At 67.4% G+C, this 113419-nt stretch carries 113 protein-coding genes, 2 tRNA genes and 1 riboswitch (1 of these 116 cut by a window edge); of the genes, 49 read left to right on the forward strand and 66 right to left on the reverse strand.

Annotated elements, in window-relative coordinates; translation table 11 throughout:
- Window positions 1-385: 385 nt before the first annotated feature.
- The 4 genes from ACH413_RS39580 (at window position 386) to ACH413_RS39595 (ending at window position 2458) form a co-directional block, all read left to right on the forward strand.
- Window positions 386-985 carry a 50S ribosomal protein L25/general stress protein Ctc gene (locus ACH413_RS39580; protein ID WP_360046980.1) on the forward strand — a complete coding sequence of 200 codons (600 nt, stop codon included), beginning with the start codon at window positions 386-388 and terminating at the stop codon, window positions 983-985.
- Between the two features lie 62 nt (window positions 986-1047).
- Window positions 1048-1554: a DivIVA domain-containing protein gene (locus ACH413_RS39585; protein WP_360046979.1), complete on the forward strand. Its 507-nt coding sequence runs from the start codon at window positions 1048-1050 to the stop codon at window positions 1552-1554.
- The gene (gene pth / locus ACH413_RS39590) at window positions 1544-2107 is read left to right on the forward strand and encodes an aminoacyl-tRNA hydrolase (protein ID WP_360046978.1); all 564 of its coding nucleotides are present in this window, start codon (window positions 1544-1546) and stop codon (window positions 2105-2107) included. The genes ACH413_RS39585 and pth overlap by 11 nt, the downstream gene beginning before the upstream one ends.
- Before the next feature lie 36 nt (window positions 2108-2143).
- Window positions 2144-2458: a hypothetical protein gene (locus ACH413_RS39595; RefSeq protein WP_360046977.1), complete on the forward strand. Its 315-nt coding sequence runs from the start codon at window positions 2144-2146 to the stop codon at window positions 2456-2458.
- Here the strand turns inward: ACH413_RS39595 and ACH413_RS39600 are convergent.
- Complete coding sequence (locus ACH413_RS39600) at window positions 2455-4068, reverse strand: fatty acyl-AMP ligase (protein WP_360046976.1); 1614 nt, start codon at window positions 4066-4068, stop codon at window positions 2455-2457. The two genes, ACH413_RS39595 and ACH413_RS39600, sit on opposite strands and share 4 nt — an antisense overlap.
- A 100-nt stretch (window positions 4069-4168) precedes the next feature.
- Between ACH413_RS39600 and ACH413_RS39605 the strand changes: the two genes are divergently transcribed.
- Entirely contained in the window at window positions 4169-5509 is a 1341-nt protein-coding gene (locus ACH413_RS39605) for a DivIVA domain-containing protein (protein ID WP_360046975.1), read from the forward strand.
- Window position 5510: 1 nt separating this feature from the next.
- On the opposite strand, the gene ACH413_RS39610 is transcribed toward ACH413_RS39605, so the two are convergent.
- The 9 genes from ACH413_RS39610 to metG all read right to left on the reverse strand — a co-directional run bounded on the left by ACH413_RS39610 (window position 5511) and on the right by metG (window position 17096).
- Complete coding sequence (locus ACH413_RS39610; protein ID WP_360046974.1) at window positions 5511-7277, reverse strand: ABC-F family ATP-binding cassette domain-containing protein; 1767 nt, start codon at window positions 7275-7277, stop codon at window positions 5511-5513.
- A gap of 64 nt (window positions 7278-7341) precedes the next feature.
- Window positions 7342-8304, reverse strand: a complete 963-nt coding sequence (locus tag ACH413_RS39615; RefSeq protein WP_396425637.1) for a 4-(cytidine 5'-diphospho)-2-C-methyl-D-erythritol kinase — start codon at window positions 8302-8304, stop codon at window positions 7342-7344.
- A gap of 57 nt (window positions 8305-8361) precedes the next feature.
- Window positions 8362-9162: a MetQ/NlpA family ABC transporter substrate-binding protein gene (locus tag ACH413_RS39620; RefSeq protein ID WP_360046972.1), complete on the reverse strand. Its 801-nt coding sequence runs from the start codon at window positions 9160-9162 to the stop codon at window positions 8362-8364.
- A gap of 28 nt (window positions 9163-9190) precedes the next feature.
- Window positions 9191-9874 carry a methionine ABC transporter permease gene (locus tag ACH413_RS39625; RefSeq protein ID WP_360046971.1) on the reverse strand — a complete coding sequence of 228 codons (684 nt, stop codon included), beginning with the start codon at window positions 9872-9874 and terminating at the stop codon, window positions 9191-9193.
- Window positions 9871-10869: a methionine ABC transporter ATP-binding protein gene (locus ACH413_RS39630; RefSeq protein WP_360046970.1), complete on the reverse strand. Its 999-nt coding sequence runs from the start codon at window positions 10867-10869 to the stop codon at window positions 9871-9873. The genes ACH413_RS39625 and ACH413_RS39630 overlap by 4 nt, the downstream gene beginning before the upstream one ends.
- Before the next feature lie 220 nt (window positions 10870-11089).
- A riboswitch (SAM riboswitch) is annotated at window positions 11090-11183 on the reverse strand.
- Window positions 11184-11271: 88 nt separating this feature from the next.
- Window positions 11272-12102 (reverse strand): 16S rRNA (adenine(1518)-N(6)/adenine(1519)-N(6))-dimethyltransferase RsmA, encoded by an 831-nt coding sequence (rsmA, locus tag ACH413_RS39635; RefSeq protein ID WP_360046985.1) that lies wholly within the window; start codon window positions 12100-12102, stop codon window positions 11272-11274.
- Window positions 12103-12764: 662 nt separating this feature from the next.
- Complete coding sequence (locus tag ACH413_RS39640) at window positions 12765-14174, reverse strand: transglycosylase family protein (protein WP_360046969.1); 1410 nt, start codon at window positions 14172-14174, stop codon at window positions 12765-12767.
- Between the two features lie 302 nt (window positions 14175-14476).
- A complete protein-coding gene (locus tag ACH413_RS39645) occupies window positions 14477-15298 on the reverse strand; it encodes a TatD family hydrolase (RefSeq protein WP_360046968.1) in 822 nt (273 codons plus the stop codon).
- 7 nt (window positions 15299-15305) lie between these two features.
- The gene (gene metG / locus ACH413_RS39650; RefSeq protein ID WP_360046967.1) at window positions 15306-17096 is read right to left on the reverse strand and encodes a methionine--tRNA ligase; all 1791 of its coding nucleotides are present in this window, start codon (window positions 17094-17096) and stop codon (window positions 15306-15308) included.
- A gap of 54 nt (window positions 17097-17150) precedes the next feature.
- On the opposite strand from metG, the gene ACH413_RS39655 reads away from it, so the two are divergent.
- From ACH413_RS39655 to ACH413_RS39665, 3 genes are read left to right on the forward strand one after another with little or no spacing between them, the layout of a single operon-like run.
- A complete protein-coding gene (locus ACH413_RS39655) occupies window positions 17151-17705 on the forward strand; it encodes a PadR family transcriptional regulator (protein ID WP_360046966.1) in 555 nt (184 codons plus the stop codon).
- A gap of 58 nt (window positions 17706-17763) precedes the next feature.
- Window positions 17764-18696, forward strand: coding sequence for an ATP-binding cassette domain-containing protein (locus ACH413_RS39660; RefSeq protein WP_360046965.1), 933 nt, complete (start codon window positions 17764-17766; stop codon window positions 18694-18696).
- Window positions 18686-19399: an ABC transporter permease gene (locus ACH413_RS39665; protein WP_360046964.1), complete on the forward strand. Its 714-nt coding sequence runs from the start codon at window positions 18686-18688 to the stop codon at window positions 19397-19399. The genes ACH413_RS39660 and ACH413_RS39665 overlap by 11 nt, the downstream gene beginning before the upstream one ends.
- Here ACH413_RS39665 and rsmI read toward each other — a convergent pair.
- The gene (gene rsmI, locus ACH413_RS39670; RefSeq protein ID WP_360046963.1) at window positions 19391-20236 is read right to left on the reverse strand and encodes a 16S rRNA (cytidine(1402)-2'-O)-methyltransferase; all 846 of its coding nucleotides are present in this window, start codon (window positions 20234-20236) and stop codon (window positions 19391-19393) included. The two genes, ACH413_RS39665 and rsmI, sit on opposite strands and share 9 nt — an antisense overlap.
- A gap of 24 nt (window positions 20237-20260) precedes the next feature.
- Between rsmI and ACH413_RS39675 the strand changes: the two genes are divergently transcribed.
- Window positions 20261-21799 carry a phospholipid carrier-dependent glycosyltransferase gene (locus tag ACH413_RS39675; protein ID WP_360046962.1) on the forward strand — a complete coding sequence of 513 codons (1539 nt, stop codon included), beginning with the start codon at window positions 20261-20263 and terminating at the stop codon, window positions 21797-21799.
- A 112-nt stretch (window positions 21800-21911) separates the two neighbouring features.
- Window positions 21912-24035, forward strand: coding sequence for an acyltransferase family protein (locus tag ACH413_RS39680; RefSeq protein ID WP_360046961.1), 2124 nt, complete (start codon window positions 21912-21914; stop codon window positions 24033-24035).
- On the opposite strand, the gene ACH413_RS39685 is transcribed toward ACH413_RS39680, so the two are convergent.
- Entirely contained in the window at window positions 24022-24681 is a 660-nt protein-coding gene (locus ACH413_RS39685; RefSeq protein ID WP_360046960.1) for a hypothetical protein, read from the reverse strand. The genes ACH413_RS39680 and ACH413_RS39685 overlap by 14 nt on opposite strands.
- Entirely contained in the window at window positions 24671-25192 is a 522-nt protein-coding gene (locus ACH413_RS39690; RefSeq protein ID WP_319975648.1) for an RNA polymerase sigma factor, read from the reverse strand. The genes ACH413_RS39685 and ACH413_RS39690 overlap by 11 nt, the downstream gene beginning before the upstream one ends.
- Window positions 25193-25256: 64 nt before the next feature.
- Here ACH413_RS39690 and ACH413_RS39695 point away from each other — a divergent pair, with 64 nt between their 5' ends.
- Window positions 25257-25847, forward strand: coding sequence for a hypothetical protein (locus ACH413_RS39695; RefSeq protein WP_360046959.1), 591 nt, complete (start codon window positions 25257-25259; stop codon window positions 25845-25847).
- Between the two features lie 141 nt (window positions 25848-25988).
- Here the strand turns inward: ACH413_RS39695 and ACH413_RS39700 are convergent, their stop codons facing one another.
- The 11 genes from ACH413_RS39700 to ACH413_RS39750 form a co-directional block, all read right to left on the reverse strand.
- Complete coding sequence (locus ACH413_RS39700; RefSeq protein ID WP_360046958.1) at window positions 25989-27971, reverse strand: protein kinase; 1983 nt, start codon at window positions 27969-27971, stop codon at window positions 25989-25991.
- Window positions 27972-28227: 256 nt separating this feature from the next.
- Complete coding sequence (locus tag ACH413_RS39705; protein WP_360046957.1) at window positions 28228-28782, reverse strand: hypothetical protein; 555 nt, start codon at window positions 28780-28782, stop codon at window positions 28228-28230.
- Between the two features lie 41 nt (window positions 28783-28823).
- Window positions 28824-30605 (reverse strand): peroxidase family protein, encoded by a 1782-nt coding sequence (locus ACH413_RS39710; protein ID WP_360046956.1) that lies wholly within the window; start codon window positions 30603-30605, stop codon window positions 28824-28826.
- 144 nt (window positions 30606-30749) lie between these two features.
- Complete coding sequence (locus ACH413_RS39715) at window positions 30750-31124, reverse strand: cupin domain-containing protein (protein ID WP_360046955.1); 375 nt, start codon at window positions 31122-31124, stop codon at window positions 30750-30752.
- Window positions 31125-31217: 93 nt separating this feature from the next.
- Window positions 31218-31973 carry a hypothetical protein gene (locus ACH413_RS39720; RefSeq protein ID WP_360046954.1) on the reverse strand — a complete coding sequence of 252 codons (756 nt, stop codon included), beginning with the start codon at window positions 31971-31973 and terminating at the stop codon, window positions 31218-31220.
- 43 nt (window positions 31974-32016) lie between these two features.
- Entirely contained in the window at window positions 32017-32628 is a 612-nt protein-coding gene (locus ACH413_RS39725; RefSeq protein WP_360046953.1) for an SMI1/KNR4 family protein, read from the reverse strand.
- Between the two features lie 122 nt (window positions 32629-32750).
- Window positions 32751-32823: transfer RNA gene (locus ACH413_RS39730), tRNA-Ala, on the reverse strand.
- A gap of 57 nt (window positions 32824-32880) precedes the next feature.
- Window positions 32881-33597 (reverse strand): gephyrin-like molybdotransferase receptor GlpR, encoded by a 717-nt coding sequence (glpR, locus tag ACH413_RS39735; protein WP_360046952.1) that lies wholly within the window; start codon window positions 33595-33597, stop codon window positions 32881-32883.
- A gap of 156 nt (window positions 33598-33753) precedes the next feature.
- The gene (locus tag ACH413_RS39740; protein ID WP_360046951.1) at window positions 33754-34407 is read right to left on the reverse strand and encodes a GNAT family protein; all 654 of its coding nucleotides are present in this window, start codon (window positions 34405-34407) and stop codon (window positions 33754-33756) included.
- Window positions 34404-35627 carry a gephyrin-like molybdotransferase Glp gene (gene glp, locus ACH413_RS39745; RefSeq protein WP_093606472.1) on the reverse strand — a complete coding sequence of 408 codons (1224 nt, stop codon included), beginning with the start codon at window positions 35625-35627 and terminating at the stop codon, window positions 34404-34406. Before glp ends, ACH413_RS39740 begins: the two co-directional genes overlap by 4 nt.
- 17 nt (window positions 35628-35644) lie before the next feature.
- A complete protein-coding gene (locus ACH413_RS39750) occupies window positions 35645-36529 on the reverse strand; it encodes a UTP--glucose-1-phosphate uridylyltransferase (RefSeq protein ID WP_360046950.1) in 885 nt (294 codons plus the stop codon).
- Window positions 36530-36567: 38 nt separating this feature from the next.
- On the opposite strand from ACH413_RS39750, the gene ACH413_RS39755 reads away from it, so the two are divergent.
- The 4 genes from ACH413_RS39755 (at window position 36568) to mscL (ending at window position 38597) form a co-directional block, all read left to right on the forward strand.
- Window positions 36568-37134 (forward strand): 5-formyltetrahydrofolate cyclo-ligase, encoded by a 567-nt coding sequence (locus tag ACH413_RS39755; protein WP_360046949.1) that lies wholly within the window; start codon window positions 36568-36570, stop codon window positions 37132-37134.
- Between the two features lie 94 nt (window positions 37135-37228).
- On the forward strand, window positions 37229-37534 hold the full coding sequence (locus ACH413_RS39760; protein WP_360046948.1) for an FmdB family zinc ribbon protein: 306 nt from the start codon (window positions 37229-37231) through the stop codon (window positions 37532-37534).
- 71 nt (window positions 37535-37605) lie between these two features.
- Window positions 37606-38160, forward strand: coding sequence for an SAF domain-containing protein (locus tag ACH413_RS39765; protein WP_360046947.1), 555 nt, complete (start codon window positions 37606-37608; stop codon window positions 38158-38160).
- Window positions 38160-38597, forward strand: a complete 438-nt coding sequence (mscL, locus tag ACH413_RS39770) for a large-conductance mechanosensitive channel protein MscL (RefSeq protein ID WP_360046946.1) — start codon at window positions 38160-38162, stop codon at window positions 38595-38597. The genes ACH413_RS39765 and mscL overlap by 1 nt, the downstream gene beginning before the upstream one ends.
- A 272-nt stretch (window positions 38598-38869) precedes the next feature.
- On the opposite strand, the gene ACH413_RS39775 is transcribed toward mscL, so the two are convergent.
- The 8 genes from ACH413_RS39775 to ACH413_RS39810 form a co-directional block, all read right to left on the reverse strand.
- Window positions 38870-39052 carry a hypothetical protein gene (locus ACH413_RS39775; RefSeq protein ID WP_360046945.1) on the reverse strand — a complete coding sequence of 61 codons (183 nt, stop codon included), beginning with the start codon at window positions 39050-39052 and terminating at the stop codon, window positions 38870-38872.
- Window positions 39039-39539, reverse strand: a complete 501-nt coding sequence (locus tag ACH413_RS39780; protein ID WP_045311897.1) for a molybdenum cofactor biosynthesis protein B — start codon at window positions 39537-39539, stop codon at window positions 39039-39041. Before ACH413_RS39780 ends, ACH413_RS39775 begins: the two co-directional genes overlap by 14 nt.
- A gap of 5 nt (window positions 39540-39544) precedes the next feature.
- Window positions 39545-40405, reverse strand: coding sequence for a HAMP domain-containing sensor histidine kinase (locus tag ACH413_RS39785; RefSeq protein WP_360046984.1), 861 nt, complete (start codon window positions 40403-40405; stop codon window positions 39545-39547).
- 23 nt (window positions 40406-40428) lie between these two features.
- Complete coding sequence (locus ACH413_RS39790; protein WP_360046944.1) at window positions 40429-41115, reverse strand: response regulator transcription factor; 687 nt, start codon at window positions 41113-41115, stop codon at window positions 40429-40431.
- Window positions 41116-41293: 178 nt separating this feature from the next.
- A complete protein-coding gene (locus ACH413_RS39795; RefSeq protein WP_396425650.1) occupies window positions 41294-42814 on the reverse strand; it encodes a trypsin-like peptidase domain-containing protein in 1521 nt (506 codons plus the stop codon).
- A 51-nt stretch (window positions 42815-42865) separates the two neighbouring features.
- A complete protein-coding gene (galT, locus tag ACH413_RS39800) occupies window positions 42866-43954 on the reverse strand; it encodes a galactose-1-phosphate uridylyltransferase (protein ID WP_360046942.1) in 1089 nt (362 codons plus the stop codon).
- Entirely contained in the window at window positions 43951-44748 is a 798-nt protein-coding gene (locus ACH413_RS39805; protein ID WP_093605353.1) for a DeoR/GlpR family DNA-binding transcription regulator, read from the reverse strand. The genes galT and ACH413_RS39805 overlap by 4 nt, the downstream gene beginning before the upstream one ends.
- A 1-nt stretch (window position 44749) precedes the next feature.
- Window positions 44750-46732, reverse strand: a complete 1983-nt coding sequence (locus tag ACH413_RS39810) for a beta-galactosidase (protein ID WP_360046941.1) — start codon at window positions 46730-46732, stop codon at window positions 44750-44752.
- Between the two features lie 315 nt (window positions 46733-47047).
- On the opposite strand from ACH413_RS39810, the gene ACH413_RS39815 reads away from it, so the two are divergent.
- From ACH413_RS39815 to ACH413_RS39825, 3 genes are read left to right on the forward strand one after another with little or no spacing between them, the layout of a single operon-like run.
- Window positions 47048-48292 carry an ABC transporter substrate-binding protein gene (locus tag ACH413_RS39815; protein ID WP_360046940.1) on the forward strand — a complete coding sequence of 415 codons (1245 nt, stop codon included), beginning with the start codon at window positions 47048-47050 and terminating at the stop codon, window positions 48290-48292.
- A complete protein-coding gene (locus ACH413_RS39820; RefSeq protein ID WP_360046939.1) occupies window positions 48289-49242 on the forward strand; it encodes a sugar ABC transporter permease in 954 nt (317 codons plus the stop codon). Before ACH413_RS39815 ends, ACH413_RS39820 begins: the two co-directional genes overlap by 4 nt.
- Window positions 49239-50141 carry a carbohydrate ABC transporter permease gene (locus ACH413_RS39825; protein ID WP_360046938.1) on the forward strand — a complete coding sequence of 301 codons (903 nt, stop codon included), beginning with the start codon at window positions 49239-49241 and terminating at the stop codon, window positions 50139-50141. The genes ACH413_RS39820 and ACH413_RS39825 overlap by 4 nt, the downstream gene beginning before the upstream one ends.
- Window positions 50142-50428: 287 nt before the next feature.
- Here the strand turns inward: ACH413_RS39825 and lepB are convergent, their stop codons facing one another.
- From lepB to ACH413_RS39870, 9 genes are all read right to left on the reverse strand, one after another.
- On the reverse strand, window positions 50429-51292 hold the full coding sequence (gene lepB, locus ACH413_RS39830) for a signal peptidase I (RefSeq protein ID WP_360046937.1): 864 nt from the start codon (window positions 51290-51292) through the stop codon (window positions 50429-50431).
- A 10-nt stretch (window positions 51293-51302) separates the two neighbouring features.
- Window positions 51303-52688, reverse strand: a complete 1386-nt coding sequence (locus ACH413_RS39835; protein WP_396425654.1) for a sensor histidine kinase — start codon at window positions 52686-52688, stop codon at window positions 51303-51305.
- The gene (locus ACH413_RS39840) at window positions 52685-53380 is read right to left on the reverse strand and encodes a response regulator transcription factor (protein WP_090007381.1); all 696 of its coding nucleotides are present in this window, start codon (window positions 53378-53380) and stop codon (window positions 52685-52687) included. The genes ACH413_RS39835 and ACH413_RS39840 overlap by 4 nt, the downstream gene beginning before the upstream one ends.
- A 69-nt stretch (window positions 53381-53449) precedes the next feature.
- A complete protein-coding gene (locus ACH413_RS39845) occupies window positions 53450-54061 on the reverse strand; it encodes a trimeric intracellular cation channel family protein (protein ID WP_360046936.1) in 612 nt (203 codons plus the stop codon).
- A 19-nt stretch (window positions 54062-54080) separates the two neighbouring features.
- Window positions 54081-55064, reverse strand: a complete 984-nt coding sequence (locus ACH413_RS39850) for a nucleotidyltransferase domain-containing protein (protein ID WP_360046935.1) — start codon at window positions 55062-55064, stop codon at window positions 54081-54083.
- A 37-nt stretch (window positions 55065-55101) separates the two neighbouring features.
- On the reverse strand, window positions 55102-55887 hold the full coding sequence (locus tag ACH413_RS39855) for a class I SAM-dependent methyltransferase (RefSeq protein ID WP_360046934.1): 786 nt from the start codon (window positions 55885-55887) through the stop codon (window positions 55102-55104).
- Window positions 55887-57044 carry a GNAT family N-acetyltransferase gene (gene eis, locus ACH413_RS39860; protein ID WP_360046933.1) on the reverse strand — a complete coding sequence of 386 codons (1158 nt, stop codon included), beginning with the start codon at window positions 57042-57044 and terminating at the stop codon, window positions 55887-55889. The genes ACH413_RS39855 and eis overlap by 1 nt, the downstream gene beginning before the upstream one ends.
- A 10-nt stretch (window positions 57045-57054) precedes the next feature.
- The gene (locus ACH413_RS39865; protein WP_360046932.1) at window positions 57055-57870 is read right to left on the reverse strand and encodes a 3-hydroxyacyl-CoA dehydrogenase family protein; all 816 of its coding nucleotides are present in this window, start codon (window positions 57868-57870) and stop codon (window positions 57055-57057) included.
- Window positions 57867-58184, reverse strand: a complete 318-nt coding sequence (locus tag ACH413_RS39870) for an EthD family reductase (RefSeq protein ID WP_093605358.1) — start codon at window positions 58182-58184, stop codon at window positions 57867-57869. Before ACH413_RS39870 ends, ACH413_RS39865 begins: the two co-directional genes overlap by 4 nt.
- Window positions 58185-58258: 74 nt before the next feature.
- Here ACH413_RS39870 and ACH413_RS39875 point away from each other — a divergent pair, with 74 nt between their 5' ends.
- Complete coding sequence (locus ACH413_RS39875) at window positions 58259-58906, forward strand: histidine phosphatase family protein (protein ID WP_360046931.1); 648 nt, start codon at window positions 58259-58261, stop codon at window positions 58904-58906.
- On the opposite strand, the gene rpmF is transcribed toward ACH413_RS39875, so the two are convergent.
- The 3 genes from rpmF to ACH413_RS39890 are packed head-to-tail and all read right to left on the reverse strand — an operon-like array spanning window position 58903 to window position 60196.
- A complete protein-coding gene (gene rpmF, locus ACH413_RS39880; RefSeq protein WP_360046930.1) occupies window positions 58903-59064 on the reverse strand; it encodes a 50S ribosomal protein L32 in 162 nt (53 codons plus the stop codon). The genes ACH413_RS39875 and rpmF overlap by 4 nt on opposite strands.
- On the reverse strand, window positions 59064-59315 hold the full coding sequence (locus ACH413_RS39885) for a type B 50S ribosomal protein L31 (protein ID WP_360046929.1): 252 nt from the start codon (window positions 59313-59315) through the stop codon (window positions 59064-59066). Before ACH413_RS39885 ends, rpmF begins: the two co-directional genes overlap by 1 nt.
- Window positions 59312-60196 (reverse strand): GTP-binding protein, encoded by an 885-nt coding sequence (locus ACH413_RS39890; RefSeq protein ID WP_360046928.1) that lies wholly within the window; start codon window positions 60194-60196, stop codon window positions 59312-59314. Before ACH413_RS39890 ends, ACH413_RS39885 begins: the two co-directional genes overlap by 4 nt.
- A gap of 49 nt (window positions 60197-60245) precedes the next feature.
- Between ACH413_RS39890 and rpmB the strand changes: the two genes are divergently transcribed.
- Genes rpmB through rpsR form a run of 4 tightly spaced genes read left to right on the forward strand, consistent with a single transcriptional unit; the run spans window position 60246 to window position 61169 of the window.
- On the forward strand, window positions 60246-60476 hold the full coding sequence (gene rpmB, locus ACH413_RS39895; protein WP_360046927.1) for a 50S ribosomal protein L28: 231 nt from the start codon (window positions 60246-60248) through the stop codon (window positions 60474-60476).
- Window positions 60476-60643 (forward strand): 50S ribosomal protein L33, encoded by a 168-nt coding sequence (gene rpmG, locus ACH413_RS39900; RefSeq protein ID WP_355562243.1) that lies wholly within the window; start codon window positions 60476-60478, stop codon window positions 60641-60643. The genes rpmB and rpmG overlap by 1 nt, the downstream gene beginning before the upstream one ends.
- 2 nt (window positions 60644-60645) lie before the next feature.
- The gene (gene rpsN, locus ACH413_RS39905; RefSeq protein WP_360046926.1) at window positions 60646-60939 is read left to right on the forward strand and encodes a 30S ribosomal protein S14; all 294 of its coding nucleotides are present in this window, start codon (window positions 60646-60648) and stop codon (window positions 60937-60939) included.
- Complete coding sequence (gene rpsR / locus ACH413_RS39910) at window positions 60939-61169, forward strand: 30S ribosomal protein S18 (RefSeq protein WP_360046925.1); 231 nt, start codon at window positions 60939-60941, stop codon at window positions 61167-61169. The genes rpsN and rpsR overlap by 1 nt, the downstream gene beginning before the upstream one ends.
- Here the strand turns inward: rpsR and ACH413_RS39915 are convergent.
- Window positions 61117-61473: a hypothetical protein gene (locus tag ACH413_RS39915; RefSeq protein ID WP_360046924.1), complete on the reverse strand. Its 357-nt coding sequence runs from the start codon at window positions 61471-61473 to the stop codon at window positions 61117-61119. The two genes, rpsR and ACH413_RS39915, sit on opposite strands and share 53 nt — an antisense overlap.
- An 84-nt stretch (window positions 61474-61557) precedes the next feature.
- Between ACH413_RS39915 and bluB the strand changes: the two genes are divergently transcribed.
- Together bluB and ACH413_RS39925 are read left to right on the forward strand one after the other, a co-directional pair.
- A complete protein-coding gene (gene bluB / locus ACH413_RS39920; RefSeq protein ID WP_360046923.1) occupies window positions 61558-62190 on the forward strand; it encodes a 5,6-dimethylbenzimidazole synthase in 633 nt (210 codons plus the stop codon).
- A gap of 86 nt (window positions 62191-62276) precedes the next feature.
- Window positions 62277-63734 (forward strand): diguanylate cyclase, encoded by a 1458-nt coding sequence (locus ACH413_RS39925; RefSeq protein WP_360046922.1) that lies wholly within the window; start codon window positions 62277-62279, stop codon window positions 63732-63734.
- Between the two features lie 18 nt (window positions 63735-63752).
- On the opposite strand, the gene ACH413_RS39930 is transcribed toward ACH413_RS39925, so the two are convergent.
- Window positions 63753-64400 (reverse strand): response regulator transcription factor, encoded by a 648-nt coding sequence (locus tag ACH413_RS39930; RefSeq protein ID WP_030481367.1) that lies wholly within the window; start codon window positions 64398-64400, stop codon window positions 63753-63755.
- Between the two features lie 451 nt (window positions 64401-64851).
- Here ACH413_RS39930 and ACH413_RS39935 point away from each other — a divergent pair, with 451 nt between their 5' ends.
- On the forward strand, window positions 64852-68052 hold the full coding sequence (locus ACH413_RS39935; RefSeq protein ID WP_360046921.1) for a penicillin acylase family protein: 3201 nt from the start codon (window positions 64852-64854) through the stop codon (window positions 68050-68052).
- A gap of 46 nt (window positions 68053-68098) precedes the next feature.
- Here ACH413_RS39935 and ACH413_RS39940 read toward each other — a convergent pair whose 3' ends face one another.
- Genes ACH413_RS39940 through ACH413_RS39955 form a run of 4 tightly spaced genes read right to left on the reverse strand, consistent with a single transcriptional unit; the run spans window position 68099 to window position 70941 of the window.
- Window positions 68099-68518: a hypothetical protein gene (locus tag ACH413_RS39940; protein ID WP_360046920.1), complete on the reverse strand. Its 420-nt coding sequence runs from the start codon at window positions 68516-68518 to the stop codon at window positions 68099-68101.
- Window positions 68519-68526: 8 nt separating this feature from the next.
- Window positions 68527-69309: a hypothetical protein gene (locus ACH413_RS39945; RefSeq protein WP_360046919.1), complete on the reverse strand. Its 783-nt coding sequence runs from the start codon at window positions 69307-69309 to the stop codon at window positions 68527-68529.
- A 47-nt stretch (window positions 69310-69356) separates the two neighbouring features.
- Entirely contained in the window at window positions 69357-70094 is a 738-nt protein-coding gene (locus tag ACH413_RS39950; protein ID WP_360046918.1) for an FkbM family methyltransferase, read from the reverse strand.
- 10 nt (window positions 70095-70104) lie between these two features.
- A complete protein-coding gene (locus ACH413_RS39955; protein ID WP_360046917.1) occupies window positions 70105-70941 on the reverse strand; it encodes a hypothetical protein in 837 nt (278 codons plus the stop codon).
- Between the two features lie 173 nt (window positions 70942-71114).
- Here ACH413_RS39955 and ACH413_RS39960 point away from each other — a divergent pair.
- A tRNA-Arg gene (locus ACH413_RS39960) sits at window positions 71115-71190 on the forward strand.
- A 195-nt stretch (window positions 71191-71385) separates the two neighbouring features.
- The gene (locus ACH413_RS39965; RefSeq protein ID WP_360046916.1) at window positions 71386-71958 is read left to right on the forward strand and encodes a hypothetical protein; all 573 of its coding nucleotides are present in this window, start codon (window positions 71386-71388) and stop codon (window positions 71956-71958) included.
- Window positions 71959-72016: 58 nt separating this feature from the next.
- On the opposite strand, the gene ACH413_RS39970 is transcribed toward ACH413_RS39965, so the two are convergent.
- From ACH413_RS39970 to ACH413_RS40005, 8 genes are all read right to left on the reverse strand, one after another.
- A complete protein-coding gene (locus ACH413_RS39970; RefSeq protein WP_360046915.1) occupies window positions 72017-73459 on the reverse strand; it encodes a tyrosine-type recombinase/integrase in 1443 nt (480 codons plus the stop codon).
- Entirely contained in the window at window positions 73402-73611 is a 210-nt protein-coding gene (locus ACH413_RS39975) for a helix-turn-helix transcriptional regulator (RefSeq protein WP_396425667.1), read from the reverse strand. The genes ACH413_RS39970 and ACH413_RS39975 overlap by 58 nt, the downstream gene beginning before the upstream one ends.
- A 12-nt stretch (window positions 73612-73623) precedes the next feature.
- Window positions 73624-75198 carry a replication initiator gene (locus ACH413_RS39980; protein WP_360046982.1) on the reverse strand — a complete coding sequence of 525 codons (1575 nt, stop codon included), beginning with the start codon at window positions 75196-75198 and terminating at the stop codon, window positions 73624-73626.
- A gap of 26 nt (window positions 75199-75224) precedes the next feature.
- Window positions 75225-76595: an FtsK/SpoIIIE domain-containing protein gene (locus tag ACH413_RS39985; protein ID WP_360046914.1), complete on the reverse strand. Its 1371-nt coding sequence runs from the start codon at window positions 76593-76595 to the stop codon at window positions 75225-75227.
- Window positions 76596-76684: 89 nt separating this feature from the next.
- Complete coding sequence (locus tag ACH413_RS39990) at window positions 76685-76903, reverse strand: hypothetical protein (RefSeq protein WP_360046913.1); 219 nt, start codon at window positions 76901-76903, stop codon at window positions 76685-76687.
- 203 nt (window positions 76904-77106) lie between these two features.
- Entirely contained in the window at window positions 77107-77367 is a 261-nt protein-coding gene (locus ACH413_RS39995; RefSeq protein ID WP_355300471.1) for an AMED_5909 family protein, read from the reverse strand.
- Complete coding sequence (locus ACH413_RS40000) at window positions 77354-77599, reverse strand: hypothetical protein (RefSeq protein WP_143091657.1); 246 nt, start codon at window positions 77597-77599, stop codon at window positions 77354-77356. Before ACH413_RS40000 ends, ACH413_RS39995 begins: the two co-directional genes overlap by 14 nt.
- The gene (locus ACH413_RS40005; RefSeq protein WP_360046912.1) at window positions 77599-77982 is read right to left on the reverse strand and encodes a plasmid replication, integration and excision activator; all 384 of its coding nucleotides are present in this window, start codon (window positions 77980-77982) and stop codon (window positions 77599-77601) included. The genes ACH413_RS40000 and ACH413_RS40005 overlap by 1 nt, the downstream gene beginning before the upstream one ends.
- Window positions 77983-78220: 238 nt before the next feature.
- On the opposite strand from ACH413_RS40005, the gene ACH413_RS40010 reads away from it, so the two are divergent.
- The 5 genes from ACH413_RS40010 (at window position 78221) to ACH413_RS40030 (ending at window position 82865) form a co-directional block, all read left to right on the forward strand.
- Entirely contained in the window at window positions 78221-78964 is a 744-nt protein-coding gene (locus ACH413_RS40010; RefSeq protein ID WP_360046911.1) for a DUF5919 domain-containing protein, read from the forward strand.
- Between the two features lie 10 nt (window positions 78965-78974).
- Complete coding sequence (locus ACH413_RS40015) at window positions 78975-79445, forward strand: NUDIX domain-containing protein (protein WP_360046910.1); 471 nt, start codon at window positions 78975-78977, stop codon at window positions 79443-79445.
- A gap of 128 nt (window positions 79446-79573) precedes the next feature.
- Window positions 79574-80461, forward strand: coding sequence for a nucleotidyltransferase (locus ACH413_RS40020; protein ID WP_360046909.1), 888 nt, complete (start codon window positions 79574-79576; stop codon window positions 80459-80461).
- Complete coding sequence (locus ACH413_RS40025; RefSeq protein WP_360046908.1) at window positions 80458-81090, forward strand: hypothetical protein; 633 nt, start codon at window positions 80458-80460, stop codon at window positions 81088-81090. The genes ACH413_RS40020 and ACH413_RS40025 overlap by 4 nt, the downstream gene beginning before the upstream one ends.
- Window positions 81087-82865, forward strand: coding sequence for a hypothetical protein (locus tag ACH413_RS40030; RefSeq protein WP_360046907.1), 1779 nt, complete (start codon window positions 81087-81089; stop codon window positions 82863-82865). Before ACH413_RS40025 ends, ACH413_RS40030 begins: the two co-directional genes overlap by 4 nt.
- Before the next feature lie 4 nt (window positions 82866-82869).
- Here the strand turns inward: ACH413_RS40030 and ACH413_RS40035 are convergent, their stop codons facing one another.
- Together ACH413_RS40035 and ACH413_RS40040 are read right to left on the reverse strand one after the other, a co-directional pair.
- Window positions 82870-84180, reverse strand: a complete 1311-nt coding sequence (locus ACH413_RS40035) for a putative sensor domain DACNV-containing protein (RefSeq protein WP_360046981.1) — start codon at window positions 84178-84180, stop codon at window positions 82870-82872.
- Between the two features lie 730 nt (window positions 84181-84910).
- Window positions 84911-85381, reverse strand: coding sequence for a hypothetical protein (locus ACH413_RS40040; protein WP_360046906.1), 471 nt, complete (start codon window positions 85379-85381; stop codon window positions 84911-84913).
- 130 nt (window positions 85382-85511) lie between these two features.
- On the opposite strand from ACH413_RS40040, the gene ACH413_RS40045 reads away from it, so the two are divergent.
- Together ACH413_RS40045 and ACH413_RS40050 are read left to right on the forward strand one after the other, a co-directional pair.
- Window positions 85512-87092, forward strand: coding sequence for a metallophosphoesterase family protein (locus ACH413_RS40045; protein ID WP_360046905.1), 1581 nt, complete (start codon window positions 85512-85514; stop codon window positions 87090-87092).
- A gap of 11 nt (window positions 87093-87103) precedes the next feature.
- Entirely contained in the window at window positions 87104-88561 is a 1458-nt protein-coding gene (locus ACH413_RS40050) for a metallophosphoesterase family protein (protein ID WP_360046904.1), read from the forward strand.
- Here ACH413_RS40050 and ACH413_RS40055 read toward each other — a convergent pair.
- Window positions 88542-89054: a GNAT family N-acetyltransferase gene (locus ACH413_RS40055; protein ID WP_360046903.1), complete on the reverse strand. Its 513-nt coding sequence runs from the start codon at window positions 89052-89054 to the stop codon at window positions 88542-88544. The two genes, ACH413_RS40050 and ACH413_RS40055, sit on opposite strands and share 20 nt — an antisense overlap.
- On the opposite strand from ACH413_RS40055, the gene ACH413_RS40060 reads away from it, so the two are divergent.
- The 4 genes from ACH413_RS40060 (at window position 89053) to ACH413_RS40075 (ending at window position 95569) form a co-directional block, all read left to right on the forward strand.
- Complete coding sequence (locus ACH413_RS40060; RefSeq protein WP_360046902.1) at window positions 89053-89994, forward strand: nucleoside hydrolase; 942 nt, start codon at window positions 89053-89055, stop codon at window positions 89992-89994. The two genes, ACH413_RS40055 and ACH413_RS40060, sit on opposite strands and share 2 nt — an antisense overlap.
- A 45-nt stretch (window positions 89995-90039) precedes the next feature.
- Entirely contained in the window at window positions 90040-90939 is a 900-nt protein-coding gene (locus ACH413_RS40065) for an LCP family protein (protein WP_360046901.1), read from the forward strand.
- Window positions 90940-91190: 251 nt separating this feature from the next.
- A complete protein-coding gene (locus tag ACH413_RS40070; RefSeq protein WP_360046900.1) occupies window positions 91191-95021 on the forward strand; it encodes a hypothetical protein in 3831 nt (1276 codons plus the stop codon).
- 50 nt (window positions 95022-95071) lie between these two features.
- Window positions 95072-95569, forward strand: coding sequence for a DUF2165 domain-containing protein (locus ACH413_RS40075; protein WP_360046899.1), 498 nt, complete (start codon window positions 95072-95074; stop codon window positions 95567-95569).
- Here ACH413_RS40075 and ACH413_RS40080 read toward each other — a convergent pair.
- The 3 genes from ACH413_RS40080 to ACH413_RS40090 all read right to left on the reverse strand — a co-directional run bounded on the left by ACH413_RS40080 (window position 95544) and on the right by ACH413_RS40090 (window position 101748).
- Window positions 95544-97553: a diguanylate cyclase domain-containing protein gene (locus ACH413_RS40080; protein WP_360046898.1), complete on the reverse strand. Its 2010-nt coding sequence runs from the start codon at window positions 97551-97553 to the stop codon at window positions 95544-95546. The two genes, ACH413_RS40075 and ACH413_RS40080, sit on opposite strands and share 26 nt — an antisense overlap.
- A gap of 653 nt (window positions 97554-98206) precedes the next feature.
- The gene (locus ACH413_RS40085) at window positions 98207-100534 is read right to left on the reverse strand and encodes a LuxR C-terminal-related transcriptional regulator (protein WP_360046897.1); all 2328 of its coding nucleotides are present in this window, start codon (window positions 100532-100534) and stop codon (window positions 98207-98209) included.
- Window positions 100531-101748: an Hsp70 family protein gene (locus ACH413_RS40090; protein WP_360046896.1), complete on the reverse strand. Its 1218-nt coding sequence runs from the start codon at window positions 101746-101748 to the stop codon at window positions 100531-100533. The genes ACH413_RS40085 and ACH413_RS40090 overlap by 4 nt, the downstream gene beginning before the upstream one ends.
- Before the next feature lie 220 nt (window positions 101749-101968).
- Here ACH413_RS40090 and ACH413_RS40095 point away from each other — a divergent pair, with 220 nt between their 5' ends.
- The 4 genes from ACH413_RS40095 (at window position 101969) to ACH413_RS40110 (ending at window position 107567) form a co-directional block, all read left to right on the forward strand.
- A complete protein-coding gene (locus ACH413_RS40095; protein ID WP_360046895.1) occupies window positions 101969-102889 on the forward strand; it encodes an IniB N-terminal domain-containing protein in 921 nt (306 codons plus the stop codon).
- 197 nt (window positions 102890-103086) lie between these two features.
- Window positions 103087-104886, forward strand: coding sequence for a dynamin family protein (locus ACH413_RS40100; RefSeq protein ID WP_360046894.1), 1800 nt, complete (start codon window positions 103087-103089; stop codon window positions 104884-104886).
- On the forward strand, window positions 104883-106277 hold the full coding sequence (locus ACH413_RS40105) for a hypothetical protein (RefSeq protein ID WP_360046893.1): 1395 nt from the start codon (window positions 104883-104885) through the stop codon (window positions 106275-106277). The genes ACH413_RS40100 and ACH413_RS40105 overlap by 4 nt, the downstream gene beginning before the upstream one ends.
- Before the next feature lie 15 nt (window positions 106278-106292).
- Window positions 106293-107567 carry a PhzF family phenazine biosynthesis isomerase gene (locus tag ACH413_RS40110; protein WP_360046892.1) on the forward strand — a complete coding sequence of 425 codons (1275 nt, stop codon included), beginning with the start codon at window positions 106293-106295 and terminating at the stop codon, window positions 107565-107567.
- On the opposite strand, the gene ACH413_RS40115 is transcribed toward ACH413_RS40110, so the two are convergent.
- Window positions 107557-107988: a nitroreductase family deazaflavin-dependent oxidoreductase gene (locus tag ACH413_RS40115; RefSeq protein WP_360046891.1), complete on the reverse strand. Its 432-nt coding sequence runs from the start codon at window positions 107986-107988 to the stop codon at window positions 107557-107559. The two genes, ACH413_RS40110 and ACH413_RS40115, sit on opposite strands and share 11 nt — an antisense overlap.
- Window positions 107989-108018: 30 nt before the next feature.
- Here ACH413_RS40115 and ACH413_RS40120 point away from each other — a divergent pair, with 30 nt between their 5' ends.
- Window positions 108019-109122: a LysR family transcriptional regulator gene (locus tag ACH413_RS40120; protein ID WP_360046890.1), complete on the forward strand. Its 1104-nt coding sequence runs from the start codon at window positions 108019-108021 to the stop codon at window positions 109120-109122.
- Window positions 109123-109516: 394 nt separating this feature from the next.
- Here ACH413_RS40120 and ACH413_RS40125 read toward each other — a convergent pair whose 3' ends face one another.
- The gene (locus ACH413_RS40125; protein WP_360046889.1) at window positions 109517-110278 is read right to left on the reverse strand and encodes an NmrA family NAD(P)-binding protein; all 762 of its coding nucleotides are present in this window, start codon (window positions 110276-110278) and stop codon (window positions 109517-109519) included.
- 75 nt (window positions 110279-110353) lie between these two features.
- On the opposite strand from ACH413_RS40125, the gene ACH413_RS40130 reads away from it, so the two are divergent.
- The 5 genes from ACH413_RS40130 to ACH413_RS40150 all read left to right on the forward strand — a co-directional run.
- Window positions 110354-110698 (forward strand): helix-turn-helix domain-containing protein, encoded by a 345-nt coding sequence (locus ACH413_RS40130; RefSeq protein ID WP_360046888.1) that lies wholly within the window; start codon window positions 110354-110356, stop codon window positions 110696-110698.
- A gap of 319 nt (window positions 110699-111017) precedes the next feature.
- Window positions 111018-111911, forward strand: a complete 894-nt coding sequence (locus ACH413_RS40135) for a gamma-glutamylcyclotransferase (RefSeq protein WP_360046887.1) — start codon at window positions 111018-111020, stop codon at window positions 111909-111911.
- A gap of 66 nt (window positions 111912-111977) precedes the next feature.
- Window positions 111978-112577 (forward strand): DUF4232 domain-containing protein, encoded by a 600-nt coding sequence (locus ACH413_RS40140; protein ID WP_360046886.1) that lies wholly within the window; start codon window positions 111978-111980, stop codon window positions 112575-112577.
- A complete protein-coding gene (locus ACH413_RS40145; RefSeq protein ID WP_360046885.1) occupies window positions 112578-113054 on the forward strand; it encodes a hypothetical protein in 477 nt (158 codons plus the stop codon). It begins immediately after the preceding gene.
- A 16-nt stretch (window positions 113055-113070) separates the two neighbouring features.
- Window positions 113071-113419 carry the 5' portion of a hypothetical protein gene (locus ACH413_RS40150; RefSeq protein ID WP_360046884.1) on the forward strand. Its footprint extends 83 nt past the window's final position, so 349 of the gene's 432 nt are visible here — the first part of the coding sequence; the start codon lies at window positions 113071-113073; its stop codon lies off the right edge, out of view.

The raw sequence follows: 113419 nt of genomic DNA on the forward strand, positions 1-113419 counted from the left end.
CCGCCCAACGCAACAGGCGTGCCATCTACCCGCGTGTGGCGCTATCCCCCGATCAGATTGCCGGGGGTCTGGGGGCAGAGCCCCCAGGGGAAGCAAGCAAGGCAACCAGGCCGCCCGCAAGGTGACCCACGCGCCCGGTCGCGATCAGCAAGTCGACAACCCGACCCCCGATTAGGCCCCCACCCCAACACTCACCTACACTGGTCGGGTTGCCTCGGCGAGGGCGAGCTATCCAGCTCAACGTGATCGACGCGGTGGCTCGATGCCGCGCGTGTTGAAGTCATCCGCATGCTGCTCGCCACCGCAGGCCACCCCCAAAGCTGAACCGCTGATACTTGTGCACCGCCCCGACGTACAAGGCCAGACTTGTAAGGAGTACCCCACCGTGTCCGAGGTCCGTCTCGCCGCAGAGCAGCGCACTGAATTCGGCAAGGGCGCCGCCCGCCGTACCCGTCGCGCCGGCAAGATCCCCGCGGTGCTCTACGGCCACGGTTCCGACCCGCAGCACCTGGCCCTGCCGGCGCTCGAGTTCGCCCGTGTTGTCCGTGAGCACGGCCAGAACGCCGTCCTCACCCTCGCCCTCGGTGGCGAGAGCGAGCTGGCGCTCACCAAGACCGTCACCACGCACCCGATCAAGAACTACATCGAGCACGTCGACCTGCTGCTCGTGAAGCGCGGCGAGAAGGTCACCGTCGAGGTGCCGCTGTCCATCTCCGGCGAGCCCGCCTCGGGCACGCTGCTCACGCAGGACCTCAGCACGATCCAGATCGAGGCTGACGCCCTGAACATCCCGGACCAGATCGAGCTGTCGATCGCGGGCATCACCGCCGGCACCCAGATCCACGCCAGCGACCTGACCCTGCCGGAAGGTGCCGTCCTGATCACCGACGCCGACGCTCTCGTCGTCGCCGTGAACGAGGCGCCGTCCGCCGCGCAGCTCGAGGGTGACGAGGCCGCTCCGGCCGAGGCCACCGAGGAAAGCTGAGCCCCATCACGTCGGGCAGAAACGACGGCGCGTCACCTCCTCACAAGGGGGGCGGCGCGCCGTTGCAGTACCTGCGGCCCGCCGACGTCCGGTCCAAGACCTTCCGCCGCAAGCGGCAGGGCTACAACCCGGACCAGGTCCACGAGTTCCTGCAGATCGTCGCCGACGCGCTGGCCGGCCGTCTCCGCCTGAACCCGGACCACGTGCGCACCGTCAGGTTCGCCACGGTCCCGAACGGCTACGACCCGCTCAGCGTCGACGGCGTCCTGCACCTGCTGGAGTTCCAGATCCGCAACGGCATCGTGCCGCCGACGGGCCTGAACACCGGCGAGGACCTCCACGCGCGCAAGCTCCCCAAGGCGAGCACCGGATACGATCGCGCCGAAGTCGACGCCTTCGTCCTCCGCGCCGCGGCCAACCTGGACGGCCGGGGCGCCATGACCTCCACCGAGGTCCGCAACACCCGGTTCAGCACCACGTCCGGCCTGCTGGGCAAGGGGTACCAGGTGCAGGCCGTCGACACGTTGCTGGACGATCTCGAGCAGGAGTTGCGGTTCCGTGGACGCTGACCTCGCCCTCATCGTCGGCCTGGGCAACCCGGGCCCGAAGTACGAAGGCAACCGTCACAACATCGGCTTCCTGGTCCTCGACGAACTGGCCGCTCGCGTCGGCGGCAAGTTCAAGGCCCACAAGTCCGGTGCCGAGATCGTCGAGGGCCGCCTCTCCGGCCACCGAGTCGTCCTCGCCAAGCCGCGCAGCTTCATGAACCTCTCCGGCGGCCCGGTCGCGAGCGCCGTGAAGTTCTTCAAGCCCACCACCATCCTCGTGATCCACGACGAGCTGGACCTCCCGTTCGCCGCGCTGCGCATGAAGCTCGGCGGCGGCGACAACGGCCACAACGGACTCCGCTCCATCACGAAGTCCCTGGGCGGCCCGGACTACCACCGCCTGCGCTTCGGCGTGGACCGCCCCTCCGGCCGCCAGGACCCCGCCGACTACGTCCTGAAGGACTTCTCGACGGTGGAACGCAAGCAGCTCGCCCTGGAGATCGACCGGGCGGCGGACGCGGCCGAGGCCCTGGTCACCAAGGGCCTGGAAGCAGCACAAAACAGCTTCCACTGACGTGCACAATGGACGGCATGGCGAACCGAAAGGTCCATGCCGCGTAGGCGCACGCCCATGCTGGTGGCCGCGTTCTCCCGGCGCTTCACGTCAGACGTCCTGCGGCTGGAACTGAGCCGCAACTACCTCGGGCTCTTCGCCGTGGAGATCGCACTCCGGGCGTGGACCGAGTTCGTGCACAACCCGTACCGCAGGCTCTGGGACTTCGAGTCCAAGGGCTGCGGAATCTCGTGGTGTTGCACCGACCCGTACGAGGCCCGTGAGCTCCTCGGCTTCGTCGCCCGCGCACTCCCCCGCAAGAGCGCGAAAGAACTGCGCAGGCGACTCGCCGAACTGGATGCCCTCTACTAGACCAACTCGGCCGCGGCGGACCGCCGGAGCTTCCCGGACGGCGTCTTCGGCAACGTCCCCGGCGGCTGCACCACCACGGCGAACGGCCGCAGCCCGACCGCGTCCACGACCCGAGCCGTGACCTGCTTGACCAGATCCTTCTCGGCGGCCTCATCCCCGGCCAGCTTCGACTCCAGCACCACGGCGAACCGTTCCCGCTTCGTCCCCGCGTCCAGCCGCACGGCGACGGCGTTGCCGGCCCGCACTCCCTCGACGGAGCAGGCGGCACGCTCCACATCGGTCGGGTAGATGTTCCGGCCGCCCATGATGATGACGTCCTTGCGGCGCCCGCAGACGACCACCTGGCCGTCTTCGACCACGTACCCGAGGTCCCCGGTGGACAGCCAGCCTTCGGCGTCCTGTGTGGCTAGTGGACCGTTCACCGTCAGGTAGCCGGGAGTGACGGCCTCGCCGCGGATCTGGATCTCGCCCACGTCCCGCACACCGAGCACGTCACCGGAGTCCGAGACCACCCGCAGTTCCAGGCCGGGCAACGGCGGGCCGAGCAACGGGAACGCGCGACCGTCCGAAGCGGGCACCGCCTTCTTGTCCGCCTCCACGGCGTCCGCGTCCACGACATCGACCGACAGGCCGGTGAACAACGGCGCGAAAGCCACACCCAGAGTGGTCTCCGCCATGCCGTAGGCCGCCAGGATCGACTCCGGGCGCAGCCCGAACCGTTCGCCCGCGGCGACGAACGCCTCCACGGCGGAGGGATCGATCGGCTCGGCGCCGTTCAGCGCCAGGCGCATCGTCGACAGGTCGAAGGAGTCGGACGAGGAGGCCAGGCGGCGCGCCACGATCGCGTAGGCGAAGTTCGGCGCGGCGGTGATGGTGCCGCGGTACCGGGTGATGAGGTCGGCCCACAACGTCGGGCGTGACAGGAAGTCGACGGGTGTGACCTTCACCAATTCCAGTCCGAACAGCATCGGCACGGTCAGGAAGCCGACCATCCCCATGTCGTGGAACAGCGGCAGCCACGAAACCATGACGTCAGAGGCGGGATCGAGCGCCGCCGCGATGCGCATTCCCTCGGCGTTGGCCATCAGATTGCGGTGCGTGATTCGCACCGCCTTGGGGTCAGCCGTCGATCCACTCGTCAACTGCAGCAGTGCCGTGGCATCCTCGTCGGTGGGAACAGGAGCAGAGATCGGTTCCGCGTCGAGTTCGGAGAGCAGTTTGTAAGGCACTCCGTGCTGGTCCAGAACGGCGGCAAGGGCGTCGAAGGGGCTGCCGAGCAGGACCAGACGCGAATCGATCATGGCGAGCACCCGCAGCGTGTCCTCGGCCCACTCGGCCAGGTCGGTGCGTGGTGTGGGTTGATGCAACATCGTGACGCTGCCACCACACAGCCATGCGGCTTGCACGGCTGGGGCGATCACGGCTGGTTCGGCGGCGAGCACGGCGATCGCGGTGCCCGGCGCCACGTCGAGCGCACCGGCCATCCGCCGGGCGCGTTCGTGCACCTCGGCCCAGGTCTGGCGGACTGGCGCGGCGGGTTCACCCGTCGTCATGCCCCTGTCCCCGCCGCTGGAGGCCGTCGCCAGCATCACATCCACGAACTGACTCATGTTCGCGATCGTAGTGGCGCCGTTTGGTCCATCAGGGCGAAACGTTATGCCACGCGAAACGCGATACTCCCCAGTACAGGTACGCAGGAGGAGGTCATTGGTGGATCGGGGCGGCCCCGGAGCGCAGCATCGTCTACCCGCGCATCCGGCACCTCTGCTCTCCGCGCAGGACGTGGCCCTGGTCGCGTTCCACCGTCCCCCGCGTGGTCAGCGCGGGTACGACGCGGCTGAGGTGGACGCGTTTCTCGACCGGGTCGAGAGCACCATGAAGAGCAAGGACATCCTCACGCGTGAAGACGTGCTGAACGTCAAGTTCAGCACCGCGACCCGTGATCCGGGCTACGACGTGAACGAGGTCAACGTCTTCATGGAACTCGTCGCGGACACGCTGCGGTCCACTCCGCAACGCCAGCAGGCCTCCGCGCCGGCCCAGGGCGCCCACGCGACGTCGCAGGCGATGAGACCCGCGGTGCGACTGTCCCCTGACGACGTCGCCGCCGTGCGCTTCCACAAGCCCAGACCGGGGACCCGCGGCTACCACGAGGGCCAGATCGACGCGTTCCTGGACCGCATCGAAGGCACTCTGCGTGGCAGGGACAACCTGACCAGCCAGCAGGTGCAGGACGCCGTGTTCGGCGAGACCGCACCAGGCACGTTCGGCTACGACGAGGAAGACGTCGACACGTTCCTCGACCTCGTGGTGCTGATGTTCGAGACCGCACCGCCACCGCGCACAGCGGGCCCGCCGACGACGCAGCTCCCGCAGCAACAGCAGCGGCCGCAGCAGCGCAGTCCGCAGCCAGATCCACGCCTGCGGCCCGAACCGCGTCCGCAGCCACAGCAGCGTCGCCCGCAGCCGCCGGCCCCGCTGCAGCCCGCTCAGCAGGCCGCGATGCCGAAGTCCATCGACTCGCCGAAGCTCACCGCGGCGGACATCCGCAACATCGCGTTCCACCGCCCTCCCCGTGGCCGCCGCGGCTACCAGGAGTCCCAGGTGGACGCGTTCCTCGACCGCATCGAGGCGACGCTGCTCGGCCAGGACAACCTGACCGGCAAGGACGTCCGCGACGTGCGGTTCTCCCGCCCGCTGATAGGCCGGCGGGGCTACGACGAGACCGAGGTGGACGGGTTCCTCGGCCAGATCGAGCAGCAGCTCTCCGGACCGGTGCGCAGCATGCCGCAGGTCAAGTCGTGGAAGGACCTCCGGCAGCTGCGGATCCCGCAGGCGGCGGCCGGCCAGCGCGGCTACCGCACCGCGCAGGTCGACCGGATGCTGGAGGAGATCGGCGTCGCGCTCGACGGCATGCTCGGCGCGAGCTCCGAAGAGGTCATGAAGGCGCGCTTCAGCTACGCGTTGCTCTCCGGCCAGGGCTACGACACGTCGTTCATCGACGAGCTGCTGCCCCAGCTCGCCGCCGAACTGCGCCGCAAGGGCAAGTAGTTCAGCCCTCGACCACCTCGGCCGCCGCCATCCACTGAGCCTCCACGTCGGACTCCTCCGCCAGCACGGCGCGGAGTTCGGCGTCGAGCTTCAGCAACCGGCCGGAGTCGGTCGCGGCGTCGGCGAGAGCGGCGTGCAGCTCCGCTTCCTTCTTGTGCAGCGTCTCCAGGCGGCGCTCCAGCCTGGCCAGCTCCTTGCGGGCGGCGCGCTGGTCTGCGGCGTTGGACGGCGCCTTGCCGGCGGCCGGAGCCGCGGACTCCCTGTCGCGCATCGAGTCGCGGCGCTTGAGGTACTCCTCGATGCCGCCGGGCAGCTCGGTCAGCCCGCCGTCGCCGAACAGCGCCACGACCTTCTCGCACACGCGCTCGACCAGGTACCGGTCGTGCGAGATCACGACGAGCGTGCCCGCCCACGAGTCGAGCAGGTCTTCCAGCTGCTGCAACGTGTCGATGTCCAGGTCGTTCGTCGGTTCGTCGAGCAGCAGCACGTTCGGCTCGGCCATCAGCAACCGGCACAGCTGCAACCGCCGCCGCTCGCCACCGGACAGGTCCGCCACCGGCGTCCACTGCTTCTGCGACGAGAACCCGAACCGCTCGCCCAGCTGCGAGGCCGACATCTCGTACTTGCCGAGCACGACGCGCCGCGCGACCTCCTCGATCGCCTCCAGCACGCGCATCGACCCGTCGAGGTCGAGCAGCTCCTGCGAGAGGTGCGCGATCTTGACCGTCGAGCCCTGGATCCGCTTGCCCGTCTCGGTTTCGCGTTCCCCGGCCAGCAGCCTCAGCAACGTCGTCTTGCCGGACCCGTTGACGCCGACCAGACCGATCCGCTCACCAGGGCCGATGCGCCACGTCAGGTCGCGCACCAGGTAACGGTCTGGAATGGACAGTGTCACGTCCTCGAGCTCGATCACCGTGCGGCCCAGCCGCTTCTTGGCGAACGCGAGCAGCTCGACGTTGTCGCGCAACGGCGGCACGTCCGCGATCAGGGCCTCGGCGGCCTCGATCCGGTAGCGCGGCTTCGAGGTGCGCGCGGGCGCGCCGCGGCGCAGCCACGCGAGTTCCTTGCGCGCCAGGTTCTGCCGCTTCTCCTCCAGCACGTCCGCGAGGCGGGTCCGCTCGGCGCGGGCGTAGATCCAGTCGGCGTAGCCGCCCTCGTACTGCTCGACCTTGCCGTTCACCACTTCCCACGTGCGGTTGCAGACCGTGTCGAGGAACCACCGGTCGTGGGTGACGACGACGAGCGCGCACTTGCGGGCCAGCAGGTGCTCCGCGAGCCACCGCACACCCTCGACGTCGAGGTGGTTCGTCGGCTCGTCGAGCACGATGAGTTCGAGGTCCTGGATCAGCGCGGCCGCGAGCACGACCCGGCGCCGCTCGCCACCGGACATCGTGGAGACCACGGAGTCCAGGCCCAGCGCCATGATCCCGAGTCCGTCCAAAATGGACCGAACGCGGGCGTCGGCAGCCCACTCGTGCTCGGCGTCGAACCCGAGCGGGTCGATCACCGCGTTGCGCACCGTCGAACCGTGCGGCAGTTCGGTGCGCTGCGTCACGACGGCCATCCGCAGATCGCGCGACCGCGACACCCGGCCCTCGTTCGCGGGCTCCTCCCCGGCCAGCACCTCGAGCAGCGTCGTCTTGCCACCGCCGTTCAGGCCGACGACGCCGATGCGGTCGCCTTCGTTGACGCCGAGCGACACGCCGTCGAGCAGCGGCCGGACGCCGAACGACTTCGACACGGACTCCAGGTTGACCAGGTTGGCCATCAAAACCTCACGACTAGTAAGAAACTGCCCGATGCAGGCTACCCAGGAGGACCAAGGCCCTCGGTTACGCGTGCACCTCGGGGGGCGTGGGCTTGGGCTCCTCAGTCGCGATCACACGCGCTCCGGGGACCGGTCCGTGCGCCACCCGCACCGTCCGGCACACACCGGCACCGGCGAGCTCGGCGGCCACCTTCACCGCCGCGTCGCCGTCCTCGCACAGGAACGCCGTCGTGGGCCCGGAACCGGACACGATGCCGGCCAGCGCGCCCGCGTCGACGCCCGCGCGCAGAGTGCGGCGCAGGTTCGGGCGCAACGAGACTGCGGCGGCCTGGAGGTCGTTGCCCAGCAGCAGAGCGAGCTGACGGGGGTCGCCGGAGGACAGGCCCTCCAGCACGGCTTCGACGGCGCCGACGCGCGGCGGGTCTCCCTCGGCGCGCAGGCGGTCCAGCTCGTCGAACACGTCCGGAGTGGACAGTCCGCGGCGGTCGAACGCCAGCACCCAGTGGAACTGGTGGCGGCCCAGCACGGGCACGATCCGCTCGCCGCGGCCGGTGCCCAGCGCGGTCGAGCCGTACAGGGCGAAGGGAACGTCCGCGCCGAGCTTCCCGGCCAGTTCGGCCAGCTCGTCGCGGCTGATGTCGAGGCGCCACAACGACGACAGGCCGACCAGCGCCGCCGCCGCGTCCGCGCTGCCGCCCGCCATGCCGCCCGCGACCGGGATGGCCTTGCGGATGACGACGCGGACCTTGGGGTCGTCCGGGTCCTTGCCGACGTGGGTGGCCAGCAGCTGGACCGCGCGCCAGGCGAGGTTCGAGGCTCCGGTGGGCACCTGGTCGGCGCCCTCGCCGTACACCTCGACTCCTGGCTCGTCGGCGACCGCGACCGTGACCTCGTCGACCAGGGAAAGCGCCTGGAAGATCGTCACCAGGTCGTGGTAGCCGTCCGGGCGCACGTCACCTACGGCCAGGTGCAGGTTGACCTTGGCCGGGACGCGAACTGTGACCGGGGGTGGAACGACTGCGAGCACCATGTCAGCGTACGGGCGTTCTGGTGTCCCGGACTCCTCCCCCGGTCACTGTCGCGGTCAGACCGGGATGACCGAACCGTTGAAGGTCTGCTTGATGTAGTCCTTGACCTGCTGCGATCCGAGGAGCTCCGCCAGGTCCCTGATGCGCTTGTCGTCCTTGAGCTCGGTGCGCGTGACCAGGCCGTTCGCGTTCGGGTTGCCCTCGGCCTTCTCCAGCGCGAGCGAGTCGGTGGCGGGCTTGAGGCCGGCGTCGATGGCGTAGTTGCCGTTGATGACCGACGCGTCGGTGTCCTCCAGCGAACGCGGCAGCTGAGCGGCCTCCAGAGGCACGAACTGCAGGTTCTTGGGGTTCTCCGCGAGGTCGCGCACGGTCGGCTGGTCCACGGCCTTGAGCTTGATCAGGCCGTTGGCCTCCAGCAGCTTCAGGCCGCGCGCCTCGTTGGTGGCGTCGTTCGCCACGGCGATCTTGGCACCGGACGGCAGCTCGTCGAGCTTCTTGACCTTCTTCGAGTACAGGCCGAGCGGCTCGACGTGGACGGGCTGGACCCACTCCACCTTGGCGCCGCTCTCCTTCGTGAACGTCTCCAGGTACGGGACGGTCTGGAAGTAGTTGGCGTCGAGCGACCCGTCGACCAGCGCCGTGTTCGGCTGCACGTAGTCGGTGAACTCGACGACCTCGATCTTCAGGCCCTTCGACGCGGCGAGGTTGTCGGCCACGTACTTGAGGATCTGGGCGTGCGGGACCGGCGAGACGCCGACCTTCAGCGTGTCCGAGGCGGACGCGCCCCCGGACGAGCAGGCGGACAGAGCAGTCAAACCGGTCAAAGCGACTGCGATCAGGGCAGCACGAATACGCATTACGTTCCTTTTGAGAAATTGCTACGGGTCAGACGGAGGCGTGCCGGCGCCGGTCGGACGCACGGGCGGCACGGGTGAAACCGAGCTGGATCACGGTGGTGAGCACGGCGAGCCACGCCACGGTGCTCCACAGGATCCGGTCGTTGAAGCGCTGGTAGCCCTCGCGGATCGCCAGGTCGCCGAGGCCACCGCCACCGATCACGCCGGCCATCGCCGAGTACCCGATCAGGGCGATCACGGTGACGCCGATGGCGTTGATCAGCGCGGGCAGCGACTCGCGGATCAGCACGCTGCGCACGATCCGCAACGTCGAGGCGCCGGTCGTGATCGCGGCCTCGACCACGGTCACGTGCACCTCGGACAGGATGTTCTGCACGAGCCGCCCCACGAACGGGATCGCTCCCACGGCCAGCGGCACGATGACCGCCGTGCTGCCGATGGAGCCGCCGACGATGAGGCGGGTGACCGACGTCAGCGCGACGAGCAGCACGATGAACGGCATCGCGCGGCCCAGGTCGGTGACGAAGCTCAGGACCCTGTGCACCGCGGCGTTCGGCCGCAGCCCACCCTTGGCGGTGAGCTGCAACCAGACACCTACGGGAACTCCGAGAACGGTGGCGATGACGGTCGAGACGCCGACCATGTACAGCGTCTCGCCGGTTGCTTCGAGGAGGAACGAGAAAACGTCGGACCAGGGTGTTGCAGACCTCACGCAGCTACTCCCTGCGGGCCCTTCAGGGACCTCTGCACCGAGCCGCCGGCCTCGCCGATCCACTCCAGAGCGGAGTCCGAGCGCTCGCCGTTCAGGCCGAGCCGGAACCGCGCGACCGGGGTCTCGCCCAGTCGCGTGAGGCCGCCACCGACGATGTTCAGCTCGACGCCGAACCGGTGGGAGACCTCGGGAAGCAGGGCACCGACCGCGGCGAACCCGACGAGCACGACGTCCGCGACGCGGTCGTAGCTGCTCTCGTTGATCGGGTTCAGGTCGACGGCGGGCAGCAGCGCACTGCTCGTGCGGCTCGCGACGTCGTTGACCAGGTCCAGCACCTTGCCGTGCTCGACGACGCGGCCCTGCTCCAGCACAGCGACGTCATCGCAGATCTTGCGGACCACGCCCATGTCGTGCGTGACAACGAGAACGGTCACACCCAGCTCGGCGCGCGCACGGTCGAGCACGGTCAGCACGGAACCGGTGGTCTCCGGGTCCAGCGCGCTGGTCGGCTCGTCGGCGAGCAGCACGGACGGATTGGCAGCGAGGGCGCGTGCCACGGCGATGCGCTGACGCTGCCCGCCGGACAGCTGGTCGGGGTACGAGCCGGCCTTGTCGGTCAGCCCGACGAGGTCCAGCAGCTCGCCCACCCGGGTGCGGCGCTGCGGTCCGGGAACGCCGGCGGACTCCAGCGGCAGTGCGATGTTGCCGGCGGCCGTGCGCTGACGGAGAAGCGAATCCCCTTGCGGCACAACGCCGATCTGGCGGCGGGCGGCACGCAGGGCCGACCCGTCGAGGCTGGTGATGTCGGTGCCGTCGACGCGGATCGCACCCGAGTCGGGGCGCTCGAGCAGCGCGACGCAGCGGGCGAGCGTCGACTTGCCGGCGCCACTCGGGCCGACGACACCGAGCACGGTTCCGGCTTCGACGTCGAGGGTCACGCCGTTGAGGGCACTGACGCCCTGGAAGGACTTGGTGAGGTTTTCGACGGTGATCATGTCTGCTCCACGGCTGCGCGCGACGGCACACTGTCCGATTGAGACGGACGTGCGCGGTCAGAATTTCTGCTCAGGTGTGTGCGCCACTCGTGACTGAGTGCGCGTCAAAGGACTTTTAGAAGGCGCCTTAGACGAGGTGGCGACGACATGCAGAAGACGAGCGACGGCACTGGTCGATGACTCGACGGCGCGTCAGCATTCGCACGGTACCCATGGTGCTCCTCCATCGGTCCTGGCGTTAGCACCTGCCCGCATCCAGCGGGTGGTTGCTGCGACGTCGTAGAGCCAGGTCTCTCAGTCGCTCCGGATGGCAAGTAGCAGTCAACCGGACGGACGTTCGGTTGCGCAAGCCAGAATCCGATTCGTTCGACAGATCACACTGTTGGCCGAAGGATCCCCGGCCTAGACCTCGGCGATCCGGATGAAGTCGATCACGCTCAGCTGCTCGCCTCTTTGCTGGGGATCCACACCGGCTTTGGCGAGCAGTTCGTCAATGTTTCCCGGGTTGCCGGCCCAGCCCTTCAACGCCGCCCGCAGCGTCTTGCGGCGCTGCGCGAAAGCGGCGTCGACGATCGAGAAGAGCTTCTTCCGATCCACTGTGGACAGCGGCTTTTCGTGGCGCTGGAACCACACCAGGCCCGAGTCGACGTTGGGCGCGGGCCAGAAGACGTTCTTGCCGATGGAGCCGGCCTTCTTGGACTCCGCGTACCAGGCGAGCTTCACGCTGGGGACGCCGTAGATCTTGTTGCCGGGCTTCGCCGCCATCCGGTCGGCCACCTCGGCCTGGACCATGACCAGGCCCTTCTGGAGGCTCGGGAGTTCGGCCAAGAGGTGGAGCACCACCGGGACCGCGACGTTGTACGGGAGGTTCGCGACGATCGCCGTGGGTTGGACCGGCAGGTCTTCTTGGGTGACTTTCATGGCGTCCTTGAGGACGACGTGGAGCTTGCCCGCGTTGTCCGGGTCCATCTCGCCGACCGTCTGCGGCAGCCGCTGCGCCAGCGGCGGGTCGATCTCGACCGCGACGACCTGCCTGGCGACGGGCAGCAGGGCGAGCGTCAGGGAGCCGAGGCCGGGGCCGACCTCCAGGACCACGTCGTCCTCCGTCAACCCGGCGGCGGCGACGATCTTGCGGACCGTGTTCGGGTCGTGCACGAAGTTCTGGCCGAGCTTCTTGGTCGGGCGGATGCCCAGCTCTTCAGCCAGACGACGAACTTCGGCAGGTCCCAGCAGGCTCACCGGTGCATTCTCGCAGGCTCACCCGTGGAGGGACGGGCTGGGACCGCGGGGCCGGGGGGCGGGTCGGCTTGCGTTGGCTTGTCGCGTTCCAGCGGGGTGGTCGCCTGGCGGGCGGGTGGTCGCCTTGCGAGGGTGGCCGGGCGGGCAGTACCGAGCCGGTGCCAGTCATCGCCGCTTCGCGACGATCGCGATTGGGGCTTGACCTTGAGCCTCTGGCGGGATGCTTGACGGCCGGAAAAGGCCGGGCTGAAAAGCGCCCGGCCGTGCCCATGAGGGGAGCATCCCGCCCACTCAAGGTCAAGCCCCAATCGCCGGGTTGGTTGCGTCATCACCGCTTGACCGGCAGGCCCAGGTTCACACGCCTCGGCTTCGCCATTGCCGTTGGCGGCAGGGGTGCTCGGCTTCGCCGTTGCCTTGGGCGTGCGGAGAGACGGCTCGGCTTCGCCATTGCCGTTGACGGCCGGGCCCTGCCCGAGCCTCAACCACCGATCGCCCACCCCGGCTCCGACCACGTCACCCGACCTCACCGGTGCGGCCCGGCTCCGGCACGTCGCTCAGCGCACCCGACCTCACCGGGGTGCAGTTCGGCAACGACGAAGGCCGCCCGTGGCGAACCAGGGCGGCCTTGTCAGGGGGACGGAGAGGGTTGTGCGTGTTTACGGCAGGCCGAGCTTCGCGCGGCAGCCCGGCCACGCGCCGTACGTGCCGCCGGCGCGGTCGCGGAGCTTGGTCGCGATGGCGATCTGCTGCTCGCGGGTCGCCTGGTGCGGAAGCTGCGCGTACGCGGTGCCGCCGTTGGCCGCCCACGTGCCCGCGTTGAACTGCAGGCCGCCGTAGTAGCCGTTGCCGGTGTTGATGGCCCAGTTGCCGCCGGCCTCGCACTTGGCGAGACGGTCCCAGACCTCGCCGTCGGGCAGAGGCTTGGTGCCGACGGTGACCTTCTTCGGCTTCGGCTCCTTGGTGACCTTGCCGCTGAGCTTCTCGCGGCCGACCTCTTTGCCGTTCTTGACCGTGACGCGGTAGGTGACGACCTGTTCGCCGGCCTCGCCGGGGTCGGTGACCTTCTGCTCGCCCGCGTTCATGTTCGGGTCGTTGGTCTTCTCGACCGGCGGCGCGACGGGCTCGTTCACGTTGATGACCGTGACGCCGGTGCGCGAGATGTAGACCTCGGCGCCGGTCGCGAGCTTCACGTCCATGCCGGACGCGACGGCGTCCTCGGGGCCGAGGCTGAGGTTCTCGGCCTTCAGCAGCTCGTCGACGGTCAGTGCGGTCGTCTGGACCTCGCGGACCGGGTTCGCGCCGTCGAAGAGCTTGATGTTCTTGCGGGTCTTGACCTCGACGCTCATGCCCTCGAGCGGCACGTCGTGCGAGCCGGGCGCGGACATCCAGGCGCCTTCGAGCGGCACGCCGAACTGCTTGGCGGCCTCCTCGACGGTGACCGAGCGGACCCAGTCCTCGCGAGCCTGGCCGTCGATGCTCATCTTGACCAGGCGACCGCGGTCGAGGCTGATCTTGCCGCCGTCGGAGATCGGGGCGTTCAGCGAGGGCGACAGGGCGTCGTGCTCACCGACGACGATGCCTTCCTCCGCCAGGACCTCGCCGACCGTGCCCTCGTACGAGTGGACGGTCTGCAGCGCGCCGTCGACCTCGACGGTCAGCGACTTGTCCATCGCCATCGCGGTCACACCGCCACCGGAGATCGACACCAGGACCGCGGCGACCGTGCCCTTGAGGAAGCGGCGCTTCCACGTCGAGGCGGCCTTGACGAGGACCTGCGGGTCGCGCAGCTCCTCTTCCTCCGACGGGAGGACGAGGGGCGGCATGATCGTCGTCTCGGCGTTGATGAGACGGATCAGCTCGTCGACGTCCACGTTCGCCGAGGCGAGCAGGTCGTCGGCGTCCGGGCCGAGCACGTCGAGCACGTCCGCGGGCGTGATGGTCAGCGCACCGGCGGGGAAGCTCGGGTGGGGATCAGCGACATCAACCGCCGTGCCGCCGACGGGCGTGAACCAGTCGGTGTCGTCGTTGAAGTCGTACGGAGCAGCAGCTCTGTCGCTACCAGACAAGGGTCGATACCTCCATTGCGGAAGCTGTGAGGCCACCGCACAGTTGGCGTTGACAAGATCATTCGAGTTGGAGCTCGAAGGTTCCCGGCAACTCCTCCTACGTGGTCTCGCTTCTTCGCGCTTCTGGCTTCGGTCCCGCCCCGACTGCGGGCGTGCTCCGAACCGACTGGGTCGGCTCAGGTGGCACGGTCACGGGACAGTAACGGGGTGAGGCACGTTGCGCAAACACCCCCACCAATGTTGTGACGTCAGTCACCCCATGGGGGTAGGAACCCTTTGCTCCGTTCGCTCTAAGTCGCATTTCAGTGGTCAAGCCCGAACACTCGTTGAGCAGTACGGGTGACGGCGGAGCAGAGTTCAGAAAGATCTTCGTCACGCAGCGTCGCGAGATCCCGAATTGTGTAATTCACACAATAGGGTTCGTTTGGACGGCCCCGGAACGGATGGGGCGTCAGGAACGGCGCATCGGTCTCGACCAGGAGCTGGTCCTGGGGCACGAGAGCGGCCGCCTCCCGCAGCGCACGGGCGTTCTTGAACGTCACCGGGCCCGCGAACGACAGCACGTACCCCGCGTCGACGCACCGCCGGGCGAAGTCCGCATCACCGGAGAAGCAGTGGAACACCACTGTGGACGGTGCGCCCTCGGCGTCGAGGATCTTGAGGATGTCCTCGTGCGCGTCCCTGTCGTGGATCATCAACGGCTTCCCGACGCGCTTGGAAAGGTCGATGTGCCAACGGAAGGCCTCGTGCTGGGCGGCCGGCGGCGAGTAGTCCCAGTAATAGTCCAAACCGGTCTCACCGATCGCGACCACGCGGGGCAGCACGGCCAACCGCTCCAGTTCGGCCTTCTCCGCGTCCCCGAAAGAAGAGGTGCGCGTCGGGTGCACGGCGACCGCCGCGTAGACCCGAGGGTCCCAAGTGGACGCCTCGGCGGCCCACTGCGCGGCCTTCAGGTCGTCCGCCACGGTGATCACGTGCGAGACGCCGGCGGCCTCGGCCCGATCGAGCAGCACCGCCACGTCGGCCGCGTCCACGGCCCCGCACGCGTCGAGATGGGTGTGGGCGTCGATCACCGGTGCCGGAAGAGCTTCCGGCACCGGCGGTCGTTCACGCTTGTCCGTCACAGGGCGATCACTTGACGATCGGAGCCCACTCGGGCCCCTCGTCGCCCAGTTCCTTCTCCAGCCTCGCGAACAACGGCGACGGCTTCTGCAGCGGGCGGCCGACCTCGAGCGGCGTCGACTCCCACTTGGCCTGCTCACTGGCGTAGTCACCGGTCAGCACCGGGTACGAACGGTCGGGGATGTCCAGGTCGTCGACCTCGGTCATCTCCGGCTGTGCGGCCCACACGCCCGTGCCGCCCAACGCCTCGTGCACCTTCTGCGCCGAGTGCGGCAGGAACGGCGTCATCAGCGTGTTCGCGTCCTGCACGACCTGCAACGCGGTGTGCAGCACCGAGTCGCGGCGGTCCAGGTCGTCCTTGAGCTTCCACGGCTCCTGGTCGGACAGGTACTTGTTCGCCAGCGAGATCACGCGCATGGCCTCGCCGGTGGCCTGCTTGAACCGCGAGCGGCGCAGGTGCGCGCCGACCGTGTCGAACGCCGCCTTGGACTGCGCGAGCAGCTCGTGGTCGGCAGGCGTCAGCGCGGTGGCCTTCGGGATCGCGCCGACGTTCTTGTGCGCCATCGAGATCGAGCGGTTGACCAGGTTGCCCCACTCGTTCGCCAGCTCGAAGTTCGTCCGGCGGACGAACTCCTCCCAGGTGAAGTCGGTGTCCTGGTTCTCGGGACCCGCGACGGAGATGAAGTACCGCAGCGCGTCCGGCCCGAACTCCTTGAGGAAGTCACCGACGTAGATCACGGTGCCGCGCGACGTGGAGAACTTCGAGCCGCTCATCGTCAGGTACTCCGACGACACGACCTCGGTCGGCAGGTTCAGCGTGCCGAACCGGCCGGGCTCGCCGCCCTTGTCGCCCGCGCCGTTCTGCCCGAGCAGCAGCGACGGCCAGATGAGCGAGTGGAAGACGATGTTGTCCTTGCCCATGAAGTAGTAGCTCTGGGCGTCGCCGCTCCAGAACTCCTTCCAGGCGTCGGGGTTGCCGGAACGCCGCGCCCACTCGACGGAGGCGCTCAGGTACCCGATGACCGCGTCGAACCACACGTAGAACCGCTTCATCGGCTGGTCGCTCCACCCGTCGAGCGGGATCGGCACACCCCAGTCGAGGTCGCGGGTGATCGCGCGCGGCCGCAGGTCCTTGATCAGGTTCTGCGAGAACTTGAGGACGTTCGGGCGCCAGTCGGACCGCGTGCCCATCCAGCTGCTCAGCGAGTCGATGAACGCGGACAGGTCGAGGAACAGGTGCTCGGTCTCGACGAACTTCGGCGTCTCGCCGTTGATCTTCGAACGCGGGTTGATCAGTTCCGACGGGTCGAGCTGGTTGCCGCAGTTGTCGCACTGGTCGCCGCGCGCGCCCTCGTACCCGCAGATCGGGCAGGTGCCCTCGATGTAGCGGTCGGGCAGCGTGCGGCCGGTCGACGGGCTGATGGCGCCCATCTCGGTCTTGGGGACGACGTAGCCGTTCTTCCACAGCGCGGAGAACAGGTCCTGCACCACCTGGTAGTGGTTGCCGGTGGTGGTGCGGGTGAAGAGGTCGTAGGACAGGCCGAGGCCCTGCAGGTCAGAGGCGATGACGCGGTTGTACTTGTCGGCGAGCTCGCGGGCGGTGAGCCCTTCCTTCTCGGCCTGCACCTGGATGGGTGTGCCGTGCTCGTCCGTGCCGCTGACCATGAGCACCCGGTGTCCGGACATTCGCATGTAGCGGGAGAAGACGTCGGACGGGACACCGAAACCGGAGACGTGACCGATGTGCCTGGGGCCGTTGGCGTAAGGCCAGGCCACCGCGGTCAGTACGGAGGCACTCATGGCAATAGCCTACGGAGGCGGTGCCAGGGGGTTTTCACCGAGTGGGAGGTCTGTTTGTCCGCGACCAGGATGCTGGTGCTCGGCGTGGTCAAGCTCGTCGGCGAAGCGCACGGTTACGTGGTGCGCCGCGAGCTGAAGTCGTGGTCGGCGGAGAGTTGGGCGAACGTGCAGCCGGGCTCGATCTACCACGCGCTGAAGTCGCTGGCCAAGGACGGCCTGCTGGAGCCGGTCGGCACCGCGGAGTCCGAGGAGGGCCCCGCCCGCACGACCTACAAGATCACCGCGGCCGGTGAGCACGAGCTCCAGGACCTGCTCAACCACGCGCTGGCCGATCCGGCCGCCGGCAACGACGAGCTCTCCGCGGGCGTCGCGATGCTCAACCTCGTCCCCCGCAGGCAGGCGGTCGTGCTGCTGAAGAACCGGCTGGCGGGTCTGGAAGGGCAGCTCACCCCCACCCGGCACGGCATCTCGTCGATGCCGGAGATGGGCAAGCCCGCGCACGTCAGCGAGCTGTTTCGACTGTGGCTCGTCCATCTCGAAGGCCAGGTGCGCTGGACTCAGGAGCTGATCGAACGCCTAGAGGCCGGTGCGTACGAGCTAAGTGACTAGTCAAACTTGATTAGTCCCCGCTAGCCTCTAGTCAAAGTTGACTAGAGGGGATTCAGTCATGATCAAGGCACGCGGCCTCGCGCGCCGATTCACCACGAAGACCGGTCCGGTGGACGCGGTCGCAGGGGTGGACATCGACGTCGCCGAGGGCGAGCTCGTGGGGTTCCTCGGCCCGAACGGCGCAGGCAAGTCCACGACGTTGCGCATGCTCACGACGCTGTTGCAGCCCACAGCGGGCGAGGCGACGATCGCCGGCCACGACCTGCTCACCGACCCGGCCGGAGTGCGCCGCAACATCGGTTACGTGGGCCAGAAGAACGGCTCCGGCCAGGACCAGCGGGTCGCCGACGAGCTGGAGTTCCAGGCCCGTTTCTACGGACTGTCCAAGCACGACGCCCGCACGAAGGTCGCCGACCTGCTCGACCGGTTCGACCTGCAAGGCCTGGAGAAGCGCGGCGTCATCACGTTGTCGGGCGGCCAGCAACGCCGGCTCGACATCGCGATGGGCATGCTGCACGACCCGCGGCTGCTGTTCCTGGACGAGCCGTCCACGGCGCTCGACCCGCAGAGCCGCCGCAACCTGTGGGACCACATCAAGCAGCTCAAGGCCGACGGCGTCACGGTCTTCCTGACCACGCACTACCTGGACGAGGCCGACTACCTGAGCGACCGGCTGCTGGTGATCGACCACGGCTCGATCGTGGGCGAGGGCTCACCGGACGAGTTGAAGCACCGCGTCTCCGGCGATCTGGTCGTGCTCGGCACGCCGCAGGCCTCGATCGTCGCCTCGAAGTTCGAGAACGCCGTGATCGACGGCGAGAAGGTCAGCTTCCGCATCCCGAACGGCGACCGCGCGTTGCCGGGACTGCTGCGCGACCTCGACAACATCGGTGTGGAGCTGCACTCGGTGCAGGTCCACCGGCCGACGCTCGACGACGTGTTCCTGACCATGACCGGCCGCTCGTTGCGGGAGGAAGCCAATGCTGCGTGACACCTGGCTCGTGTTCTCCCGCGTGATGCTGCCGGTCCTGCGCAATCCCGTCGCGGTCGTGTTCGGCATCGCCCAGCCGTTGCTCTACCTCGGCCTGTTCGGACCGCTGCTGGGCGAGGGTGGCTGGCAGTGGTTCGTGCCGGGTCTGCTGGTGCAGATGGCGTTGTTCGGCACGGCCTACGCGGGTTTCTCGCTGCTGCCCGAGGTGCGCACGGGCGTGATGGAACGCCTGCGGGTCACCCCGGTCAGCCGGGTCGCGCTGCTCGTCGGCAGGGTCGGCAAGGACGTGGTGCTGCTGGTCGTGCAGAGCCTGCTGATCATGCTGGCCGCGATGCTGTTCGGGTTCCGGGCGTCGCCGGGCCAGATGCTGCTCGGACTCGGGCTGGTGGCGTTGCTGGGCATCGCGATCGGCTCGGTGTCGTACGCGATCGCGTTGAAGGTGAAGCTGGAGTACGTCTTCGCGTCCGTGCTGTCGGCGTCGATCGTGCCGTTGATGCTTTTGAGCGGCGTGCTGCTGCCGATGTCGAACGGCCCGCAGTGGCTCTACTGGCTGTCGCGGGTCAACCCGCTGGCGCACGTCGTCGACGCCGAGCGGTCGATCTTCAACCCCGGCTCGATGTTCTACGGGCTGGTCTCGGTCGCTGCTTTGGTGCTGGTCGGCGTGTTCTACGGCGTGCGGACGTTCAACAAGGAGTCAGCTTGACTTGATCGCCGCGTCGTAGAGCGTCTTCTTGCTGATCCCGGCCGCCTCCGCGACCTCGGCGGCGGCCGACTTCATCCGTTCCCCGTCGGCGACGCGCTGCTTGACCTCGGCGACGAGCGTGTCGAGGTCGGGCGTGTCCGCGATGGGAGCGGGACCGAGCACCACGGTGATCTCGCCGCGTGCGCCTTCCACGGCCCACTCGGCGAGTTCGGCAAGAGTTCCGCGCACGACCTCTTCGTACTTCTTGGTCAGCTCGCGGCACACGGCGGCACGACGGTCCGGCCCGAGCACCTCGACGGCGTCCGCGAGCGTGTCCGCGAGCCGGTGGGGTGCCTCGAAGAAGACGACGGTGCGTTGCTCGGTGGCCAAAGGTGCGAACCAGCGCTTGCGCTCACCGGACTTGCGCGGCGGGAAGCCGTCGAACGCGAACCTGTCGCTCGGCAGGCCGGACAGGGCGAGCGCCGTCGTCACCGCGGACGGCCCCGGCAGGCAGGTGACCTTCAGGTCCTGCTCGACGCACGCGGCGACGAGCCGGTAGCCGGGATCGGACACGGACGGCATTCCGGCGTCCGTCACGAGCAGCACGGTCGAGCCGTTGTGCAGCGATTCGAGCAGCCCGGGAAGGCGCCCGATCTCGTTCTGGTCGTAGAAGCTGATCACCTTGCCGGACGGCTTGACCTGCAACGCGGCCGCGAGGCTGTGCAGGCGCCGGGTGTCCTCGGCGGCGATCACGTCGGCGGTCTCCAGAGCCTCGATCAGGCGCGCGGAGGCGTCGCGGATGTCCCCGAGAGGGGTGGCTGCCAGGACGAGACGGCCTGAACCGGATACAGGACTCACAAGCTTCACCCTACGATCGGCGGCGTGACAGTCCTCGTGCAGCCAGGAGAGGCGCCCGTCTTCGTCGAGGAGCCGCGCACAGATCGTGCGGCGACGCTCGCCCCGCCTCCGTACGGAGACCGGATGCGCGGGTGGCTCATGACGATCGTCGTGACGCTGATCGGTGCCGTCGTGCGCTTCTGGAACGTCGGTTATCCGACGGACAAGGGCACGCCGATCTTCGACGAGAAGCACTACGTGCCGCAGACGGCGCAGGTGCTGCGCAACGGCGGCTACGAGGACAACCCGGGCTACGAGCTGATCGTCCACCCGCCGCTCGCGAAGCAGCTGATGGCGATCGGCCAGGAGCTCTTCGGCTACGACGGCATCGGCTGGCGGTTCGCGTCGGCGCTCGCGGGTGCGATCACGATCCTGCTGATCGTCCGGATCGCCCGCCGCCTGACCCGTTCGGACCTGCTGGGCGCGCTCGCCGGCATCCTGCTCATCGCGGACGGCGTCTCGCACGTCCAGTCGCGGATGGGCATGCTCGACATCTTCCTGGCGTTGTTCGTGGTCGCCGCGTTCGGCTGTCTGGTCGTCGACCGCGAACAGATGCGCGAACGTCTGGCCGTGGCCGTGCGCGAGGGCTTCATCAACAACTCGGCCTTCGGCCCGTGGATCGGCTTCCGCTGGTGGCGCTTCGGTGCGGGCGTGATGCTCGGTGCCGCGTGCGGCATCAAGTGGTCGGGCATCTGGTACATCGCCGCGTTCGGCCTGCTGACCGTGGTCTGGAGCGCGCTGGCACGACGGGCCGCGGGCGTCGAGGAACCGTGGCTGGGCGCGCTGGCCAAGGACGTGCTGCCGTCGCTGGGCGGCCTGGTCGCCATCCCGGTGCTGGTCTACATCGCGACGTGGTTCCCGTGGATGGCCAGCGAGACCGGCATCGACCGGCACGTGGTCGGCGGCAAGGTCAAGGACATCTCGTACATCCCGGACGTCCTGCAGTCGCTGTGGTATAACGCGAAGAACGTCTACAAGTTCCACGTCGAGCTGGTCACCTCGGAGACCAACCGGCACCCGTGGGAGTCGAAGCCGTGGACGTGGCCGATGGGCCTGCGTCCGATGCTCTACTACTACGACAACTCCGTGACGGGCTGCGGCGCGGCGTCGTGCCTCGGCGCGATCATGCTCATCGGCACGCCCGCGATGTGGTGGCTCGCGTTCCCGGTGATCGGCTGGGCGATCTTCCGCACCATCGGCCGGATGGACTGGCGCTACGCCGGCGTCCTGGTCGGCTACGCGGCGGGCCTGCTGCCGTGGTTCCTCAACCTCGACCGGCAGATGTACTTCTTCTACGTCACGCCGATGGCGCCGTTCCTGGTGCTGCTGATCGTGCTGGCGCTGGGCGAGATCCTGGGCCGCAAGACCGCGGGCTCCGAACGCCGTGGCACCGGTCTGCTCGTCGTCGCGCTGTACGTGGGCATCGTGGTGGCGAACTTCGTGTGGCTGTGGCCGATCTTGAACGGCAACCCGATCACGCCGGAAATGTGGCAACAGCAACTGTGGCTGCCCAGCTGGCGGTGAAATTTCTTCACGTCGGGTTAGTATCCCCCGTCTTCAGCACGATCGAGTGACCCCTGACCAGGGATTAAGTCACTGAGAGTCGTCGTGCTGATCAATCCTGGGGGATTCAGCCATGAGCACGACTGCGGAACTGAGCGAGAAACCGGACATCGAGAGACCCGCCAGCGGCAAGCCGGCGGGTACCGGTTTCCGCACCGACATCCAGGCACTGCGCGCGATCGCGGTGCTGGCCGTGGTGGTCAACCACTTCTGGCCTGATGGACTGACCGGTGGTTACGTCGGTGTCGACGTCTTCTTCGTCATCTCCGGCTTCCTGATCACGTCGCACCTCGACAAGGAGATCGTCCGCACGAGCCGGGTGCGGCTCGGCACGTTCTACGCGCGACGGGTCCGGCGGCTGCTGCCCGCGGCGTTCCTGGTCCTCGGGTTCAGCATCATCGCCGCCTACTTCCTGCTGCCCTACCCGCGCTGGACGGCCAACGCCTGGGAGTCCTTCGCCGCCGCCTCCTACTGGGAGAACTGGCTGCTCGCGGGCAAGTCGGTGAACTACTCCGCGCAGAACGAGGCCGCGAGCCTCGTCCAGCACTACTGGTCGCTGTCGGTCGAGGAGCAGTTCTACCTGTTCTGGCCGCTGCTGCTGATCGGCTTCTTCAAGATCGGCAGGCGCCGCTGGGTGGTGCTCGGCGTCGCGATCCTCTTCGTGGTGTCGTTCGCGCTGAGCGTTTACTACACGATCGCCTCGCCCAGCCAGGCGTACTTCATCACGCCGGTGCGGGTGTGGGAGTTCGCGATCGGCGCCGGTGTGGCGCTGGCGTCCATGAAGCTGGTGCTGCCCCGCGTGGCGGCGGAACTCGCGGCGTTCGCCGGCCTCGCCATGATCATCGCGACGGCGTTCCTCTACGACCACCACACGGCGTTCCCCGGCTACCTCGCGATGATCCCGGCGGCCGGCACCGGCCTGGTGATCATGTCCGGCCTGCGTCCCGGCAAGCAGTGGCACACAACGGTGACCGCGTCACGGCCCGTGCAGTTCATCGGTGGCATCAGCTACTCGCTGTACCTGTGGCACTGGCCGTTCCTGCTGCTCGCACCGTTCGCGCTGAGCGGCCTGCTGGACAAGGGCAAGCTCAGCACGCCGTGGCTGCTGGGCCTGCTCGCGCTGTCGATGGTCGTCGCGTGGGTGTCGAAGGTGGTCGTCGAGGACCACGGCATGTCGTGGGGCCCACTCACCCGCAGCCGCGGCCTGACGTTCTCGAGCATGATGATCGGCATCGCCGTCGTCACGATCATGGCCGGCGGACTCCAGTGGACCTACCACCGGCACGTCGCCCAGGCGGACCGGGACGTGGCCGCGGGTCTCGACGGTCCGTGCCACGGCGCCAACGCCATGATCGGCATCAACGGCTGCCCGACCCCGTTCGGCCCTGCCCGCGTGCCGGCGATGGGTCCGGCCAACGAGTACTGGCCGATCGCGCCGGAGTGCCGGCGGGTCCAGGACTACAAGGCGGAGGACAAGGACACCACGTCCGTCTGCGACTTCTCCGGTGGTGACGCCGCGGCCGAGAAGGTCTGGCTCGTGGGCGACTCGCACGCCCAGCAGTGGCAGCCGCCGATCTTCGAGATCGCCCGCGAACGCAAGTGGCAGCTCAAGGTCAGCTTCCTCGGCGCGTGCCCGTTCGCGGACGTGCGGAACTCGTCGTTCCGCGGTGACGAGCACCCCGAGCAGGAGGTCAAGCGCTGCGCGGACTGGACGAAGCGGATGACCGACGTGATCGCCGACGACAAGCCGTCGATGGTGCTGACGTCGTTCTACTCGCGTGAGGAACCGGCTGACGACAAGAGCGGCCGCAGCCAGACCGAGCAGTACCGCGCCGGCCTGGAACCGCGGTGGCGCAAGTGGACGGACGCGGGCGCCCGCGTGGTCGTGCTGGCCGATCCGCCGTACAACGGCAAGGTCCGCTCGCCCGACTGCGTGACCCTGAACGCGTCGAACCCGGAGGCCTGCGCGATCCCGCGCGCGGTGGCGCACCCGGCCGACCCGTTGACCGAGGTCGCCCGCAGCACGGGCAACACCGGGGTGTCCCTGGTCGACCTGTCCGAGTACTTCTGCGACGACAGGCAGTGCCACGCCGTGGTCGGGAACGTGGCGGTGTACTACGACTCCGACCACCTCAACAGCCAGTACACCCGCAGCCTGGTGCCGATGATCGAGAAGGCACTGGCTAGCTCTCGCTGATCTTCAGCGCACGCTCCCTGGTCAGGTCGCCTTCGAGCCTGTTGGTGACCTGACCTCGTTGCCAGAGCAGGGTTTGCGCGGCGGCCTGTGGCTCCTCGGTGTGCCACTGGCCGTCGCGGTCGATGTAGAAGAACACGTGCGGGTAAGGGATCCAGATCCGGTCGTTGATCTGCTCGACGCCGTCCTGGTGGATCAGCTTGCCGATGGTGGTGCTGATCGTGCCGTCGAACTGGTCGAGCCGCAGGGTTCCGTAGTGCAGGGTGACGAACCGTCCTTCGTGGACGGTGATCTTGTCCGGCTCGCCGAGTTCCGCCGGCAGGTGGATCTCGAACGGCATTTCTCTTCGCGCTACTTCGAGCGAGACCTCCTGGCTGGGCAACGGAGGCGCGACGCTCCGCGGTGCCTCGGTGCGGAACTCGACGCCGGCGAACTCCAGGAGGTTCTGCACGCCCGCCCGCACCGCCGGGGACACGGCGAAGGCGATCGCGAAGGCCGTCACCGCCGCCACCAGTGCGGTGAGCCAACGGTTTCCGCGCTGGGGCGCGTTGATCCGGGTCAGCACTTGAGCGGTGACGTCCGGCGGTTCCGGCACGTGGATCCGCCGGCCCAGGTCGAGGAGGGCGGCCTCGGTCGGTTCATCGGTCATGGGCCACCTCCTCCAGCATCGGGCGCAGTTTGGCGAGTGCCCTGGACAGCCGCGACTTCACGGTTCCCTTGGCCAGGCCGAGGGTCTGCGCGGTCTCGGCCTCGCTCAGCTCCAGCAGGTACCGGCACGTGACGACCTGGCGATCGTGCTCGGGCAGGCTCTGCACGGCCTTCAGGAGCTGGGCGCGGGAGTCGTCCACGAGCGTGCCGGGGTCGTCGTGGTCGACCGTCTCGGTGACGGTGGCGAGCTTGAGCTCCATCAGGTTGCGCCGCCGCCGGCCGCGGTGCAGGTTCTTGGTCTCGTTGGCGACGATCTTGAGCAGCCACGGCTTGAAGTCGGCTTCCGGCTTGAACGTGCCGAGCTTCCGGTACGCCTTCACGAACGCCTCCTGCACCACGTCACCGGCGTCCGCACCCGCCCCGAGCAGGTAGGCCGTCCGGTGCGCGAGCGCGGTGTACCGGGCGACCAGCTCGCCGTAGGCCGCCTGGTCGCCTGCGATCGCCCGTGCCACCGCTTCGTCCGTGATGCCCTTCCTACACCGGGAACCTCACTTCGGTTCCCGGTGTAGTCGCGTCATGAGAATTCTCGCCTTGATATGCGCTTTTCTGCTGATCAGCGCACCCAGCGCACTCGCGGGCGGCTGGGCGGTCACGTACGTCGACCCGGTGCCGTCGATCCAGGCCTCGACCACCCACACCGTCGGCTACTGGGTGCTGCAACACGGCACGCACCCGTTCTCCGGCGACCTCGGCAAGACCGGCCTGCGGTTCCAGTCCGGGGCGGACTCGCGGCAGTTCGTCGGCGTGCCGCTGGGCGAACCCGCGCACTACGCCGTGACGTTCTCCTTGCCCAACGGCACCTACGAGGTGTTCGGCGTGCAGGGGATGTTCCAGGACCACCCGCTGGGCACGTTGACGGTGCCGGGCACGTTGCTGGTGAAACCGGTCGACCCGCAGATGGTCCAGGGAACGGCGGAAGGCGCGTCGCCGTGGCAGGAGATCGCGCCGCCGCTGAAGAAGGCCTCGCCCACTCCGGCCGCCGTGACGGTGCCGGACGAGGCGCCGGGAAAGCCCTTGCCCGTGTGGATCATCGGCGCGGTGGTGTTCGGCGCGGCCGGGCTGTTCTTGCTGCTGCGCAAGCGGTTGCGGCCATTTGCCCGAAGGTGAGTGGTGAGGCGATCGGCGGAAACCGCCTCACCACCCTCAGAAGGGCATCCCGTGAGATGCCGAGGCTTTCGGGTGAACCACGGCTTAGGTCGGTGAACGGTGAACCACCGTTACGGCCCAACCACACGTTCACCCGGATGCCTACATCGGCATGTGCCTCGTGGGCGGCGGGGTCGGCTTGCTGATCATCTTGGTGACCGGGCCTTCCTTGCTCATGCCCTGCTGGTCGAGGAACTGCGAGAGCTGCCCCCGCACCTGGGCCAGCGACGGACGGCGGCCCGGCTCGGGGTCCATCGCCGCGAGCAGCAGACGGGCGTGCGCGCTCTTCTGCGGCAGCTTGGTGATCGGTTCGCCCTGGGCGGCGGCCATCAGCGAGGAGATCGGGTTCTCGCGGGAGCCGCGCGGCGGGTGACCGGTCAGGGCGTAGGAGACTGTGGCCGCGAGCTGCCAGGAGTCGGACGCCGGCGAGGCCGTCTCGCCGCGGGCCGTCTCCGGGGCGAGGAAGTCCGGGGTGCCGACCATCATTCCGGTGGCGGTCAGCGTGCTGTCGCCCTTGGAGCGGGCGATGCCGAAGTCGATCAGGTGCGCGGTGCCCTGGTTGTCCACGATCACGTTGGACGGCTTCACGTCGCGGTGTAAAACGCCGCGGTCGTGGGCCGCTGCCAGCGCGTCGGCCATGTTCAGCCAGAGGCGGGCGGCGAGCTTGTCGTCGATCAGGCCGTTCTTCAGCACCGTCTCGGACAGCGAGGCGCCCTCGATGTACTCCATCACCAGGGCCAGGCCGTCCGGGTCCTGCACGATGTCGAACACCCGCACGCAGTTCGGGTGCCGGACCGCGGCGAGCGCACGGGCCTCGCGGAGCATGCGGGCCTCGGTCTCGTTGTCCGGGGCGTGCGCGAGCTTCACCGCGACCGTGCGGTCGAGCTGTTCGTCGACGGCCAGCCAGACCGTGCCGAAACCGCCGGAACCGAGCTGGCGGACGCGGCGGAACCGGCCGTTGCCGGGATTCCAGACCTTGCCCGACTTCTGCACGGGGGCGGGCGACTCGGCGTTGGCCGCGCCCGGACCGAACGGCAGCGGGCCTGGCGTGTCCGCGAGCACGGCCGGGGTGGACGGCTGCGGCGGCTTGGGCTGGGGCAACACCTCGGCGACGCGGGTCGGCGGGTACTGGCGCGGCGGCTGGTTCTGGGGCGGCTGCTGCGGCTGCGTGACCGGGCGCATCGGCCGGTTCATCGGGGCCGGCTGGTACTTCGGCACCTGCGCCGGCTGGTACGGCGGCGGGTTCTGGTTCGGGTTCTGCGGCGGCGGCCGGTGCGCCGAGGCGTCCATCGGCTTGGTCGGCGCCTTCTTCTGAACGGGCTGACCAGCCGGAAGCTGGTTGTTCTGGGGCTGCGGCGTGCGCGCCACCGGCTGCGGTGGCGGCGAGTTCTGCGAGTTCCGGTCAGCGGACCGGTCGCGGCCGGGGCGGTTCAGCATGGCGGTAGTCAACCCGAAAATCCGCACGACGATTGAGCCGATTACCGCAATTGGCAGAAACCCGAGGAGCACATGGCCCACAAGTGTCACGGGGAATGCCGACGTCGTCACCAGCAGTACCAGGAACATGGGCCAGAACACCCGGCGCGGCCAGTTCGGCCCGAGCCGGAACGCCGACCCCGACTGCAGCATGACGAACAGCAGGCACAGCAGCGCGAGCACTACGGTGATGACGGCGGCGACCAGGAACACGGGTTCCGCCATCGGCCGCTGGGCCACGCCGACGATCGACGGCGCCCCGTCGACCAGGTAGCTGCCCTGCGAGAACGTGCCGAAGCAGGTGTTCTCGTCGAGCGACGCGGACCCGTCGATGGAACGCTTGGCCAGCCCCTGCACGGTCCCGCGCATGATGAGCCACGGCAGCACCAGACAGCTGGCGACGCCGAGCACGGTGAAGATGGCACCGGTCACGGGGCCGTAGGAGTTGCCCACGACCCGGCGCACGGCGATGGACAGCAGCGCACCGACAGTCGGGAACAACCCGAGCACCGCACCGAGCGCCGTGGTGGTCCACACCCAGTCACCGGGGCAGACACTCGCACCCACGAAGCCGTGCAGCCACGTGAGCAAGGACTCAGCGAGCCCCACGACTCACACCACCCCTTCCGAGATCACCCCCAGCCTAGGCGACCTGTCAGCGTACGGTGCGTGATTGGTCTGCGGTTGATGCCACAGCAACCCTTTCCTTGATCACCGCGTTGTACCTCCGCCCAGCACGCGTTGGGCCTCTTGGCTCTTACACGTTGCGATGGACGGCTCCGTTGACCGATGTCGCTCTAAGTGCACGATTCGTTATCGAACGCAGCACTGATGGACACCTGGCAAACGGGTGGAAGAAACGGCATCAGCCGTTGTGAACCCGGTGATCGGAGTGGGTGCGGGAACTGCCCTTGCCCGCTGAAGCGCTGGAATTCCGCGCGGCAGGATTGGGCGGCACCGGCAGGTCACCGAGGCCCGCGACGAACTCGACGGTCCACCGGTGCCGCGCGGCCGGATCGCGCTCCGTGAAGGAGTCACCGAAGCCGTAGGTGGCGACGCGGGTGTTCTGCTGGTCGTACATCTCGGCGGTGATCTGCGAGCCGACCTGGCCCTTCTCGCCGGGTGCGCACTCCAGTTCCAGACGGGTGCGGATCCACTGCGGCTCGGTGGCCGGGTCCGCTTCGAGCTCCTCGGAGATCGCGGTGCAGGACGTGCCGTGGGCACGGACGATCAGGGCGGCCCGGAAGACGACGAGCTCACCGGCCGTGCAGCCGGTGAGAACGCGCGCTTCTACAGCTGTCTCCGTGCTGGAGACGACAGGTCGGGCGGCCGTACACCTGGCGGCAGGGGCTTCGGTCGACGCCGCTGCACCACTGGAGGTGCCGGCCACGAGTAATAACGCGGCGACCACAGATCTCATGAGAGAAAACTATTTGTGGACGCCGCGTTCTTCACCGAACTTCACCCCATAGATGGGTGAGTGCGAAACACGTTGTACGCCAGGCCGTCGCGGCGGATGTCGGTGTTGGCGGAGATCAGATCACCGAGCGTGCGGCGGTAGTCGATGCCGTACCGCGCTTTGATCGCGCGCAGGGCCGGATCGTTGGCGTGGAAGAAGCGGTCGCCGTCGCGCAGCGCCTCGAACTGCTTCTTCCAGATGGCCTGCTGGAGCTCGCCGAACTCGCTGCCGGGCAGCCTCGGCTCGGCCATCATGCCGACGATCGCGTCCAGGCCGTTCAGGTCTCCGTAGATGGCCTTCATCCGCGCGGCGACCGTCGTGCGGCGCTGACCTGGGGCGATCCAGTCGAGGCTGTCCGGGTCGTCGATCTCGGCGCCGGGCGTGAGCTCGGGGTCGGCGGGGAACGACTCGGTGGCCTCGCCGGAGATCGCCTCGAACGACGGCTTGGGCGCCAGTCCGTACGCGCGGCGCACGTCGTTGTACGAGGCGATGCCGTGGTCGCGGCCGCGTTGCACGTCCAGCGCGGCGACGTCGATCACCGCGGTGAGGCAGCGCGGCTGGCAGCCGGGGATGACGAAGATGATGCTGCGTAACGTGTTCTCGTCGATCAGCTCGTCGTTGAGGCCCTCGTACTGCCGGCCGAAGCTCTGCAGCAACGGGCCGAGCTGCACGTCGTCGACGAGGTCGGGGTTGAACGGCAGCAGCTGCGGCGGGACCGCGATCTCGGCCTTGGGCCCGGTGATCGTCACGCCGAAGCCCTTGTCGCGCAACGTCTTCAGCTGCGCCTCCGAGTAGCGGCTCGCCTCGGTGACGACCGAGAGGTCGCCGCGCACCATGCTGTGCGAGCGGTAGCCGACGGTCGCGAACTCGTTCGCCAGACTCGTTCGCACGGCCGGGTTGTAGCCGCGGTAGGGAGTGAGTCGCACGCCCATCGCCGGCAGGAACTCCTGGTAGGTGATCCACTGCTGTTCGGCGCTCACGACCTTGCGCGCGATCTGGAACTTCTCCTCGTCGGAGAGGTGCGCGGGAAGCCTGTCCACGATCCTGTTGTGCTCACGGGCGAACAGCGTCTGCACGGCGGTGATGGTGCCGTTCTCCATGCCGCGCATGTCGCCGGTGACCACGCCGGGGCCGCTGGTGATCGCACCGAACGGGCCGGTCATCGGCGGTGCGGTCTCGGCGTTGCCGCGTGCGTCCCGGCGCGGCAGGAGGTTGTTGGGCAGCAGCAGCTTCGCGCCGTCGCGCAGCCAGTCGAGCCGCTCCTGGCTGCCGCCGTAGACCGCCCAGCCGTCGAGGTAGGAGCTGACGATGTTCTTCTGCTCGCGCGGGCTCGAGCCCGGCACCTCGCCGCTGCGCCGCATGGGCGTGGACAGCAGGTCGTTGCGCACGGTCTCCAGCGGCGCCTCGTTGTCCCACGGGATCGAGGCGTCGACGGCCGTGTCCTCGCGCAGCCCGAAGGTGTGGTCGACGAACTGGGCCCACACCTGCGCCCACTGGCTGACGTGCCGCTCGGTGAGGTACCGCTGCCCGCCCTCGGCGAAGATCCGGTTGCTGACGTACCGCGCGTTCGGCCCGTCCGCCGGCTGCCCGGTGCCGTCCGCGTACCTGGTGGGAGCGAGCCGGGTGTACCCCTCGCCGACGGTCCCCCACTCGGGATGGGCGCGGTTGTTGCCGCGCCCGTCGAGACTCTGCACCTCGAAGAACGGGGACTCCGCGTGCGCGATGCCGCCCCCGAGGAACGCCCCGATCGCCACCAACGCCGCTGCCTTGCGCAAGACCTGCATGGGCTGATGATGGCGACGGGCGCCGTGACCGAGCGTGTCCAGTTCTTCACCGCGTGACAGATCCAGGCCACGCAACTGGGAATTCCCCTGGACTTGCCGCCTTTGCCTGCCTCCAGGTCCCGTCCGGTTCCTGGCAGGGACCTGTCAGTGGTCGTGGTGGTCGTGCTCGGGAGCGAACGGCTGGTAGAGGTAGAACATCGTCACCGGCTCGTCGCCCGCGATGGTCTCGTGGTCGACGCCCGGCGGCACGAACGCGTACGAACCCGCCGTCGCCTCCACGCCACCGATGCTCACCGTGCCGTCGATGACCCACGTGTGCTGCGTCGCCGACGGGTGGTTGTGGCCGACGTCGCGCGCGCCGGGTGCCATCTGGATCAGACCGACGATCGTGTCGCCGTTGGGCGACTTCCACAGCAGCTTGTTCTGCAACCGTTCGTCGCCGTGCAGCGGGAACGACTTCAACTGGGCAAGGGCCTCAGCGGACAGGACCGTCACTTTGTCCTGCGGCGCGTCGCTCATGGGGAACAGCCTTTCGGGAGCCGAACGAGCTTACGGCCCTTATATAGACGAAAGGACCGCCCACATTACGGTGAACGGCCCTTTCCGCTCAGCTCAGCTGCACTTCGCCGCACCGTTGAAGAGCAGGAACGTCTCCAGCTTCCCGTCGGTGAAGTAGAAGTTCAGCGCGACGCCCTGCTGATCGGGCACCGGCACCTCGAAGGTCTTGCCGGCTTCCTTGTCCACCGCGTTCGGGTACGCGGCCTTGAACTGCTCGACCGTGGCACCCTTGCCGATCTTCTTGGCCGTCGTGGCGCCCGGCGGCGGCACGATCATCCGGATCTTGTCGCCGGCGAACATGACGCCACCGTTGGCCTCACGCGCCTCGGCCCGTTCGGCGATGCGCTTGGTGGACTCCGCGATGAGCTCGGTCGCCTTGGCCGAGGCCTCCGCCGACGCCGCGAGCTTCTCCGCGTGGGCGGCGTAGTCCGCGGCACCCGCGTTCGCTCCCGGCGCGGGTCCGACCGCGGCCTCCGCGGCGTCCGCAGCCTTCTGCGCGGCCTCGTACTTCAGCTCGAACTCCGCGTCGTCCGCGAGCTTCTTCGCGTCCGGAGCAGGCCCGTTCTGGTACCGGTAGTCCTCGCAGGTGCCGGTCTTGCCCGCGCCGGTGGCGGCGAGCTCACCGGTGGCGAGTGCGTCCTTTTTGGACATCTCGGGCTTCAGCTTGCCGAAGCCCGTGACGTCGAAGTGCTTCTCCTGCGACGCCGGCTGCTGGTCCCCCGACCCCGAGCCCGGCTCCGGCGTGCAACTGACAGCGGTGAGTGCCAGTGCCGCGACGAACACGGCCTTCAATCCCCCATGGATGTTCACGCGGCACAAGATATCGGGCGTCGCGGCATTGACCGAACGCGTTTCAGGACGGCTCCGGCACCTGCCATCCACCGAACTCGTTGGAGGAATGGACGATCGGAACACAGGGACGAAGCCCTCCGCCGCGCGCCGCATGCCACGTCAGCGCCGGCCCTCCCGTTTCCAGAGCATCCGCGACGTCGGCGAGCATCGCGGCCACACTCGGCCACAACGGCTCTTCCAGCCCCCACACCTCGTGATCCCAGAAGAAGACCGCGCCGTGGTGCTCACCCGGCCGGAGGTCGACCACGAGGCTGTCCCCACCACCGTCCATCGCGATCGGCAGCAGCGCCGGCGTGAACCGGTCGGGCCACATCGGATCGCCGGGATCCTGATCGGCGACCGCCAGCATGATCGTCCTGGTGTCGATCGCCTCGTCCGGTTCCTGCAGCGCGGAGCCGTACTCGGGCGGTAACCAGTAGTCCACCGGCATTCCCTCGTGCCGCCACAACGCGACGAGGTCCGCCGGGAGGGCCGCGCCCATCTCCCGTTCGACCGCGTCGACGGACACCTCGGTGGCCGCGGATCTGACCGGGCGCTCCCCTTCGGCATGCGCCCGCAGCCACGCGCCGATCCGGTCGCACGACTCCTGGACTTCCTGCTCCACCACGCTCATGAAGCCAGTGTGGCAAGGACCACCGACAAGATCGTCTTCCTCGACGACGCCGAACAACGCAGTAGGCCGGAGTCCCGTTATCGGACTCCGGCCTACTGCGTGTTCAAGCATTTACTTATTTGTGGAGCTGAGGGGAATCGAACCCCTGACCTTCTCGATGCGAACGAGACGCGCTACCAACTGTGCTACAGCCCCTTGCGGTGTTACGAGAGAACTATAGCAGTCCTAGAAGGGGTGTTTCACCACCCCCTCCTATGCCCCGACCGCACCTCGGTACCGCAGCGACTCCAGTCCCTCTAACTCGACGAAGACCGGGTCCTCGTCGTCGGAGTCGACCGGGATGGTGCCCGGACGCACGTGGTGTTCGAAGCGCGGCAACGGTGGCAGCGCCGGCCTGTCGTCGACGACCTCGACCTTGGTGGTCTCGGATTCGTCGGCGGCGGCCTGCTGCGGGATCTCGGCGACGGCAGGGGTCTCCTGCTGCTGCGGACCAGTCGCACGGCGGCGACGCACCTGCTGCAGGCGGGCGAGACGGCGTGCGCGGATCTCCTCTTCGATCCGCACCTGCCGGCGCAAGTAGGTCAGGTAGCCCACGATCACCAGGTCGAGCGCGGCGTGGCCGTACCAGAGCTTCGCGTAGAACACTCCGGCGACGATTCCCGTCGCCACGGCGGCGATCAGCAGGAACGCGATCACTCTGCGGCGGAACGCGTACTTGGCCTGCGCCACCAGGACGGCGGCTTCCGGGTCGTAGCCACCACGGCCGCGCCGGAAGGGGCGTTCGACGTACTCCTCCTCGTCGAAGTAGTCGTCGTCGATGTCGTGGATGTCGTCGTACTCGGCGTCTGGCATGGCGTCGTACTCCTCCCCCACGCTGCGCGCACTCTCCTGGCGCTTGCGGGCCATCATGGGGACGAGGACCACGAGCCAGGCGACGACCAGCGCAATGATGATCAGCGAACTCGGCATTCCCCGTTCACCTCCCCCGGCCCACGCGTGGTGCTGCCAACCACGTTAGTCACAACAGTCACACCTGTGTCGGAGGCACGCCGACCTCGGTGCGTACCAAAGTGTGGTGTATCACCCACTTTTGGGTGAAGTGATTAGGGCAAACGGAAGCAAACGTCAGGGAAGACGGGCCTCTCCGCGTGCGACCAAACGGCGCACTAGGCCATCAGAGACCTCTTCGGACGTGAGGGCGAAGCAGAGGTGGTCGCGCCACTGTCCGGCAACATCCAGATAACGCTTGAAGAGGCCTTCCTCGCGATATCCGGACTTCGTGAGCACGCGGATCGAGGCGCCGTTCTCGGGACGGACGGTGGCTTCGAGCCGGTGCAGACCAGCGTCGCGGAAAGCGTGGTCCGTGAGCAACGCCACCGCCGCCGTTGCGACGCCGCCGCCCGCCCGATCAGCGGCTACCCAATAGCCGATCCATGCCGACAGCAACGAGCCGCGCACGATGTTGCCGATGGTGATCTGACCGGCGACCTCGCCGTCCACGAGGATCATGAACGGCAGCGTGGAGCCGCGCCGGGCCATGCCTCGCAACGACGACCACTGCGCCGGCCAGGACAGCGTCGCGTTGCGCTCGTCCCAGCCCTCCTGCGCCGTGGGTTCCCACTGCTCGAGGTAGGCGCGGTCGCGGATGCGCAGCTTCGACCACGTGCTGCCGTCGAAGAGCCGGGGCCCGCGCAGCTCAACGGTTCCGGCGCGCACCTGGAGAGGCCCCAGCCGGACGGGCCAGCCGGGGTGTCTGCCCAGATCGGCGAAAACGCTCATCCACGCTGCGCAAGGAAGCTGACCAGCACCTCTTCACCGACGGAGACCTCGGTGACGTCCTCGTCGACCATGATCAGGCAGTTGGCCTCCGCCAGTGACGCGAGCAGGTGCGAGCCGGACGTGCCGAGCGGCTGCACCAGGTACTCGCCGTTGTCCGCGTCGCGAAGCAACTGGCCGCGCAGGAAGCCCCGGCGGCCCTTCGTCGACTGCAGCGGCGACAGCAGGCGCGCGCTGACGGCGCGGCGGTACGGGTTCTTCTTGCCCAATGCGGCCCTGATCAGGGGCCTGACCAGCACCTCGAACACCACGAGCGCGCTCATCGGGTTCGCGGGCAGCAGGAACGTCGGCACGGCGTCCGGGCCGAGCCGGCCGAAGCCCTGCGCGGAACCGGGGTGCATGCCGACGCGGGTCACGTCCATGTCGCCGAGGTCGGTGATCGCGGCCCTGACCTCGTCGCCGATCGTGCCGCCCACGCCACCGGCGATGACGACGATCTCGGAGAGCAGCAGCCGGCCCTCGATCACCTCGCGCAGCCGGCGCGGGTCGGCCGACATGATGCCGACCCGGCTGACCTCGGCGCCCGCGTCGCGTGCGGCGGCGGCCAGCGCGTACGAGTTCACGTCGTAGACCTGGCCCTGACCGGGCGTGCGGTCGACGTCGACGAGCTCCTCGCCGAGCGAGATGACGGACACGCGCGGACGGGGGTGCACGAGCACCTTGTTGCGTCCGACAGCGGCCAGAAGACCCACCTGAGCAGCTCCGATGGACGCGCCGCGGCGCACGGCGACGTCACCGGTCTGCACGTCCTCGCCGGTGCGGCGGACGAACCCGGCGGACGGCACGCTGCGGTTGACCGTCACCTTGGCCTGGTGGCCGTCGGTGTAGCCGAGCGGCACGACCGCGTCGGCCAGCGTCGGCAGCGGCGCGCCCGTCGCGATCCGCACCGCCTGCCCGGGCTGCAGCCGCCGCGGCTGCCGGGAGCCGGCCGGGATCTCGCCCACGACCGGCAGCTGCACCGGGCTCGCGTTCGCACCGGACACGTCGACGCTGCGCACCGCGTAGCCGTCCACGGCGGCCTGGTCGAAGCCGGGCAACGCGCGCTCCGCGATGACCTCCTCGGCGCAGAGCAGGCCCTGCGACTCGGAGATCGCCACGCGCACGGGTGCGGGCCGCACCGCGGCCGCGATCACCCGAGCGAGCTGCTCGTCAACTGACCTCATGTGATTGGTCCTCGCGCTCAGGAGTTGTCGAGGCGTTCCCGCAACCACTCACGCAGATCGGGTCCGTACTCAGGGGTCTTGAGTGCGAAGTCAACCGCAGCCCGCAGGAATCCGGCGGGATTGCCGAGATCGTGTCGCCCGCCGCGGTGGACCACGACGTGCACCGGGTGACCCTCGTTGATCAGCAGCGCGATGGCATCCGTGAGCTGCAGCTCGCCGCCCGCGCCGGGCGTGATGCGCTTGAGCGCGTCGAAGATCGCCCGGTCGAGGAGGTACCGGCCGGCCGCGGCGAACGTCGACGGCGCGTCCTCCGGCTTCGGCTTCTCGACCATGCCGACGACCTGCTTGACGTCGTCGTCACCGGTGTCGCGGACGTCGAACACGCCGTACGCGGAGATCTGCTCGCGCGGGATGTCGAACGCCAGCAGGACGCTGCCGCCCTTCTCCTCGCGGACCTTCGCCATCCGCTTGAGGGCGTCGGTGGGCAGGATGATGTCGTCGGGCAGCAGCACCGCGACGGCCTCGTCCTCGCCGGTCAGGTTGCCCTCGGCGCAGCCGACGGCGTGGCCCAGCCCGAGGGCCTGCTCCTGGATCGCCGTCTCGGCCTTGATCAGCTTCGGGGCGCGCTGGATCTTCTCGACGAGGTCGGTCTTGCCCTTGTCGGTGAGCGACTGCTCGAGTTCGGGGTTCGCGTCGAAGTAGTTCGCGACCGACGCCTTGGTCGGCGACGTCACGATGACCAGCTTCGTCGCGCCGGCCTCCGCCGCCTCGCGCGCCACGTACTCGATGGCGGGGGTGTCGACCAGGGGCAGCAGTTCCTTCGGCACGGCTTTGGTCGTGGGGAGGAAACGGGTGCCCAGACCGGCCGCGGGCACGATAGCGGTGTGGAAGGCGCTGCTCATGGGCAGCGATGCTAACGACATACCGGGGGATACCCACCATGACGTCCGATCTTCGTGACCGGAAGGCCACTCTGCGTTCACGGTTGCTGGCCGCACGGCGTTCGCTGTCCGCTGAAGTTCGCACTCTTGAAGCTGCCGCGTTGGCCGCACACGTCGCCGCGTTGGACGTTGCGCCTGATCAGACGGTGTGCGCTTTTCTGCCCGTCGGATCAGAGCCCGGTGACGCCTCGTGGCTGGACGGGCTGCGCTGCCGAGTGCTGCTACCGATCGTGACGGGCGACTCGCCGCTCGACTGGGCCGTGCACACCGGGCCGTCCGGACTCGCCCCCGCCGGGTTCAAGCTGCTCGAGCCCACCGGTCCCCGGCTCGGCGCCTCGGCGATCGCTGGAGCCTCGCTGGTGCTCGTGCCCGCCCTCGCCGTGTCGGTGGACGGGGTGCGGATCGGGAAGGGGCAGGGGCACTACGATCGCTCGTTGCCGCTGGTCAAGGCCCCGCTGATCGGCGTCGTGCGCGACTCGGAGGTGCTTTCCGACGTGCCTGGAGAGCCTCACGACGTGCGGATGAACGGCGTGTTGACCCCCTCGGTGGGTCTGCGATGGCTGTGACTTTGACCTGGGGTGTTTGCGCTCCGGGAAGGTCCTGAGCGAAAATCGTGTTGGCACTCACAAAGGTCGAGTGCCAGAGCTAGGAGCAGACCCAGTGCCTACGTACCAGTACGCCTGCACCGCGTGTGAGCACCGGTTCGAGGCTGTGCAGTCGTTCAGCGACTCCTCCCTCACCGAGTGCCCCGAGTGCTCGGGCAAGCTGCGCAAGCTCTTCGGCGCCGTCGGCGTCGTCTTCAAGGGCAGCGGTTTCTATCGCACGGACAGCCGTTCGGGCTCGTCGAAGAGCACGTCGTCGACGTCCTCCTCCTCGACGGAGACGAAGTCCTCGAAGCCCGCGGAGACGAAGTCCTCTTCGGACTCGAAGTCCTCGACGAGCGCTCCGGCGGCCGCCGCGTCCTGAAGATCGCGAGTTGTCCACAACTTGCGACCGACCCCACTTCGACTGCCTCCGACCGTCCTACGGTCGGAGGCATGACCCTTTCCACGACCGTTTCGGACCGGCTCCGCTCGCTGGCGCGCCGCCGCCCGTCCCCCGCGTGGCGCCGCTTCCTGGCCCTCGGGCTGGCGCTGCTGGCCCTGATGACGTTCTTCTGGCCGGACGTGGGCCATCCCGCCGTGGTCGCCTCCCGCGATCTACCGGCGGGAGAGCCGCTCACCGCCGCCGACGTCCGGGTCATGTCCCTCGCCACGCCGCTGCCGGGCTCGTTCCCGGCTTCCGATGCCGTGGTGGGCCGCGCGTTGTCGTCACCGGCGCGGGCAGGCGTCCCGCTGACCGACTTCGATCTCGCCGACGCCGCCGATGATCAGGCCTCGGTGGCCGTCCGGGTGGCTGACCAGGGCCTCGCCGCCGTGGTGCGGCCGGGCGGCCGGGTCGACGTGGTGTCGGCGTCGGGCGAGGTGCTCGCGGAGAACGCGGCGGTGCGGGAGACGCGCGGCGAAGTCGTCGTCCTGACGTTGCCGAGACTTAATGCAACTCGTGTGGCCGCGATGTCACTGGATCATGCATTAGCCGTTACTCTCCGCTGATGCTGAAGGGTTTCAAAGACTTTTTGATGCGCGGAAACGTCGTCGACCTGGCTGTGGCCGTGGTCATCGGAACGGCGTTCACCGCGATCGTCACCGCGTTCACCACGAGCCTCATCAAGCCGCTCATCGCCTCGCTCGGCAGTGCCGAGACCGCAGGCCTCGGCATCCAACTCCGCGACGGCAAGCCGGACACCTACGTCGACTTCAGCACCGTCATCAACGCCGCGATCAACTTCGTGATCGTGGCCGCTGTCGTCTACTTCGTCCTGGTGCTGCCGATCCAGAAGATCCAGGAGCGCCGCAAGAGGGGCGAGGAGGCCGGCCCGTCCGAGCCGACGAACGTCGAGCTTCTCATCGAGATCCGCGACCTGCTCGCGGCCCAGCAGAACACCCAGCCCCAGACCTCGGCACCCGAGCGCCGCGGTCCCGCGATCTGATCTCCCACCCGTCCCCCCGCCGAGACGAAGCGCGCACCGCTACCCCGCGGCCCGCGCTTTGTCCTGGCCGTTCGGCCGCGCTCGGCTTGGCACTCGCCACCTGAGGTGACGGATCTGCCCGCATCTCTTCGGCGGCAGCCACCACGTTCATCGGCGTCGGCCCGCCACACACCCGCTCAAGAACGCGGAACTGCGCCGTCGCGGTCGGCCGCCTGAGCCGCGCGCTGTCCGGCCCCGCCAGGTCATCCGCCGAGCCGTTCGCGGCCCAGGCGTCAGCCGCCGTGGTGCGGCGGCCTGTTCTCGCGGTACCAGGACTCGCGGTCATCCCCGGAGGTCCCGCCACCGCGCTCGTCCGACGTCGTCTCCGGGAGCACGTCGCCGAACACCTCGGCCAACCGACGACGGCGCGCTACGGCGTCGTCGTCGGCCGGCGTCGGCTTCTCACTCTTCGTCAAGACCGCTCAGCTGCTCGATCACGTAGGGCACCAGTGCCGACAGCGTCGCCATGCCGTCGCGGACCGCGGAGCGCGAGCCCGCGAGGTTCACGACGAGCGTGCTGCCGGAGACGCCGACGAGGCCGCGCGAGATGCCCGCGTCGACCGCGCCCGCGGCGAGGCCGGAGGCGCGGAGTGCCTCGGCGATGCCGTGGATCGGGCGGTCGAGCACGCCCTGCGTGGCGTCGGGGGTGACGTCGCGCGGGGACACGCCTGTGCCGCCCACGGTGACCACGAGGTCGACGCCACCGATGACGGCCGTGTTGAGCGCGGCCCGGATGTCGACCACCTCACCCTCGACCGCGACGGTGCCGTCGACGATGAAGCCCGCTTCTTCGAGCAGTTCGGTGACAAGAGGTCCGGAGTTGTCGTCCTGCTCACCGTGCGCCACCCGGTCGTCCACGATCACGACCAAAGCGCGGCCAAGGCGCTGCGCGCTGCGTTCCATACCGATCACCGTAGCGGGAGTCGGACTTCGAAGCGGCAGCCAGGACCGTGGTTCTGGGCGCCAATTCTCCCGTGGTGCGCATCGACGAGCCCACGCGCGATGGAAAGCCCCAGTCCGGCGCCGGTCGGGTTGCGCGCGGCGCTTCCCCGGAATCCCACGTCGAACACCTGTGGCAGCACGTCATCGGGTATGCCGCCGCACGCGTCGTCCACCCGCACCACGGCTTCGGGTCCGTCCACATCGACCTGAACGGACACCACGCCACCTTCCGGCGTGTGCCGAATGGCGTTGGACACAAGGTTGCGCACGACACGCATCAGTTCCGGATCTGAGCCCCGCACGACCGGCCACTCGCGAGCGTCCGCGCGCAACTCCACGCCCTTGCGCGCCGCCACGGGCCGGGACGCGGCCACCACGTCGCTGACCACATCGGCCAGCCGGACGTCGTGCATCGTCAGGTTCAACGCGCCTGCGGTGATCCGCGAGAGCTGGAACAGGTCGTCCACCAGCTTCGTCAGGTGGTCGGCCTCCAGCGCGATCTGCTTGGCGTAGACGGCGACCTCACCCGGCTCGGAGACGACGCCGTCCTCCAGCGCCTCCGTCATCGCCCGGATCCCGGCCAACGGCGTCCGCAGGTCGTGACTGATCCACGCCACCAACTGCCGCCGCGCCGCCTCCGCCTCGCGCTCCCACATGGTCCGGCGCGCGATCGCCCGGCCCAGCATGATCGAGAACGGCACGGTCACCACGGCGACCACCGCACACGCCATGAGAGCGGCGCTGAGCATCGGCGTGAACATGAACCCGCTGACCACGAGCACGCCGGCGATGGTCGCCACCACCGGCACGATGACCATGACGGTCATCGCGGTGGTCAGCGACACGCGGCTCAGTCGGTCGAACACGGGTCATACCTGTAGCCGACGCCCCACACGGTGCTCAGCCGCTTCGGCTTCGCGGGGTCCTCCTCGATCTTCTCCCGCAACCGTCGCACGTGGACGGTCACGGTCGACTGGTCGCCGAACTGCCAGCCCCACACCCGCTCCAGCAACTCGGCCCGCCCGAACGCCTTGCCCGCGTTGCCGATGAAGAACGCCAGCAGGTCGAACTCGCGGGTCGTCAGCTGCAACGGCCGCCCGTCCACCGTCGCGGTGTGCGCGGCCACGTCCAGCACGAGGTTCCCGTCCCGCACCACCCGCGGCTCGTAGGCTTTGCCTGCCCGCCGCAACACCGACGAGACGCGCAACGCCAGCTCACGAGGGCTGAAGGGCTTCGTGACGTAGTCGTCCGCGCCGATCTGCAGCCCGGCGATGCGATCTTCTTCCTCGCCCAGCGCCGTCAGCATGACCACCGGCGTGCTGCCGCGATCCCGGATCCGCCGGCACACCTCGAGCCCGTCGATGCCGGGCAACATCAGGTCCAGGACCACGATGTCCGGCTCGTGCGTGGCCATCAGCCGCAGCGCCTGCTCACCATCACCGGCTAGTTCGACCTCGTACCCGGCGTGTTCGAGGTAGCGGCGCACGACATCGCGCACCGTCGTGTCGTCGTCGACAACCAGCACCCGTTCCACCACGTCACCACGCTAAGCCACGAAAGCCCGGCAGGCCCGCAAGCGTCACAAGGCCGTAAGAAGACGAAACAAAGAGGCCGCAGCCGCGCACGGGGCAGGTGCGCACGGCTACGGCCTCTCCGGGGTCGTCACGTCCGGCTTCTGGCGGGCGGCGGATGCCAGAAGCCGGACGTCCCCCGACCTATCCCACCTCGACACCGTCGAGGGTGGCTTCCACCGTCCTGTTGTCGGACAGCGTGATCGTGACCTTGTCGCCGGGAGCCTTGGACCGCACGGCGGCGACCAGCGTGTCCGACTCGTCGATGCGGCGGTCACCGAACTTGGTGATCACGTCACCGGCCTTGAGCCCGGCCTTCTCGGCCGCGCCGCCGCCGGTGATCTCGGAGATCTTGGCGCCCTGCTCGGTCGACTCGACCTTCACGCCGAGCACGGTCTGCTTGGGCTTGCCGCTCTTCACGATCTCGTCGATCGTGCGGCGCGCCTGGTCCATCGGGATCGCGAAGCCGATGCCCACGGAACCGGCCTGGCCCTGCCCCTGGCTGGGGCTGTAGATCGCGGAGTTGATGCCGACGACCTGGCCCTGCATGTTGACCAGCGGGCCGCCGGAGTTGCCGGGGTTGATCGCGGCGTCGGTCTGGATGGCGTTGAGGACGGTCGCCTGCGAGTTGCGGTCGCCGCCGGCCGAGACCGGGCGGTTCACCGAGCTGACGATGCCGGAGGTGACGGTGCCGGACAGTTCGAACGGCGAGCCGATCGCGACGACGGCCTGGCCGGTCTTCATGTCGCCGGAGTTGCCGAGCTGCACGACCGGGAGGTTCGAGACGCCGTCCGCCTGGATGACGGCGATGTCGGAGCTCGGGTCGCGGCCGAGGATCTTGGCGGTGGCGGTCTTGCCGTCGTGGAAGACGACCTTGATGTCGCCGCCGGCGGCAGCGCCCTCGATGACGTGGTTGTTCGTCACGATCTGGCCGTTGCCGGAGATGATGAAGCCCGAGCCCTCGCCGGCGCCGGAGCGCGTCGTCACCTGGATCTGCACGACGGACGGCAGCAGCTTATTCGCGACGTCCTCGACCGAGCCCGCGGGGGCGTTCGATGCCTGCGAGGCCGGGCGGGGTGAGTCGAGGGAGCTCACGGACGTCGAGTCGTTCGCGAAGGTGTAGCCCAGGTAGCCGCCGAGACCGCCGGAGAGGCCGCCGACGATCAGCACGAGGGCGGCGACACCGGCCACGACCTTTCCGCGGCCCTTGGGGCGCGGTGCGGCGGGCGGTGGCGGGAAGCCGGGCGGGAGGTAGTACTGACCCGTCGGCGGTCCCTGCGGCCCTGCGAAGGGGCCGGAGGGCGGTCCTGCGGGCTGTTCCGCGCCGAACTGCGCGGTCGTGGCGCCGAGGCCGAGCGGGTGAGGTTGGCCGGACCCTGATGGAGGAAGCTGCTGGCCGGGTCCGGGCCCGCCGAGCTGCGTCTGACCCGCGTCAGGTGAGGACACCTGCGGCTGGGCCGAAGAGAATGAGGCGGGCACATCGCCCAAACCGGCAGGAACGTGAGTGGCCCCAGCCTGGCCGGATCCCCCCTGCAAAGGATCCGGCTGGCCGGGTTCCGGCAGCGACGGGCCCTGCACCCGCGCGCCGGAGTCTGTCTGACCGGCGCTCGGCGGCACGGAGGTGGGCTCTTCCGGCTTCGGCGCTGGCTGGTTGCTCTCGGTCATGGGCATAGTCTCTCGGCTCGTCCTGAGAGAACCCTTAGACCAGCCTGGGAGCTAGTTGTGTGTTCCCCGGAGGCGTTCCGCGATCTGTTCCGGGGTCACGTCGTTGATCCACACGGCCTCACCGGACTCCGAGCCGGCGAGGTACTTGAGCTTGTCCTTCGTCCTGAGCACCGAGAAGACCTGCAGGTGCAGCCACATCTCGTCGCGACCGACGTTGACCGGTGCCTGGTGCCAGGCCGCGATGTAGGGCAGCGGGCGGTCGTACAGCGCGTCCAGGCGGTGCAGCACCTTCAGGTAGAGCGACGCGAAGTCGTCACGCTCCACTGAGGACAGTGCGGCGATGTCGGGCACCTGACGGCGTGGTGCCAGCACGACCTCGACGGGCCAGCGGGCGGCGGCGGGCACGAAGGCCACCCAGTGCGCGGACTCTTCGATCACGCGCGCGCCCGCGCGAAGCTCGGCTTCCAGCACGTCGCCGAACAGCGGACGTCCGTGCGCCGCGTAGTACTCCAGCGCCGCCTCAAGCATCCGTTCGGTGCGAGGCGTGATGAACGGATACGCGTAGATCTGGCCGTGCGGATGGGAAAGCGTCACGCCGATCTCTTCGCCGCGGTTCTCGAACGGGAAGACCTGTTCGACCCCTGGCAACGTTGACAAGAAGGCGACGCGGTCCGCCCAGGCGTCCACGACGGTGCGCACGCGCGACTCGGAGAGCTCGCCGAACGACTTGCTGTGGTCCGAGGTGAAGCACACGACCTCACACCGACCACGCCCCGGCGCGCGCACGAACAGCGCTTCACCATCCACAGTGGATGGCACGTCCGGCACGTTCTGCGCCAGCGAGGGAAACCTGTTCTCGAACACCACGACGTCGTAGTCGGCCTCGGGGATCTCCGTGGGCCTGCCCGGCGTCGACGGGCACAACGGACAGAGGTCCGCCGGCGGCTTGTAGGTACGTGTCTGGCGGTGTGCCGCCATCGCGACCCACTCGCGGGTCAACGGGTCCAGCCGGACTTCGGACATCGGCTGGGTCTCCGGAAGATCCCGGGTGTCCACCGCGACCCGCGGTGGTGCCTCAGCGCTGTCGTCGAAGTAGATGATCTCCCGGCCGTCCGCCAGTTTGCCCGCGGTACGCCTCACGCCAACTCCTCGCCACTTCCCGGTACATGAGCCAACACCAACTCGCCGACCTGCTCGGAGAGGATCGCCCGTGCGTCGTCCGGCAAACCCTCGTCCGTCACCAGGACGTGCGCCTCGTCGAGGTCGGCGATCGTGGAAATCCCGACGGTGCCCCACTTCGTGTGGTCCGCGACCACGACGACGCGGCCGGCGGCGTCGACGAGCGCGCGGTCCGTCTCGCTCTCGTTGAGGTTCGGGGTCGTGAATCCGGAGCGCTCGGCCATGCCGTGCACGCCCAGGAAGACCACGTCCAGATGCAGCGATCGCAACGCCTGCACGGCCACCGGGCCCACCAGCGCGTCGGACGGCGTGCGCACGCCACCGGTCAGCACGACCGTGCGGTCGGTGCGCCCGCTCTGCTGCAACACGTCCGCGACGCGGATGGAGTTCGTGACGACGGTGAGGTCGGGGATGTCGTCGAGGAAACGAGCTAACGTCCACGTCGTCGTGCCCGCGGACAGGCCGATGGCCGTGCCGGGACGCACGAGGCCCGCGGCCAGCGCCGCGATCGCCTCCTTCTCGGGCAGCTGCCGCACCGACTTGGCCTCGAAACCGGGCTCGTCGGTCGAGCGCCCGACGACGGACGTGGCGCCGCCGTAGACCTTCTCCACCAGTCCGCGTGCGGCGAGCACGTCGAGATCGCGGCGCACGGTCATGTCCGAGACGCCGAGCCGGACGACGAGGTCGCTGACGCGCACCGCTCCCGTACGACGGACCTCTTCGATGATTACCGCTTGCCGCTGACGTGCCAGCACCTCACACCTCTTCCCTGAGGACGACTACGTCCCCGGCTCGCACGGTGAGGCGCCCGGAGACCTGCGTGCCGGACAACACGTCGACACCGGACGCCTCGATCTCCGCGTCGGTGCCGGTGTGGTTGACGGCGAAGAGGAACGATACGGCGCCTTTCCGGCGTACAAGCTCAATCCCGGCAGGCGACACCACAACGCCCGCACCGGAAAGCGCGTTTTCCATCGTTCGGCCGAGGCCGTTCTCGTCAAGATCGCACGCCACGTACCAGGCGACACCGTTGCCGAACGCGTTGCGCGTCACCGCCGCCACGCCGGGCAACGGGCCGTCGGCATAGGAGACAACGGTGTCAGCCGTGCGCGTGTGCAGGTGCTCCGTCCACAACGAGGCGGTCGACCCGTCGGTCAGCGAGACCGTCTCGTTCTCCCGCAGCGGGTGGAATTCCTCTGACCACACACCGAGCACGTCCCGGAACGCGCCGGGGTACCCGCCGAGCCGCACGCGCGTGTGCTGGTCGGCGACCCCGGACAGGTACGTGACCACGACATGACCGCCGCCTGCCACGTAGTCCGCGATGACGGCGGCGTGCGCGTCGGACACCGCGTAGAAGGCCGGGACGACCACCAGCGAGTACGCGGAGAGGTTCGTGCCCGGCGCCACGAAGTCGACCGTGACACCGGCCTGCCAGAGCGCCTTGTAGTACCCGAGAACGTGCTTGTAGTAGTCGAAGTCGTTGGTCGGGTGCGCGTCCTGGCGCAGCGCCCAGCCGGACTGGAAGTCGAACAGGATCGCGACGGAAGCGTCCACAGTGGAACCGATGACCTCGCTCAACCGGCCGTACTCGGCGCCGACCTCGCAGACCTCCCGGTACACCTTCGTGTCCGTGCCGGCGTGCGGGACCATCGCCGAGTGGTAGCGCTCGCTGCCGCCGCGCGACTGGCGCCACTGGAAGAACAGCGTGCCGTCGGCACCGCGGGCGATGTTCTGGAACGAGTGCCTCCGCATCTCGCCCGCCGTCTTGGCGATGTTGCACCGCTGCCAGTTCACCGCCGAGGTCGAGGCCTCCATGAGCAGCCACGGCTTGCCGCCCGCCAGTCCGCGCACGAGGTCCGCGGACATCGCGAGCTCGATGTGCCGATCCGGCGACTGGGCCTCGGTGTAGTGGTCGTTCGAGACGAAGTCGACCTCGCGGGCCCACTTCCAGTAGTCGAGGTCGCCGAACGTCCAGTTGACCATGAAGTTCGTGGTGATCGGCACGTCCGGCGTGATCATGCGCAGCACGTCCCGCTCGGCCTTGTAGAGCTCCAGGATCGCGTCGTCGGAGAACCTGTCGTAGTCCAGCACGTGCGCCGGGTTCTGGAACGTCGGCGTGACGCGCGGCGGCAGGACCTGCGCGAAGTCGGTGTAGCCCTGGCTCCAGAACGCCGTGGACCACGCGTCGTTGAGCTGGTCGAGCGTGTAGCGGCTCGACAACCACTCACGGAACGAGGCCGCGCACGTGTCGCAGTAGCAGCGCTTCACGTGGCACGCGTACTCGTTGCCGACGTGCCACGCGGCGAGGGCGGGGTGGTCGCGGTAGTGCGAGGCCATCTCGGCGGCCAGCGCGGTCGCGCGGTCGCGGTAGATCGGCGACGACGGGCAGTACGCCTGCCGCGAGCCGTGCGAGAGCCGCACACCGTCCGCGCGGACGGGCAGCATCTCGGGGTACTCGGTGGTGAGCCATGGCGGAGGCGCCGCGGTCGCGGTCGCGAGGTCGACGCGGATGCCGCCGGCGTGCAGCAGGTCCATCACGCGGTCGAGCCAGTCGAACCGGTACTCGCCCTTGCTGACCTCGATCTTCGCCCAGCTGAAGATGCCCAGGCTGACCATGGTGACGCCGGCGCGCCGCATGAGCTCGACGTCCTCGGCCCACACGTGTTCCGGCCACTGCTCGGGGTTGTAGTCAGCCCCCCAGCCGAGGCCTTGCAGGTCAGTTGGCCACGTCGTCACGGCGCAAGCGTGGCCGACAACGCCCCCAACGTCAACACAAGCAAACACAACTGCCCGTTGGGGTCTGTTCGGCGGCCGACCGGGACAAGTACCGGGAAATGCCGACCAACGTCCCGGAACGCGGCTGTGCAGGGGTTTAACAGCTCCGTAACGGGACTTGACATGCTGTATGACTGGGACCACATTATGCGCAACTTTGTTGGAGTCCTGTTCGGTTCGCACGTGCGAGTGTCACCTGTAGGAGCGATGATGGTTCTGCACACGCCTGGTTCCACTCCGTTACCGCACTTCGGTCGGCGAACGATGCTGCGAGTCATGCTGGCCGGTGCGGGCGTCGCCGCTACCGGTGGTCTTCTGTCGGCGTGCGGCGGTGGTTCGAGCACGGGCGGTGACTCGAAGGTCGTCACGTTCGGCAACAACCTGTCCGACCAGGTGCCGAAGGACGCGATCACCGCCGCGGTGAAGGCCTTCGAGGCCCAGTCGGGCGGCCTGTCCGTCACGATCAACACCAAGCAGCACGAGCAGTACCAGGAGCAGATCAACAACTACCTGCAGGGCAAGCCGGACGACGTGCTCGCGTGGTTCGCCGGCTACCGCATGCGGTTCTTCGCCGACCAGGGTCTCACCGGCGATCTCTCCGACCTGTGGGGCAAGATCGGCGGCAACTACTCCGACGCGCTCAAGCAGGCCTCCACGGGCACGGACGGCAAGCAGTACTTCGTGCCGTTCACCCAGTACGCGTGGGGCATGTTCTACCGGAAGAGCGTGTGGCAGGAGAAGGGCTACGCGGTCCCGAAGACGCTCGACGAACTGGTCGCGCTCGCCACGAAGATGAAGGCCGACGGCCTGATCCCGATCGCCTTCGCCCAGAAGCAGGGCTGGCCGGGCATGGGCACGTTCGACCAGCTCAACTTCCGCACCAACGGCTACCAGTTCCACGTGGACCTGCTGGCGGGCAAGGAAGACTGGCAGGACAAGCGGGTCAAGGACGTGTTCGACACCTGGAAGCGGCTGCTGCCGTTCCACCAGGAGAACGCGCTCGGCCGCGAGTGGCAGGAAGCCGCCCAGACGTTGCAGCAGAAGAAGTCCGGCATGTACCTGCTGGGCGCGTTCGTGGGCCAGCAGTTCCCGGACGCGGACAAGGAAGACCTCGACTTCTTCCCGTTCCCGGAGATCAACCCGACGCACGGCACCGACACGGTCGAGGCGCCGATCGACGGCTACATGCTCGCGAAGAAGCCGTCCAATTCGGACGGTGCGCTGAAGCTGATGGAGTACCTGTCCTCCGCAGAGCCGCAGCTCGCCTACCTGAAGGCCGACCCGACCGCGGTCGCGACCAACCAGAAGGCGGACCAGGCCGGGTACAGCCCGCTGCAGAAGAAGGTGGCGGACACCATCAAGAACGCCAAGCACATCACCCAGTTCCTCGACCGCGACACCGACCCGGGCTTCGCGAGCGAGGCGGCGACGAACGGGCTCATCGCGTTCATCAAGAACCCCGACGACGTCGACTCCGTGCTCAAGGGCATGGCTGATCAGGCGAAGAACATCTTCAAGTGACCGCGTTGCAGGAGAAGCCGAAGGCGGTGGCCCCCAGCGGGCCGCCGCCTCGTCGGCGTGGAAAGCGTGCCACGGCCCTCGCCGGCACGGACAAGCTCGTGCTGGCGCTCATGCTCGGCATCCCCACGGTCGTGCACCTGCTGTTCGTGTGGATCCCGACGCTGGGCTCGGTCGCGTTGTCGTTCAGCAGGTGGAACGGCATCGGCGGCTTCGAGGACATCGAGTGGATCGGTGTCGGGAACTACGTCGAGATCTTCACCGAGTACCCGCGGTTCTGGCCGGCGGTGCAGCACAACCTGATCTGGCTGGGCTTCCTGCTGATCGTGCCGACGGCGGCCGGCCTGCTGCTCGCCGTGCTGCTCGACCGCGAACTGAAGTTCAGCCGGATCTACCAGAGCGCGCTGTACATGCCGATGGTGCTGTCGCTCGCGCTGGTCGGGTTCATCTGGCAGCTGATCTACACGCCGGACGGCGGTCTGCTGAACTCGGTGCTGGGCCTCGACAAACCGGTCGACTGGATCGGTGACTCGGACATCAACCTGTACGCGGTGATGGTCGCGGCGGCGTGGCGGCACACCGGTTACATCATGCTGCTCTACTTGGCGGGCCTGAAGTCGGTGGACCCGGCGCTGAAGGAGGCCGCGTCACTCGACGGCGCCTCGGCCGCGCAGACGTTCTTCCGCGTCACCTTCCCGGTGATGAAGCCGGTGAACATCGTGGTCGCCGTGGTGACGGTGATCGAGGCGCTGCGCGCGTTCGACATCGTGTACGTCATCAACAAGGGACGCAACGGCCTGGAGCTGTTGTCGGTGCTGGTGACCGACAACATCATCGGTGAGGCTTCGCGCATCGGCCGTGGTTCCGCCGTCGCGGTGATCCTGCTGACGATCTCGCTCGGCGTCATCATCCCGTACCTGTACCAGGTGTTCAGCAAGGAGAACCGGACGTGACGGCCACGCTGGAACGGCCTTCGGTGCCGGCGAAGAAGACCAGGCCGGTCACGCCGGCCCGCGTCGCACTGCACGTGTTCCTGATCCTCACGTGCCTGATGACGCTGGCGCCGCTGCTGTGGGCGGTCTACGCGTCGCTGCGGACCTACGACGACACGTCGGTCAACGGCTACTTCTCCGTCGCGAAGTCGCTGACGTTCGAGAACTTCGCGAAGGCGTGGGAGATCGGCGACCTGCCGCACTTCTACTGGAACACGTTCCTGATCACCGTGCCCGCCCTGCTCATCACGTTGCTGCTGAGCTCGATGGTGGCGTTCGCGGTGTCGCGGTTCAGCTTCAAGTTCAACATCGCGCTGCTGATGCTGTTCACCGCGGGCAACCTGTTGCCGCAGCAGGTGATCGTGACGCCGCTGTGGCGCCTGTACCGGCTGATCGAGCTGCCGGCGTGGATGTCGGAGAGCGAGTCGCTGATCGACTCACCGCTCGGCGTCATCCTGATCCACATCGCGTTCCAGATGGGCTTCTGCACGTTCGTGCTGTCGAACTACATGAAGACCATCCCGTACGAGCTGACCGAGGCCGCCCGCGTCGACGGTGCCTCCGTCTTCCGGCAGTACTGGCAGCTGACCCTGCCGCTGTGCCGGCCGGTGCTGGCGGCGTTGGCGACGCTCGAGTTCACCTGGATCTACAACGACTTCCTGTGGGCGTTGGTGCTCATCCAGGACGGCGACAAGATGCCGGTCACGTCGGCCTTGCAGAACCTCAAGGGCACGTTCTTCACCGACAACAACCTGATCGCAGCGGGCTCTCTCCTGGTCGCGCTGCCGACGCTGGTGGTGTTCTTCGTGCTGCAGCGGCAGTTCGTGGGCGGACTGACGCTGGGTTCGACGAAGGGGTAGAACGCGGGTACGTGAAAGGGGCGGCGACCGCTTGGTCGCCGCCCCTTTCACGTTGCTCGAAGAACTACTTGCCGCCGGTTGCGATCACGGCGGTAGCGCTTTCTGGCTGTCGGCCTTCGGCCCAAACCTCTCCGAGTCAACGGAGTCAGGACCGACGTGCCGCGCTCGCGGACGTCCTCCAGCCGGTGGCGCCCGAACCAGGCCACGGCAAGGCCACCTGTTGTCGCCGGCGGACCGAAAAGCGCGCCCGAGCCAGTGGCTCGGACGCGCTTCGAAGACCCGAAGAACTACTTGCCGCCGGTCTGCGGGTTGAAGTCCGAGATCGACCCCCACCGCCCAACGGGAATCACGATCACGCGGGCCTTGCCCACCACGTTGTCGATCGGAATCGCGCCGTCGGCCGGCGTCGGGTCGCCGTGCTTGCGCGAGTCCGACGAGTTGTTGCGGTTGTCGCCCATCACCCACAGCTTGCCCGCGGGGACGGTGACCTTCTCGAACGAGTCCTGCTGGCGCGGGCCGCCGCCGAAGTTCAGGTACGGCTCGTCCAGCGGCTTGCCGTCGACCATCACCCGGCCCTGGTCGTCGCAGCACTCGACGGTCTGGCCGCCGACGGCGATGACGCGCTTGATGAAGTCCGTGCCGCTGGGCTCGGACAGGTTCACCATCGAGCCGAGGTCCTGCAGGGTGCCGACCACGAAGTTCGGAGGCTCCTTGCCGCCGGTCCAGTTCGGCGGGCCGCGGAAGACGATGACGTCGCCCGGCTGGGGGTCGCGGAACAGGTACGTGATCTTCTCGACCAGCACCTTGTCGTTCACGCAGCCCGTGCAGCCGTGCAGCGTCGTCTCCATCGAGGCCGACGGGATGACGAACACGCGCGCGACGAACGTCTGGATGACGACGGTCAGCAGCAGCGCCACGCTGAAGATGACCAGCAGCTCTTTCCAGAACGGCTGCTTCTTCTTCGTCTTCTTCTTGGAGAACCTGGGCGCTGGGTCGTCCTCGTAAGCGGAGGAACGCGACGAGCGGTCCTCATACGACTTAGGGGTCGAACCGGACGTCGAGAAGCGCGACGTGGGTTCAGCGGGGCCGTCTCCAGTGGGAGGGGTCGTCTCCCAGGTCGACGAAGAATCGTCGTTCACGCGATGACTCACACGCCCCACCTTACGGACGTCCGGGTAGGCGCAACGTGAACAGGGCTCCACCCTCGGGGGCTCTGCCCGCCGTGGCCGTGCCGCCGTGCCGTTGTGCCACCTGCTTGACGATGGCGAGTCCCAGGCCGGAACCCGGCAGGGTCCGCGCCTCGGACGAACGGTAGAACCGCTCGAAAACGTGAGGTAGATCGGCGTCCGCGATGCCGGGGCCCGCGTCCGCCACCTCGACCACGGCGCTGCCGTCGCCCACCTGACGGAGGTTCAGCCGCACCGCCGAACCCGAGGGACTGAACTTCACCGCGTTGTCGAGGAGGTTCAGCACCGCGCGCTCCAGAGCACTGGAATCACCCAGAAGTGTCCACGGTTGCAGCTGCACGTCGAACGTGACGTTCGAGGCGCGGCGGCGTGCGCGGTCCATCGACCGTTCCACCACTTCGACCAGGTCGACGGGCTCGTGGATGACCTGCGGGGCGTCCTCGCGGGCGAGTTCGACCAGGTCACCGATCAGCGTGGTCAGTTCGTCGAGCTGGGCGCGCACGTCCGAGTGGATCTCCTGCTTGTCCACTTCGGACAAGTTGGGCGAATTCGGGCGTTCTGATGCGAGCAACAGCTCCAGGTTGGTGCGCATGGACGTCAACGGCGTGCGCAGTTCGTGGCCCGCGTCGGCGACCAGGCGGCGTTGTCGTTCCTGCGACTCGGCGACGGCGCCGAGCATCGCGTTGAAGCTGTGCGTCAACCGCGCCAGTTCGTCGTCGCCCGCCACCGGGATCGGTGTCAGGTCACCCGTGTTCGCGACACGTTCCGTGGCCTCCGTCAGCCGTTGCACCGGCCGTAGACCCGTGCGCGCCACGGCCGTGCCCGCGATGGCCGCGAGCAGCACGCCGGCACCGCCGATCAGCAGCAGCACGACGCTGAGCTTGGCCAGCGTCGTGCGCTGGGGCGACATCGACTGGGCGATGATGATCGCCTGGCCGGGCTGGTACTTGACGGCGATGACCCGCGACTCGGTCTTGTGGTCGGTCCAGATGAACTCGTCCCGCTCGCCCTGCGCCACGTCCCAGGCCTCCGCGACCGTCGGCGGCCGGTCGGAGTCCTGCGGGAAGAGCAGCTGCCCGCTGTCGGCCAGCAGCACCGCCATCTTCACGTCGCCGGCCGCGAGGAACGCCGCCGGGTACTTGCCGACGAAGTCCGAGCCGTTGATCTTCTCGCCGGCCGCCACGGCCACCGCTCGCGTGCGCAGACTCTCGTCCAGAGCGTCGTAGGTGCTCTTGCGGACGATCATGTACGCGCCGAACGACACCAGCGCGACGGCCCCGGCGACGCAGAACGCGGCGAGCCAGGTGACCCGGGCCCGCAACGAGGCCTTCTGCAGCCGGCCCTGTGGTTCCAGGATCACGGAGGGGTCTCCCGCAGGACGTAGCCCACCCCACGCACCGTGTGGATCAGCCTCGGCTCGCCCTCCAGCTCCGTCTTGCGGCGCAGATACCCCACGTAGACCTCGAGAGCGTTGCCCGAGGTCGGGAAGTCGTATCCCCACACGTCCTCCAGGATGCGGCTGCGGGTGAGCACCTGGCGCGGGTGCGCCAGCAGGAGCTCGAGCAGCGCGAACTCGGTGCGGGTGAGGCTGATCGGACGCTCGCCGCGACGGACGTCGCGGGTCGACGGGTCCAGCTCCAGGTCGGAGAACTTCAGGGCGGCGGCGGACTTCTGGGCCGCGTCGTCGTCGTGGGCGGCGCGGCGCAGCAGCGCGCGCAACCGGGCCAGCAACTCCTCCAGCGCGAACGGCTTGGGCAGGTAGTCGTCGGCGCCGGCGTCCAACCCGGACACCCGGTCGCTCACGGCGTCACGCGCTGTCAGCACGAGGATCGGCAGGTCGTCGCCGGTGCTGCGCAGCCTGCGGCACACCTCGAGGCCGTCGAGGCGCGGCATCATCACGTCGAGCACCATCGCGTCCGGCCTGGCGGCGGTCACCGACTCCAGGGCCTGCATGCCGTCTCCGGCAGTCTCGACCTGGTAGCCGTTGAACTGGAGCGAGCGGCGGAGTGACTCCCTGACCGCCCGGTCGTCATCGACAACGAGGATGCGCATGGGGGCAGTCTTGCCGAGGGATCTGAGAGCCGCCTGAGAAGGGCCCTAACTGCAGGTGTGAGTTCGGCGTTAGCCCTCAAGGCCTCTCGCGACAGGTGCGTTCCACTTCCGCCAGAGCGCAATCAGCCTGATGGTGATGATTATTGACGCACCAGTCAGCGCGACCAGGCCTTTCGGCAAACCGGCCCATTCGCCCACCGCGACGACGACCGCACCGGACAGCGCGGCCACGGCGTAGATCTCTCTCCTCAGGACCAGAGGAATCTCACGGAGGAGCAGATCGCGGAGCGCGCCACCGCCGATGCCGGCCGTCATGCCGATGAGGCACGCCGCGTACGGCGTCGCACCGAGTGACAACGCGGTCGACGTGCCGGACGTGACGAACAGGCCGAGACCCACGGCGTCCAGCAGCAACACGCTGCGGCGGAGCTTCGCGACCTGCGGGTGGAACCAGAAGACGATCAGGCCCGTGCCGCCCGCGACCAGCAGGTACGGCCAGTTCCGCAGGCTCGTCGGCGGGTGCACGCCGAGCAGCACGTCGCGGATGATGCCGCCGCCCAGCGCCGTGGTGAGCGCCAGGATGATCACGCCGAACACGTCGAGGCGTGCGCGGACCGCGGCCACGGCACCGGAGGCGGCGAAGACCGCGATACCGATCAGCTCCAGGACGATGAGCAGCACGAACGGAGAGAATAGTGGGTTATCGAGGCGGCGCTGCCCGGCGGTAACCGGCGTCCAGCCGGCCTCCCGCGGACTCCAGCACGGCCTCCACGACGGCGATGAACCGCTCGGCGCCCTGGCCTCGCACCAGCGCCCGGTAGGAGTCCACGAGCTCGTCCTCCTTGGCCTCGCGCAACCGGCGCATCAGCCACTTCCCGTGCCCGAGCCACCGGTTCTGCACGACCAGCGCCAGCTCGCCCGCGCAGGTCAGCAGCCGTGCCGCGACGAACAGCAGTTCGTCCTCGTCCCGTGCGCCGAGGAGGTCTTCGAGCAGGTCCGTGGTGCCGTAGCGGCGGTCTTCCAGCTCGGTGACGGTCGCGAGTGGCGGGCCGGCGTCCAGCAGCACGCGCGCCTCGGCCCGCATGCGCTGACCGGTGCCGTCGGCGTCGATCATCAGAAAACCCTCGGCGCACATGTGCAGCAACGGAGGCCGCCGGCCCTCGGTGTCGCGGGCCACGAAGTCCTGGAACGACTCGATCGTGTGGCAGAACAGCTCGACCGGCCAGCCGCGGTGCCGCGACGTCTCCCGGAACGCGCCGGGCAGGTCGTCGACGATCACGACCATGTCCAGGTCGGAGTTGGCGGTGTAGTTCCCCGCCGCCACGCTGCCGCCCAGGAAAGCGGCCGTGGCCAGGGGAAACCGGATGTCGAGGAAGTCCCGCGCGACCTGCACCGGGTCCTTGTCCCAGTCCAGCGGATGCCCGGTGACGTAGTAGTCCTCGTCGGGGCTCAGCGGGCCGAGCACCTGCTCGACGCGCGGCCGGATCTCCGGGACCACCTCGTGCATGTCCACGAGCCACGGGTTGTCCTCGGCCTCGAAGAACGGCCTGATCGCCAGGAACTGGGCGCGGGAGAGCTCGCGCACGCTGACCGGTGCCCCGCTGCGCCGCTTCTCATAGCCCTTCAGGCGCCAACCCATGTTGTCGCCGTAGGCATGCCTGACCTCGTCCTGGTCCCCCGCCACGCGTTCATTCTTACTCGACGAGGCCGCCCGGACGAATTCACACGTGTGCAACCGCGAGCAAATAGCCCAGTGACGGCTGGATGGCCAGCGGCGACAGGATCTGGTCGAGGTACTGCCGGGCCTCTTCCCCGTGCGCCGCGACGAGGGCGTCGTAGTGCTTCCGCGCGCCGACCTGCATCCGCGGCACGGTCTTGCGCGTCTCGGTGCTCAGATCCAGCAGCTCCACGACCTGCAAACCGGCCGCCGCCAACAACTTCGGGTAGCCGGCGAAGGTGGGCAGCTCGTCGATGTCGTACTGGCTCAGGATCGGCTGGAGATCGTCCAGCACACCCGGTGCGACCGGCCTGCGCTGCACGAAGTCGGACACCACCACGACGCCCGACCGCCGGACGACGCGGGTGAGCTCCCGCAGCACGCCGACCCTGTCCCCCAGGTGCGGCAACGTCTCCACGGCCCACGCCGCGTCGAACGTGTCGTCGGGGAACGGCATCGCGTGCGGATCCGCGTGCACGAACCGGACCTGCTCGTCCACGAACAGGGCCTCTGCCCGCGTGTTGGCCCGCGCGACGTGCTCGGCGCACGGTGAGACCGAGACGATGTCGGCGTGCGAGGCCTCGGCCAGCCGGAACGCGGACGTCCCGACGCGGCGGCCCAGGTCCAGCACGCGCCAGCCGTGCCGGGCACCGAGCCGGTCGATGTGCAGCGCCGTCATCCGCTCGGCGGCGATGCGGTTGGGCGAGTCGTCCTCTTCGGACGTCCAGAGACCGAAGTGGAGGTTGTGGTCCCAGATCGCGCGCATGACCTCGTGGTAGACGTCCGCCATCAGAAGAAGTCCGCGAGCCGGGGTGTGCCGGACGAACCGGTGAGCTGGTCCAGCACGGCCGCGCCGTCCGGGTCGCCCTCCAGCAAACCCCCGCGCCGCAACGCATGCGTGTTCTGCGCGCCGGAGAACCACGGACCGAGCGCCCGCGCGTGCAACCGCACCGCGCCGGTGCCGCCGGGTTCGACGCGCACCGATCCGTTCTCCACGACGATGCGGTGCAGACCGGCGTGCCACGGCGCGTGCTCGTCGATGATCTCCAGGTCCACCACGACATCGGCCAGGCGCGGCCAGCCGCGGGCGGCCACGGCGGCGGGCAGGTCGACGACGCGTTGCATCCACGTCGAGGTCAGCACCGGGTGGCGGAACGGGGTGGCGCCCAGGAAGTTGACCGTCGCCGGGTCGGTGATCCGCAGGTCGATCGTCTCCAGCGTGCCGGCCCAGGACGCCAGCGAGGCGAGCAGGTTCAGCTGGGCCTCGACGTCGACGCCGATGAGGTCGAGGACCTTGAGCCGGCCCATGCCGTCGCCGGGCTCGCGTTTCGCGGTCAGGTACCCCCGCAGGCCGTCCGGGCCGGGCAGCACGCTCGCCAGGTCCAGTTCGAGCACCTTGTCGGGCACGATCCTCGGCGGACGGCGGTCGGCCATGCCGTCGATCGTCCGCGCCACCTCGAGGTAGCACTCGTGCAGCGCGGTGAGATCGCTCCCATCAACCGGGCGCGACGCCAGCCGCTCGGCGGGTCTGGGAACCGAGAGCAACCTGTCCATCGGCAGCTCGACCCACTCGAAGACCCCGGCGCGTTCCCAGCCGCGGCCCCGGTACAGGGCCGGCACGGTCGGGTAGAGCGCCGAGATCGGCTGGCCCTGCTCCCGCATGGCGACCAGCGCGGCGTCGAGCAACGCGTTCGCCGCGCCCCGGCCGCGATAGGCCCCGTCGACGGCGACGCCGCCGATCCCGCCCATGGGAACCGGGGCGCCACCGTAGAACTGCGCGTAGGAGCCGATGTCGAGCGCACCCGCGACCCGGCCGTCGATCTCGGCGACCAGTCCGTGCGTACCCGGTTTCAGCAACGGTCCGGCCGGATCGGTCCCGTTGAACGCGATCCGGCGGAGCCGGAACACGGCGTCGCGGTCGTCTTCGGTGTACTCACGGATGTGCACGGACAACTATTTACCAGGAAAAGAAGCCCTGTCCCGTCTTCTTCCCCAGCTCGCCACCGGCGACTTTGTCTCGTAACAACTTCGGCGGCTCGAACCGCGGCCCCAGCTCGGCCGCGAGGTGCTCGGCGATCGCCAGCCGGACGTCGAGCCCGACCAGGTCGGTGAGCTCCAGCGGACCCATCGGCCAGCGGTAACCGAGCTTCATGCCGGTGTCGATGTCCGCCGCGGAGGCGACGCCCTCCTCCAGCATGCGAATCGCCTCCATGCCCACGGCGACGCCCAGTCGAGACGTCGCGAAGCCGGGAGAATCACGCACTTCGATGACGGTCTTTCCCATTTGTTCGGCCCAGGTTCGCGCCTTGGCCACGTTCGCCGGGTCGACGCCCTCGTGGTGCACCAGCTCGACGAGCTGCTGCACCGGGACGGGGTTGAAGAAGTGCATGCCCAGCACGCGTTCGCCTGGCAGCCCGGCGGCGATCGCGGAGATCGACAGGGAGGACGTGTTGGAGGCCAGGACCGCGTTCGGGCACTTCTCGGCCGCGAGTCCCAGGACCTTCTGCTTGAGCGGCACGTTCTCCGGCACGGCCTCGACGACCAGCTCGGCGTCCGCGGGCGGCTCACCCGTGCTCAGGTGCGCGAACACCGCCTCCGCGTCGGCGAGCTTGCCCTTCTCCTGCGCCTTGTCCAGGGAACGCCGGACGGCGAGCCTGCCCTGCTCGGCGCGTGCGGCGTCGGCCTCCGACAGCGTGACCTCGTGCCCGCCCGCGAGCAGGAGGTGCACGATGCCGGCGCCCATCGTGCCGCCGCCGATGACGACGGCCTTCACGACACGACCTCGGCGCTGAACATCGCGACCAGCTCCATCCCGCCGATCTCGGCGAGGTTCGCGCCGGACGTGGCCCACTCCGGCGTCTGGAGGGCGGCCTTGAACGACTCCTCCGACTCGAAGTACATCTCCGCGATCAGGTGCAGCTCGGTCTCACCGAGGAAACCCGCGAACACCACCCGCTGCACCTTGGCGACCTCCGCGCGCACGATGCCGGGAACCGAGTTCACGATCGGCAGGTGCGACTCGAAGTACTTCTCGTCGAAGCCCTCGGGGTCGGCGGGCTTCTTGTACAGCGCGATGTACTTGATCATGTGACACCATCCTCCTCGACTCGCCGAGCACTGTAACGCCCGGAGCACCCGCGGAGCTGAGGCACGATGGTGAGGTGCGGATCATCCTGCTGCGCCACGGCCAGAGCCTCGGCAACGTCGACGAGCTCGCCTACTGCCGCATCCCCGACCACGCCCTCCCGCTCACCGCGACCGGCGAGGACCAGGCACGCGCCGCCGGTCCGACGATCAAGAACCTGATCGGCGACGACCAGGTCGCGGCCTACGTCTCGCCGTACAAGAGGACGAAGCGGACGTTCGAGCTGCTGGGCCTCGACGCCGAGCGGGTCGTCACCGAGCCGAGGGTGCGCGAGCAGGACTGGGGCAACCTGCAGGACCCGGTGCAGCAGGAGGTGCTCAAGCACCAGCGGCACGCGTTCGGGCACTTCTTCTTCCGGTTGCCCAACGGGGAGTCCGGCGCCGACGTGGACGACCGGGTGGCGGCGTTCCTCGACGGCCTGACCGTGCGGATGCACAAGGACGAGAACCACCCGAAGACCGTGCTGGTCGTGTCGCACGGACTGACGATCAGGTTGCTGTGCCGCAGGTTCTTCGACTGGAGCATCGACCTGTTCGAGTCACTGTCCAATCCGGACACCTGCGAGAACCGCGTGCTCGACCACGACGGCACCGGCTGGAGGCTGGACCGTCCCTTCGACCAGTGGCGCGACTCACCGGACGGAACGGTCCAGCAGCCCGTCTAGAGCAGCCCGCGCTTGTAGGCGGCAACGAGACGGCGGGGAACGAGGAGTTCCTTGCCGTCCAACGTCCGCACGCGCACCAGGTCCGGCGCGGTGGCCTTCCACTGCGACCGGCGGTGGCGCGCGTTGGACCGTGAGGTCTTGCGCTTGGGAACGGCCATCAGCGCTCTCGCTTTCCGTAGCGGCGGTTGAACTTCTCGACCCGGCCCGCGGTGTCGACCAGTCGTTGCGTGCCCGTCCAGAACGGGTGCGAGTCGGCGGTGATGTCGACGACGAGCAGCGGGTAGCTGTTGCCGTCCTCCCACTCGATGCTCCGGCTTGACGTCGCGGTCGACCGGGTCAGGAACGTCTTGCCGGTGGACGCGTCCTGGAAGACGACCGGGTGGTAGTCGGGGTGGATTCCTGGCTTCATACATCCAACTTTCGGATCGAGTCCACGAAGGACAGTTCGTCGTCGGTCAGCAGCGCCTCGGCGAACGCGGCGGTGATGGAGTCGGGCTCTCCCAAGGTGATCGCCACGATCTGGGTGGTCCTGCCCCCGCGCGGCCCGCCCTCGCCGACGTGCATCCCGCAGCCCGCGGATTCCAGGTGCAGTGCGACGTCCGGCTCGTCCGCGACCCACAGCCGGCCGCGCGAGCGCACGACCGTTCCGTCGAGCAACGAGTCGAGCGCCTCGTTCAGGCGTGCCGGGTGGAACGGCCGGTCGGCCGTGAAAACCGCTGTCGAGACACCGCATTCAGGCGTCAGGGGCATCAGTCGTGGCCGCGGGCTCTTGCGCACGACCACCGTCTCGGGCGTGCAGCGGTGTGCGCCGGGAGCCAGCCGGTCGAGCACGGCGAGCGTGCGTTCGTCCGCGTCTCCCTGCAGCACCAGCACATCCGCGGCCTCGGCCTGCGCGACGACGACCTGCGCCACCGTGCGTCGGTCGCTGACCATCGAGGCGTCGCCCAGCGCGTCGTCCAGCCAGGTCGCCGCGTCGAGGACGGTGATCACGCACTCGACGTCGACGCCGAGGTTGCGGCGCACCGCGTCCGGTTCGAGCAGCGGGTCCAGGTGCAGCACGACCGTGTGGCCTTCCAGACCTGAGAGCAGCTCCCGCAGGTCCTCCCGCACGGTGCAGGACACGCAGCCGTGCAGCAGTTCGACGTCGGTCGCGATGCCGTCGACCCACCGCCGCACGCACGTTTCCGCAGCTACGTGCCGCACGAGCACCGAACCGGGCCGGTCGCGCCACACCCGCACGGCGACGTCGTGGTCGACCAGCCCCGCCACCATAACGACAACGGTTTCCATGTGAGGTACCGTAGATGAAAACGAAAGTCGTTTCAATCTGGAGGTACTCGTGCGCTGCCAGCTGACCGGCCGTGAGCCGGGCTTCGGCAACCGCGTCTCGCACTCGCAACGCAAGACGCGGCGCCGGTGGAACCCGAACATCCAGCAGAAGCGGTACTGGGTGCCGTCGCTGAACAGGTTCGTGACGCTCACGCTGTCCGCGAAGGGCATCAAGACCGTCGACAAGCTCGGCGTCGAGGCCGTGGTGGCCCGCCTCCGCGCGCAGGGGGTGAAGGTCTGATGGCCAAGAGCACGGACGTCCGGCCGATCATCAAGATGAGGTCGACCGCCGGAACCGGGTACACGTACGTGACCCGCAAGAACCGCCGCAACGACCCGGACCGGCTGGTGCTGCGCAAGTACGACCCGGTGGCGCGCAGGCACGTCGACTTCAAAGAGGAGCGCTGACGGTGGCGAAGAAGTCGAAGATCGCCGCGGACCAGCGCCGCCGCGAGGTCGTTGCCCGGTACGCGGAACGGCGCCAGGAGCTCAAGGAGATGCTGCGGCACCCGGAGACGCGCGCGGAAGCGTTGCGGGGCCTGCAGAAGCTGCCGCGGGACGCGTCGCCGACCCGGCTGCGCAACCGCGACGTCGTGGACGGACGGCCGCGCGCCTACAACCGGAAGTTCGGCCTGTCCCGCGTCCGGCTGCGGGAGATGGCCCACCGCGGTGAGCTGCCCGGCGTCTCGAAGGCGAGCTGGTGATGCGCGAGAGGAAACCGCTCAAGCGCAGGGTCAACCTGCTCGCGAAGGAAGGCGTGACGGTCGTCGACTGGAAGGACGTCACGCTGCTGCGCAAGTTCATCTCGGACCGGGGCAAGATCCGGTCCCGCCGGGTGACGGGACTGACGCCGCAACAGCAGCGTCAGGTCGCCACGGCCATCAAGAACGCACGGGAGATGGCCTTGTTGCCGTACCCGTCACAAGGGCGATGACCCGGACCGCCGCGCTGGCCAGGAAGGCCAGCGCGGCGAGTTGCACCAGCAACGCGAGCGCCCAGGTCGTGTGTTCGTCGACCGTCAGATCGCCACGAACACCCACCAAGAAGGTCGCGTAGAGGCCCCAGCACTGCAGTGCCGCCAAGCCGGCTCCGACGATCGTCGTCCGCAGCGAGACGATCACCACGACCGCCGCGAGCAGGATCAGGGCGAGCAACGGCCAGGCACCGGTGAACGTGGCCACGCCGACTCCGCCGCCGAATCCGAGCGCGGAGCCGTAACCACCTTTCATTCTTCGCATCCGATCGGTGTATCGCCTCAGGTGAGATCAGCGCCACCTCTCCAGCGTGAAGTTGGTGCTTTCGAGTGAGGCACGATCGCACGAATGAACCTGTACGAGGCAGTTCACCGACGCAGGGACACGCGCGCCGAGTTCTCCGGCGAGGAAATCCCGTCCGACGTGCTGCGACGGGTGCTGACCGCCGCGCACGCCGCCCCGAGCGTGGGCCTTTCCCAGCCGTGGGACTTCGTGCTGGTGCGGGATGAATCGATTCGGCGGGCGTTCCGGGATCACGTTCAGGCCGAACGCAGTGTCTTCGCGGCTCAGCTGGATCATGAACGGGCGGAGACGTTCGCTCGTATCAAGGTCGAAGGAGTCATGGAGTCGACCCTCGGCATCGTGGTCACCTACGACCCCGACCGGGGCTCGCCGGCGGTGCTGGGCAGGCACGCGATCTCGGACGCGGGTTTGTACTCGGTGTGCCTGGCGATCCAGAACCTGTGGCTCGCCGCGACGGAAGAGGGACTCGGTGTGGGCTGGGTGAGCTTCTACCGGGAAGATGTGCTGCGCCGTCTGCTGGACATCCCCACAAGGGTCCGTCCGGTCGCATGGTTGTGCGTTGGTCCGGTTCGATCACTGCCCGATACGCCTGATCTGGAACGTCACGGTTGGCGCAACCGACTACCCCTCGATGACGTCCTGCACCACGATCGGTACGGGGCGCGACCGACCCGGTAGCCTGTGCGGGCCGCTCGGCGAGTCGGAACGGAGTCGATGAACGAGTGGAGCAGCGCGATCCGCTGGTAGCGGGCCAGATTCCGCGGTTGGACCTTGAGGTCCGCGCGTTGTACAACGCTGGCCGCGTTCCGGAAGCGAACAGCCTCTTCGACGAGGTCGTCACGAAGGTGTCCCCCGGAGCCGACCGCTGGGTGCGCTCAGCGGTGCTGGTGAACCGGGCGGTCATGGCGTGGCGGCTCGGCCGCATACCGCTGGCCCTGGAACTGGCCGCCGAGGGATGGACCGACCTCGACATCGACCGTTCCGACAGCCCGGCCGTGGCCCACACGATGGGCTCCCTCGGTTATCTGATGGAGGGCATCGGCAACCGGCGCGCGGCGCTGGACATGCTGCGGCTGTCCGTTCAGGTGGCGCGGCGGGCCGGCAACACCGACGTGCTGGCCCAGTGCCTGCAGCGCCTCGGCGGTTCGCTGAACTTCCGCGCCTGCTCGGGTTCTCCCGCGGCCGCGCCGGCGATCTTCGAGGAAGCCCTGGCGTACCTCGACGAGGGCCTCAGCATCGTGAAGGACGAGCTGCACCACCGCGCGCTGCTCGGTGCGTGCGGGCGGTCCCTGGCCGGCGTCGGTCAGCTGGACAAGGCCGAGGAGATGGGCGAGGAGACCCTGCGGCTGTCGTTGGACGCCGACGACCTGTGGGGCATCTCGGTCGGCAACTGGGTTCTCGCCGTCGTGCGTCGCGAACAGAACGATTTCGACGAGGCGCGCACACTCGCGTCCCGTGCGGTGACGAACGCCGAACGCATCAACGACACGTCACTGCTGCTGCGGTTCTCCACGGAGCTGGCGGACATCTGCCACGCCCTGGGTGACGCGGAGGGTGAGGCCGCGGCATTGCGGCGGTCGATGGCGGCTTCCCGCACGGCCACGGAGACGTTGCAGGAAGGTCTGGGCCAGGCGCTGGAGCAGCGCCGGGTGGCCGTTCAGGCACAACGGCTGGCGGTGGCGGCGCAGGAGGCCGCGGCGCGCGACCCGTTGACGGGCCTGGCGAACCGGCTCGGGCTCGAACGTGCCGCCGCCGCGTTGCTGGAGTCGACGGCGGCGCGCGGCAAGGTGCCGTGGCTGGTGCTGGTCGACGTCGACTGGTTCAAGAGCGTCAACGACGACGCCGGGCACGCGACGGGCGACGCGGCGCTGCGGGAGATCGCGGCGTTGCTGCGGCGGGAATGCCGGTCGGACGACCTGGTGGCGCGCTGGGCGGGCGACGAGTTCGTGGTGCTGCTCGGGGACACCGGGCCGAACATGGACGTCGGCCCGAACGTGGCCGAGCGGATCCGCGCGGCCGTGGACGGGCACGACTGGACGATGGTGCTCGGCGCGGTCCGCCGCCCCACCGTCAGCATCGGTGTCGCGGCGGGACCGGCCAAGCTGGACCAGCTGTTCGCGGCCGCCGACATGGCGCTGTACCGCGCCAAGCGACACGGCCGCAACAGGGTCGAGGTCGAGCCCTCGGTGGAAGAGGTGCCCGAGATCGTGTCCGGGAACTGACGTCCCGGACTCAGGGGCTCAGGCGATCAGGCCGCCGCGGTAGGCCACCAGTGCGGCCTGCACGCGGTTGACCGCGCCGATCTTGCCGAGCACGGACGAGACGTAGCCCTTCACCGTCGCCTCCGACAGGTGCAGGGTGCCGCCGATCTCCGCGTTGGACATGCCCTGGCCGATCAGCACGAGCACCTCGCGCTCGCGTTCGGACAGGCTTTGCAGCAGCCTGCGCGCAGGCTCCGCCATTCGTTCGCCGTCGGCCACGGCCGCGAGAACTCTGGCGGCGACACCGGGGTCGAGAACGGCTCCCCCGCGCGCGAGATCGCGCACGGCTTTGACGAGCTGTTCCGGTTCGGTGTCCTTGAGCAGGAAGCCGGCCGCGCCGAGGCGCAGTGCTTCCGAAACGTATTCATCGACGTCGAACGTGGTCAGGATGCAGACCCTCGGTGGGTCCGGCAGGGTCCGCAGCCTCCGCAGGGCCACGAGTCCGTCCGAGGTGCGCATCCGGATGTCGAGCAGTACAACGTGCGGACGATGCTGGCGTGCCAGGTCGGCTACCAGGTGTCCGTCATCGGCCTCAGCAACAACTTCGATGTCCCCGACGCTGCTCAGGATCATGCGAAGGCCGGAGCGGACGAGGTCCTCGTCGTCGGCCAGCAGAACCTTGATCACGACGCCTCCCGCATTGGCGTTCCGTGCTCCCTCATGTTCGTGATCTTCGCGTACGCATGCCGAAGACCACGTTAATTCTCAGTTATCTCATCATGTGGTAACGGATTTTCGAGATCACCGGCAACGTTCACAGTTACCGGAATAGCGCTCCGACTTCGCTGCGTAGGCATGCCACCAGGGTTTAGGGGGAGCCTTCGGAACACTGAGTGACGAAACTTGAAAATCCCACTGGGTGGAATGACGTACCAGAAACACGGATACGGCCTCGGTAATCCGATTCAGATGTCTCGTTTGGTCTCGTTTCTGCCCATATGTTTCCTGAATGGGTTTCGGGATCGATACAGGTCCCTTGGCGCGGTTCCGGAAAACGCGAAGGTCTTTCGCAATAGCCTTACTGGAAAGTAACGTGCGTCACAACAGCCCTGCCCTGCACGGAGAGGAGCTTCGCGCGATGCGGAGAGCCAATCCGGTGACGTCCCTGCTGGCGATCGCCACCGTCACCGCCTCCCTTTTGATCGTCCCGTCCGCCGCACAGGCCGAGGAGCCACGCGCGGCCGCGTTCGCCGCCGACGACTACTGCCTCGGCCAGTGCAACGACATCGTGCCGCCGGGCAACAACGGCAACGCGACGCTGGCCGAGATCCTCACCCACAAGGCGTTCGGCACCAGGCCCGCGCACTCGGCCGACCAGCTCGGCAAGTACGACGCCCTGGTCAACGGCTACGGCGGCCTGACGAACAGCCAGCTGACCGACTTCTTCAACGACGCGTCGTTCGGCGTGCCGTCCGACCAGGTCGAGAGCACCGTGAAGCCGCGGGCGGACGTGACGATCGTCCGCGACAAGAAGATCGGCATGCCGCACATCACCGGGACCACGCGGTCCGGCACGATGTTCGGCGCCGGTTTCGCGGCCGCCCAGGACCGCCTGTGGCTGATGGACGTCTTCCGCCACCTCGGCCGCGGCCAGCTGACCGGTTTCGCCGGTGGCGCGCCCGGCAACCGCGTGCTGGAGCAGAGCTTCTTCAACCAGATCGCGTACACCGAGGCGGACCTGCAGAAGCAGATCGAGTCCGCGGCTGCGAACGGCGGTGAGCGCGGGCGTCAGGCGTTGGCCGACGTCAACGACTACACGTCCGGCATCAACGCGTACATCACGCAGTCCGTCGGTGCTCGCAACTTCCCCGGTGAGTACGTGCTGACCGGGCACGCCGACGCGATCACGAACTGGAACGACATCCAGCCGTTCAAGTCGACCGACATGGTCGCGATCGCCTCGGTGGTCGGCGGCCTGTTCGGTGCCGGCGGTGGCGGCGAGGTGCAGTCGGCGCTGGTGAAGCTGGCCGCGCAGAACAAGTACGGCGCGGCCGTCGGCGAGCAGGTGTGGAAGGCGTTCCGGGCGCAGAACGACCCCGAGGCCGTCCTGACCCTCCACGACGGACAGTCGTTCCCGTACTCGGCCTCGCCCGCTTCGCCCCAGGGCCTGGCGCTTCCCGACTCCGGCAGCATCACGCCGGAGCGGATGGTCTACGACGAGGTCGGCGGCACGGGTGCTTCCGTCGCCGTTCCCGCTGCCGCTGATGTGGCGAAGGCACGTGGGATTTTCGAGGATGGCGTGCTGCCTGCCGACCTGCTGAACAAGAAGCACGGCATGTCGAACGCTCTCGCGGTCTCCGGTGCGCACACGGACAGCGGGAACCCGATCGCCGTGTGGGGACCGCAGACCGGTTACTTCGCGCCGCAGTTGCTGCTGTTGCAGGAGCTCAACGGGCCCGGCATCCGTTCGCGCGGCGTCTCGTTCGCGGGCGTCTCGATGTACGTGCAGCTCGGCCGCGGTGTGGACTACTCGTGGAGCGCCACCTCGTCCGCGCAGGACATCGTCGACACCTACGCCGTTGAGCTGTGCAACGCGGACGGTTCTCCTGCCACCAAGGCCTCTACGTCGTACCTGTTCCACGGCTCGTGCCTGCCGTTGGAACGCCTGGAGCGCAAGAACGCCTGGAAGCCCACGGTCGCCGACGGCACACCCGCCGGTTCATACACGTTGGTGATGTACCGGACCAAGTACGGCCTGGTGACGAGCCGTGCGACCGTCGGCGGCAAGGTCGTGGCGTACACGACGTTGCGTTCGACGTACATGCACGAGGTCGACTCGATCATCGGGTTCCAGGAGCTCAACGATCCTGGCGCCATCCGTTCGGCGGCCGACTTCCAGCGCGCGGCCAACAAGATCGGCTACGCGTTCAACTGGCTCTACGTCGACTCCCGCGACTCCGCGTACTTCAACTCGGGCCTGAACCCGGTGCGCCGGTCCACTGTGGATCCGAACCTGCCGACGTGGGGCCGCGCCGAGTACGAGTGGGTGGACTGGAACGGCGACGAGAACACGGCCGCCTACATGCCGTTCGCCGGACACCCGAACTCGATCAACCAGGACTACTACGTGTCCTGGAACAACAAGCAGGCCAAGGACTTCACGTTCGGCGGGTTCGGCCACAGCGCCGTGCACCGCGGTGACCTGCTCGACGTTCGCGTGCGCGCTGTGATCGCGTCCGGCCAGAAGGTCACCCGTGCCTCTCTGACCCGCGCGATGGCCGAAGCGGCCGTGGCCGACCTGCGCGCCGAACAGGTGCTGCCCGAACTGCTGCGGGTGGTGGAGTCGGCTCCGGTCGATGCTTCTTTGGCGCCTGTCGTGCAGAAGCTGAAGGACTGGCAGCGCTCCGGCTCGTTGCGCAAGGAGACCGCGAAGGGCAGCAAGACCTACAACCACGCCGAAGCCATCCGAATTCTGGATGCCTGGTGGCCGCTCCTGGTCGAGTCGGAGTTCAAGCCGTCGCTGGGCGACGACCTCTTCAACGCCCTGGTGGGCGCACAGCAGGTCGACGAGGCTCCGTCCGACGCGCACGGTGCCGCGCCGCACAAGGGTTCCTCGTTCCAGTACGGCTGGTGGGGCTACGTGGACAAGGACCTGCGCAAGGTCCTCGGCGACCCGGTCCAGGGCGCGTTCCCCCAGACGTACTGCGGCGGCGGCACGCTGTCCGGCTGCCGCACGGCACTGGTCGGTTCCCTGGTTCAGGCCGTCGCCAAGCCCGCCACCGCGGTCTACCCGGGTGACGCGGACTGCGCCGCGGGCGACCAGTGGTGCGCGGACACGATCATCCACCGCGCCATGGGCGGCATCACCCAGGACAAGATCCACTGGCAGAACCGCCCGACCTACCAGCAGGTCGTGCAGTTCCCGTCCCGCAGGGGCCAGAACATCGCCAACCTGGCCGCCGGCCGCACCGCCACCGCGTCGTCCCACGAAACGGGCTGGAACACGCTCCCACCGTCCAACGCGCTGGACGGCAACCCGACCACCCGCTGGGCCAGCGACTGGAACGACAACCAATGGATCCAGGTCGACCTCGGCTCAGTGCAACGAATCGGTCGCGCCGCGTTGCGGTGGGAATCGGCCTTCGCCAGGGGCTACCGCATCGAGATTTCCAATGACGGCAGCAACTGGCGGAACGTTTTCTCCACAAGTGCTGGCGATGGCGGCGATGATGTCGTAGCGTTCACCCCACAGGACGCGAGATACCTCCGGATGACGGGTACCCAACGGGCCGGTCAGTACGGATACTCCCTGTACGAACTTGAGGTCTACGTTTCGTAGGCCTTCGAGATGAGGACGCCGATCCACCCCCAGGGGTCGGCGTCCTCTACTTTTTCCGGGTCTTCGCGACGTGCGCGTCGATGAGCGCCACGTGCTCGAGGTCCCGCGGCCGTCCCAGCATCACCTTGGTGGCCCTGATGACCTCGAGTCGCACGAACCTCACGCCGTGCAGGACATCCGCCTCGTCGATCAACGCGTCGGTGTCCCAGCCGGGGAACCAGCTGTCCAGGAACTGGAGGTCCCCCACCGTGACCTCGGCGCCGGCGGCCAACGGCGTCGGCTTGGGTTCGCCCAGCAGCAGAACACGGTCCCAGGCCGGCCCGCGCGTGAGCACGTCGAGATCTCTGGGGTCGTCGATCAAGCCGTGGGCGAACAACACCGCGCTACCGGTGACCGCGAAGTCCTCGGCCGGCAACCCGACGGCGAGCAACGCGCGGAAGTACGGGTGCTCCCAGAACTTGTTCATCACAACCCTCAGAGCGGCGACAGACCGACCCCGATCCGCACGATGATCGCAACGATCGTCGCCAGCACCACGCTGGTCAAGGTGCCGACCAGGTAGTACTCGGTGAAATCCCGGCTGCGATCAGTGCTGATCCGGAACAACGCCTTGATCGTAAATGCAAGTGCCGCCGCCTCCGCCTGGCCGCCGGCGATCAACACGAACACCAGCGCCCGTTCCAGCCACCCGATGTGCGCGCTCGTGGGAGCAAGCGCGGCAACATCAATCCCGTGCTCCCTGAGCTGGCGCACGAACGGCCGCAACACCAGCCGAATCACGTCGTCGCCGACGAAGACCGCCACGATCATCCCGGACAGCACCACGGACCAGCTGTGATCTTCCAACGCCGCGGTGACGAGCTGGAAGGCTCTCGCGCCCCTGCTGCCGACGAGCGCCACGAGCAGCGTTCCCACCAAGGCCACCAGCACGGTCACCGGCCACCACTGCTGGCGGAACCAGCTCCAGACCTCGCGTGACGTCCTGCGCGGGCGGACGGCCACCGGGTTCTCCCCGACCCGGCGGCCCAGCACACCGAGGACCGCGGTCGACACCCCGGAACAGAGCCAGGACGCGACCGCGGCAGTCCCGTCCAGCACGGGAAAGACCACATAGGCCGCGTACACCAGGCTGGCCGCGATGCACACCCAGAGGCGCTGCCCCCGCCTGGCGATGCTGACCGGCACCGTGACCGCGACGAGCAGTCCGAGACTCAACCGTGCGATCTCGAGGTTGTCCTGCATACCCGCAAGACGCACGACAGATCGTGGCTGTGCAACCGATCCCTCAGGTTCGCTCGGTCAGCCTAGGCGCGGAAGAGGTAGTTCCTGATCTCGCCGCCGATGGTGTGCGTCGGCACCCACTCACCGCCGTGCCACGTGCTCATCCGGTACCCGCGCTCGACGAGGAAGTCGGCGACGTCCTTCGCGTGGTACCCGAACCGCTCGACGTGCCGTTCCTCGATCTCCAGCAGGAACGCGGGCTTGAGCCGTTCGATGGTCTCCACGGCCCCTTCGAGGACCTTGAGCTCGGCCCCCTCCACGTCGGCCTTGACGAAGTCGAGCTTCGTGATCCCCTGCTCCTCGACGAAGTGGTCGAGCGTGTCCGTCTTGACCAGGACGTCCAGGTGCTGGTCGAACTCCTCGTTGGACCCCAGCCCGTTCGCCCCCACCGTGAGGAACGACCGCCCGGTGACAGGACTCCCGTGCCGCACGGGAACGCTCATGACCTCGCGCCCCTGCTTCTCCGCGCCAAGGGCGACCGAGTGCCTCTTGATGTTGTCCCCTTCACGCGGCCTGAGCACGTACGACAGGGCGGGGTGCGCGAACACGAGCGGCTCGACGCTGTGCACAGTCCCTTGTGGACCGACCAGTCTCGACAAAGTGACCGTGTAAAGCCCCAGTGCGGCCCCGACGTCGATGCAGACGTCTCCAGGCTTGACGACCTTGCGGAGCCCGATCAGCTCCGCCTCGGCATAGGGCGTGAGCCGGGCAAGCGCCTGCAACCCGGCAACAACAGCAGCACTGCGAAGTTGGGTCAACACCTCTGTCAGCCTAGACGTGTCCGTTCCGGTGCTGCTCGCCCGCAGGCAACCCGATCTGATCAGCGAACTCGGCAGCCACCCGCTCCCCGCCATAAACACTCAACGCCTTGACCAGATGCAACCTCAGGTCCCGCCGGTGCGCGTCCTCGAGCTCAGGCATGGCCCGCTCAACGCTGCTCACCAACGACTCGGCCCAATGCCCGGCCGGCTCCCGCTGCGCGATCCTCACGAGCTCGGCGAGGTGATCAGCCAACTTGACCGCCGCCTCGACCTGATACCCGTTGCGCTGCAACCACCAGATCGTCGCCGTGCCGACGTCCGTCAACACCTCGTCCCGCAGGTACCGAATCTCAGCGCGCTCAACGTCCCGCTCCGCCAGCTTGAACGTCGAGTTCCGCAACAACTCGATGTGCTTCTTGGCCATCTCCAGGTCGTCGTCCCCGACCGAGACCTTCACCTGCTCCGCCCGAGCCCACACGTGCGTCCCAGGCACCTGCCGCTCGGTGGCGAGCTCATCCCCCAACTGCACCTGCAGGGCAGCGTGATGAATCAACATCGCCTTACCGCTGATCTCCTTGGCCCGCTGCAGAACGTGATGAATGGCAGCACTCCGCGGCGAGTTGTGCCGAAGACCCGTCGCCAGATCAAGCCGCCACACCACCGTGAACTTCAGCTGGAAGTCCAGCCCGTACACCGCACTGGCCAACGGCGTCTCGAACTCCTGCTGATGACTGCTCGCCGGCGGCACGAAGGTGATGTCGTCAGCTCTTCTGGGCACCGTCCGGCGCCACCAAGCCTTGAGGGCACCAAGCGGGCCAGGACGGAAGTCGGGCCAGGGTCTGCTCACACGCCCTCCCTACCTGACGTTTGTGCCCGGCAGAAGGTGGCCTGCCTCACTTCCCTCCAACGGCCGCAGCCCGCCTCGAGGGTTCCTCACGGTGCGTGAGCAGGGCGCTCGTGCGCGGTAGCCGGGGGCGCTGGTCAACTCGGTGGCACCACCCCGCTAGACTGCTGTCGCCAGCCCTAGTAGCTCAGGGGATAGAGCATCGGTTTCCTAAACCGTGTGTCGCAGGTTCGAATCCTGCCTGGGGCACCACCTTTCGCCGGGTGAAATCAAGCTCTGACCAGCGGCAACGCGGTCAGGGCTTGATCTTTTTGGTCAGCCACCGTCAGCGGGAATCTGCCCCTGTTTGCCGCCACCTGCGAAACCACCGCGAAACCGTTTTGGGGTGCTGGGACCGCTGAGGCGCGCCTTCACCACTGAGGCTCCGGACCGCCTTACTGTCCGCCCATGAACCTGCTGACCCTGGTGGGTCCCACGATCGCCTCCGTGGTGGCGCTCACGATCGCTGTCATCGGCTGGAGGAAGCAGACCCGCCGCGACGAGAAGGAACGAACGGACCGGCTCAAGTCGCAGAAAGCCGAGCTCCTGGCCGAACTGCTTGAGCTGTGCATTGCTAACAGCGGTCTGCCCGTCGGCCGAGACGTCGCCAGGGCGAAGGCCATCCTGCTCAGGCTTCCAGGCAACATCGCGACAGTTCTCCGTCAGGCCCTCAACCTTCGGTACACGATGCACGTACCGCTCGACGAGGCCACGGCAGTACGTATGAAGTCGACAGGCCCACACGACGCGAACGACAAGTGGGAGATCTTTGACGCGGCGTCGGCACTGACTCGCGGATCCTTCAGCGCACGACGCGAGTGGATCGAAGCTGAAATCGTCTATGACATCGCCGGGCTGATGGGCGACGACCAAGACGCCGTCCTCGCGGCTTTGAAGAAGGACGTTCGCGACTTGAGCACCGCGCTTCGCGTCAACATGCGGGACCAGCAAGCAGCCACCAAGAACGAGTCGTCTGAATGACTGCAACGCGTTCAAGCCCCCTGGCATGCTCAACCAGGGGGTTACTCGAACCGCGCAGCTACGCCGCTTCAAACAATCGCTCGATCGTCGCGTTGATCGTCTCGCGCTGCCCATCGATGCACTTTGCGTAGATCTTGAGCAGCACCTCAACCGAATGTCCTGCCCGCTCCGCGACCTCCGTCGCAGGCACCCCTCCGTTGAGCCAGAGCGACACGGCAGCGTGCCGCAGGTCGTAGGGCCGAGCAGCCAGCGGCGAGGCCACCTGAGCCGAGGTGAGTCCGTACGGTCGCGCGTCCTGCCACACCCTGTAGTACGTCGAAGACGACACCACCCCACCCTTCGGCGACCAGAAGAGCCGGCCGTCTGACGCGACTCCGAACCGGTCGACATGGTTCCGAATCCGCCGCACCAGGACCGGAGGGATAGGCACCGGCCGCACGTCCTTCACGCCCCGATGCTTCAGCCCGCGTTGGTCGTGCACCTCCCCCGAGTCCGTCCACCGCTTCCCCGCCGACGGCCGAGACTCGCCCAGCATCAGTAGACCCCAGCCCTCATCGGGAAGGGTGCAGTCATCCAGCTTGAGCCCGAGCCCTTCAGCCGGCCGAGCCGCCGCGTAGTAGCAGGTGGCAAAGAACGCTTCGAGGTGCGCACCTCGATCAGCGTTGCGCCGCCCGACATACGACACGGCCGTAAGCAGCTCCTCGATCTGCCGAGGGTTGGCCACCACACGCGGGTCAACCTGCTTCGCGACCTTGCGCTTGACCCGGTTCAACGGGTTGTCCGGGATCAACTCCCGCTCGACCGCCAACGCCAGCAGGTTGAACAGCACCGCCCGCTTCCGCGAATACACGGTCGCAGCCGCGGACTTCCCATCGAGCTTCGTGGCCAGCGCGTCCAGGACCTCCCGAACCGCCACCGCGTCCGTCATGTCGTACAACGGCCGGGAGTACCGAGCCAACCAGTCCACGACCTCCTGCTGTTCGCGGTCGAGCTGATCGTCACGAGTCGTCGGCGGCAACAGGTGACGCGTCAGCACTCCACGCAGCTCCGTCAGCTCCGGCCGGCCAGGCCCGTTCTTCACGAACGCAGCGCACGCAGTCGCCAACGCATCCACTGTGCTGCTCCGCGTCTTCGCAGCCGAGTCGGGCCACTTCATGTCCATGTAGGACTGTGCGAACTCCAGGAACGAGAAGGAGTTCTTCCGCTTCAGCTCAGACAGCGGAAGCCCAGTCTCCACATCGAACTCTTCACCGAGCCGCGCCGCCTTCATCAGGTCGGAACGCCGGTTGATCGCCTGCGCCTTGTTCGCGAACCACTCCGAGTGGCTCTTCTTCTCCGTCACCCACCTGACGCCCCACGGCTTCGGCCGCTTCTTACCCTTCGCGGTCTTCTTCTTCGTCCAGTCGGCGATCTCCCAGAAGGTGACCTTCAGCGTCGTCTCGCTCATGCTGCCCGCCCGTAGAGGTCGTCCATCCAGTCCAGGAAGTCCGAGCGCCGACACCGCAGCTCCCCGTTAGGGAGCGGGAAGCAACGAGGCCCCTTCCCCGTCTGCCGCCACTTGTAGAACGTGTCCCGAGAGACGTCCCCGCCGAGCGCCTCCAGCATCTCCGGAACAGACATCAGTACAGCTATCTCACGCGCCTTGCCGTTCATGATTCCCCCCGTTTACGCAGCTAGATGAGTTGCCGAACTTTCTGGCGGTCCGGCAGATGCGAGCAGCGCGGCCGTGTATTCGGCCTTCCACCTGCGCCGCTCAGCGACAGCGCTCAGCAGGAGATGCGCCCGTGCCGGCACATTCGGATCACCGGGCTGAACGTTGTTCCAGACGACGCGCTGCGCCTGGTCCTCGGGCTTGATCCCGACGTCCGCGAGCAGTTGCCGAACGAACGTCTTCCGGTCGTGCTTGTGGTCCGCCAGCGACTTGCCCGACCACTTCCGCGACACGAGGACCCGCCGACCGGCGACGCCAAGCGTGGTTCGCTTGTGCGCCTTGCCTTTGCACTTCCCAGGCACCGTGGACAGCCGAGCCCCACGAGGCTGCACGCCGTACAGCAGCCATACCGCACACTGCGGCGAACAAGGCGTCACAGCCAGCTCCGCACACAACCGTTCGGCGTGGTCTTCCTGCCGCGTGGTCTGGGCGTCGAAGCACTCGTTGATGCTCTTGGTGAGGTACTTCGTCAGGTAGCCGATGTGGCGGCCGGCCTCTTGAGTGCCGCCGAGGATGCCCTTGGAGTGCACCTGCACCCCGAACCGCGCGACATGGGCCGGACGTTCGACCTCATCAAGGGCTTCTTCCCAGGTAGGCAAGGCCCTTCGCGTCTGCGGATCAACGAATCCCTTGGCCCGCACATCCCAGAACGGCAGCTGGTCACCGCTGTACTTGATCTCGTCGTGCTCGGGCCACCAGACCTGGTGGTACGTGGCCTCGGTGACCGCCTTCAGCTCCGCACGCGAGATCGAGCCCCGGACCGCCGCGTGCCAGTGCGGAGCAAGCCGACGCTGTGGCTCGACCGCCGAGAAGTACTGGACCTCCCAGCCCACACAGCGCCGGAGGTTCTGGACGAACCGATCAAGCAGCGCGGCGAAGTGCACCGCGTCCCGAGCCGCACGGCGGTAGTTGTACTTCGTCGGGTCAACCGGGGTGCCGTCGCTGCGCACCTTGCCGTAGGTGTCGAGCGTCAGCGTGAGGAACGTCGAGGGCTGGTGCTTGCCCCCGAACACCTTGCCCACGGTGCGCTTGCTGACCGGCCGCCGAGGCAGGTTGGGCGCATCCTGCCGACGCCTGGTCGACCGCTTTCGCACGCCCTTGAGCGGGACTTCCAGCGAGGGGAGCGAACCGCGGACTCCGAGTTGCCGAAGTTCGGCGTCAACCTCCGCGACCTCTTCCCGCACCTCCTCCGCGCCCACTTCATCGCCCTCACCGAGGGCCAGGCGGAAGGCCTTCAACAGGTCAGCCCGGTACTCGGTCAGCTCCCGCTGTTCGTCGCTCGGAGCGTCCGGAGTGAAGTCCGGTTCCTCGGTCAGGTGCCATCCCTCGCGACACTGCGCCATCCGCAGACGCCGGTTCTTCTCCGCGCACGTCGGGCAGACACTCGCGACCGTTGAGCCGCAAGGGACGGGCACGATGTCCACACGCCCGGTGTCGAGGTCGATCCGCTCCTTAGCCAATGGACGGACACAGACGCCGTGTTCCTCAGCCACGGCCCGCACAACGTCGAGCGCGGCCGGCTGCTTCATCCGCTCTGATCGAGTCAGATACTCGGTCACGCCGCCGCCCTCCCGTCCGTCAACTCGGGGAACTCGTGCACGGTGGCCGGAGCGAGGTACGCACCCAGCTCGACCAGGTCCGCATCCGTGACGTTGAAGGCCCGCGCACGCTCGGGTTCGCGCTGCCCGTCCTCCTTGCCCCACGCGACACCGGGCGTGTTCTCGCTGATCTCATGCGCAGCCGCACCGCGTTGCCGAACGCCATCGCCCAGGACCATGTCCACCTGCACCGGCTCATCGAGGCGCAGCGCCACCCGAGTCGTGAACAGGTGCCGGAAACCGACGATCTCCTTGCGCGGGTCCTGGACCAGGCCGACGACGGCGTAACCAGGTGCACGTCCCTGAGAGGTGATCGTCTGGATTGCCCGCGTCGCCCGTTCGCGAAGGTTCCGGTCTGACTGGTAGGCGATCAGGTCCGCCAGTTCATCCACGACCAGTACCGTGAAAGGCTCCCCCGTGCTTCGCGCCCACAGTCGCCGAACGCCCCGGTAACGAGTGGCCCGCTCCTTCACCTCTGCGGCGATTTCTTCAAGCAGGGCAACAGCTTCAGGCCCGTTGTCGTAGACGACCTTCTCGAACGCGTCCGGGCACTGCCCCAGCTCCATGCCGCCCTTGGGGTCGATCCCGACGAGGCGGACCATGCCGGCCTTGATGGCCGGGGCGAGCTGCCAGACGATCGACCACAGCACCGAGCCCTTGCCAGCACCAGGCACTCCGACCACGAGGACCTGCGACCCGAGCAGCCTCAACCGCCAGGGCTTCCCTGTCTCCGTACGACCGACGACGACGCGCTTGAGGTCGACCTCTCCGGGGTCGGCGAGCTGCGGCACCGCGACCGAACGCGCCAGCGGGTCAGCGTGGATGAAGTCGAGCTCAAGCACGCGAGGCTTCAGAACCCGCACCCGGCAGGACCGAGCATTGAACGAGTGCGCCAGATTCTCGCGCCGCAACTCCCACTGCTCAGGAGACTGCGCCGGGATCATCCGCACGCGCACCTTGTCCCGCCAGCCCTCCGACCGGATGCGGCGCAGCTTCGGGAGGTACTCCTTCCCGCGGACTTCCTTCGTCAGCTCTGCAAGCCGCACCACGGTCCGCCACTGCGGCACGTACACGGTGAGCCGCCGCCACTCAGTCAGCACGCGGTGCCAGCCGTGCCGAAGGAACGAGTCCTGGTCGAGGCCGTACCAGACCGCCAAGGCGCACACGAGCGACAGCAAGGCGAGCACCAGCGGCGAGAGTCCGAACCGGTGATAGGCGACGTAGCCGCCGAGGCCAGCCGTGACCGCAACCGGGTACCGAACAGCCAGAACGACCAACCGCACGACCAGGCGGACCGCGAGCCACAGCAGGGCAACGGGCGCGAGCACCAGCTTGACCCAGCCTGGAAGCCATACCCACCACGGAACCTGCGGACGTGCACCCTCGAACGGTGCGGGATCAACCCAACGGTTTCCCTTCATCGCGCACCGCCAGCGCACTTCGGGCACTGGAAGACGCTCCCCACGCTCGGGATGCGTCCAACAGGCTGGAAAGCCCCCAAAGCGGCGGTGTGCTGCGCCCGACAGGTCAGGCATTCGAAGCCCCGCGCCTGCGCCGCCGTGAGTTCCATCGTCTCCAGCGAGCCGCCATCGAGCATCACGGCATAGCTGGAAACGGTCTGCCTGGTGGAGATCATCCGATCCCCGTCTAGCGCACGAATGCGCTCAGGCTCTACGCTCATCGTTGTTCACTCCTGAGTTGGGTGGACAACGCAGGAGCGGCGAGGTTGGTAGCCGGGTTCCGCTCCTGCGTCTCACGTTCTCTTTGCACCGCAACAAGACGTGCGGCATCGCCACGTGACCCAGCAGAGTCACGCGCTCTGTCCAATGAGAACTTCCGCTACTTCTTCGCCGTCTTCGTGACCTTGATCGCCTCCCCCTTCTCGCGCTCACGGTTCGCCCAGTACATGGCCTCGTGGTGATGGCTGCGGTCGCTCTCGGCGACTCGCGCGTAGATCGCAGCGGAGCGGAGGTAGTAGTCCCGCAGAACGGCGGGAGCGGCCTTGGGGTTGGGCAGGAGCTTGCTCAGCACGTCGTGTGCTTCGCTCAGCGTCCGGGCCTGCTCAGCAAGGCCCCAGTGCATGGCCTCAGTCGCGGGCATCGGAAGCCTCCTCCGCGAGGGCATGACGCCCCTCCTGTCGAGCGGCCGAGGCCTGGAGAGCACGCCACCCCTGGTCGAGAACATCCCGCAGTTGCGGGACCACATCCCGATCGACGACAAGCACGGCGGGGAAGGCGTTGCCGAAGCGGATCTCGATCCGGTCGGCGAACGGCATCGCGAGTGGCCGCATCGGCACGCCGTCGGTCAGGTGAACGCGCACCAGGTCAGGCATCACGCCGCCTTAGCGGATGGCTTGCCGACGACCGGCTTCATGCCGGAGGCCCGCAGGCTGTAGCCGAGCTTTGCGCGGCAGCGGTGACGCTCACCCGCGTGGACCCCACGGCAGCCCTTGTCGTCGATCCACGGCGTGACCGTCAGCCCCTCGAACACCACTGGCCGGACGTCCGTGCCGGGGATGGCCTCCGGCGGTACCGGCTGGTGAGGTGCGGAGATCTTGACCGTGACGACCGCGTCCGTCTTGCGCTCCGCGGCCTGGTCAATGACCAGCACAGACCACACGAGGAGACCGGTCTCCTTGTCCTTCTCCTGCTCGGGCGGCAGACCCTTCGCCCGCTCGTCGGCGGACTGGAACTTGAGCACGGGCTCAACGCCCATCACGAGCGCGCCCTGGGAAACACGAAGTCGTGACCCGCAGGGAGCCTGCTCCCACCTGTGATCGCCATCGTGGCTCTCCTGTCGTAGGTGTCGTCCAGACCGGTTGTCTGGAGTTCTCGACACCTACGACTTTCGGCTGAAAACCGGGACGTGAGCACCGCATGGCGGGACTTCTAGAGACGTCCCTATTAACCTAAGACGTCCCTAGCGTCCCCAAGGACGTCCGACAGGAGCGATCATGGCGAACGAGCGACTACGAGACGCGTTGCTGCGCAACGGACTCACATACGAGCAGGTAGCCAAGGCCACGGGCGTCGACCAGAAGACCGTCGAACGCTGGATCACGAAGGGCCGGGCGCCGTACCCGCGCCACCGCAACACCATCGCGTCGATGGTCAAGGAGACCGAGACGTACCTCTGGCCCGACGCGGTCGCGCCGGAGCGGAAAGCCGAGATCACCGAGTCCGAGGTCGTCAAGCTCTACCCACACCGCAACTCGATCCCCCCAGAGCTGTGGGACCACCTCATCACCAACGCCACCCGGCACGTGGAGGTGCTGGTGCACGCCGGCATCTTCTTGGTGGAGCGACCGACGTTCATGCGGGACCTGGCCAACAAGGCCGCGAACGGCGGGCGCATCCGCCTGATTTTCGGCGACCCTGCCAGCCGCGAGGTCGCCAAGCGCAGCGACGAGGAGCAGCTGGGCAAGGGCACGCTCGGCTCCCGCATCCGTAACGCACTGGCGTTCTACCGGCCGCTGGTCGGCGTGGACGGCGTGGAGATGCGCTTCCACAAGACGACGCTCTACAACTCGATCTTCCGCTTCGATGACGAGATGGTTGTCAATACGCATGTCTACGGCTTCCAAGCCGCGCACGCTCCAGCCCTGCACCTGCGGCAGCTCGCTGCGGGCGATCTCTTCGAGACCTACTCTGAGAGCTTCGAGCACGTCTGGAACCTGTCCAAGCCAGCAACGTTCTGAGGAATCCCACATGGCCCGCGTGGACTACTTCCATGACCCGAGCGCCCCAAAGGCGAATAGCCTCCGCCCTGCTGTCAGCGCCTTCATCCAAGACGAGGTGGGACGCGTGCTAATGATTCGCCGCGCCGATAACGACAAGTATGCAATTCCAGGCGGCCAGCAAGAAGCTGGCGAAACCCTCACCCAAGCAGCCATACGTGAAACAAAAGAAGAGACCGGCATCGACATTGAAGTAACAGAGCTTATTGGGCTCTACTCAAATCCACACCACATAATCGAATACGACGACGGTGAAGTGCGACAAGAATTCTCTATCTGCTTCAGAGGCTCACCCAAGCAGGGGGATCTAAAAACAAGCAACGAGTCTAAAGAAGTCGCCTGGATTAACCTGGACGAGCTGGACGCGTTGAATATTCATCCATCGATCCGCATGCGCATCAATCACGCCCTGGATAATCGTGTCGATCCGTTCTACACGTAGCCCAATGTAACAGCCGACTATCCAGAGGCGACGTTCAGTAGGCGCGCTTCCAGATCAGCGATATGGTGCTGCACCCGCGTGTCGACAGCACGAGAGCACCTGAAGTCTCAGCAGGAGGAGAATCAACAGTGACCCTAGAGGAGCGCCTGAATACCTGGACCGACCTTTCAAGCCCGACCGAAAAGACCAAGCAGAAACGCACGGAACGCATGATTGAAGAAGCAATCACTGCGCACGCGCCACTAAAGAGCTGCACCCTCGATGTATACGCGAAAGGATCATACGCCAATCAAACTAATGTGAAGGCGGACAGCGACGTTGACATTGTCGTCCAATGCAAGAACGCCCTCTACTACGACGAAGCGACACCAGGATGTTCCGGCGTATCGGGCGTATATGACGGCGAGTGGTCTCCATATAGACTACGGACTGAACTCGAGGTCGCACTTCGGAAGAAATTTCCGGACCAGATCGACAATTCTGGCTCAATCGCTATCAAAATAGCCTCAAGCTCAGCACGTGTCGACGCTGACGTAGTTCCTTGCTTCGATTATCGCTACTACTGGAGCAGCAGCTCATACGTTGAAGGCACGCGAATATTTAGAAAGAACAACTCTTCACTAGAAAACTATCCTGCCCAACAGCTTTCCGAAGGAGCAACCAAGGACACCAACACCCTTTGGTCGTACAAGGCAACCGTTAGAATCCTAAAGCGCGTCGAGAATCTAATGGCAGAGTCCGGCTTTCACCATGAGGTCCCCTCATTCTTCGTCGAGTGCCTAACCTATAACTGTCCGAACAGGTTGTTCATCGAAGCAACCTGGACGAATCGTGTTCGCAATGTTCTAATTCACCTGTGGGGAAATCTCGCAGGTAGCGAACCCCAACATGAACCCGACCGCTGGCTAGAGGCAAACAACCGGAAGTTTCTGTTCGACACCTCTCAGCCTTGGACCCGCTCTGACGGCAAAGCTTTCGCCAAGGCAGCGTGGAACTATCTAGGATATGGGGAATGAAGAGCAACTTCGCCATTCGAGCCATTGCAGTAATCGTCGCGACAGTCTTTGTGTCCGGAGCTTGGATCCAAGGAGGAAAGCTTGAGCTGGGATGGCTAAAGTTCTTCTCGATTGCAGTGCTTGCGGTGACTGTCTCCGTTACGGTATGGGACATTTGGCTTTGGCGCCTGCCCCTGGCTCAATTAATACCAGGAGTCCCTCGATGCCTACGCGGTACTTGGCAAGGTGTACTCGTGTCCTTCTGGATAAACCCCGAGACGGGCGAGAAACTAGATCCAAAGAACGTATACCTGGTAATCCGGCAGACATCAAGCAAAATATCCGTCACCCTGCTCACAAACGAGTCTAGGTCAACATCTTCCTTAGCAGATGTGACGACGGTTGATGACATGTCGCAGCTGACTTATCTATATCTAAATCGACCCGACCCGCGGTTCGAAGTTCGTAGCAAAATACACCACGGCTCGACCGTATTGATGGTATCCGGCAGGCCGGCCAAGCGCCTGAAAGGGCACTACTGGACAGATCGCGACACAAAAGGAGAGTTGGATTTCAATACCTTCAACAAGCAGCTTGCAGATGACTTCGAAGAAGCAGATGAGCTCTTCAAAAAGCAGACTACAACATGAACGGAATTTACATGACTGAAGAACAACGACGAGGAAAAGCGATCAGACAGTTCATGTGGGAGTGGCAGCACTTCTTCCGCCACTCTGTCGAAAATTCTCTCCAGCGGGCACTTGAGAAAATCGGTTTCGACGGCGATCCCGAAGTTCTAGTCATCGGTTTCGACACCACCGGAGAAAAAGTACTCCCCGTATGCATCGAGCCCGAGAACGGCAGCTTTGGAAATTTGCGATTCGAGCCCTCAATTCAGACTAGAGCACAAGACCTTTTCAGTACAGACCCGGAGCAGAATTTCTATATCTCAGACCCGCGGCTTCACCGAGAGCGACGACTACATCTCTTTGATAGGGCTCACGCAAAAGCTCTGATTGAAGCCCTTCAGAACTCAGGTCCGGGCTCCGGCCGAACGTTCTTCTGCTCAAATTCAACCGTTGTCGCTGGCTATCGCGTATACGTCGCCGTTGGCATCATCACGGCAGAGCTGAGCGAAGTTCCTCAGCTTAAACGAACAGAACTAGACCGCATTCCAATTTTGCCATCACTGGTACATGCAGTTGTTTATGAGGTACTTGGACGTGCTACCCGAGCTCTTAATCAGCCTGACCCTGGAAAAGATCTTCTTGGATTAGACACAGGCGATGATGAAATCGTCCGCAGCGCAACGAGCGCCACGGTTCGGTCTGTTCTAACCGCCACCGGTCAGATATTTGCCCGAGGGCGAGAACGGCATCTGAACACGATATCATCGCTTCCGTACGAACGACGATTCGCCAATGGCAGGATCGTCTTCTCTGATGCCGAGAATCCATTTCTAAACGTCCACCTGCGTTTGGCGAAAGCTGTTTCTCTCAGCGATACACACTCGGTTCGAAAGATGCTAGAAGCAAGCAGTAGCGAAGTTTCACTGCTTTCTGATGGCGATCACGTCTATGGTTTTGGCACCGTCAAAGACGACTACGATGCCGAAACCGAGTCTATTTTTGTGATGACTTCAACCGAGCGTGGAGCATGGGAGGTCTCACACGGAGACCTTTCGCTATTCACGGTGACAGACGGAGCAGGACGACTATCCGTAAGCCCGCTCAACCCCAAGAACTTCGCCGATACCGTACGGCGTCTAATACCCAACGCTGATATTAGTGCTCTTCTGAATTTGGCAGAAGCCGCGAGCAAGAACGATCACGGTGCTATGTTGATCATCTCGGCAGACGCACCAGGTGAAGCAGCTCGATTGTCGCCTCAAGCATGGATGGTGACTCCAATAGCCCTAAATTCCGGGCTAGCTCAGCAGCTAACTAGAATCGATGGCGGAATTCTAGTTGATGCGCATGGTAAGTGTCACGCCATTGGCGTCATACTCGATGGCACCGCAAACGGAATCGGCACCCCTTCACGAGGAAGCCGGTTTAACAACGCAGTTAGATACCTAGACAGCAGCCCCCCACCAACTGTGGTGGTCGTGTACAGCACTGATGGACACATCGATGTCCTGCCAAAATTGATGCCCCAGGTAGAGCGTTACAAAGTTTCCGATGCCCTAGCAGCTTACGTTGAAATCGTGAGTAAAGAACAGTTCGATTTTGAGATTGCGAACCGCGCATGGGATAAGCTTCTTCGATTTAAGTTCTACCTGTCCGACGAGCAATGCGAGATCGCGAACTCAGCAAGACGTCGCTTGGAGGAAATGAGGAACGCCACGTCCAGCATCAGGATAAGCGAGAGGGATCTTCGCCCAAATCCATCCATGAACGACAGCTTTTGGACTTCTGGTCGCTGACGAATTACGTCCAGCTAGAAGTCACCTCAGGCCACGTCATCACGCTGTCTCCGACTCTGCGAACAGCTCGAACGCCACCGTCCTCAGAAGCTACGAAAGCAACAACTTGCGGCAGGCACCATGAAAATCTGAATGCTGCACGATGACGGGTACCGAAAGATTCCACCGATAGCGAGTTTACCTCGGTTCCCTCTGCATTATCACATGACAAGACTGTCCTCAGCACTGGTGCTGTCGCCGTGACCTCTGCACCAAATCCGATGATCTCAAAGCGATCGGTCATCACTATCGCGCCGTCAACTCCTGCTAGCGACGCCGCGAACTTGATGACATCGCTCATGGCCTCCTTCGCATAATCTTTCTTGTCCGACAGGCTCTGCAAATCCTTGAATTCAGCTGCACTGACTCCTTCTTCAGCTTCCCAGATCTTAAAGTATGTCTCGAAGTACGAGTGATGAAACTCAAGTTCGTCAATCAGCACTTTCCAGATGCGATCATCTTTCATGCGATACTTTGCTGACACCACAGAATTCCACGGATGAGAACCGTCTTTCCACTCATGCGGAATTAGCAAGAGGGTTCCGCCATGACCCTGAGCCTCCAGCTCAAGGAGAATTCTTTCTAAGATAATCGTGTAGTACCTGCGAGGCCAGTCGTCGCCGTCATCACTAAACCGATCACGGCTGATTCGCGCACTGGCTGCGGCATAACAGGAGTTCCTCGCAGAGTCGAGGAATCTCCCAATCGGGCCTGAGTACAGAATGTTACTGCTCGGTAATATTATCTCGCCCGCCCGGAGGGTCGCGACTACATCACCGCCGTGCGAAACCGAGAGATGACCCGGCTCATTAGAGGTAACCATGAAGGCTTCAGGTGGCGTGCCCGCGAAGTCTCTTTCATGCCGCATTAGCTTAAACCAGGCCGAACCTATGTCTAATAGGCCCCAGATCCTGAGCACATCTTGCCCATTGCTGGTTACGTTCTTAACACCGATTAGTGTCTGCGATGGATCAGTGGCAGGAGCCAGTCGCCGCACATGGGCACTATCAAACGGAAGATCCTTTTCGAACACAATCGGTTTGCGCTTGTGATTCCAGTAACCGTGCGGATCATCTTCAACGAATGAATCTTCGTTGCAATATATTACCTGAAATCGAGTTGGCCGCCCTTCATCGTAAGTAAGGCTAGATTGAAACGCAACATCAAGCAGTGTCGTCAGAGTTTTTCGTTCCGGCAGGGGTACGATTTCTTCGCGACGATGGAAGGATCGACGCCAGCTCTTCTTGACTTGCGCGGCCAGCGCGGCTGGATACATCGACACAAGCACACCTTCCCGTAGTTTCGATCGCATTGATCATGTCGCACATCAATCGCGGCATGTTACTGCCGAATTGGGCTCTACAGGATCAAGGCCGCCGCTGGCGGCACGCTCCGCGCGTACGGCGAACACCTTCCATCCCGGCACTCCCGGCATCCGCTTCGCTGCGCCGGTCGGCCGGGCGGCGCTGCGCGCCGTCCTCCGGCGTTGCCCCACCGACGAGCTCAACCCGTAGAGCCATGCCGGCCAGCAGCTCCCCACGAGCGCCGTCAGGGTCACTGCGGACTTGCCGGCCCTGGCGCTCGACTGCCGCGACGGCTGCGCCGCCTTGCCACCGATCATGAGCACGCGTCGACGAGGCTCCATGTCGACAAGGAGACGGCGCGCCAACAGCCCGACCCCCGAGCATGACGAACGGCCGGCATCGACGCGTCAAGGCTGGAGGACGTACCTTGACTCGACGGCACCGGCCGCGTGCAGGCTGGGGATCGGGCTGATGGCCGGGAAGTGGCAGGACGCGAACCGCGAAACCATCGCGAAATGCGGAACCTAAGCGCCACAACGGAAGCAGCCGAAGCCGCAGGTCAGCAGGCACGACGAGCCCTAGGTCTGTCGTCCCTTCCTAAACCGTGTGTCGCAGGTTCGAATCCTGCCTGGGGCACCACCTTTCGCCGGGTGAAATCAAGCCTTGACCTGCGACTACGCGGTCAAGGCTTGATCTATTTCCTCACCTGCCGGCGCGGACGTGACTGATGTACGGCTCGTAGGCCGACAGGTCGCGGTGCGGCTCGTACGTGCTCAGGTAGTAGTAGTCGGCCACGATGTTGGCCTGCTGTTCGGTGTTGAAGTCGGCGAACGTCTTCCCGTGCAGGCCCTCCGCGCCGCCGTAGTCGTAGAGACCCTTCACGAAGAAGCCCGCCATTGCGGTCGGGAGCAGGCTCAGCACGCTGCGGCCGTGTTGGTACTGGTAGGCGTGGGTGAGTTCGTGGACGAGCCAGCGCTCGTAGCGAGCCTGGTGTTGCGGGCCGGTCAGGACTCCCTTGGGGAAGGTGACGAGCTTCGGGAGGGTGCGGGCCACGCCGAAGCTGCCCAGGAGGCCGCCTTCTGCCAGGCGGAGGGCGCTGATGTCCAGGGCGTCGCCGAACACCTCGCGGGCTATGTCGGCCTCGCGTGATTCCAGGTTGCGACGGAACACCACGGCAGCTCCCCTGCGTCGGAGGTGTACCGATGTTAGGCGGACGGGCTGACCGGCAGAAGTACCGGCGGAAGTGCTGTTGTGCACCAACGGTCATTGACCGCCGTAAAGAAGGTTTCCTAATTTCGGGGTCATGAGTGAGCCTCCGGGACGCAGGTCGCAGAACGGTCCACGCCTTCAGGAGCTCTACGAGGACGCCCGGCGGCGGTACTCGCGGCGCGGGCTCTTCCGGGCCGGGGCGGTGGGTGGGGCCGTGCTCGCCACGTCGAGTTTGGTGGGCACCGCTTCGGCCAGTGGATTCAGCGCTCCCGCGGTGTTGCTCAAGGAGACGGCGAACGGCGGGACACTCCGGCCGTTCGGGCGGCACATCGCGTTCGGGGCGGACCCGTCGCGGCAGGTGGTGGTGTCGTGGCAGGCCCCCGCCAACGTTCAGGCGCCCTATCTCCGGGTCGGAACAAGCCTGGGTGAGTACGGGGAGAAGTTGCCTGCGGAGGTGAGAGCGCTCAGCAGTGACTTGGCTTGGCAGGAGCGGGAGCCGCTGTTCACCATCTCGCCGCATCTGGGGAAGGCCGTTACGCAGTACTACCTGCACGTCCGGCTTGATGACCTGGTGCCGAACACGACGTACTACTACGTCGTCGGGCATCAGGGGTTTGAGCCGCAGGAGCCTGCCAGCTTCAGGACGGCGCCGGTTGCCACGGCCAGGACGGCGTTCTCGTTCACGGCCTTTGGCGATCAAGGGGTTGGGCACAACGCGTTGGCCACCAACGGTCTCATCGCCGATCTGGGGCCGCAGTTCCACCTCGCGATGGGCGACATGAGTTACGCCAACGACGGTGAGGGTGGGCGGCCGGAGACGGACAAGTACGACGCGCGGAAGTGGGATTCGTTCTTCGCGCAGAACGAGCTCGTGGCGGCGACAACGCCGTGGATGGTCTCGCTCGGCAACCACGAGATGGAGAGCTGGTACGACAACCACGGGTATGGCGGTATGCGGGCGCGGTTCACCATGCCCGACAACGCGTGGGACGGGTCCACCTGCATCTACTCCTGGCGGTACCAGAACGTCGGGATGATCAGCTTGGACGGCAACGACATCTGCTACAACAGCGACGCCAACCTCGACTACACCGAGGGCAAGCAGCAGGTGTGGCTCAAGGCGCAGCTCGAGAAGTTCCGCGCGGACGCGAGCATCGACTTCATCGTCGTCTACTGCCACCAGTGCACGTACTCGACGTCCGGGAACAACGGGTCCGAGGTCGGCGCGCAGAAGCGGTGGGCTCCGTTGTTCGACCAGTACCAGGTCGATCTGGTTCTCAACGGGCACAACCACGTCTACGAACGCACGGATCCGATCAAGGCCGGCAAGGGCACCAAGAAGGCCGACATCAAGAGCGTCATCAACCCCGTCAAGGACGGCACGACCTACATCACCGCGGGTGGTGGCGGCGAGAGCATCAACAGCTGGGCCGACTCGAAGATCTCCGACTCCTACTTCGGCAACGTCAAGGACGCCACGGCGACGATGCGGGTCGACCAGGAGGACGGCGAGGAGAAGCTGGTCAAGGTGTCGTGGTCACGGGTGCGGTATCGCGGGTACGGGCTGATCGTCGTCGACGTCAAACCGAGGACGGACGAACCGGCTCAGATGAAGGTCCGCGCGCTCACCGAGACGGGTGCGCTGGTCGACGAGTTCACGATCCGGCGCGGCTGAGAGGGCCTGACATGACTGAGGAACACTCGCGCCGGTTGTTGTTCAAGGTCGGTGGCGCCGCGCTCGTCACGGCCGCGATCACCGGCACGAAACCGGCCCAGGCCGCACCCGACGGGCGGAAGGTCAGGCCGGTCGGGCGGCACCTCGCGTACGGCGCGGATCCGTCCAAGCAGGTCGTGATCTCCTGGCAGCAGCTGGAGAAGGTCAACGGGCCGTACGTCCGGATCGCCACGAACGCGGGTGAGTTCGGGCCGAAGATCGCCGCCGAACCGCGCACGCTCAAGAGCGAGATCGGCTGGCAGGAAGGCGACCACAGCTTCCCGCCGCACGGCCCGGATCCCATGTACCAGTACTACCTGCACGCCAAGCTCAACGACCTCACACCGGCAACGACGTACTTCTACGTCGTGGGGCACGACAACTACGATCCCGCCACCAGCAAACGACGCGGCGAGATCGCAAGTTTCCGCACAGCGCCTACGACAACCGCCACAACGCCGTTCACCTTCACGGCGTTCGGCGACCAGGGCTACGGCTACAACGCGCGCAAGCTGACGAGCCTCGCCGCGGACCAAAGCCCGGCCTTCCACCTCGCGCTCGGCAACCTGAGCTACGCCATCCACGGCGGCACGACGAACGTCGAGGGCGGGCACACCGACACCGACAAGTACGACGCCGCGCGGTGGAACAGTCTGTTCGCACAGAACGAGTTCATGGCGCAGACGACGCCTTGGATGCTGACGCTCGGCAACCGCGAGATGGAGGAGTGGTACTCCCCCAACGGCTACGGCGGCATCAAGCAACGCGTCACGATGCCGGACAACGCCTGGAGCGGCTCAACGGGCATCTACTCCTGGCGGTACCAGAACGTCGGGCTGATCAGCCTGGACGGCAACGACATCTGCAACCGCAACGCCGCGAACCTCGACCACACCAAGGGAAAGCAGCTCACCTGGCTCAAGACGCAGCTCGAGAAGTTCCGCAAGGACACGAGCATCGACTTCATCGTCGTCTACCTGCACCACGCCACGTACTCGACGGCGGACGGCGGTGGCGCGGAGAGCGTCGCGCAGCAGAAGTGGGCGCCGGTGTTCGACAAGTACCAGGTCGACCTGGTCCTCAACGCGCACAACCGCGTCTACGAACGCACCGACCCGATCAAGGCCGGCAAGACGAGCACAGACGGCACCACCTACATCACGGCGGGCGCGGGCGGTCAGGCCCTGGACAAGTTCTACAAGGACGCGCCGGAGTCCTACCTGGGCAACGAGAACACCAGCGGCACCCCGACCATGCGCTGCTACAAGAAGAACAGCTCGAGCTCGACGGACACCAAGGTCACCTGGTCACGCACGCGGTACCGCGGCTACAGCATCGTCGCGGTCGACGTCACCAAGACCACGATGAAGGTCCGCGCGCTGAACGAGGACGGCGTGCTGATCGACGAGCTCACCCTGCGACGGCGGTGAGCCGGTAGCGGATCTCCTTCAACTCGGCCCCGCCGATGGTCTCGGTCTTGACCGTGCCATCGGCGCGGAACCCGAGCCGCTCGTAGAACCGCCGCGCCCGCGGGTTCTCGTCGAACACCCACAGCACCACGTCCTGCTGCCCCTCCAAGGCAGCACGAGCCAGCTCGTGGCCCAGGCCGGTGTCCCACGCGGAGGGCAGCACGTAGATCGCGTACAGCTCGAAGGCGGCATCGGGCTCACGGGACGGGCCGACGGCGACGAACCCGGCCACCGCGGAATCGACCAGGCCGACCCACACACCGCCGCGCGGGATACCGCGCTCCCACATCGATGTGCGCGCTTCCACGGAGAGCTCGTCCAGCACGGAATCCGGCACAAGACCGCGATAAGCGGCCTGCCAGGTCTGGACGTGCACCGCGGCAACGGCAGGAGCGTCGGCGACAACTGCTGGACGGACCGTCATGTCTTCCCCCAGTGGCATGATCGAGCTCATGCGGATCATCGTCGACGCGGACCCTGGCATCGATGATGCCCTTGCTTTGTACTACCTGCGCGCCCAGCGGGAAATCGAAATAGTCGCCATCGGCACCGTTCACGGCAACGTGCCGGTGCAGCAGGCCACCGCCAACGCGTTGAGGCTCGCGGAGCGCCTCAACCTCGACGTCCCGGTGGCCATGGGCGCCGCGAAACCGCTCGCCCAGCCCCTCAAGACCGCGGAGGACGTGCACGGCCAGGACGGCCTCGGCGGCCACGCGGGAGACGAGCCGAAGACCACTCACGCAACAGAAAGCGCCGCCGAGCAGCTCGCGAACAAGGCGCGGGAGAACCCGAAGGAACTGAGCCTGCTCGCGATCGGCCCGCTCACCAACGTCGCGCTGGCGCTGCAGATCGAGCCACGCCTGCCGGAACTGCTCGACAAGGTCGTGGTCATGGGTGGCGCGCTCAACGTGCCGGGCAACATCACCTCCCACGCCGAGGCCAACTTCTGGCACGACCCGGAGGCGGCCGACCTGGTCCTCGCCGCCGGCTTCGAGGACCTCACCATCGTCGGCCTCGACGTCACCATGGCGAGCCACGCCCCGCAGGAGTGGCTCGACGCGCTCCCGCAAGACTGCTACCCGCGCCGGATCCTCGGCTTCTACGCCGACTTCTACGGCAGCTTCCTGGGCAAGAAGGGCTTCGTCCCGCACGACCCGCTGGCCGCCGCGATCCTGCTCGATCCCGGCCTCGCGAGCTACCACGAGGACCGGTTCGCGATCGAGCTCACCGGCCGCTACACGCGGGGCAAGATCGTCGCCGATCAACGGTTCCTCGCCCCGGGAAGCCCGTTCGGGCGTGACATCGCCACCGAACGCACGAAGGCCAAGTACGCCGTCACGGCCGACCACGCCCGGTTCCTCGACCAGCTGAGGCACGCTGTGACACAACCATGACAAACCACCGACGGGACCTGGACAAACACCAGGGACCGTGGAGGTATGAACGTCCACTTGAAACGATGGCTCGCGGTCTCGGGGGCCGCCGTGGTCATCGCGACGGGCGTCGTGGCCGGGGGCTCCTACTGGCGGTTGGAGAGCAATCTCAAGACCGTCGATCTCTCCACGGAGATCACCCACCCCAGGCCTCCGTCGACGCCTGGCCGCCCCCTCAACATCCTCCTCATCGGCAAGGACGACGGCCGGTCCGACACCGCCATGGTCGTGCAGCTGAACGCGAAGGGCGACCAGGCACGCGTGGTCAGCATCCCGCGCGACACGATGGTCCCGAGGCCGAGTTGCGGGAACAACCCGCCGGCCGCGATCGCCATGTTCAACAGCGCCTTCTCCACGGGCGGCGCCGCGTGCACGGTGGCGACGGTCGAGCAGATGAGCGGCATCCGGATCGACCACTTCGTGCAGATCGACTTCAACGGCTTCCGCGACGTCATCGACAAGCTCGGCGGCATCGACGTCACGATGCCCGAGGCGATCGACGACGAGAAGAGCGGGCTGCACGTGCCGGCCGGGCCGACGAAGCTCGACGGAACGCAGGCGCTCGCATTCGTGCGCACCCGCTACAGCATCGGTGACGGCAGCGACCTGAACCGCATCAAGAACCAGCAGCTGTTCATGCGGGCGCTGAGCGAGAAACTGGCGAACGAGAACTGGCTCGCCAGCCCGGCGAAAACACTCCAGCTCGCCGACATCCTGACGAAGTCCATCGTCACGGACACCGGAATCGGTTCGATTCCCGAATTGGCCGACCTCGCGGGAAAGCTCACCGCGTTGAAACCGGACGCGATCACGTACGTGACGCTGCCGACCGAGAGCTACCTGCCCGATCCGAACCGGGTCCAGCCCAAGCAACCGGAGGCGGACGAGCTCTGGCAGGCCGCCTGAGCTAGCAGGCGGCGCCCTGCCACTCACTCGGCTTGGGCCACGGCTGAGGAGACCCCCAGGGCTCCTCAGCCGTGGATGCGTTGCCCCAGTCAGCCACAGCCACTTTGACGGTCTCCCAGTCTCGTGAAGGACGTGGAGTCGAGGTTGTCAGACCTCCTCGTTATGGTGGGCCTCTGACCACCTTTCCGGTGCGTGCGCCGCAGCTCAGGCGGGCGGTCCGCGTTTTCCGGTCCGGACGAGGAGGAGGCCGATTGGGACCCCGTGGCGTCTTCGCGGAGCGCTTCGCGCTGCTCTACGCGGAGGCAGGCGACCCGCCTCTGAAGCGAGTCACGGAGTCGGTCACCCGTGCCCGCCGAACGGACGAACAGGGCAGGCCTCTGCGCGTGCCGGCCCAGCGGGTCAGCGACTGGCGGCGCGGGCGCAACGTCCCCGCCAGGTTCAGCGGCCTGAGCGCGGTCCTGGAGGTCCTGGTCGGCGAGGCCCGCAAGCGCAGGCCCCAGCCCCCGATCGACGGCCTGTACGAACTCGACGCGTGGCGCGCCCTCTGGGAAGAGGCGCTCGCGAGCCCCGTCACGGAAACGGACACACCCCCTCAGGAAGACAACTCCGTCTGCCCGTACATGGGTCTGAGCGCATTCGGACCGGAAGACGCGAATTGGTTCTTCGGCCGGGAAAGGGCGACGAACGCACTTCTCGACCGGCTGAACGACAACGGCATCACGACGCTCGTGGGCGCGTCCGGTGCCGGGAAGTCCAGTTTGATGAAAGCGGGCGTCCTCCCCCGGCTGAGCAAAGAGGCCGTCCTAATTTCGCCCGGCACCGATCCGCTGAAGGAGTTCGCGCTCCAGGTGCCGGAGCTGGTCCACGTGCTGGAGGCCGCGGCCGGCGCGGACGGGCAGGTCGAGTTCGCCCACGAGGTGCAGGCCGCGGTCGGCGACCGGGTGGTGATCGTCGACCAGTTCGAGGAGGCGTTCACCCTCGGCGGCGACGAGGACCGGCTGCAGATCTTCGTGCAGGCCCTGCACGCGGCGGCGGAGAAGACGGCGGTCGTGCTCGGCGTGCGGGCCGACTTCTACGCCCGCTGCCTCGACTTCCCCGAGCTCGCCGAGGCCCTGCAGACCAGACAGATGGTGCTCGGCGCGATGTCCGCGGCCGAGCTGCGCGACGCCATGACGAACCCGGCCAAGGCCGCCGGCCTGCAGCTCGAGGCCGGTCTGGTCGACCTCATGCTGCGCGACCTCGGCACGCACAACCGCCGCGGCAAGGACGCGTACGACGCGGGCGCGCTCCCCCTGCTCAGCCACGCGCTGCTGGTCACGTGGCAACGCAGGCAGGCGGGCCGCCTCACGATCGCCGACTACCGGGCGGCGGGCGGCATCCAGGGCGCGGTGGCCGCCACCGCCGAACGTGCCTGGTCAGACCTCGACGAACCGGCGAGGGCCGCCGCGAGACAGCTGCTGTTGCGCCTGGTCAGGGTCGGCGACGACACCCAGGACACCCGCCGCCGGTCCAGCCGCCACAGCCTGCTGGAGGCCAGCACGAACCTCCCGGCGACGGAACGCGCGCTCGAGGTCCTCACGCACGCCCGCCTGATCACCATGGACGCCGGCTCGGTGGAGATCACGCACGAGGCGTTGCTGCAGGCGTGGCCGCGGTTGCGCAGCTGGATCGACGAGGACCGCGCGGGCAACCTGACCCGGCAACGGCTCGAAGAGGACGCGGCGACATGGTCCACGCACGACCGCGACTCGTCACTGCTCTACCGCGGCGCACGGCTGGAGGGCGTGCGGCAGCAGCAGGACGTCACCACGATCGCCAAGGAGTTCGTGCGGACGTCCGAACGTCAGCACCGCAAGAGCGTCTGGCTGCGCCGCAGCGCCATCTCGCTCGTGGTGATCTTCGCGCTGATCGCCGCCGGTGCCGCCGTGATCGCCGTGCGGCAGCGTGACGACGCGGTGTTCCGCCAGATCGTGGCCGAGGCGGACCGGCTGGCCGACACGGACGCGTCGGTGGCCGCCCAGCTGCTGCTCGCCGCCCACCGGTTGCGGCCGGACGACCTGGACGTGGGCTCCAAGCTGCTCGCGAACCAGCAGAAGCCGCTGGCCGTCCCGCTGCCGGGGCACACCGGCGCGGTGTACCTGACGTCGTTCACCACCGACGGCACCGTTCTCGCGACCGCGAGCTACGACCGCACCGCCCGCCTGTGGGACGTGCGGGACCGCTCGAACCCGAAGCCGCTCGCGGTGATCACCGGCCACACCGACTGGCTCACCTCCGCGGTATTCTCGCCGGACGGCAGAACGCTCGCCACCACCGGCAACGACAAGACAATCCGGCTGTGGGACATCACCGACAAGGCGAATCCCCGGCACCTCAAGACGATCGAGACCGGCAACGGCACCAGCTACCTGCTGGAGTTCAGTCCCGACGGCAAGATCCTCGCCGCGGCGAACGAGGACAAGACCGCGCGGCTGTGGAACGTCAGCGATCCGGCGGACCCTCAACCGCTCGGCGAACCACTGCGCGGCGCCACGGCGGCGGTGCGGACGCTCGCCTTCACGCCGGACGGCCACACGCTCGCCACCTCGGGCGACGACCAGGTCGTCCGGCTCTGGGACGTCGCGACCAGGACCCCGGTCGGCAGGCCGATGACCGGCCACACCGGAGGCGTGCACTCGGTGACGTTCAGCCTGGACGGCAAACTCCTCGCGTCCGCCGCCGACGACACGACGGTGCGGCTGTGGGATCCGGCGGCACAGACGCAGATCGGCGACCCGCTCGTGGGCCACACCGCAGGCGTGTGGTCGGTGAAGTTCAGCCCCGACGGGCGGATGCTCGCCTCCGGATCGGTCGACGGCACCGCACGACTGTGGAACGTCACCGATCCGATCAACGCGATGCAGCTCGGCAAGCCGCTCGCGGCGCCCAGCGGTGGCGTGTTCGCGGTCGGCTTCTCCCCGGACGGCGCGACGCTGGCCACCGGCGCGGGCGAGAACTCGGTCCGGCTGTGGTCGTTGCCGCGGCACGTGGTGCCGGTCCCCGCCGGGAACGCGGGCGTGACCTCGTTCAGCGAGGACGGCAAGCTGCTCGCGACGGCGGACGGCAACGGCGGCAGGGACGGCAAGACCGCGCGGTTCTGGGACACCACGGATCCACTCACGCCGAAGTTCCTCGGAGCGGTGAAGGTCAGCCCTGACAAGGGATCCGTCCGGATTCAACTCCGCCCGGACGGCAAGGTGCTCGGCGCGTTGGCCGGTGAGAAGGCACTGCAGCTGTGGGACACGAGCGATCCCGCGCACGTCGTGCCGCTCACGCCGCCGATCATGCTCGGTACGCGGTTCACCAACCAGCTCGTCTTCTCGCCCGACAGCAAGATCATGGTCACCGGCGGCGACGACGAGTCGGTGCAACTGTGGAACGTCAGCGATCCCGCGAAGCCCGTCAAGCTGGGCGAACCGTTGACCGGGCACGACGGGTACGTCAACGACACGACGTTCAGTCCCGACGGCAAAACCATGGTGACCGCGAGCAGCGACCGCATGTTCCGGCTGTGGGACGTCACCGATCCCGCGAAACCGCGGCTGCTCGGCAGACCGGTGGAGGACCACCACGAACCGGTGCAGCGCGTCATCTTCACGCCGGACGGCACCACGCTGATCACCGGCGGCGCCGACAAGGCGATCCGGCTGTGGGACGTGCGCGACCGGGAGAAGCCGGTGGCGCTCAGCGTGCTCACCGGGCAGACGCAGCAGGTCTTCTCGCTCGCGGTGACACCGGACGGGAAGACGCTCGCGAGCGGCAGTTCGGACAAGACGTTCCGGTTGTGGGACATCGGAGATCCGGCCAGGGCGACCCCGCTGGGCCTGCCGATGGCGCTCACGTCCGGTGCCGAGCCGAACGTCCTCTTCAGACCGGACAGCCGGGCGCTGGTGCTGTCGGGCGGGGGCGACGGCCTGCTGCGCCTGTGGGACATCGACGTCTCGCACGAGGCCGAGCGCATCTGCGCCACCACGCGGGGCGCGCTCACCGAGCAACTGTGGCAGAGCCGTCTGCCCCAGGTGGAGTTCCACGCTCCCTGCTGACCCGCCCAACTGCCCTCACCTACAGCACCTCATCGGTTACTGTCCGCTGCATGCGTCTTCTTGCTCGGGTCGGCAGCTTGCGCGCGGTCGTCGCGGTGACCGTCGGGTTCATCGCCCTCAACATGATTCTCGTGGTGCTCGGCAACGTCACGGACTACGGCACGAACGAGGCGTTCGTGAAGCACGTCCTCGCGATGGACACGACGTTCGGCGAGGGCCTGAAGTGGCGGGCGATCACGAGCCCCGCCGTCGTCACGATCGTCTACGTCGCGATCATCCTGTGGGAGGCGATCTCCGCGGTGCTGCTGACCGCGGGCACCGTCGCCTACGTCCGCGACAAGGAGGACAGCGCGCGCAAGTTCGCGTCCGCCGGTCTGCTGATGATCGTGGCGCTGTTCCTGGGCGGCTTCATCACCGTCGGCGGCGAGTGGTTCGCGATGTGGCAGTCGAAGGACTGGAACGGCATCGGCGCTGCCCTGCGGATGGTGACCATCGCGGGCTTCGCGCTGATCCTCGTGCACCTCAGCCCGCGTCGGGCCACTCAGTAGTCGGCTCCACGCAGAACACCGGTCCAACGCCCGCGTCGGCGCCCATCTCGCTCCACCAGTCGCGCTGCTCAGCATCCTCGATCGAGTCGATCACGACGAGCCCACCGGCCTCGTGCACGAACCCGATGAGGTCGTTGAGCACGTGCGACACCAACTCGTCCGGCTTCTGATAGCGCCCCTTCACCCGCACGGCCGCCACGCCGAGCGAGCGGACCAGCTCGATCTCCGCGGTGGAACCGGAGAAGTCGCGCGCACCGATGTGGATGCCCATGTCGGAGAGCAGTTCGAGGTTGTCGGCGGCCTCGCTGTCCTCGGACGCGAGCACGTGCACCGGAAAGCCCAGCAACAACCGCCCGGCCGGCAACCCGGTGTCCGCGAGCACGCGCCGCACGTCGCGCACGAGGTCCGGGCTGTTCGCCATGCTCTCGGTGAGGCAGACGGCGAGCATCTCCTCGTACCGGCACGCGGACTCGGCGGCCGTCCGCAGCATCCACTCGCCGAGCGGCAACATCAGCCCGGTGTGCTCGGCCATCCCGACGCACTTCTCGTGCGGGATCAGCCCGACGTCCCGATGCCGCCAGTTCAGCTCGGCCTCGACGCAGACCCGCGCCGACCCGTCGAGCTTCATGACGGGGTTGAACACGACCTCGATGTCGCCGTTCTCCCAGGCACCGGGCATGACCGCGGCAAGAGCGAACTCCTCCTGCTCCCGCTTGTCCTGGGTGGCGTCGTGCAGCCCCCACTGCCGCCGCCCGCTGCGCTTGGCGCGCCGCAACGTCATGTCCGAGGCCCGCAACACCTCGGCGGGATGATCGCCGGGATGCAGCCGAGGCAACACCCCGATCGACGCCGACACCGCGACCCCGTGCTCGCCGAAGTAGACGGGCTCAGCCAGTTCGTGCTCGATCGTCCGAATAGTCGTGTCGACGTCCGGCGTCTCGGCCCCGTTCTCGACGAGGACGGCGAACTCGTCCCCTTCGAGCCGGGCGACCATCGCCTTCTCGGCGGAGAACACCGAACTGAGCCGCTCCGCGACGAGCTTGAGCACCTTGTCGCCGATCTCGCGCCCGAGCCCGTCCGTGATGACCGCGAAAGCGTCGAGATCGAGGTGGTACAGCGTCACGCCGTGCTCGATGTCGCTGTGCAGCAACGACTCCAGCCGCGTCGTGAGGTACTGCCGGTTCGGCAACCCGGTCAACGCGTCGTGCAGCGACTGGTACTGCAACCGCCCGCCGAGCAACGTGAGCTGGCTGTCGTCGTCGATCATCACGACAAAATGCTTCGGGTTGTCGTCGGGATCCTTCTGCACGGTGGCCGCGAGCAACACGCGGAAGTGCTCACCATCGCGATCGATCAGCCGGGGCCGCTCCTCGACCCGCCGCATCCGCCCGTACCGCAGGCCGGCCAACGCGTCGTTGATGAGCGGCAGATCAGCGGGCGCGATCAAATCCGTGAGCGTCATCCCGGCAACGTCTTCACGCCGAAGAATGGTGCACAACGCCTCGTTGGCCCGAATCAGCTCACCATCGAGCCCGACCATCGCGATACCGGTGGAGGAATGCGCGAAAATGTCCTCGAACCGCTCCTCGCTGGCCTGCAAATCCAGCTGCACAGCCCGATTCGCCCGCAACAGAGCCTGACTGACGCTCTCCTGCTGCTCCAGCACGAACGCCTGAATCGCCCCGGTGTACGCCGCGGAAACAGCCCCGACCACCAGCGCGGCCTGCCGAGCGTCGGCCCCCTCCTGCACGACGAACTGCGCGAGAACCTCGATGGACTCCCGCAGACTCTCGGCGCCAACGCAGTGGATCTCCACCAGCCGAGTTCCGACCAGCGAGGCCACCCGAGGATCACCGACGAGCGCCTCAGCCACCAGGTTGAGCAGCTCGTGCAGCTCCTCCGTCAGCTTCGCGGCCGACAGCGGTATGTACGCGGTACGACTGACCTTGATCGCCCAGTCGCGCGCCAACGCGTCGCGTCCCACCGGACGTGACGGTCTCGCGTCGTCCTGGCTCGGCAACCCGTTCCACCTGACCTGCTCGGCGAGCAACGGAGCGGAAGCCTACCGCCAGCAATCCACACCGTCCCAATGCGCGGCACCGTTCCCCCCAACGGGGGTATAGCGATCTCTGAGCGTTACAGCCTTTACTCGCTCGATCGGACCAATTTTCTCATGAACAGCCCCAACCCTCGACCTTCGATCGGGCTACAGCGGCCAGCGGAGCCTTCGCCACGTTGAGCGGCACCAGGCCCATGATCACCCGCGACCAGCACCTGATCGCATGCGAAGCCGAAGGCGAGCCGTCCTTACCGTGCGGTCTGGGTGGGGTGGCTTCGTCACGAGTCGTGCCATAGCTCTTGCTGCAGGCAGAAGGGGATGTCAAACGGACACGCTTTTCGTCCGTTTGACATCCCCTTCTGCCTGTGGCCCGCTCTTGGCTCGGCTCGTGACGAAGCCACCCCACCAACGCAACCATCTACGCAACGCGCCTCCGCCCAAAGCAACAGGCGTGCCATCTACCTACGCGTGGCGTGGACCCCGGCTTTTGATCAGATTGGCGGGGTCTGGGGCGGAGCCCCAGGAAGCAGCGCAAGCAAACGCCCGCAACCCAACCACCTACGAACTCGCCAAAGGCGTCAGCCCACACTCCCAATGATGTGCCGCAACTGAGCCAGCAAATCCGACCGAGACGTAGACCCCAACCGCTGCCTCATCCGAGCCATGTGGTGCTCAACAGTCTTGGCGGAGATGAACAACCGATCCCCAACCTGCTTGTAGGTCATCCCCTCCACCACCAACTGAGCCACCTCCCGCTCCCGATCACTCAGCTTCCCGGCGTCCTCAACAACGGGAGCAGCATCAGACTCAGCCCCCCGCCGAGCAGAAACCGGCCGCCCCTGCAACAACCGAGCGCAGTCCAACAACCGAACCATCGCCTGCCGATCAGCGGTACGAATCGCGGCCTGCCCAGCCAACCGGGAGGCATCCCACCAAAGCCCGACCGCGTGCAGCCCCCGAGCAGCCTCTTCAACCCGATCGGCATCCACTTCGCCGGCCACCACATCCAGCCAGCACTCAGCGGCCGCAGACAGAATCGCGCAGTACCGACTCCGCTCCCGATGAACAGCCAACGCGGCCGCATGCTCCTCAGCCGCAGCGGTGTTCTCATCGATGATCGCCGCGTGCAACAAACTCCAGTGCAGCTGCATGGCCCACAAAGGCGGATTCCCCAACGACCGCAACAAAGCACCAGCCTGCGCGAGATGCGGCGCCAACCGCTCGTGATCCCTCAACCGAGCAGCGGCCGCAGCGAACTCCCCCAACGGCAACAGGCTGAACAGATCCACCGGATGCCGCAGAACGGCCTCACAGGCCTGCTCCCAGGTCCGCCGCAAAGTGGCCAGATCAGAGTTCCGCCGAGCAACACCCACCTCAAGGGCCACCGCGAAGATCCAGTCGCGAGGCTCGAAGGCACCGCGAACGGACATCAACGTCTCGCGCGCCACAGCCAGGTTCCCGCGCAACATGTGCAGCCAGGCCTGCAACAACCGGTGCCGCACCGACATCAACACGCCACCGGTGCCGGTCTCAACAGCACGATCCAGCACTGACTCAGCTACGTTCGGCTCGCCGCAGTGCACCGCGACCAACGCAGCCAACGCAGCCGGGCTGTCCGGCAACAACACCGCACCGCCGGCAGGTTCGAGCATCGACGAAGCACGGACCAAAGTGGACAGTGCAACGGTCTCGGCGCCAACAACAGACTGCCGAACACCCTGCAACATCAACGAGGCCGCACCGCCGAGCATCGTCGGCGGCTGCGGAGGCGTCTCCTCGAACAGGTGCCCAGTGCCGATCAACCCGATCCCGGCAAAGGCAGCCGCATACGGCGTCGCAGCCCAACGGAACAACTCGGTGCTACGAGCCAACTGACCGCGGTGGGCCAGCGCCACCGCCGCCACCTCGGCCGCAGTCCGGCGATGCGGCGAGTCAGGAACGCTGATGACCTGGTCAGCAAGGCGAAGAGCCCCGTCCAGGTCGCCCGCCATCGCCGACGCCGTGGCCCACGAGGCCGCGGTCTCGGCAGCGGGAACACCGCCGCCGGTCGAGGCCTTGAACAGCTGGGCCGCAAGAGCGGGATCCGAGGCCAGGGCCTCACGGGCGGCGGCGACGAACACCGGGCCGCCGATGCCGGTGTCGAGCAAAGGCCGCACCAGCTCCAGCACGGGACCACCGCGGTCGAGCTGGAGCTGGGCCAGCTTCTGCCGCACCGCGATCCGGCGCTCGGCACGGGTCAACGAGCCCACGGCCCGCAACGCCAACGGCAGCAGGGTGCCGTCCTCGGCCAGCAGGCCGGTGGCACGGGCGGCCTCGATGATGTCGCTGACCTCGTCGAAGTCCTTGTCCAGCAACGCGGACAGCAGGTCCAGGCGCTGGGCGGCCCCGGCTTCTGCGGCCAGCAGGAACTTCTGCAGGTCGGCGTCGAGCCAGTCGAGTTCGGCGCGGAAGGCACTCAGCACGTCGGCGGAGACCTCAGCGACGGCACCAAGACGTTCCACGAACAGCGGCACGCCACCGGTCTGCGCGAACACGAAGTCAGCAACAGCCTTGGGAGCGTTCAGCAGCTCGCGAACGCCCTCACGGGACAGCGGCGCCAACGGCACGACGACCGCGCCACGGGTCAGTTCGGCCAAAAGCGCACGGCGCGGCCACGGGCGGTAGGCCAGTACCAAAAGCGGTTCAGAGGCAAGAGAGTGCAACGAAGCATCGTCCAGCAGGTGCGCGTCGTCCACTACGCGCACGGCGGTGTTGGTGATCTCCGAAAGCAGCGCTGTCTTGCCGTAACCACCAGGCGCCGCAACGACAACACGCAGGCGTTCGCCCGGTGCAGCCTCGTTGATCCGGTCGAGGACGCCCCGCACTGGGGCGTCCAGCACCAACCTGGCTCGCGTGGTGACGCTCAACGGCCGTCCTCATCATCGTCTCGGGATCGGGAGCCGGAGCGGCGTCCGGCGGGCTTGAGCGCGCTCGCGACGCGCTTCACCCGCCTCGGCGGCAGCTCCAGCGGGGACACGTCCACCGGCGGGCGGGGCGGTGGCGCGGAGAACTCGTCGTCTTCGGGGTTCGGGACCTCGCCGACGGGGAAGCGCAACGACGCTTCGCGGGTGTGCACCAGGACCGACGTGTCGAGCGGCGCCGGTTCGGCCTCGGGGCCCATCAGCACCAGGCGCGCGGCGACCGCGAGGCCCTTGGCGACCGAGTGCTCGGGGGCGGCCTCGGCCAGCACGCGGCAGTCGACCGACGACGACAGCGCGTCGCCGATCACGGGCATCCGGCAACCACCGCCGACGAGCAGCACGGCTTCCGGCTGCACGGTTCCCAGGGCACGGACGAAGGTGCCGACCAGGTGGTCGACGGACGGCCGGATCTCGTCCACGAACTCGTCGCGCGCGATCTCCACCCCGCTGACCACCACGGACTGACCGGACGGGCCGAACGCCCGCTTCGCCGCCTCGCACTCGGCGGACGACACGAGGCCGTCCTTGCCGAGCCGGCTTCGCACCAGTCCCATCAGCAGGTCGTCGAAGTCGGCGCCGGTGTGGTGGTCGACGCCATCGACGTGGTTGACCAGCTCGAACGTCCGTTTCTGCGCACGCCGGACGACCGACGCGGAGAACGCGTGGCTGCCCAGCGAGAACACCGCCAACGACGCGTCAGGCATCACACGGGAACGCACGGCGTGGTTCTCGGCCGCCGCCAACGGCTCCGGCACGAGCGTCACGTCGTGCAAGCCGACGGCCCGCAACGCCGCGTACAGCTGTCCTCGGCGATAGGGGCCCCACCCGGCTGGGTGACTCACCGCCAGGTGCCGGGGCTGTTCACCCTCTCGGGCGACCACCTCGCCGACGACCCACATGATCAGCAACGCGGTGAGCTCCTCGGCCGGGCACATCTCCGGACCCAGCGCGAACGGCACCGCGTCACCGACCCGGCGGGCGAAACCGGAGGCGGTCCACCCGGCCATGCCGCGCTCGCCGACGTTGAACGTTCCTGCGTCCGTGAGCTGCAAGAACGAGGGCACCACGAGGACGATCTCGGCATCCCGGGCGCCGTCGAGGCGGCACACGGCAGCCGTCGTCCGGGTGGTGCCGACATCGACTCCCAGTACGTACGCCAAGTCTCTTCCTCACCTGTTCGCAGCAGCGACCAGTACCTACACGGGTGAACAAGAGACGCTCAAGTGAGGCCCCTAATCCCCTAGGGGGTCAACGACCGTCACCCCATTGGGGAACGGGGATTGACTGGGAGTGATCCCCGATGCAGGTGGCGGCCCGCTCTCATAACTTTCAGTCACACACCCCGAACGACATCCGCGTCTCACCATGGAGTGCCCTCAGATGACCCAGCCCAGCACGCTCCACGACTTCGTGCTCAACCTGCTCAGCGACCCGTCGCTCAAGGACGCGTTCGCGGCCGACGCTCAGGGCACCCTGGAGCAGGCTGGCCTGGCCGACATCACGGCCGTCGACGTGCAGGAAGTCATCCCGCTGGTGATCGACCTGCTGCCCGCCACCCCCGCTGGCCTGCCCGCCATCGACGGTGTCGACCTGACCCTGCCCACCGACGCCCTCCTCGCGGACGGCCCGCTCGGCGCCATCAGCCAGCTGCAGGCGGTCGCGTCTCAGCTGACCTCGTCGGGCGTGAGCCTCACCGACCTGCAGACGTCCTCGGCCGGCATGCTCGCGGCCAACGGCGACGGCTTCAAGTTCGCCGCGGAGAACAGCTCCCTCGGCGAGTACTCCCGCGTCGCGCTGGGCCTCGACGGTGACTTCTCCGCCGTCAGCGACGTGACCTCGGTCCTCGACCAGACCGCGTCCCCGCTGACCGGCACCGTCCTCGACGTGGCCGACACCGCCACCGCCACCGTCGACGCGCCGCTGGACGGCGTCACCTCGGCCGTCCCCGGTGTCGACGGCATCCTCGGCCAGCTCGGCGGCGTGACGGGCCTCGGCCACGACGCACTGGGCGTGCTGGGCGGCGGCGACGTCAGCCTGGGCGTGCTGAACACGAGCGGCCTGGACGACCTGGGCAACGGCGACGTCGGCCTGCACTCCCTGGACACCGTCGGCCAGGTCACGCACACCGCGACCGGCCTCGTCGGCACGGCGACCGGTGTCGCCGGCTCCGTCACCGGTGACCACGGCGTCGGCAACGTCCTCGGCGGCGACCACGGCGTGGGCAACGTCCTCGGCACCGTCACCGACGTCACGCACAACGTCCCGGTCGTCGGCGACCTGGACCTGGGCCTCCTCGGCTGAGTCACCCTCCCCAAGCGGACCGGCCCTGTCTCACGAAGACAGGGCCGGTTCGTCGTATCGACTGACAAAACGATCAGTGCGACCCGGCGGTGAGGAACGTCACCGTCCTTCCGAACAGCCCCGTCTGGCCGAACAAAACCGGTATTGCGTTCGAGGCTTTCACCCAAGGGGGTGAACACGGCACTATGAGTCAGGTGATGGCACCGCCCTGGCTCGACGTGCTCGACGAGACGATCGGGGCCTGCGTCACGCACCGGAGGCCCGATCTGGAGGCCCGGCTGCGCGAAAAGCGGGCACAGCAACTCGACCCGAAGTTGCGCGTTCTCGTCGTCGGCGAGTCCAAACAAGGCAAGAGCCAGCTCGTCAACGCGTTGCTCAACGCCCCCGTCTGCGCGGTGGGCGACGACATCACGACGACTGTGCCGACCTTCGTCCAGCACGCCGACACCCCGTCGGCGGCGCTGGTCCGCAACGCGTCCGCGGGCGGATCGATCTTCCACACCCCGACCGAGCGCATCGCCGTTCCGATCGACCAGGTGACGAAACAGGCCGCCGCGCAGCACGTCGTGCGGGCCGAGATCGGCATTCCGCGCGCGCTGCTCGACAGCGGCCTGGTCCTGATCGACACCCCCGGCGTCGGCGACACCCGGTCCGCGCACACCGCCAGCACGTTCGCGACGCTGATGCAGGCCGACGCCGTGCTGCTGGTGTCCGACGCGACCGGTGAGCTGACGTCGGCCGAGATGACGCTGCTCAAGAAGGTCATGGAGGCCTGCCCGAACGTCACCGTGGTCGTCACCAAGATCGACCTCGTGCCGAGCTGGCGCAGCGTCGTGGAGCGCAACCGGGCCCTGCTCGCCCGCGCCGGCGTCCGCGCGAAGCTCATCCCGGTGTCGAGCGCGCTCAGGTTGCGCGCCGCGAAGACCGGCGACCAGCGCCTCAACGCCGAGTCCGGCTTTCCCGAGCTGGTGACGTGCGTGCAGAGCGACATCGTGGCGAGCGCGGAACTGCTGGCCCGCCGCGCGGTCGCCGTCGTCGCTTCGAGTGCGATCACGCAGCTCGTCACGCCGTTGCGCGAAGAACTCACGGCCCACGACTCGTCCCACACGGTCGCCACGATCTCGACGCTGCAGGAGGCCCAGCGACGGGTCGACGAGCTGCGGCGCCGGTCCGCGCGCTGGCAGAACGTGCTCAACGACGAGATGGCCGACCTGATCTCCGACGTCGAGTACGACCTCCGCGACCGGACCCGCAAGATCCTGCGCGAGGTCGACAAGACCTACGACGAGGCCGACCCCGCGGTCGGCTGGGACAAGTTCGAGCAGTGGCTCGAGGACAACCTCAACGAGGCCGCCACCACGAACTTCGCCTGGCTGATGGAACGCGCGGAGTGGGTGGCCGCGAAGGTCGCCAAGAACTTCCCGGTCTACCGCGAGGACCTGATCCCGGGTTCGGTGCTGCCGGACGACCTGCTCGAACCCGCGAGCAAGCTGGAGAAGCCGAAGATCGAGCCGTTCTCGATGCCGCAGAAGCTCTTCACCGGTCTGCGCGGCTCCTACGGCGGCGTGCTGATGTTCGGCCTGGTCACATCGCTCGCGGGCATGCCGCTGATCAACGTGATCTCGCTCGGCGCCGGTGCGCTGTTCGGTGGGAAGTCCATTCTGGACGAGAGCGACCAACGGCTGAAGCGCCGCCAGGCCGCCGCGAAGGCCGCCGCGCAACGGCACGTGGACGACTTCTTCATGAAGTTCTCCAAGGACGTCCGCGACTCCGGGCGGCACATCCAGCGCTCGCTGCGCAACCACTTCAGCACGCTCGCCGAAGAGCTGCAGGAGACGTTGCTCGAGTCGGCCCGCAGCGCCAAGCGCGCGGTGCAGGACGACCAGACCGAACGCGAGCGCAGGATGCGGGAAGGCCGCAAGGAGCTGGACAAACTCGTCACGCTCTACAAGCGGGTACAGGCACTCGGGGGTCCGGCGATGGAGCTCACCGCGTGACATTGGACCGCGTCGTCTGGTCGATGCTGCAAGAGGCGCTGGGTGTCTACCGCGACAGCCCCCGCGCCACGGCCTGGCTGCGCTCGCACGTCGAGCGCTACACCGAACCCGTGCGGATCGCGGTGGCCGGCAGGTCGCGGATCGGCAAGTCCACTGTGGTCAACGCACTGGTCGGCGACGAGTTCACGCCGCAGAGCTCGTTCGTCTGGTACCGCGGCGGTGCCGAGCCGCGCGCGCAGGTGTTCACCGGCCCCGGCCGGCCGCACGACGTCCCGATCGGCAGGCGGGGCAGCCGCAACCACGTCGAGACCGGCCAGTTCGACCGGGCCGACCGGATCGTCGTCGACTGGCCCGCGCGGACGTTGCGCGACGTCGTGCTGATCGACACCCCGTCCGAGGCCACGCCGGAGCAGGTGCTCGGTGACGCGGACGCGTTGCTGTACCTGATGCGGCACGTGCAGGACGAGGACCTGAGGTTCCTGCAGTCCGCCAACGACCACCCGATCGCCCGCACCGCCGCCGTGCACACGGTCGCGGTGCTCGCCCGTGCCGACGAGATCGGGGCCGGGCGGATCGACGCGCTGTCGTCCGCCAAGCAGATCGCCCGCCGCTACCGTCGCGATGTGGCCGTGGAACCGTTGTGCCAGAACGTGGTCTCGGTCGCCGGGCTGCTGGCGGTGGCCGCGAAGACGTTGCGGGAGGACGAGTTCGCGGCGTTGCGCGTGCTGTCGTCGCTGGGCCGCGAGGAGCTGGAGGACCACCTGCTGTCGGCGGACCGGTTCGCCGGCGAGCAGTTCCCGCTGACGATGGAACCGGCCGTGCGGCAGGCGTTGCTGGAGCGGTTCGGGATCTTCGGCGTCCGGCTGATCACCGCGTTGATCCGGCAGGGCTTCGACTCGCAGGTGAAGCTGACCGGCCAGCTGGTGCAGCGCAGCGGGCTCGGCGAGCTGCGCGACTCGATCGCGGTCCACTTCGTCGAGCGCCGCGAGATCCTCAAGGCGCGCTCGGCGTTGCTGGCGCTCGACGTGCTGTTCCGGATGGAGCCGCGGCAGAACGCCCGCAAGCTGATGGCCGACCTCGAACGGGTCGTCGCCTCCGCGCACGACTTCCGCGAGTTGCGACTCGTGGCCGCGCTGCAGTCAGGCCGGACGAAGCTGCCCGCCGAACTGCAGGCGGAGGCGCTGCGGATCATCGGCGCCGAGGGCGTCGCTCCGTTGGCACGGCTGGGTTTCGAGTACGAGGCCGACGCGCGGGAGCTGCGCGAGGCCCTGCTCGACGCGCTGGTCAGGTGGCAGGCGCAGGCCGCGGACGTGCACGCGCCCCAGGAGCACCGGAAGGCCGCGCAGATCGTGGTCCGCACGTGCGAGGGGCTACTCCCCCAGTTCAGCTGAGGCACGATGGTCGCCATGGAACTCGTGCGGTGGGAGGACGGACACTTCGGCTACATGCTGCGGTGGGCGTCTGATCCTCGGATGACGGTGTACGTCGGCAACGGCATGCCCTGGACTCCGGACTACGTGGCGGAACGGCACGAGCAGGCGTTGCGGCACTGGGAGACGCACGGCTTCGGCCTGCACGTGGTCGTCGAGGACGGCGTGGTCATCGGGCTCGCGCAGATGCTCGACGGCGACCTGGGCGAGATCGAGATCGGCTACTGGATCGACCCCGCGCACTGGGGACGCGGCGTCGCCACGCAGGTCGCCGCGCAGCTGCGGGACAAGGCGCTCGCCATCGCCGACCGGGTCGTCGCCGGGACCGACGCACGCAACCACGCGTCCGGCCGCGTGCTGGAGAAGGCCGGGCTGACCTACTTCATCAGCAGGACCCAGCACGGAAGACTTCAGCACTGCTACGCGTTGGACCGGGGTATGAGCGACAAGGGCGTACTGCGGTACAGCGCGTTCACGACCGATCCGGCCGGCGGGAACCCGGCGGGCGTCGTGCTCGACGCGTCCGAGCTGACCGACGACGAGATGCTCGCCATCGCCGCGAAGGTGGGCTACTCGGAGACGGCGTTCGTGCTGCCGCGCGCTGAGCGCTCGTTCGACGTGCGGTACTTCAGTCCCAAGGCGGAGGTGCCGTTCTGCGGTCACGCCACGATCGCCACGTCCGTCGCGCTGGCCGAGCGGATCGGCGACGGGCCGCTGACGTTCCACACGCCCGCCGGGGAGATCACCATCGACACCTCAGGCGGAACGGCGTCGCTGACCAGCGTGCCGACCGACAGTGCCGTGGCGGACCCGGCCCTGGTCTCCGCGGCGCTGGAAGCGTTGGGGTACAAGGAGATCGGTGACGGACCGGTGCACGTCGGCTTCGGCGGGGCCCGGCACCTGCTGATCCCGCTGAAAGACCGCGAGCAGTTGCGCGAGCTGGACTACGACTTCGACGCGTTGCGCGACCTGATGCTGGCGCACGACCTGACGACGGTGCACCTGTTCTGGCGCGACGCCGACGGTGTGGTGCACGCGCGCGACCCGTTCCCGGTCGGGGGTGTGGTGGAGGACGCGGCGACGGGCGCCGCCGCGGCCGCGTTCGGTGGCTACCTGCGCGACCTCGAAGGGCCGCAGCGGTTCGTCATCAGCCAGGGCGAGGACATGGGCAGGCCGTCCCGGCTGGAGGTCGACGCGACCCGCGAGGACCGCCGGGTGGTCGTGACGGGTGCCGCCGTCCCTATCCGCTGATCCGCTCCAGCACGACGACGGGGATCTCGCGGTCGGTCTTCTGCTGGTACTCGGTGTAGGCCGGCCAGACCTCGTTCATCAGCTTCCACAGCCGGTCCCGCTCGTCGGGCCCGGCGGTGCGAGCGCGCGCCTGGAACTTCTCCGCCGCCACCTGGACGTCGACCACGGGCTCCTCTTCGAGGTTGAGGTACCACGCCGGGTGCGTCGGCTTGCCGCCCTGCGACGCCACGACCACGTGGTCGTCGCCGGAGGGCTGGTAGATGAGGGCGGTCCGCCGCATCTCGCCGCTCTTGCGTCCCTTGGTGGTCAGCAGCAGCGTGTGCACGCCCGGCCGCCACTCGTGGCCCTCGGCGCCGTTGGTCTCGACGTACTTCTGGATGTGCTCGTTGACCCAGCTAGTGGGAGAGTCCTTCACCGCCATGGGTTCGACGCTACTGCCGCGGAGCGCAGGGTGCGCGACAGCAGCGTCGAACCGAGGGGTGCGCACCCTCCCGCGCCGGACCCTCGGGCGCTGCCGCAAGCGCCGGGCCGGATGATCGATCGAAAGTCACTATGCCCCGATCGAAGGGTGGCGGTGCATTCAGAAGGGGGATACAAGGTCTTTATGCCCGAGCTGGAGCTCCGCCACCTTCGCGCGGTACGAACTATCGCCGAGGAAGGCAGCGTCACCAGGGCCGCGACGCGGCTCGGACTCACCCAACCCGCCTTGTCCGCCCAGCTGCGCACCGTGGAACGCCTCGTCGGTGGCCAGCTGTTCGACCGAACGCGCAACGGTTGCGTCCCAACGGACCTGGGGCGCCGCGTACTCGGCACCGCCAGGCTGGTGCTCGACGAGATGGCACAGCTGATGGCCAACACCCGCGAGACCGACCGGCGCGGGCCGCTCATCTTCGGCTGCGCCCCGATCCTGTACTTCGCGCGGCTCGTGGAGGGGCTGCGGGCGCTCAACGCCGACGTGCGGGCGGAGGTTCGGCCATCGTCCGCGGAGATCGTGGACATGCTGGAGGCCGGGCAGGTGCACGTGGCGCTGTTCGAGTTCTTCGACGGGATGCACGCGCGGGATCTGGCCGGGATAGAGCTGCGGAAGCTCGTGACCGAGCCGGCGTTCGTGGCGTTGCCGGAGACCGATCCGCTGGCCTTGCTGGAGGAGGTCGACCTTGCTGATCTTGCTGATCGGGACTGGGTCACGCCGCCCAAGCAGCACATCGGGAGCCGGACGCAGATGTTCCAGGCCTGTGCGGATGCCGGGTTCGTGCCTCGGCTGACCCATCACACCGGGGAGGCCAGCATGGCTCGCGGTCTGGTGGCCGGGGGGTGTGTTTCGTTTGCGGCGGCGCCTTCTCGGACTGGGGAGGGGATCGTGATTCGGCGGCTGCGGGGGATGCCGTTGATGACCGACATCTTTGTGGCTACGCGGAGGGATTCGCCGGTGGCTGGGCGGGCGCATGAGGTGTTCGCTTGTGCTGCTGAGGCTTATCGGTCTGTGTTGGATCGGAATCCGGAGTACCGGAAGTGGTGGGACGCGCATCCGGAGGCGCATCCGGAGTTCAACTGAGTGTGGGTTGCGGGTTGCGTGCGGGCCGTTGCTGTTCCAGCGGGGTTGGTCGCGTTCCCGGGCGAATGGTCGCCTTGCGAGGGTGCTTGCGTGGGTCGTGACGACGTGCGGGGTTGCGATTGGGGCTTGACCTTGAGCCTCTAGCTGGGTGCGTAGTCGGCCTCAAAAGCCGGGGTGAAGAGCGCCCCGGCCGAGCCCAGACAGGGTGGCACCCAGCCCCTCAAGGTCAAGCCCCAATCGCCATGAGCGGGGCTCACCGCTACCCGGCGCTCTAGGTTCAGACGGCTCGCTTCGCATCGCCACGCCCGGCTTCGTACGTGGTTCCCTTGCGTTGCTGGCTTCCTGGTGGCACCGCGCGGTGCCGGTTGCGGTGGCCGGGTCCCGTTCCAGCGTTTTACTGGACCTTGATCGGGGTGGAGGGGCGGCCGATCAGCTTCTCCAGGTCCGGGCGGACCTCGGCGAACACGCCCTCGCGGATCGCCTTGAAGAAGTCGACGAAGATCGCGGGCACGCCTGCCGCGATCAGGTCCTCGTCGCTCACGTCCTGGAAGCGGTCGCCGGCGAGTTCCGGGAAGGACCAGGTGGTCGAGCCGGTGAGTTCGTAGACCTGGTTCTCGTGGCCCGGGGTGGTGAGGGCTGCGGCCGCGGCCTGGGCGTAGTCGTCACGGGCCGCGCTGGCGATCTGGCCGTCCTTCGTGGAGACCGCGACGGTGTCGCCGGCGAGGGCGCCGAGGTAGTTCTCGTGGTACATGCCGTTGCGCAGGAACGTGAACGGGATGCCGGTCGCGCGGATGGCCTCCTCGGTGGCCTTGTGCACCACCGCTACGCCCACCGTGGACGTGTCCGCGTCGGTGAGGCTCGTGTAGAAGATGTGGCCCACGCCGTGTTCCACGGCCTTGGCGATGGCGTTCTTGTGCTGCTGGATGCGGGTGTCGGTGTCCGGGGCCTCGCCGGACACGATCAGCAGCTTGTCGGCGCCGGCGAAGTTGAGGGTCTCCGGCTGTTCGAAGTCGCCCTGGCGAGCCTCCACGCCGTCCACGTCGAACTTCTTCGGGTCTCGCACGGACACGATGACCTGCTCGTCCGTGCGGTTCAGGACGTGGCGGACCACTGCGTTGCCGAGCTGGCCGGTTGCTCCGGTGATGAGGATCGTCATAGCCACGAAGCTAGGGATAGCGCTAACCTTTCGTAAGTACCCACTTTGGAGTCGGGTACTTACGTGGAGGTGAGCATGCAGGTCACGATGTGTCCCGAGCGGGCGATCATGGAGCACGTCACAAGCCGGTGGGGTGTGCTGGTGCTCAACGCCCTGTCGAACGGGGAGGCGTGGCGGTTCAGCGAGTTGCGGCGCGAGCTGGAGCTGGCGAGCGAGAAGATGCTCACCCAGACGTTGCGGACGCTGGAGCGGGACGGGTTCGTGCATCGCGAGGTCTATCCGGTCATCCCGCCGCACGTCGAGTACTCGCTGACGCCGCTCGGCAAGGGGGCCGCCAGCCACCTCGTGGCGCTCGCCCACTGGATCGCCGCGAACCAGCCTGAGGTCACCCAGGCGCAGGAACGCTATGACGCCTCCTGAGTTCTGCCGGAGTGTCGGCCGGTAGACATCGGGTTAGTCACCCGATTGCGCAGTGTTAGTTCTCACTAAGCCCCTAGGAATGCGGGTTAGTCATCGGATGGGTCACGATTAGGGGGCGCCAGATGAACCCCTGCACTGGCACAATGGACCAATGGCCCAACCGTTCACCGACGAAAGCCATCCGGCGGAGCCCTATCCGGGCACTCGTCCAGACCACTGTTTCGTTCACGTGGACGAAACAGGCTGGCCAGTGCGACCGGACCTCACGATGGAGTCGGGATGGCGAGTTGAGCCGGAGAACATCGACCTAGACCAATGGTTGGCGAACCATGGCGAGGCCCCGCTGGCGGCCCGGATGCCGGTGCTCGGTTACGGCTCGAACGCCAATCCCAGCAAGCTGACGTGGCTTCGCGAAGAGCTCGGACTTGAAGGCCCCGCGGTCGTGCTTCGCGCACGGTGCGAGGGCCTTTCTGCTGTCTGGGCCGCCGGTTTGCGCATGCGGGACGACCAGCGCCCCGCCACTCTCGCGGGTGCTCCTGGCGTCACGGAGGAGCACTCCATCTGGTTCGCCACGCCTGAGCAGTTGCGTGTGCTGGACCGTTGCGAGGGACGCGGACTGCGCTATCGCCTCGTGCGTGTCCACACGGGCCGTGTGGTGCTCTACAACGGTGGCGTCATCGACAGCGTTCTGGCCTACACGGCGGGCTCCAAAAAGCGGATGCCCGTGCTCTTCAACGACCGTATGGTCCGTTGCGCGGACGTCTCGCAGCGAGGCGCTCGCGTGCTGGGCGAGAGGGCCGCGATGAGCGACGGACTGGACGTGACCGAGGTGCACGGCGAGCCGTCCGCCGACGACTGGCCAGAGCTGCTGTTCGTCTACGGCACGCTGCAGCCGGGCGCAAACGCTTGGCACCTGATGGAGCCGCACGTCGTGGAGTCGGAGGAGACCCACCTGCCCGGCACGTTGTTCGACACGGGCATGGGCTACCCCGCGCTGCGTCCCGGCGCCGGGCTGGGCGTGCCGGGCTTCGTGCTGCGGCTCAGGTCGCCCGAGGACGCGCTGCCGTTGCTCGACGAGTACGAGGGCGAGGACTACCGCCGCGTGCGCGTCGTGCTGCCCGACGGCCGGATCGCCTGGACGTACATCTGGACCGCGGCGGTGAAGGGCATGTCCGAGCTGCCCGACGGCTGGGACGTCCACCAGATCCGGTGAATTTCCGGCACGGTGTGTGGGCAAGTTGATATTTGGGCACATCCTTCGGTGGTAGGAGGTGCACCCATGACTCGTCGTCTGATCGCTTGCGGACTGGTGCTCACCGCGTTTGCCGCCGTAACGGCTTGTGGGACGAGAACCCCGGACAACGCCTCGCAAACGCTGCCGACGTCCACGTCGCCGTCGTCGTCGCCGGCACCCGCTTCGTCCACCGCCCCGGCCGGCAACTCGGGTGCGGCCGCTCCCGCCGTGAAGCGCTGCGACTCGGCCGCGCTCAAGGGCGAGGTCGCCCCCACGGACGCCGGCGCGGGCAACAGGTACGGCAAGTTCGTCGTCACGAACTCCGGCACGATCCCGTGCACGCTCAACGGCTACAGCGGTTTCCAGCTGGAGAACGCCTCCGGAGCGGTGCCGACCAAGCTGGAGCGCAAGGCGGATCCGGGTCCGGCGGCGATGACGCTCGCACCGGGCGGCAAGGCCTCGGCGAACCTGCACTGGGGCGTCGTGCCGTCGGGCAACGAGCCCGTCGAGGGCCCGTGCCAGCCCGAGGCGTCGAAGGCAGCGGCCATTCCGCCGGACGAGACGGCGCCGCTGACCGTGCCGTGGACCCTTGGCCCCGTCTGTTCGGGTGGCCGGATCGAGATCAGCGCGTTCTACGCTTCGTAAATGCACGCACCTGGATGGCTCGCCGTGCTTCCGCACGGCGAGCGCATCGCCCGTTCACTGCGCACAGCCGGTGTTCCGGTCGCGGTGAGCGAGGACATCGAGGCGGTGGTGAAAGCCGCCGATCGACCGGTCGTCCTCATTGGACACTTCACCGGCGCACCCGCCGCGGTTCGTTATGCCCAAACGCATTCCGGGATCGCCGCGCTCGTCCTGGTGACTCCGGTGCTCGGTATCTGGGACGGCGCGTCCAACGGGCTGGCCGACCTCATGGACGAGGTCAGCTTCGGCCCGGCGCTGGGCGACCTGCCGACGTTGTGGCTGCACGGGTCGGACGACGAGATCGTGCCGATCTCGGACACCCGCGCGGGCACCGACCGGATCCGCGGGACCGCGTTCGAGGAGCAGGTCGTGGACGGGCTGCTGACCGACGGCGAGGCCGTCACTCGGGTGCTGGAGTTCACGCGGAGGGTCATCTGACACCATTTCGGGTGTCATGGACGAAGACGACCTCGTGCTGGTGATCACCGTGGTGGTCGAAGCAGCGAACGAGCAACAGGCGCGTGCCGCGTGCGACGCGCTCATCAGCCGTGCGGGTGCCCAGATCGTGGACGCCCGTGACTGCTCGGACGAAGAGCCGGGCTGCTGGGCCGTCGTCATCACAAGACCGAGCACGGAGAAGGCCACCCACAACGTGGCCGCGGCGCTGGCACGGGCCGTGCGCACCTTCGTGCGCGGGCTGGGTGAGGACTTCCCGCTGCCTCGGGTGGCCTGCGAGCCGCCGACGGCGTGGACCGTGCTGGACGAGCCGGAGCAGATCAACCAACTGGTGCCGGGCGCCGAGC

Source organism: Lentzea sp. NPDC020367 (assembly GCF_044387305.1).
GTDB lineage: Bacteria > Actinomycetota > Actinomycetes > Mycobacteriales > Pseudonocardiaceae > Lentzea.

What these genes read in the sequence shown, in the direction of transcription:
- ACH413_RS40095 (WP_360046895.1), top strand. Translation starts at nt 101,969, where the DNA reads ATGACCCAGCCCAGCACGCTCCACGACTTCGTGCTCAACCTGCTCAGC.
- ACH413_RS39780 (WP_045311897.1), bottom strand. Translation starts at nt 39,539, where the DNA reads ATGGAACGCAGCGCGCAGCGCCTTGGCCGCGCTTTGGTCGTGATCGTG.
- ACH413_RS39855 (WP_360046934.1), bottom strand. Translation starts at nt 55,887, where the DNA reads ATGGCGGACGTCTACCACGAGGTCATGCGCGCGATCTGGGACCACAAC.
- ACH413_RS39680 (WP_360046961.1), top strand. Translation starts at nt 21,912, where the DNA reads ATGAGCACGACTGCGGAACTGAGCGAGAAACCGGACATCGAGAGACCC.
- ACH413_RS40100 (WP_360046894.1), top strand. Translation starts at nt 103,087, where the DNA reads ATGGCACCGCCCTGGCTCGACGTGCTCGACGAGACGATCGGGGCCTGC.
- ACH413_RS39940 (WP_360046920.1), bottom strand. Translation starts at nt 68,518, where the DNA reads ATGAACAAGTTCTGGGAGCACCCGTACTTCCGCGCGTTGCTCGCCGTC.
- ACH413_RS39600 (WP_360046976.1), bottom strand. Translation starts at nt 4,068, where the DNA reads ATGAGTCAGTTCGTGGATGTGATGCTGGCGACGGCCTCCAGCGGCGGG.
- rpmF (WP_360046930.1), bottom strand. Translation starts at nt 59,064, where the DNA reads ATGGCCGTTCCCAAGCGCAAGACCTCACGGTCCAACGCGCGCCACCGC.
- ACH413_RS40140 (WP_360046886.1), top strand. Translation starts at nt 111,978, where the DNA reads ATGACTCGTCGTCTGATCGCTTGCGGACTGGTGCTCACCGCGTTTGCC.
- ACH413_RS39915 (WP_360046924.1), bottom strand. Translation starts at nt 61,473, where the DNA reads ATGCGAAGAATGAAAGGTGGTTACGGCTCCGCGCTCGGATTCGGCGGC.
- ACH413_RS40115 (WP_360046891.1), bottom strand. Translation starts at nt 107,988, where the DNA reads ATGGCGGTGAAGGACTCTCCCACTAGCTGGGTCAACGAGCACATCCAG.
- ACH413_RS39765 (WP_360046947.1), top strand. Translation starts at nt 37,606, where the DNA reads ATGACCCTTTCCACGACCGTTTCGGACCGGCTCCGCTCGCTGGCGCGC.
- ACH413_RS39715 (WP_360046955.1), bottom strand. Translation starts at nt 31,124, where the DNA reads ATGAGCGACGCGCCGCAGGACAAAGTGACGGTCCTGTCCGCTGAGGCC.
- ACH413_RS40015 (WP_360046910.1), top strand. Translation starts at nt 78,975, where the DNA reads ATGGCCCGCGTGGACTACTTCCATGACCCGAGCGCCCCAAAGGCGAAT.
- ACH413_RS39665 (WP_360046964.1), top strand. Translation starts at nt 18,686, where the DNA reads ATGCTGCGTGACACCTGGCTCGTGTTCTCCCGCGTGATGCTGCCGGTC.
- ACH413_RS39885 (WP_360046929.1), bottom strand. Translation starts at nt 59,315, where the DNA reads ATGAAGCCAGGAATCCACCCCGACTACCACCCGGTCGTCTTCCAGGAC.
- ACH413_RS39740 (WP_360046951.1), bottom strand. Translation starts at nt 34,407, where the DNA reads ATGAGCGTTTTCGCCGATCTGGGCAGACACCCCGGCTGGCCCGTCCGG.
- rpsR (WP_360046925.1), top strand. Translation starts at nt 60,939, where the DNA reads ATGCGCGAGAGGAAACCGCTCAAGCGCAGGGTCAACCTGCTCGCGAAG.
- ACH413_RS39695 (WP_360046959.1), top strand. Translation starts at nt 25,257, where the DNA reads ATGAGAATTCTCGCCTTGATATGCGCTTTTCTGCTGATCAGCGCACCC.
- ACH413_RS39620 (WP_360046972.1), bottom strand. Translation starts at nt 9,162, where the DNA reads ATGCGTATTCGTGCTGCCCTGATCGCAGTCGCTTTGACCGGTTTGACT.
- ACH413_RS39750 (WP_360046950.1), bottom strand. Translation starts at nt 36,529, where the DNA reads ATGAGCAGCGCCTTCCACACCGCTATCGTGCCCGCGGCCGGTCTGGGC.
- ACH413_RS40130 (WP_360046888.1), top strand. Translation starts at nt 110,354, where the DNA reads ATGCAGGTCACGATGTGTCCCGAGCGGGCGATCATGGAGCACGTCACA.
- ACH413_RS39685 (WP_360046960.1), bottom strand. Translation starts at nt 24,681, where the DNA reads ATGACCGATGAACCGACCGAGGCCGCCCTCCTCGACCTGGGCCGGCGG.
- ACH413_RS40030 (WP_360046907.1), top strand. Translation starts at nt 81,087, where the DNA reads ATGAACGGAATTTACATGACTGAAGAACAACGACGAGGAAAAGCGATC.
- glp (WP_093606472.1), bottom strand. Translation starts at nt 35,627, where the DNA reads ATGAGGTCAGTTGACGAGCAGCTCGCTCGGGTGATCGCGGCCGCGGTG.
- ACH413_RS40050 (WP_360046904.1), top strand. Translation starts at nt 87,104, where the DNA reads ATGACTGAGGAACACTCGCGCCGGTTGTTGTTCAAGGTCGGTGGCGCC.
- ACH413_RS39610 (WP_360046974.1), bottom strand. Translation starts at nt 7,277, where the DNA reads ATGGCCAACCTGGTCAACCTGGAGTCCGTGTCGAAGTCGTTCGGCGTC.
- ACH413_RS39995 (WP_355300471.1), bottom strand. Translation starts at nt 77,367, where the DNA reads ATGCCCGCGACTGAGGCCATGCACTGGGGCCTTGCTGAGCAGGCCCGG.
- ACH413_RS39935 (WP_360046921.1), top strand. Translation starts at nt 64,852, where the DNA reads ATGCGGAGAGCCAATCCGGTGACGTCCCTGCTGGCGATCGCCACCGTC.
- ACH413_RS40055 (WP_360046903.1), bottom strand. Translation starts at nt 89,054, where the DNA reads ATGAGCTCGATCATGCCACTGGGGGAAGACATGACGGTCCGTCCAGCA.
- ACH413_RS39705 (WP_360046957.1), bottom strand. Translation starts at nt 28,782, where the DNA reads ATGAGATCTGTGGTCGCCGCGTTATTACTCGTGGCCGGCACCTCCAGT.
- ACH413_RS39795 (WP_396425650.1), bottom strand. Translation starts at nt 42,814, where the DNA reads ATGACCGAGAGCAACCAGCCAGCGCCGAAGCCGGAAGAGCCCACCTCC.
- ACH413_RS39815 (WP_360046940.1), top strand. Translation starts at nt 47,048, where the DNA reads ATGCTGGCCGGTGCGGGCGTCGCCGCTACCGGTGGTCTTCTGTCGGCG.
- ACH413_RS40000 (WP_143091657.1), bottom strand. Translation starts at nt 77,599, where the DNA reads ATGCCTGACCTGGTGCGCGTTCACCTGACCGACGGCGTGCCGATGCGG.
- metG (WP_360046967.1), bottom strand. Translation starts at nt 17,096, where the DNA reads ATGAGTGCCTCCGTACTGACCGCGGTGGCCTGGCCTTACGCCAACGGC.
- ACH413_RS39725 (WP_360046953.1), bottom strand. Translation starts at nt 32,628, where the DNA reads ATGAGCGTGGTGGAGCAGGAAGTCCAGGAGTCGTGCGACCGGATCGGC.
- ACH413_RS39890 (WP_360046928.1), bottom strand. Translation starts at nt 60,196, where the DNA reads ATGGAAACCGTTGTCGTTATGGTGGCGGGGCTGGTCGACCACGACGTC.
- ACH413_RS39990 (WP_360046913.1), bottom strand. Translation starts at nt 76,903, where the DNA reads ATGATCTCCACCAGGCAGACCGTTTCCAGCTATGCCGTGATGCTCGAT.
- ACH413_RS40010 (WP_360046911.1), top strand. Translation starts at nt 78,221, where the DNA reads ATGGCGAACGAGCGACTACGAGACGCGTTGCTGCGCAACGGACTCACA.
- bluB (WP_360046923.1), top strand. Translation starts at nt 61,558, where the DNA reads ATGAACCTGTACGAGGCAGTTCACCGACGCAGGGACACGCGCGCCGAG.
- ACH413_RS39980 (WP_360046982.1), bottom strand. Translation starts at nt 75,198, where the DNA reads ATGAAGCAGCCGGCCGCGCTCGACGTTGTGCGGGCCGTGGCTGAGGAA.
- ACH413_RS39660 (WP_360046965.1), top strand. Translation starts at nt 17,764, where the DNA reads ATGATCAAGGCACGCGGCCTCGCGCGCCGATTCACCACGAAGACCGGT.
- ACH413_RS39755 (WP_360046949.1), top strand. Translation starts at nt 36,568, where the DNA reads ATGACGTCCGATCTTCGTGACCGGAAGGCCACTCTGCGTTCACGGTTG.
- mscL (WP_360046946.1), top strand. Translation starts at nt 38,160, where the DNA reads ATGCTGAAGGGTTTCAAAGACTTTTTGATGCGCGGAAACGTCGTCGAC.
- ACH413_RS39840 (WP_090007381.1), bottom strand. Translation starts at nt 53,380, where the DNA reads ATGCGCATCCTCGTTGTCGATGACGACCGGGCGGTCAGGGAGTCACTC.
- ACH413_RS40125 (WP_360046889.1), bottom strand. Translation starts at nt 110,278, where the DNA reads ATGACGATCCTCATCACCGGAGCAACCGGCCAGCTCGGCAACGCAGTG.
- ACH413_RS40025 (WP_360046908.1), top strand. Translation starts at nt 80,458, where the DNA reads ATGAAGAGCAACTTCGCCATTCGAGCCATTGCAGTAATCGTCGCGACA.
- ACH413_RS40005 (WP_360046912.1), bottom strand. Translation starts at nt 77,982, where the DNA reads ATGGGCGTTGAGCCCGTGCTCAAGTTCCAGTCCGCCGACGAGCGGGCG.
- ACH413_RS40045 (WP_360046905.1), top strand. Translation starts at nt 85,512, where the DNA reads ATGAGTGAGCCTCCGGGACGCAGGTCGCAGAACGGTCCACGCCTTCAG.
- ACH413_RS39710 (WP_360046956.1), bottom strand. Translation starts at nt 30,605, where the DNA reads ATGCAGGTCTTGCGCAAGGCAGCGGCGTTGGTGGCGATCGGGGCGTTC.
- ACH413_RS40110 (WP_360046892.1), top strand. Translation starts at nt 106,293, where the DNA reads ATGGAACTCGTGCGGTGGGAGGACGGACACTTCGGCTACATGCTGCGG.
- ACH413_RS40075 (WP_360046899.1), top strand. Translation starts at nt 95,072, where the DNA reads ATGCGTCTTCTTGCTCGGGTCGGCAGCTTGCGCGCGGTCGTCGCGGTG.
- ACH413_RS40145 (WP_360046885.1), top strand. Translation starts at nt 112,578, where the DNA reads ATGCACGCACCTGGATGGCTCGCCGTGCTTCCGCACGGCGAGCGCATC.
- ACH413_RS40060 (WP_360046902.1), top strand. Translation starts at nt 89,053, where the DNA reads ATGCGGATCATCGTCGACGCGGACCCTGGCATCGATGATGCCCTTGCT.
- ACH413_RS39870 (WP_093605358.1), bottom strand. Translation starts at nt 58,184, where the DNA reads ATGATCAAGTACATCGCGCTGTACAAGAAGCCCGCCGACCCCGAGGGC.
- ACH413_RS39965 (WP_360046916.1), top strand. Translation starts at nt 71,386, where the DNA reads ATGAACCTGCTGACCCTGGTGGGTCCCACGATCGCCTCCGTGGTGGCG.
- ACH413_RS39630 (WP_360046970.1), bottom strand. Translation starts at nt 10,869, where the DNA reads ATGATCACCGTCGAAAACCTCACCAAGTCCTTCCAGGGCGTCAGTGCC.
- ACH413_RS40035 (WP_360046981.1), bottom strand. Translation starts at nt 84,180, where the DNA reads ATGTATCCAGCCGCGCTGGCCGCGCAAGTCAAGAAGAGCTGGCGTCGA.
- rpmG (WP_355562243.1), top strand. Translation starts at nt 60,476, where the DNA reads ATGGCCAAGAGCACGGACGTCCGGCCGATCATCAAGATGAGGTCGACC.
- ACH413_RS39785 (WP_360046984.1), bottom strand. Translation starts at nt 40,405, where the DNA reads ATGACCGTCATGGTCATCGTGCCGGTGGTGGCGACCATCGCCGGCGTG.
- glpR (WP_360046952.1), bottom strand. Translation starts at nt 33,597, where the DNA reads ATGCCGAGTTCGCTGATCATCATTGCGCTGGTCGTCGCCTGGCTCGTG.
- ACH413_RS39975 (WP_396425667.1), bottom strand. Translation starts at nt 73,611, where the DNA reads ATGAACGGCAAGGCGCGTGAGATAGCTGTACTGATGTCTGTTCCGGAG.
- ACH413_RS40065 (WP_360046901.1), top strand. Translation starts at nt 90,040, where the DNA reads ATGAACGTCCACTTGAAACGATGGCTCGCGGTCTCGGGGGCCGCCGTG.
- ACH413_RS39595 (WP_360046977.1), top strand. Translation starts at nt 2,144, where the DNA reads ATGCCGCGTAGGCGCACGCCCATGCTGGTGGCCGCGTTCTCCCGGCGC.